Here is a 107,520-nt window from a genome sequence, read left to right on the forward strand (position 1 = left end):
GCACGGTGGCGATCGCCGCCGTCAGCGTCGTCTTGCCATGGTCCACGTGACCGATCGTGCCCACGTTGACGTGCGGCTTCGTGCGGGTGAATTTTCCTTTTGCCATTTTCTATCCTTGAAAGAGCATGGCCCGTGTGAGGTTTAACGTCTGCACCCTGTTGCTGGTTCTTCCGCCACGGGCAGCGGAAGGCACAGGATCGCAGACGGCGGGGCCCAAGCCCCTGATGTCTTACTTCGAGCGCGAGGCCACGATGGCTTCGGCCACGTTGCGCGGTGCTTCGGAGTAGTGCTTGAATTCCATCGTGTACGTGGCGCGGCCTTGCGTGGCCGAGCGCAGCGTGGTCGAGTAGCCGAACATTTCCGACAGCGGGACTTCAGCCTTGATGAGCTTGCCGCCGCCGATCATGTCGTCCATGCCCTGCACCATGCCGCGACGCGACGAGAGGTCGCCCATCACGTTGCCGGCGTAGTCTTCGGGCGTTTCGACTTCCACGGCCATCATCGGCTCGAGGATCACCGGCGAAGCCTTGCGGGCGCCTTCCTTGAAACCGAAGATCGCGGCCATCTTGAACGCCATTTCGTTCGAGTCCACGTCGTGGTACGAACCGAAGTGCAAGGTGACCTTGACGTCGACGACCGGGTAGCCGGCCAAGACGCCTTGCGTCAGCGCTTCGATCACGCCCTTTTCCACCGCCGGGATGTACTCGCGCGGCACCACGCCGCCCTTGATCGCGTCGACGAACTCGAAGCCCTTGCCGGCTTCGTTCGGCTCGAGCTTGAGCACCACGTGGCCGTACTGGCCCTTGCCGCCCGACTGGCGCACGAACTTGCCTTCGGCATCTTCGACCGTCTTGCGGATGGTTTCGCGGTAGGCCACCTGCGGCTTGCCGACGTTGGCTTCGACGCCGAACTCGCGCTTCATGCGGTCGACGATGATTTCGAGGTGAAGCTCGCCCATGCCGGAGATGATGGTCTGGCCGGATTCTTCGTCGGAACGCACGCGGAACGACGGATCTTCGGAGGCCAGGCGCTGCAGCGCGATGCCCATCTTTTCCTGGTCGGCCTTGGTCTTCGGCTCGACGGCCTGCGAGATCACGGGCTCCGGGAACTCCATGCGCTCGAGCGTGATGATGGCGTCCGGGTCGCACAGCGTTTCGCCGGTCGTGACGTCCTTCAGGCCCACGCAGGCGGCGATGTCGCCGGCGCGGATTTCGTCGATTTCGAGGCGTTCGTTGGCGTGCATCTGCACGATACGGCCGATGCGTTCCTTCTTGCCCTTGACCGGGTTGTAGACGGTGTCGCCCTTGCTCAGCACGCCCGAGTAGACGCGCACGAAGGTCAGCTGGCCGACATACGGGTCGGTCATCAGCTTGAAGGCCAGCGCCGAGAACTTTTCCTCGTCGGCGGGCTTGCGGCTGGTTTCCTTCTCGTCGTCGTCGGTGCCTTCGACCGGCGGGATGTCCATCGGCGAGGGCATCAGTTCGATCACGGCGTCGAGCATGCGCTGCACGCCCTTGTTCTTGAACGCGCTGCCGCACATCATCGGCTGGATCTCGCCGGCGATGGTGCGGGTGCGCAGGCCGAGCGTGATCTCGGCTTCGGAGAGGTCGCCCTCTTCGAGGTACTTGTTCATGAGCTCTTCCGACGCTTCGGCGGCGCTCTCGACCATCTTCTCGCGCCATTCCTTGGCGGACTCGAGCAGCTCGGCCGGAATCTCGCGGTAGTCGAACTTCATGCCTTGCGAGGCTTCATCCCAGTAGATGGCCTTCATCTTGCGAAGGTCGACCACGCCCTGGAACTTGTCTTCGGCACCGATCGGAATCACGATCGGCACGGGGTTGGCCTTCAGGCGGTCGACCATCATCTGGCGCACGCGGAAGAAGTTGGCGCCGATGCGGTCCATCTTGTTGACGAACGCGAGGCGGGGCACCTGGTACTTGTTGGCCTGGCGCCAGACGGTTTCGGACTGGGGCTGCACGCCGCCGACCGAGTCGTACACCATCACGGCACCGTCGAGCACGCGCATCGAGCGCTCGACTTCGATCGTGAAGTCCACGTGGCCCGGGGTGTCGATGATGTTGATGCGGTGCTCGGGCATCGAGTGGTCCATGCCCTTCCAGAAGCAGGTCACGGCCGCCGAGGTGATCGTGATGCCGCGCTCTTGTTCCTGCTCCATCCAGTCGGTGGTGGCGGCGCCGTCATGCACCTCGCCCAGCTTGTGGGTCACGCCGGTGTAGAACAGGATGCGTTCGGTGGTGGTCGTTTTGCCGGCGTCGATGTGCGCCGAGATACCGATGTTGCGGTAGCGCTCGATGGGGGTCTTGCGTGCCATGAAATTTACTCCGTTAACGGATGAAAGCCCGCCCACCGCTCTCGGTGGGTCGGGCTTCCAGCCTGTCTGATTTGGGGGGAACGACTCTTAGAAGCGGAAGTGGCTGAAGGCCTTGTTGGCCTCGGCCATGCGGTGCACTTCGTCGCGCTTCTTCATGGCGCCGCCACGACCTTCCGTGGCTTCCATGAGTTCGTTGGCCAGACGCAGGGCCATCGACTTTTCGCCGCGCTTGCGGGCGGCTTCCTTGATCCAGCGCATCGACAGCGCCAGACGACGGACCGGGCGGACTTCGACCGGCACCTGGTAGTTCGCACCGCCGACGCGGCGCGACTTCACTTCGACCATCGGCTTCACGTTGTTGATGGCGATGGTGAAGGCTTCCAGCGGGTCCTTGCCCGGGTTCTTCTTCTCGATCTGGTCGAGCGCACCGTAGATGATGCGCTCGGCGATCGCCTTCTTGCCGCCTTCCATGATCACGTTCATGAACTTCGACAGCTCGACATTGCCGTACTTGGGATCCGGCAGGATTTCACGTTTGGGGACTTCGCGACGACGTGGCATGTTACTAACCTCTTTGCTTCAGTTGGCGCCTTTTCAGACACCGCGAGAGCCAACAAGAACTCTCACTTACTCGACCCAATATCGGGTCACTTCGTTCGATGCGCCGGCCAGGGCACCCGAACACCGCTGAATGGAATACAGAAAGCCTTAGGCCTTCTTCGGGCGCTTCGCGCCGTACTTGGAACGCGACTGCTTGCGGTCTTTCACGCCTTGCAAGTCGAGCGAACCGCGCACGATGTGGTAGCGAACACCGGGCAAGTCCTTGACACGACCGCCGCGAACCAGCACGACGCTGTGTTCCTGCAGGTTGTGGCCTTCGCCGCCGATGTAGGAAATGACTTCGAAGCCGTTGGTCAGGCGCACCTTGGCGACCTTACGCAGCGCCGAGTTCGGCTTTTTCGGGGTCGTGGTGTAGACCCGGGTGCAGACACCGCGACGTTGCGGCGAGTTCTGCATGGCAGGGCTCTTCGAATTGATCTTTTCGACCGTCCGACCCTGACGCACCAGTTGATTGATGGTTGGCATGAATGAAATAAGTCCCAAAACTGCCCCCGAAGGCCCTAGGCGTGAACCGGCCCGGACGGGGGAACGACCAGAAGTTGGCCGAAAACGTGAATCCCTTCGGAATTTCCGAAAAGCCCGCGAGTATAGCACTGGCCCGGGCGCTTGCCCACCCCGGGCCGCGTCGCGGCCGTGGCTACTTGATCCAGAGGCGCACGGCGTCCCAGGCCCGGCCCAGGACACCGGCTTGCTGCACGGCGTCGAGCGCCACCAGCGGCACCTCGGCCACCGGCTCGTCGCCCAGCGTGACCTTCAGCATGCCGATCGGCTGGAACTTGGTGAAAGGCGCGACCAGCGGGTCGGGCCGGACCACCTGGGTCTTGATCTTGGCGGCCGCGCCGGCCGGGACGGCGACCACGATGGCGTCGGGGCGGCCCAGCTTGACGGTGTTTTCGTTGCCTTTCCAGACCGGGGGCGTCGCCACCGCCTGGTTGGCGTCGAACAGGCGGACCGCGTCGAAAGCCGTGTACCCCCAGTTCAGCAGCTTCTGCGACTCGTTGGCGCGCGCGTTCTCGCTGGCCGTGCCCAGCACGATCGACAGCAGGCGGCGGCCGCCCGTCAGGTTCGGGAAATCGCGCTTGGCGGTGACGACCATGCCGTAGCCGGCGGCCTGGGTGTGGCCGGTCTTGAGGCCGTCGACGGTCGGGTCGCGGAACAGCAGCAGATTGCGGTTGGTCTCGTTGGTCGAGGGCGTGCCCGGGAAGCGGTACTTCTTGATCGCGTAGTAGTGCAGGTACTCGGGGAAGTCGCGCATCAGGCGGGTCGCCAGGATGCCCAGGTCGCGCGCGGTGGTGGCGTGGCCGGGCTCGGCCAGGCCTTCGGGGTTCTTGTAGCTCGTGTTCTTCATGCCGAGGGCCTTGGCCTGCTCGTTCATGAGTTCGACGAAGTGCTCCACCGTGCCGCCCACGCCTTCGGCCAGCGCCACCGTGGCGTCGTTGCCCGACTGCACGATCAGGCCCTTGATCAGGTCCTCGACCGGAACCTGCATCTTCGGGTCGATGAACATCCGCGCGCCGGGCATCTTCCAGGCCCGCACGCTGACCGGCAGGGTCTGCGTCAGGGTGATCTTCCTGGCCCGCAGCGCATCGAAGACCAGATAGGCCGACATCAGCTTGGTCAGCGACGCCGGCTCGACGGCGGCGTCGATGTCTTTCTGGGCCAGCGTCTGGTTGGCCGTGACATCGATCAGCAGGAAGCTGCGGGCCGCCACCTCGGGCGGCGTCGGCACCTGGGCCCCGGCGGCAAGAGACAAAAATGCGGCAGCGGCCACTGCGAACGCGCGCAGCGCTTCGACGAAACGATTCATGGGGGTGCGGCTAGCCCGCGCGCAGGTGGCGGACGACCAGATTCTTGAGCAGCGGCAATTGTCCGTGAAAGAAATGGCCGCCCCCGGGAACGACTGTGACAGGAAGTGACTGCGGCCGCGCCCAGTCCATGACGGCGGCCAGCGGCACCGTGTCGTCCTGCTCGCCGTGCACCACCAGCGCGCGCTCGTGGGCCGCGGGCGGCAAGCTCGCCACCGCGAAGCGGGAGGCCGCCGTTCCGACCAGCACCACCTGGCGGATCTCGCGCGCCGCCCAGAGCCGGTCGATGGTGCAGCTGGCGACGAAGGCGCCGAAGGAAAAGCCGGCGATCGCCAGCGGCCCCTCGGGCGCCAGCTGCGCGACCACCTCGCGCATGTCCTCGCATTCGCCGCGCCCTTCGTCGTGCACGCCCTCGCTGGCGCCGACGCCGCGGAAATTGAAGCGCACCGCGGTCCAGCCGCAGCCGACGAAGGCGCGCGCCAGGGTCTGGACGACCTTGTTGTCCATGGTGCCGCCGAACAGCGGATGGGGATGGGCGATCACCGCCACCCCCAGCGCCGGCGTACCGTCGGCGGCACGGTCGCGCAGCACCTCGATGGCGCCGGCGGCGCCCTGGATGCGGAGCTTCTCGGTCTGCGAATTCATGCCCGACCGCCCCTCAGCGCCCGACGTCGGGCGCGAGCAGCAGCCGCTCGACCACTTGGCCGTTCTTCAGGTGCGACTCGACGATCTCGTCGATGTCGTCGGCATCGAAGAAGGTGTACCAGACCGCCTCCGGATAGACCACCGCGACCGGGCCGCCCGCGCAGCGGTCCAGGCAGCCGGCCTTGTTGACCCGGACCTTGCCCGGCCCGGCCAGGCCGGCCTCCTTGACGCGCGACTTGCAGCGGTCGAAACCGGCCTGCGCCTCGTGCTTGGAGCAGGAGTCCTCGCCGCCCTTGCGTTCGTTCAGGCAGAAGAAGATGTGGCGGCCGTAGTAACCCGCCGGCGGGGGAGTGCTGGAACTCGACATCGCTCGATTCTATGGAGCCGGCGCCCCCGGTGCGCGGCGCGAGAGAACAGCCAGCACGTAAGCGAGGGTTGCAAACGGCCAGAGCCATCCCACCCACTGCGCCAGCCCGTGGAAGCGGATGAAGCGCCCCTGCTCCCAGGTCGCCAGCGTCTGGGCGAAATAGGCGCTCTCGGGCGCCTGGTTCAGCAGGCTCAGGTGCACCACCAGCGCGATCAGCAGCAGGGCCGCGCAAAGCCGGCGCGGCGCGCCGAGCAGCAGCACGCCGACGATCAGGGCTGCCGCGATCCCGACCTGGACCGGCAGGCTCAGCCAGGCCCAGGCGTGCGGGGGCCCGTAGCTCAGGGACGCCGACAGCGCCGAGGCCGCCACCCCGGCCAGCAGGATCGAGGGCAGCAGGATCGCCCGCCGGGCGACCGAGCGCGTGATCAGGAAGCCGAGCAGGCAGGGCACCAGCGCGCCCAGCATCACGCACAGCAGCTCGACCCCCGGCACCAGCGGCTCGAGCTCGAACTGGCGCACCGGCATCCACTCGATGAAGGGCGTGTCGACCAGCCAGTCGGCGATGGCGGCCTCGAGCCGCTCGAACACCTGGCCCAGGCCGAAGCTGACCGCGGCCGGAAACAGCAGCGCGACCGGCCACAGTGCCAGCAGCACCAGGCCGCCGCGCGAATCCTCGACGAACCAGTTGGAGCGGGTCCGATGCCAGTGCGCCACGGCGCCGAAGCGCTCGAGCGCCGCCGCCGTCACCGCACCGGCCAGAGCGCCGGCGATGTTGAGCCCGAGGTCGACATTGGACGGAATGCGCGCCGGCAGGTAGCTCTGCAGCGTTTCCATGGCGAACGAGATCGCCGCCCCGACCGCGGTGGCCCGCAGCACCGCACCCACGGCGCCGGTGCCCGGCCGGTTGCGGATCACCGCGATCGCGGCCAGGAAGCCCAGCGGCATGTAGCCGACGACGTTGATGCCGAAGTCGAAGGCGGTCCAGTACTTGGGCCAGGGCGCCGCCAGGTAGGCCCAGGGCCCGATGCCCTGGTCGCGCCAGTCGGAGAAGGGGTAGAGGCTAGCGTAGACGATCAGCGCCGCATAGGCGAGCGCCAGGGGCAAGGCAACGGACTTGTGCGGGGTGGCCACCGAACTCAGAACGGCTTGACGACCACCAGGATCACGATCCCCAGCAGCAGCAGCACCGGCAGCTCGTTGAACCAGCGGTAGAAGCGGTGGCTGCGGCGGTCGGTGCCGGCGACGAAGCGGCGCAGCAACACGCCGCAGCCGTGGTGGTAGCCCAGCACCACCACCACCAGGGCCAGCTTGGCATGCATCCAGCCGTTGCCCGGTCCGCGCCCGATGCCGTAGCCGAGCCACAGCCAGAGGCCGAACCCGAGCGCCGGCAACGCCAGCAAGGTGGTGAAGCGGAACAACTTGCGCGCCATCAGCAGCAGCCGGCTGCGCTCGGCGACCGATTCGGGCGCCACCAGCGCCAAGTTGACGAAGATCCGCGGCAGGTAGAACAGGCCGGCGAACCAGCTGGCGATGAAGACGATGTGCAGCGATTTGACCCAGAGCATGGCGGCAGTTTAGTGGTCGCGTTTCGCCGCGTGGCCGCGGCCCTCCGCAGGCGGACGCGCAAAAAAAAGCCCGACGTCAAAACGTCGGGCTTGGGAAGCCCTTTTGCTGTCACACATCAAGGCACCCGCTCAGGGAGGAAAAGCGGGGGGCAGCAAGCCGCCCAAGACAGAATTTAACAAAGGCAAAACAACCTATCAAGCAAGGATTGCCATTTTTTTGAACTTATGGCTGAAAGCCTTAGTACAAACAGGCTCGTTATTGACTGGTTATAAACAGAAACAGACAGCGGCCCCCGCCAACGCGCCCTCTTCCGGCCGCGGCGCGCGCTTGGGGCACAATTTTCGCCATGACCCTTCTTGCCCCCTTCCCCGCGGGTCGCCCCCGCCGCCTGCGCCGGGACGCGTTCACGCGCAATCTGGTGCGTGAGCATTCGCTCTCTTCCCATGACCTGATCTACCCGGTCTTCGTCCAGGAGGGGGACAAGCGGCGCGACGCGGTCGCCTCGATGCCGGGCGTCGAGCGCCTGAGCCTCGACCTGCTGCTGCCGGTCGCCGAGCAGTGCGTGGCGCTCGGCATCCCGGTGATGGCCCTGTTCCCGGTGATCGATGCCCGCCTCAAGACGCCGGCCGGCGACGAAGCCTTCAATCCCGATGGCCTGATTCCGCGCGTCGTGGCCGCGCTCAAGTCGCGCTTTCCGGAACTGGGGGTGATGACCGACGTGGCGCTGGACCCCTACACCAGCCACGGCCAGGACGGCCTGCTCGACGACAACGGCTACATCCTCAACGACCCGACCGTCGAGGTGCTGGTCCGGCAGGCGCTCGCGCAATCGCGCGCCGGCGTCGACATCGTGGCGCCGAGCGACATGATGGACGGCCGGATCGGGGCGATCCGCACCGCGCTCGAGGCGCGCGGCGACGTCCACACGCGCATCATGGCCTACAGCGCCAAGTTCGCGAGCGCCTTCTACGGCCCGTTCCGCGATGCCGTCGGCTCGGCCGCCAACCTCGGCAAGAGCAACAAGAAGGTCTACCAGATGGACCCGGGCAACAGCGACGAGGCGCTGCGCGAGGTCGCGATCGACATCGCCGAGGGCGCCGACATGGTGATGGTGAAGCCCGGCATGCCCTACCTGGACATCGTGCGCCGGGTGAAGGACGAATTCCGCGTGCCGACCTTCGCCTACCAGGTCAGCGGCGAATACGCGATGCTGAAGGCCGCGGCGCAGAACGGCTGGCTGGACCATGACGCGGTGATGCTCGAAAGCCTGCTGGCCTTCAAGCGCGCCGGCGCCGACGGGGTCCTGACCTATTTCGCGCTCGACGCTGCCAGATTGCTCAAACAGCATTCTTGAGGTCTTGCGGGACAGACCAGGAAAACTGCGCAGCAGTTTTTTGCTCTGTCCTCAACTGACGAGGAAATCGGCAATCTCCATGCGCATCTTCAAGATCGACGGCACCCAGGTCACCGAGCACGACGCCCTGGCCCCGATGGCCGCGCCCGGCGCCTGCGAGCGGGGCTACCTGTGGCTGTCGCTGACGCGGGCGGAGTTCCGGGCCTCGCTGCCGCAGGTGCAGGAGGTGCTGCAGTCGCTGTGCGGCACCCTGCTGCTCGACCTGCACGTGAGCGACCTGCTGAACGACCAACTGCCCTCGCGCTACGACTACACCTCGCAGTACGACCTGCTGGTGTTCCGCCGGCTGGCGGCTTCCAACGGCAAGGAGCCGGTGCCCAAGGCCGACCTGCGGGGCGGACCGCCGGTGCTGCGCCGGGTCGACACCCGGCCGGTGGGCTTCGCGGTGTTCGACCGGGTGCTGCTGTCGGTGCATCCCGAGGACGGCACCGTGCGCGACACCTTCGCCGCCAAGCTGCTGGCGGCGGCCGCGCCGGACGGCCGCGGCGCGGTCCCGGCGCTGGACGTACGCGCCGTCTCGGCGCGCATCCCCACCGGGCCGGCCGACCTGATGCTGCGGGTGATCAACCAGATCGTCGACGCCTACCTCGACCTGCGGCGCGAACTGACCCGCCAGCTCGACCACTGGCAGGCCGAACTGATCGACCCGCACAGCCGCTTCACCAACTGGAGCGCGCTGATGGATTCACGCCAGTCGCTCTACCACCTCGACGAGATCTGCGAAGACCAGCGCGCGGCGATCCAGGACTGGACCGACGCGCTCGAGACCCTGCCGGCGCCCACCGGCGCCGGCGAGCAACGCGAGCGCGAGTTGATCATGGTGCGCAGCCGCGACGTGCTCGAGCACATCGAGCGGGTGGTGCACCACGTGCGGCGCCTCGAGCAGAACGCCGAGACCGCGGTCCAGATGCATTTCAGCGTCCAGGGCCACCGGGCCAACGACATCATGCGGGTGCTGACCGTGCTGACCGCCGTCTTCCTGCCGCTCAACCTGATCGCCGGCATCTTCGGCATGAACTTCGAGTTCATCCCCCTGGTGCACAAGGCCGACGGCTTCTGGATCGCGATGGGGTCGATGGGCGTGATCGCGATCGCGCTGGTCCTGATCTTCTGGCGCAAGCGCTACCTGGCCCGCACCCGATAGAAAACGACCGCTAAAAAAGAAGAAAGCCCGGCGAAGCCCGGGCTTTGTTCGTGAAACACCGCGGAACCGGCTCCGCCGGGCCGCTGGTGTTGCCCCCGGCGAGGGGGTGGGCGGCCACACGCAGTGAGCCAACCTGGGGGAGAACTTACTTCCCGGCTTGAACGCGCGGCTCGGCCGACTTGTTCATGGTCGAGATCACGCGGCTGTTGACGCGCGAACCGCCGACCACGTTCTGGTCGGGCGCATTGGCGGTGGCAACGGCCTGGGCGCGCACGGCTTCAGGGTTGGCGACCGAGGTGAAGGCCTCGGCGCCGCGCGAGCCGCGCACCACGTTCTGGTTCGGAGCGGCTGCAGTGCGAGCGGCTTCGGCGCTGACTTCGTCGCGGCTCTTGGCCGAGGCACCGGTGTGCACGCCTTGGTAGGCTTCGGCATGGGCGCCGGCGGCAGCGAGGAGGGACAGGGCGGCAGCGGCGAGGAGGCGGGAGGTCTTCATTTCGTTTCCTTGGAGTTCGTCGGAGTTGGATTCAAACCAGGCTCGCTGTCGCTGGCCTGTGCGAGCAAGTGTCGAGCGGAATCCCTAGGGGAAAACACCAAGAAAAGAGACACGGAGTTTCCCTATTCGAAACAATGACGGTTCCCACAGCCCTTATGGAAAAGGCCGGCCTGCGCTTTCGCGCGGCCGGCCCGGGGGCAACACCGCGGATCAGAGACCGGCTTGCTGCGTCACCGAACGGGTGATGCTGTATTGCGACGGCACCACGCTGTTCACGAAGGCCTTGCGGTCCAGGTTCTGGTTCGGCTCGTGCGCGGTGGCGACGGCTTGCGAGCGGATCGCGGCGCGGTCGGCCGATGCGGTGAGCGCCGGGGCGACGCGCGAAGACACGCCGTCGGCGTACGGGTTTTCGCTGCGCGCAGCGACCATGGCCTGGGCATTCACCTCGGCGCGGCTGTTGGACGACACCGGGGCTTGCACGCCTTGGTAGGTTTCGGCCTGGGCAGCGGCGGCGGCCAGGATCGACAGGGCGGCGGCGGCGATGATCTTCGAGTTCTTCATTTCGATGTCTTTTGTGGGGTGAGGGGAGCCTGGGCTCAATGGGATAGAGTTTGCCTCGTCTTTATAGGTAGAAACCCTATGATTTTGAATCAAGGTGTTCATCAAATCGAAACAATGGAGTGCCATGGACGGTCTGGAACTGCTCAAAACCTTTCGTGAGGTCGCCCTGCGCGGCAGCTTCTCGCGCGCCGCCACGTCGCTCGGGATGTCGAAGGCCAACGCCAGCAAGTACGTGGCACAGCTGGAAACCCGCTTCGGCGTCCGGCTGCTGAATCGCTCGACGCGCTCGGTCAGCCTGACCGATGCCGGCCACCTGCTGCTCGAGCGCAGCAAGCCCCTGCTCGAGATGATCGAGCGCACCGAATCCGAATTGCAGGGCCACGCCGGCCACCCACGCGGCCGGCTGCGGGTGACGGCGCCGCACGGGCTGGGCAGCAGCAGCTTCTCGGGGCTGATCGGCGAGTTCATGGTCACCTACCCCGACGTCCACGTGAGCCTGCACCTGAGCAACCGGGTGATCGACCTGGTCGAGGAAGGCGTCGACGTCGCCCTGCGGCTGGGCCGCATCCGCGACGAGAACGTGATCGTCCGCCGGCTGCGCCAGATGGACCTGGCGCTGTGCGCGACGCCAGGCTACTGGGCCCGCCGCGGCATGCCGAAGAAGCCCGACGACATGCGCCGGCACGATGTCCTGACCTACTCGCTGGCGGCTGGCGGGCCGCAGCTGCCGTTCGAGGTCGACGGCCAGCCCTACAGCGTGCCGGTGACCAGCCGGATGGACGCCAACGACGCCGCGCCGCTGATCGGCGTCGCGCTGGCCGGGCTCGGCGCGATCTGCGTGCCGGTCATGATGGCGCAGTCGCACATCGAGCGCGGCGCCCTGGTGCCGGTGCTGAAGGATTTCATGCCGCGCGATCTCTGGCTGTACGCGGCCTATTCGCAGCGCCGCCACAACAGCGCCGCACTGCGGGCGCTGCTGGATTTCCTCGAGGCGCGGGTGCGGGACCCGGAGCCGGTCACCTGACGCCGAACAGCGCCGCCGCATTGCCCCAGGCGATGCGCTGCGCGACTTCGGGCGGCAGGTCGCCGAGCCAGGTGCGGTAGCCGCGCATGAGCTCGTCGTAGGCGCTCCAGCGCTGGTTGACCCAGGTGTCGGAACCGACCAGGAAGCGCTCCGGGTACTTCAGGATCAGCGCCCGCCACTCGGGGCACAGCGTGCCGCCGTCGCAGGTGAGGCCCGGCCGGTACGACAGCTCGCCCATCAGCAGCGGATAGCGCTCGAGCAGCGCCTGGACGCGCGCGACCGGCGGCCCGCCGATGCCGGTGTGGGCCCAGATCAGCCGCAGCGACCGGCCCCGGGACGGCGCGTTGGCCATCAGCAGGTCGATCGCCACGTCGTCCACATGCGCCAGCACCGCCAGCTGCCGCTGCTCGGCCAGCGCGATCAGCTTGCGGGCCACCGGCCCGTTCGCGTTGGCGCTGTCATAGAGATGGAACTCGCCCAGCCCCTTGTAGGGTCCGCTCGCCGTGCCACGGGCCAGTTCGGCCTGCACCATCTCGTAGATGCTGTCGTCGCGGAACCAGTTGTCGTAGTCGTCGCGGTTGCGGTAGAGCCGCACGAAGGGCACCACCGTCACGCCGGCAGCGCGGGTCTCGCGGGCGGCCGCGAGCGTCTGGGTGCCGGCATTGGGGCGCGAGTTGGCGACGATCGCCCGGACCCCGTTGCGCTGCATCCGGGCCAGCGCCTCGGCCGGCGGATAGGGGCCGGCGTGGCCGTCCCAGGCTTCCTGGTTGTAGTGCAGGTGGGTGTCGAACAGCGGGCCGGCGTAGTCGGCCGCCCCGGCCCAGGGTGCCAGCAGCGCCGCCGCCAGGGCGAACGGCGCGCAGCGAAGACGTCTGCCGGCCACGGCCCGCGCGCCGCTCAGCCGAGGTGCTTGGCGAAGAAGGCCAGCGTGCGCTCGCGGGCGAGCTTGGCAGCCGCCGCATCGTAGGAACCACGTTGGTCGCAGTTGAAGCCATGGCCGCATTCGTAGACATGGACCTCGACCTCCGGATGGGCCTTCTTGAAGGCGTCGACGGTGTCGAGCGGAATCCAATGGTCGTTGTTGCCGAAATGGGCCAGCACCGGCACCTTGGGCTGGCGCGCCGTTTCCTCCGGGCTGGTCATGCCGCCGCCGTAGTAGGGTGCCGCCGCCGACAGGCCCGACACCTCGGCCGCCGCGCGCCAGGTCAGCAGCCCGCCCCAGCAGTAGCCGACGATGCCGACCTTGCCGGCCTTCGATGCGTAGTCGACCGCGGCCTGGAGGTCCTGCAGCACGCCCGGCGCCGGCAGCGCCTCGACCGCGGTCTTGAGGCCGAAGCCGTTCTTCATGTCGTCCTCGGTGTAGCCCAGCTCGACGTCCTGCTTCACGCGGTGGAAGGTGGCGGGCGCGACCGCCAGGTAGCCCTCGGCGGCGTAGCCGTCGGCCACCGAGCGGATGTGCGAATTGACGCCGAAGATCTCCTGGACGACCACCACCGCGCCCTTGGGCTTGCCCGCCGGCTCGGCGACGTAGGCGGGAAAGGTGAAGCCGTCTTTGGCGGTGAGATCGATGAATTGACCCATGGTCATGCTCCTTGCGTGGCAGGTTGTTGTTTCAATGCGCGTTCGACGAAATCGAGCCGGTCCTGGCCCCAGAAGATCTCGCCGTCGATGACGTAGCTGGGGGCGCCGAAGACCTTGCAGTCGATGGCCTGCTGGGTGTAGTCCTCGTAGCGCTCCTGCACCGCCTGGCTCTGCGCCTGGTCGACCCGGCGGGCGTCGAGCCCGCATTCTGCCGCCAGTGCCTCCAGCACTTTCGGGTCTGCGATGTTGCGCTCCTGGACCCAGACCGCGGCGAACACCGCGCCGCACAGCGCCATGGCCTGTTCGGTGCCGTCGTGCAGGTCGGTGGCGATGATCAGGCGGGCGGCGTCGTCACTGGCCACCGGGAAGAACTTGGGCTTGGGGTTGAGCTCGATGTCGAGGTGCTTCGAGAAGCGCGCCAGGTCGACCAGCCGGTAGGCCTGCCGCTGCGGCGCCCGCTTGCCGAGCGGCAGGCCGCCCGAGACCGGGAACACGGAGCCGAAATCGATCGGCCGGACGCGCACGGCGGCGCCGGCGGCCTTGGCGATGGCAGCGAAGCGCGCATGTCCGAGGTAGGTCCAGGGGCTGTGCGGCGTGAAGTAGTAGTCGATGGTGCGGCTCAAGAGCGTCTCCTCGATGATGTAATCCGACGCAGACGGTTTTAACTGACGCACGGCTTCCGTGCAGGAGGTGGGTTTTGGACCAGGTACTCCTGATCACCGGCGCCAGCCGGGGCATCGGCGCGGCGACCGCGCTGCAGGCCGCGCGCCGCGGCTGGGCGGTGGCGGTCAACTATGCCAGCAACTCGCTGGCCGCGGACGAGGTGGTGCGCAGCATCCGCGCCGCCGGCGGCAGCGCGATCACGGTCCAGGCCGATGTCGGCGACGAGGCCCAGGTGATGGCGATGTTCGAGAAGGTCGACGCCAAGCTGGGCCGCCTGACGGCGCTGGTCAACAACGCCGGCGTGGTCGACATGCAGGCCCGGGTCGACCAGATGACGGTGGCGCGGCTCGAGCGCATGCTGCGCATCAACGTGATCGGCAGCTTCGTCTGCGCCCGCGAGGCGGTGCGGCGCATGAGCACCCGGCACGGCGGCAGCGGCGGCGCGATCGTCAACCTCTCGAGCGCGGCCGCCCGGCTCGGCTCGCCCGGGCAGTACGTGGACTACGCCGCCAGCAAGGGGGCGATCGAGAGCTTCACGGTCGGGCTGGCCAAGGAGGTGGCCGACGAGGGCATTCGCGTCAACGCGGTGCGCCCGGGCCTGATCGACACCGAGATCCATGCCTCCGGCGGCCTGCCCGACCGCGCCTTCCAGCTCGCCGCCACCGTGCCGATGAAGCGCACCGGCAGCGCCGACGAGGTGGCCAGCGGCATCGTCTGGCTGCTGTCGGCCGAGGCCAGCTATGTGACCGGAACCTTTCTCGACGTCACGGGCGGCCGCTGATGGCCACGCCTGCGATGGACATGATCAAGCCGCTGATCACGCTGCTGGCCATCGTGAACCCGCTGGCGATCGTGCCTTTCTTCATCCACTACACGCAGGGCTGCACCGACCTGCAGCGCAAGCGCACCGCCTGGGTGTCGGCCTTCAGCGCCTTCGTCGTGATCGCGGTCAGCGCGCTGCTGGGGCTGCAGCTGCTGTCGTTCTTCGGCATCTCAATCGCCAGCTTCCAGGTCGGCGGCGGCATGCTGCTCCTGATCAGCTCGCTGTCGATGCTGAACGCCGAGCCGGCGGAGTCGAAGACCAGCAAGGACGAGATCCGCGCCACCGAGGTCAAGGCCTCGCTCGGCGCCTCGATCGCGGTCGTGCCGCTGACCATCCCGCTGCTGACCGGTCCGGCCACGATGTCGACGGTGGTGATCTTCGCCGACCGCACCCAGCATGTCTGGGAGCTGGCGATCCTGGTCGGCTACGGCGTGGTGATCGGCCTGGCGACCGGCGTCACCTTCTCGCTGGCCGAGCCGATCGCGCGGGTGCTCGGCAAGACCGGCATCAACGTGATGACGCGGCTGATGGGGCTGATCCTCGCGGCGCTGGCGGTCGAGGTGATGGCCGATGGACTGGGCACCCTGTTTCCCGTGCTGCACCGCGCCGCCTGACTAGCTCCCCAGCGCGACCAGCCGCGGCGCGGCCTTCCCGCCCTCGATCCGCAGCTCGGCGATCGAGATCGGCAGCTTGAAGCGGCGCGGGCCGGCGCTGCCAGGATTGAGGTACAGCACCGGTCCGCGCTGCGCCGCCAGCGGGCGGTGCGAATGGCCGCTGACCACGACGTCGATGCGGTCGGCCACCGGATCGATGGGGAGCAGCGCCAGGTCGTGGATCGCGAACAGCCGCAGCCCCCCCACTTCCAGCAGCGCCGTTTCCGGCACGCCATCGGCCCAGGCGGCGCCGTCGTTGTTGCCGCGGACCGCGGTCAGCGGCGCGATCGCCGCCAGGGCGTCGAGGATGTGCGGATCGCCGATGTCGCCGCCGTGCACGATCCGGTCGCATCCCTGCAGGAAGGCCAGCGCCTCGGGCCGCAGCAGCCCGTGGGTGTCGGAGATCACGCCGATTCGCATGCGGCCGCCGACGGCGCGGGTGTCAGCGCGCCTGGTCGACCCAGGCCACCAGCTCGGCCACCACCGCATCGCTGGCCGCGGCCAGCGCCTTGACGCCGCCGGGACCGTCGGCGGTCGGGGCCGGCTTGCGGGCGGTGAAGCTGCGCTGGGCCAGCACCCGGTCGCCGCTCGGCTGGTTGCGGGTCAGGGTGGCGCTGACGCGGACCAGGCCGACGCTGCGCTCGGGCGATTCGAAGTACTGGCTGAACTCCTCCAGCGTCACCCGCAGGGCGTCGGGCAGGCGGCCCTCGGAGCGGGCGATGGTGGCGCTCTCCTCGGGGCCGAGCACCGTGTGGCCGGCCGAGAGCCCCTCGCGCAGGCGCTGGCGCAGCAACTGCGCCGGCGGCTGGCTCCAGCGCGACTGGCCGTAGGGCCGCAGTTCGTTCGAGTCGGCATAGCCCAGGCGGTACAGGAGCTGGGTGCCGTCGAGCCGCGAATTGGCGTCGATCTCGGCCAGCGCGATCATCGGCAGCGCGCGCGGCGCCGGCCCGGCGGCGCTCGCCGCAGGCGCGGCCGGTGCCGCCGGGCCGGGCCCGAAATCGTAGAGCGCGGAGCGCGCGGGCTTGTCGGGCAGCGCGCCGCAGCCGGCCAGGCAGAGCGCCGCCAAGAGGCCGGCCAGGGGGTTCTTCAGGGTCATGGACGTCATGGAAGGGACCTTCACGGACGGGCGGACGCCGCCGGCGCCGAAAAGCCGGGCTCGCCCGGACCGGCCACCACGCCGCCGTTGCCGAACAGCAGCGATTGCGGGTTGTCGCTGATGCCGTCGGCGGCGCGGCCGAGGCGGCGCACCGCGCGCGAGGTGTCGTCGGCGACCCGGTTCACGCGCGGCAGGGTGGCGTTGTTGAACGAATCGACGGCCTGCGCCAGGGCCTTGGTGCCGTCGCCGAGGCGCTCGATCGGGCCGTCCTTGGCATTCAGGCGGGTCGCTGTCGCGTTGAAATTGTTGGCGACCCGCGAGATGTCGCCGGCCGCGCCCTTGACCGCGACCATGGTGTCGCGGGTGCGGTCGACCAGCGGCGGCAGCGCCTTGAGCGCCGGGTTCAGCCCGGTCTTGACCGTGTTGTCGAGCGACTTGGTGAGCTGGTTGGCGCTGGTCGCGGCGGCCGCGATGTTCTCGAGCGCGTCGGCGATGCGCTGCTGGTTGTCTTCGCCGAGCAGCAGGTTGACCTTCTTGGTGACCTCTTCGACGCGGCCGATGATGACCTCGCCACGGTCCTGCAGTTGGGCCAGCAGCGAGGGCTTGAGCGGGATGCGCGGCGGATTGGCGTTGTCGGGCTGCAGCGAGACCTGCGATTCGCCCTTGTCGTCGAGCGCGATGAAGGCCAGCCCGGTGACGCCCTGGTAGCTCAGGGTCGCGAAGGTCGAGGTGGTGAGCGGCACCCGCTCGTCGACCGAGATGCGCACCCGCACGTTGCCCTTGACCTTCGGATCGAAGTCGATCGAGCTGACCCGGCCGACGGCGATGCCGCGGTAGCGCACCATGGCCTGCGGCTGCAGGCCGCTGACCGCGTCGCGGGTGGACAGCTCGTACACGTTGCGCACCGTGTCGTCGCGCGTGAGCCAGACCACCAGCGCGACGAGCACGGCGACCAGGCCGAGCACGAAGGCCCCGGCGGCGATGGCATGGGACTTGTTTTCCATGGCGGCTACCTTTCAGACAACGGGGCCGGCCGGCTGGCCGCCCCTTCGTGCAGTGCTTCCATGGCGCGCTGGCCGCGGCCACCGAGGAAGTACTCGTGGATGAACGGATGCGGATAGGCGATCACGTCGCGCGTGGTCCCGGAGACGATCACCTTCTGGTCGGCCAGCACGGCGATCCGGCTGCTGAGGTCGAACAGGGTGTCGAGGTCGTGCGTGATCATCACCACCGTGAGGCCGAGTTCGCGGTGCAGCCCGCGCAGCAGGTCGCAGAAGCCGTCGGCGCTCTCGGGGTCCAGCCCGGCGGTGGGCTCGTCGAGCAGCAGCAGGGGCGGGTCCATGATCAGCGCGCGCGCCAGCGCCACCCGCTTGATCATGCCGCCCGACAGGTCGGACGGGCTCTTGGTGGCCTGCTGCGGACTCAGGCCGACCATCTGCAGCTTCACCAGCGCGGCATCGCGGATGAGGTCGTCGGGCAGCAGCTTGAGTTCGCGCAGCGGAAAGGCGATGTTGTCGAGCACGCTGAAGGCCGAGAACAGCGCTCCGTGCTGGAACAGCATGCCGACATTGGCGGCGCCCATCGCGCTCAGCCGCGTGGGCGGGTGGCCGAGCACGGTGACCTCGCCCTTCGTCGGATGCTCGAGCCCGAGGATCTGGCGCAGCAGCACGGTCTTGCCGGTGCCCGAGCCGCCGACCAGCGACAGCACCTCGCCGCGCACGATCGTCAGGTCGAGGTCGCGATGCACCACCTGGTCGCCGTCGGGCGACCTGAAGACGGTCCACAGCTTGCGGATCTCGACCACGCGCTCGGCATCAGGAGGAATGACAAAGGTCATCAGCGCAACCCCACGCCCTTGAACAGCACGGCGAACAGCGCGTCGACCAGGATCACCACCGTGATCGAGGTCACCACCGACGAGGTGGTGCCGCGGCCCAGGCTCTCGGTGTTGGGCTTCACCTTCATGCCGAAATAGCAGCCGATCAGCGCGATCAGGATGCCGAACACCGCCGACTTGGACAGGGCGAGGTACAGGTTCGACATCGGCACCGCGCGCGGCAGCGCCGACAGGAAGTAGGCCGGCGAGATATCCAGCGCCAGGTCGGCCGCGATCATGCCGCCGAACAGCGCCGCCATCGAGGTCCACATGCTGATCAAGGGCATCGTGATGGCCAGCGCCAGCACCCGCGGCATCACCAGCCGGAAACCGTGCGGGATGCCCATCACGCGCATCGCGTCGAGTTCCTCGGTGACCCGCATGACGCCGATCTGCGCCGTGATGGCCGAGCCCGAGCGGCCGGCGATCAGCACCGCCGCCAGCACCGGGCCGAGTTCGCGGATCAGCGACAGCCCGAGGATGTTGACGATGAAGGTCTCGGCACCGTACTGGCGCAGCTGCTGCGAAGTCAGGTAGGCCAGCACCACGCCGATCAGCAGGCCGACCAGCGCGGTGATCGGCAGCGCCGTGGTGCCGAACTGGTAGATCTGGCCCGAGAAGTCGCGCCACGGGCCGCGCAGCGGCGCACGCAGCAGCTTGCCGACGTCGAGCACCAGCTGGCCGATGAGGCCGAGGAAATCACGCGCCACGAACATCATGCGCGACCCGTTGTGGGCGAAGTGCCTGAAGCGTTCGGCCAGCGTCACCCCGGGGTCGACCGGCGCGCTGCAGGTGTAGAGCGCGACCTGGTCCAGCACCGCCTTGTGCTGCGAATCCATTTCGAGCCGCGCCGGCCAGGCCTGGCCCCAGTGGTTCCACAACAGCTGGGCGCCGATGTGGTCGAGCTGCTCGATCGGCCGCAGGTCCCAGGCTTGGCCCTGCTGCGCCGGCACGCCTTTCAGGCTGTCCGACAGCGTGGTCCAGGCCGGCATCGACGACATCGCCAGCACGGTCCACCGGCCGCTGGCGACCGCCCAGCGCCCGCCCGCCTGTTCGCGTTCGTCGACGCGCGGTTGCGCGCCCTGCGCTTCTTGCGCTTCGGCGGGCATCGGCGAATCGGTCGGCATGGGGGGCGGCAGACGTAGAGCGAACTTGAAGAACGCAGCATCGTAACCGGGTGCGTCCACGCCCCGACTCCGGATTTCCGCCCCTGCGCGTAGGCGTTTCGCGCAACCCCCGGCGCTTTGCCACAATCGAAGGCTGGGCCCGATGGCCGCCGAATTCCCCTTTTCCTTCCCCCACTCGCCGGCGGCGCCGGCAGGAGAACGCCATGCAGATGAGCAAGACCCCGATCCACCACTTCGTCGGCGGCCGCATCGCGGCCCCCCGGTCCGCGCGCACCCAGGATGTCTTCAACCCGGCGACCGGGGCCGCCACCGGCAGCGTCGCGCTGGCCAACCGGGCCGACGTCGATGCCGCGGTGGCCGCCGCCCAGGCCGCCTTCCCGGCCTGGGCCGACACGCCGCCGATCCGCCGCGCCCGCGTGATGTTCAAGTTCCTCGAGCTGCTCAACCGCCACAAGGACGAGCTGGCCCACCTGATCACCGCCGAGCACGGCAAGGTCTTCACCGACGCCCAGGGCGAGGTCACCCGCGGCATCGACATCGTCGAGTTCGCCTGCGGCATCCCGCAGCTGCTCAAGGGCGACTTCACCGACCAGGTGTCCACCGGCATCGACAACTGGACCCTGCGCCAGCCGCTCGGCGTGGTGGCCGGCATCACGCCCTTCAATTTCCCGGTGATGGTGCCGATGTGGATGTTCCCGGTGGCGATCGCCGCCGGCAACACCTTCGTGCTCAAGCCCAGCCCGACCGACCCGAGCCCCTCGCTGCGCATGGCCGAGCTGCTCAAGGAGGCCGGCCTGCCCGACGGCGTCTTCAATGTCGTGCAGGGCGACAAGGAGGCGGTCGACGCGCTGCTGGAGCATCCCGACGTCAAGGCCATCAGCTTCGTGGGCTCGACGCCGATCGCCAACTACATCTACGAGACGGGCGCGCGCCACGGCAAGCGGGTGCAGGCCCTGGGCGGCGCCAAGAACCACATGGTCGTGATGCCCGACGCCGACATCGAGCAGACGGTCGACGCCCTGATCGGCTCCGGCTACGGCTCGGCCGGCGAGCGCTGCATGGCGATCTCGGTGGCGGTGCTGGTGGGCGACGTGGCCGACCGCGTGATGCCGTTGCTGACCGAGCGGGCGAAGACGCTCAAGGTGCTCAACGGCACCAACCTGGCCGCCGAGATGGGCCCGATCGTCACCCGTGCGGCGCACGAGCGCATCACGGGCTACATCGCCCAGGGCGAGCAGGAAGGCGCCCAGCTGGTGGTGGACGGCCGCGGCTTCGACGCCAGCGCCGCCGGCGAAGGCTGCGGCGAGGGCTTCTGGATGGGCGGCACGCTGTTCGACCACGTCACGCCCGAGATGCGGATCTACAAGGAAGAGATCTTCGGCCCGGTGCTGTCCTGCGTGCGGGTGCACGACCTCAAGGAAGCGGTGGACCTGATCAACGCCCACGAGTTCGGCAACGGCGTGTCCTGCTTCACGCGCGACGGCAACGTGGCGCGCGAGTTCAGCCGGCGCATCCAGGTCGGCATGGTGGGCATCAACGTGCCGATCCCGGTGCCGATGGCCTGGCACGGCTTCGGCGGCTGGAAGAAGAGCCTGTTCGGCGACATGCACGCCTACGGCGAGGAAGGCGTGCGCTTCTACACCAAGCAGAAGTCGATCATGCAGCGCTGGCCGGAGAGCACGCCCAAGGGGGCCGAGTTCGTGATGCCGACCGCGAAGTAGGCCGCGCCCCCCGCCGGCGGTGGCCGGCTCTCCCATAACGACAAGAGACAAGCAAGACCCGAATGAGCGACACCACTTTCGACTACATCGTGATCGGCGGCGGCACCGCCGGCGCACTGATGTGCAACCGCCTGACCCGCAGCAAGCAGCAGCGCACCCTGCTGATCGAGGCCGGGCGCAAGGACGACTACCACTGGATCCACATCCCGGTGGGCTACCTCTACTGCATCGGCAATCCGCGCACCGACTGGCTCTACAGCACCGAGCCCGATGCCGGGCTGAACGGCCGCACGCTGCGCTACCCGCGCGGCAAGACGCTGGGCGGCTGCTCGAGCATCAACGGCATGATCTACATGCGCGGCCAGTCGCGCGACTACGAGCAGTGGGCCGCGCTCACCGGCGACGACACCTGGCGCTGGAACAACGTGCTGCCCGCCTTCCGGCAGCACGAGGACTACTACCTCGGCGCCGACGAGATGCACGGCGCCGGCGGCGAGTGGCGGGTCGAGAAGCAGCGCCTGCGCTGGGACATCCTCGACGCCTTCGCGCAGGCGGCGCAGGAAGCCGGCATTCCGCACAGCAGCGACTTCAACCGCGGCAGCAACGAGGGCGTGGGCTACTTCCAGGTCAACCAGAAGGACGGCTGGCGCTGGAACACGGCCAAGGCCTTCCTGCGGCCGACCTGCTACGGCCGGCCCAACTTCGAGATGTGGGTCAACGCCCACGTGACGAAGCTGATCGTCGAGACCCAGGCCGACGGCAGCCGGCGCTGCACCGGCGTGCAGGTCTGGGACGGCCACGAGATGGTCACGGCGCACGCCACGCGCGAGGTGCTGCTGTGCGCCGGCAGCATCGGCTCGCCGCAGCTGCTGCAGCTCTCGGGCATCGGCCCGGCCGCGCTGCTGCGCCAGCACGGCATCGAAGTGGTCGCCGACCTGCCGGGCGTCGGCGCCAACCTGCAGGACCACCTGCAGATCCGCGCGGTCTACAAGATCAAGGACGCGCCGACCCTCAATGTGCTGGCCTCCTCGCTCTACGGCAAGGCGAAGATCGGCATGGAGTACCTGTTCAAGCGCAGCGGCCCGATGAGCATGGCGCCCTCGCAGCTCGGCGCCTTCACGCGCAGCTCGCCCGAGCTGGAATGGCCGAACCTCGAGTACCACGTGCAGCCGCTGTCGCTCGACGCCTTCGGCGAGCCGCTGCACAGCTTCCCGGCCTTCACCGCCAGCGTCTGCAACCTGAACCCGACCAGCCGCGGCACGGTGCGCATCAAGAGCGGCAAGTTCAGCGATGCACCGGCGATCGCGCCCAACTACCTGAGCACCGACGAAGACCGCAAGGTGGCGGCCGATTCGCTGCGCGTCACGCGCCGCATCGCGGCCCAGCCGGCGCTGGCGAAATACGCCCCCGAGGAATGGAAGCCGGGGGTGCAATACCAGAGCGACGAAGAGCTGGCGCGGCTGGCTGGCGACATCGCGACCACCATCTTCCATCCGGTGGGCACCACGAAGATGGGCGCCGACGGCGACCCGATGGCGGTGCTCGATTCACGGCTGCGGGTGCGCGGCATCCAGGGGCTGCGGGTGGTCGACGCCGGCGCCATGCCGACGATCACCAGCGGCAACACCAACAGCCCGACGTTGATGATGGCCGAGAAGGCGGCCGGCTGGCTGCGCGAAGACGCGGTGTGACTTGGCGGTGTATCAATTGGTTTCTGTTGGCGGGTAATCCCCGATGCACTGCCACGGTGCGCCGAATTAAAGTATCGGTACTCGCAAACGGGCCAGCCCGCAGCGCGGGGGACCGAGGAGACAATCTTTCGGAGAACCAGAAAAAGATCACACAAGGCATCCGCACGAGATGCCGTTTTTTTGACAAGGCGCCGCTGGTCGGCGCCTTTTCTTTGGGCGATCGGCAAGCGGTGGCGCCGCGGTAGCGCTATCAAATGGATAGCAAGCCGGAATGAGACAATCCGGCCCGCATGGAAACTCTGGTGCTGTCCCTCGCCTCGCTGTTCGCGGGTTTCATCGATTCCATCGTCGGCGGCGGCGGCCTGATCCTGGTGCCGGCGCTGTTCAGCGTGCTGCCGGGCACCGCCCCGGCCACCCTGCTGGGCACCAACAAGAGCGCCTCGGTCTGGGGCACGGCCGCGGCCGCGGCGCAGTTCCACCGCCGGGTCGGCCTGCGCTGGCGCAACCTGCTGCCGGCCGGGGTGCTGGCCTTCGCGGGCTCGCTGGCCGGGGCCTGGGCCGTGACGGTGGTGCCGGGCGAGTTCCTGCGCAAGCTGCTGCCGGTGATCCTGGTCGCGCTGCTGGTCTACACGCTGGCCCGCAAGGACATGGGCGTGCACCATGCGCCGCGCTTCAGCGGCCGCGCCGAACTGCTCGCCACCGCCACCATCGGCGCCCTGCTCGGCATCTACGACGGCTTCTTCGGGCCCGGCACCGGCAGCTTCTTCGTCTTCCTGTTCGTGCGCTGGCTGGGCTACGACTTCCTCAACGCGGCCGGCTCGGCCAAGCTGCTCAACGTCATGACCAATCTGGGCGCGCTGCTGCTGCTCGGGCTCAAGGGCCATGTGCTGTGGCAGCTGGGGCTGACGATGGCGGTGGCCAACGTGGCCGGCAGCGTGATCGGGGCCCGGGTCGCCATCAAGCATGGCGCCACCTTCGTGCGCAAGGTCTTCATCGGCGTCGTCGCGGCCTTGATCCTGAAGACAGCCTACGACGCCTTCCTGCGCTGAAGTTCAGGGTGCGGCCGCCGCCTGAGTGGCGCTGCCGGCGGGCGGCCAGGCGACTTCGCTGGCCACCCGCGGCTTGCCGATCGGGGCGGTCGCCTTGCCGATCTGGATCGCGGCCATGTCGGCCTCGCTCGGGTACTGGTTCATGAGCCAGTAGTCGAACACCCGGCGCGCGATCGGGGCCGCTGCGCCGGCGCCCCAGCCAGCGTTCTCGACGATCAGGGCGACCGCGATCTTCGGGTCGTTGACCGGCGCGAAGGCCATGAACAGGGCGTGGTCGCGCTGGTGCTCCTCGAGTGCCTTGGCGTTGTACTTGGTGTTTTGTGCCTGCGTCACGGCCTGCGCGGTCCCGGTCTTGCCGGCCGCCTGGTAGGCGGCGCCGGCGAACACGCCGCGCGCGGTGCCGCCGGTCACGACCGCGGTCAGGCCCTCGCGGATCACCGCGACGTCGGCCGCCCGGTAGCCGAGGTTGATGGCCGGCGGCTGCTCGACCGGCTTGACCTCGCCCGTGACGGTGTCGCGAATGCCGAGCACCAGGTGCGGCTTGTGCTTGATGCCGCCGTCGGCCACGATCGCCGTGGCCTGCGCCAACTGCAGCATCGTGAAGGCGTTGTAGCCCTGGCCGATGCCGAGCGAAATGGTCTCGCCGGCATACCACTTGCGCTGCTCGGGCCGGCGGTAGGCATTGCGTTTCCACTCGGTGCTCGGCAGCACGCCCCGCACCTCGCCGCCGATGTCGATGCCGGTGATCTGGCCGAAGCCCAGCGGCTTCATCGCGTCGTGGATCAGGTCCACGCCCATCTCGTTGGCCAGCGAGTAGTAGTAGATGTTGCTCGACAGCTGGATCGAGCGGCGCATGTCGACGTTGCCGATGTTGCCCTCGGGGCTGCCGAAGCGGTGGCCGCCGAAATTGAAGTAGCCCGGGTCGTTGACCAGCACGCTGGGGCCGCGCTTGCCGGTCTGCAGCGCCGCCAATGCCATGAAGGGCTTGTAGGTCGAGCCCGGCGGGTAGGTGCCGCGCAGCGCCCGGTTGAGCAGCGGCTTGTCGAGCGATTCGCTGAGCTCCTTCCAGCTCTCGACATCGATGCCCTCGACGAACAGGTTGGGATCGAAGGTCGGCTTGCTCACGAAGGCCAGGATCTCGCCGGTCTTGGGATCGAAGGCGACCAGCGCGCCGCGGCGCTCGCCGTACATGTCCTCGATCAGCTTCTGCAGCTTGATGTCGAGCGACAGCATGACCGTGTTGCCGGGCGTCGCCGGATGGGCCGCCAGCCGGCGCACCGCGCGGCCGCCGGCCGAGGTTTCCATCTGCTCGACGCCGGTCTGGCCGTGCAGCGTCTTCTCGTAGCTCTGCTCGATGCCGAGCTTGCCGATGTACTCGGTGCCCTTGTAGTTGGCGAGGTCCTCGTCCTCCCAGTCTTCCATGGCCGTCTTCTCGGCCTGGTTGATGCGGCCGATGTAGCCCAGCACGTGGCTGGCGAGCTCGCCGTGGGGGTAGTTGCGGAACAGCCGGGCCTTGATCTCGACGCCCGGGAAACGGTAGCGCTGGGCCGCGAAGCGGGCCACTTCCTCGTCGCTCAGGCGGGTGCGGATCGGCACCGAGTCGAAGCTGCGCGAGTCTTCGCGCAGCCGCTTGAAGCGCCGGCGGTCGCGCGGCGAGATCTCGAGCACTTCGGTCAGGGCGTCGATCGTGTCCTCGAGGTTGCCGGCCTTGGACGGCGTGATCTCGAGCGTGTAGGCCGAGTAGTTGGACGCCAGCGTGATGCCGTTGCGGTCCAGGATCAGGCCGCGGTTCGGCACCACCGGCACGATCGCGGTGCGGTTGCTCTCGGCCTGCTCGGCGAGGTCTTCGTGCCGCACCACCTGGAGGTAGCCCAGCCGGGCGCACAGCAGCCCGAAGCAGACCAGCACGACCGCGCCGATCACGAACACCCGCCGCCTGAAGCGGGAGAGGTCGGCGGCAACGTTGCGGATCTCGGTCATTGGGATTTGGAGCTTAGGCCGCAGGACGGCCGCAGGCAATGGGCTGCGGACCGCCGGGCAGGCTGTCAGAGTGGTCTGTTGGCGTCGGGTTCCGGCGTTCGGCGCTGCGGCGCCAAAAGAACCAGGCTGACCAGCGGCCACAGGGCCGCTTCCAGCGCCGGCGCCACCAGCAGCGACCAACCGGGAAAGGCGCCGCCGCCGATCATCCGGATCGCCAGTTCGATCAGGTGCGACAGCGCGAACAGCGGCAGCACCTGCAGGGCCTGCGAGACCAGCGGGAACCACAGCAGGCGCCGGTGGATCATGGTCGCCAGGAAGCCGAGGGTGGTGTAGGACAGCGCATGCTGGCCGAGCATGGCGGCCTGGTGCACGTCCATCAGCAGGCCGAACACGAAGGCCGCGCCGATGCCGATGCGCGCCGGCTGGTGCACGCTCCAGAAGACGATCACCAGCGCCAGCAGGTCGGGCGTCCAGGCGGCGCGGCCGATCGGCACCATGTTGACCAGCAGCGCGACGACCAGGCTGGTCCACATGAACAGCGGGCTGACGGGCAGCAGGAGCTGCTGTTGGCCGGGGCGCATGATCATCGCGGACCTGCTTCCTTCTTGTCGGTCTTCCTGGCGGCCTTGGCGTCCGCCTTGGCATCCGCCTTGGCGTCGGCCTTGTCGGCCTTCTTCTTGGCGGCGACCGCCGAGGGCGTGTTGGCCGGCGTGGGCTTCGGCACCGACTGGGCCCCCGTGGGCGCCAGCACCAGCACGTAGCGGGCGGCCGTGACCTTGGCCAGCGGCTCGCAATGGATGCGTGCGAAGGCCGAGTCGGCGCGGCGCTCGATGCGATCGATCTTCGCCACCGGCAGGCCCGGCGGGTAGACGCCGTCGACGCCGCTGGTGGTCAGCACGTCGCCTTCCTGGACATCCGAATTGGCCTGCATGAAGCGCAGTTCGAGCCCGCCGCCATGGGCGCTGGCGTCACCGAAGGCCACGCTGCGGGCGCCGGTGCGCACGTTCTGCACCGGGATCGCGAGGTCGCGGTCGATCACCAGCGTGATCTCGCTGGAGAACGGCTGCACCTGCGTCACCTGGCCCAGCACGCCGTGCTCGTCGATCACCGGCGAGCCGGCCGCGATGCCGTTCATGAGGCCCTGGTCGATCACCAGCTTGCGGGTGTAGGGGTCGGCGGCGTCATACAGCACCTCGGCCGCCCGGCCCGGGGTCTGCGTCACCTGGCGCAGTTCGAGCAGCGAGCGCAGCCGGGCGTTCTCCTGGGCCAGGGTGTCGGCCTGGCTGGCGCGCTCGGACTGCAGCGCGAGCGCCTTGCGGGCGTCGGCCTCGTGGCCCTGGGCGGTCTGCAGGTCTTCGAGGTAGCGGCCGCCGCCGACCACCAGCTGCACCGGCTTGAGCGCCAGCCACTGCACCGGATACAGCACCGTGCCGATCGCCAGCCGGATCGGCTGCACGAGGTGGAAGCGGGCGTCGGCCACCATCAGGAACAGCGCCAGCGCGCTGAAGAAGATCAGCTTGCTCAGCGCCGACGGCCCCTGGTTGAAGAGGGGCGGTGCGGTGCGGTCCAGAGTGCCGAGCGGCATGACGCGTTATGCCACGAGAGCTGCGCTGTTTGTAGGGGTGGAAAGGGGTTGTGGCGGATCCGGCTCCGCCGGACCTTCACTCGCTGGTGAAGATGCTTCCTAGGCGGTCCATGCGCTCGAGGGCGATGCCGCAGCCGCGCACCACGCAGGTCAACGGGTCTTCGGCCACCAGCACCGGCAGGCCGGTTTCCTCGGCCAGCAGGCGGTCGAGGTCGCGCAGCAGGGCGCCGCCGCCGGTCAGCATCATGCCGCGCTCGGCGATGTCGGCGCCCAGTTCGGGCGGCGTCTGCTCGAGCGCGTTCTTGACCGCGGAGACGATGTTGTTGAGCGGATCGGTCAGGGCTTCCAGCACTTCGTTGCTGCTGATCGTGAAGCTGCGCGGCACGCCTTCGCTGAGGTTGCGGCCCTTGACTTCCATCTCCTTGACTTCGGAGCCCGGGAAGGCCGAACCGATGTTCTTCTTGATGACTTCGGCCGTCGGCTCGCCGATCAGCATGCCGTAGTTGCGGCGGATGTAGTTGATGATGGCCTCGTCGAAGCGGTCGCCGCCGACGCGCACGCTGCCCTTGTAGACCATGCCGCCGAGCGAGATCACGCCCACTTCGGTGGTGCCGCCGCCGATGTCGACCACCATCGAGCCGCTGGCCTCCGACACCGGCAGGCCGGCGCCGATGGCGGCCGCCATGGGTTCTTCGATGAGATAGACCGAGGTGGCGCCGGCGGCTTCGGCCGCGTCCTTGATGGCGCGGCGCTCGACCTGGGTCGAGCCGCAGGGCACGCAGATGATGATCCGCGGGCTCGGCGTGAGCAGCGAGCGCGGGTGCACCATCTTGATGAACTGCTTGATCATCTGCTCGGTGATGACGAAATCGGCGATCACGCCGTCCTTCATCGGGCGGATGGCCTCGATGTTGCCGGGCACCTTGCCGAGCATCGCCTTGGCCTCGCGGCCCACGGCCTGGATCACCTTCTTGCCGTGCGGGCCGCCTTCATGGCGGATGGCGACGACCGAGGGTTCGTCGAGCACGATGCCCTTGTTGCGGGCGAAGATGAGGGTGTTGGCGGTGCCGAGGTCGATCGCCAGGTCGGTAGAAAAATACCGACGAAAAGCTCCAAACATTGTGGAATCCTCTGGGGCACGGCATGCGCACCGGCATGCCGTCGCCTTATTTTTGGTCGTGTGACGGGTGGTTTGAAACGTTTTTGCGGCAAATGCCGGCGCGTTCGCGGGGGTTGCGGCAAAGGCGGGATAATAACCGAATCCCCTGACAGCTCCGCGTTTCAGAGCCCTTTTACGGGGTGCGAAAGCACCTCGATCCGGCCCGGAAACGCCAATTTTCGATGTCCCTCACCTCCACAGATATCGCCCGCATCGCCTCGCTGGCGCGGCTCCAACTGGCCCCCGACGAAAGCGAGCGGATGCGTGGCCAGATCAACGGCTTCTTCGACCTGGTCGAGCGCATGCGCGCGGTCGACACCACCGGCGTCGAACCCCTGGCCCATCCCGTGGCCGCGATCGAGGACATCACGCTTCGGCTGGCCGAGGACGTGGTGACCGAGCCCAACAACCGCGAAGCCAACCAGCGCAGCGCGCCGGCGGTCGAAAACGGCCTGTTCCTGGTCCCGAAGGTGATCGAATGAGCGCCGAACTGCACCAGATGGGCGTGGCGGGGCTCGCCCGCGCCCTGCGCGAGCGCAAGGTCTCGGCGGTCGAGGCCGCCCACCACCACCTGTCGCGCATCCGCGCCCACCAGGATCTCGGCGCCTTCATCGCGATCGACGAGCAGCTCACGCTGTCCCAGGCCCGCGCCGCCGACGACCGCATCGCCGCCGGCTCGCCCGCGCCCCTCGAAGGCGTCCCGATCGCCCACAAGGACATCTTCGTCACCGCCGACCTGCCGACCACCGCCGGCTCGCGCATCCTGGCCGGCTACCGCTCGCCCTTCGACGCCACCGTGGTGCGCAAGCTGGCCGAGGCCGGCGCCGTGACGCTGGGCAAGCTCAGCTGCGACGAGTTCGCGATGGGCTCGGCCAACGAGAACGTCGCCGTGCCGGCGCTCGGCTTCGACCACCCGGTGCCGGTGCGCAACCCCTGGGACACCGGCCGCATCCCCGGCGGCTCGTCGGGCGGCAGCGCCGTGGCCGTGGCCGCCGGCCTGGCTCCGGGCGCCACCGGCACCGACACCGGCGGCTCGATCCGCCAGCCGGCCTCGTTCTGCGGCGTCACCGGCATCAAGCCGACCTATGGCCGGGCCTCGCGCTACGGCATGGTCGCGTTCGCGTCCAGCCTCGACCAGGCCGGCCCGATGGCCCGCTCGGCCGAGGACTGCGCCCTGCTGCTGTCGGCCATGTGCGGGCCCGACCCCGAGCGTGACGCGACCTCGCTGGCCCGCCCGGCGGAAAACTTTTCGCGCCAGCTCGCGGGTTCGCTCGACGGCCTGCGCATCGGCGTGCCGAAGGAGTTCTTCGGCGCCGGCGTGGCGCCGGGCGTGCGCGCCGCGGTCGATGCCGCGCTGGCCGAATACGAGAAGCTCGGCGCCCGCCGGGTCGAGATCACGCTGCCGCGCACCGAACTGTCGATCCCGGTCTACTACATCATCGCGGCGGCCGAGGCCTCGAGCAACCTGAGCCGCTTCGACGGCGTCAAGTTCGGCCACCGCGCCAAGGACTATCGCGACCTGGCCGACATGTACGCCCAGACCCGCGAGGAGGGCTTCGGCGACGAGGTCAAGCGCCGCATCATGATCGGCACCTACGTGCTCTCGCACGGCTACTACGACGCCTACTACCTTCAGGCGCAGAAGGTGCGCCGCATGATCGCCGACGACTTCCAGCAGGCCTTCGCGCAATGCGACCTGATCGCCGGCCCGGCCGCGCCCAGCGTGGCCTGGAAGCTCGGCGAGCACGGCGGCGACCCGGTGGCCGACTACCTGGCCGACATCTTCACCCTGCCCGCCTCGCTGGCCGGCCTGCCCGGCATGAGCGTGCCGGCCGGCTTCGACGGCGGCCTGCCGGTCGGCCTGCAGCTGATCGGCAACTACTTCGCCGAGGCGAAGCTGCTCAACGCGGCGCACGCGTTCCAGCAGGCGACCGACTGGCACCTGCGCACCCCGGCGGGCTTTTGATGGCGAAGAACTGACATGAGCGAAATCAACACTTTCGAAGCCGCGCAAAGCGGCCGCCCGACAGGCCCGCTGGTACGCGGCTACGAAGTCATCATCGGCTTCGAGACCCACGCCCAGCTCTCGACCGCCTCGAAGATCTTCAGCCGGGCCTCGACCGCCTTCGGCGCCGAGCCCAACACCCAGGCCTGCGCGGTCGACCTGGCGCTGCCGGGCACGCTGCCGGTGATGAACAAGGGCGCCGTCGAGCGCGCCATCAAGCTCGGCCTCGCGCTGGGCTCGACGATCGCGCCGCGCAGCGTGTTCGCGCGCAAGAACTACTTCTACCCCGACCTGCCGAAGGGCTACCAGATCAGCCAGTTCGAGATCCCCGTGGTGCAGGGCGGCTCGGTGAGCTTCTTCGTCGGCGACGAGCCCAAGACCGTGCGCCTGGTGCGCGCGCATCTCGAGGAAGACGCCGGCAAGTCGCTGCACGAGGACTTCGTCGGCCAGTCGGGCATCGACCTGAACCGCGCCGGCACGCCGCTGCTGGAGATCGTGACCGAGCCCGACATGCGCTCCACCGCCGAGGCCGTGGCCTATGCGCGCGAGCTGCACAAGATCGTCACCTGGATCGGCATCTGCGACGGCAACATGCAGGAAGGCAGCTTCCGCTGCGACGCCAACGTGTCGGTGCGCCGGCCCGGCGACAAGCTCGGCACCCGGCGCGAGATCAAGAACCTGAACAGCTTCAAGTTCATGCAGCAGGCGATCGACTACGAGATCCGCTGGCAGATCGAGGAGATCGAGGACGGCCGCGCGATCCAGCAGGCGACCGTGCTGTTCGATCCCGACAGCGGCGAGACCCGCGCGATGCGCACCAAGGAAGACGCCGCCGACTACCGCTATTTCCCCGACCCCGACCTGCCGCCGCTGGCGATCGCCGCCGACTGGATCGAGCGCGTGCGCGCCGACATGCCCGAGCTGCCGCGCGCGATGGCCGAGCGCTACGTGCGCGAGCACGGCCTGTCGGACTACGATGCCGCCCAGCTCACCCAGAGCCCGGCCCTGGCCGCCTACTTCCAGGGCGCGGTGGCCGCCGGTGCCAATGCCAAGCTGGCGAGCAACTGGATCACCGGCGAGATCGCGCGGCGCCTGAACCAGCAGGACATGGCGATCACCGAGGCACCGGTGACGGCGCCCCAGCTGGCCCGGCTGGTCGCGCGCATCGGCGACGGCACGATCTCCAACAGTGCGGCGCGGCAGGTGTTCGACGCCCTCTGGACCGGCGAAGGCCAGGACGTCGATGCGGTCATCGAGGCCAAGGGCCTGAAGCAGATGAGCGACTCGGGCGCGCTGGAAAAGATCATCGACCAGGTGCTCGCGACCAACGAGAAGAACATCGCCGAATACCGCGCCGGCAAGGACAAGGCCTTCAACGCGCTGGTCGGCCAGGTCATGAAGGCCAGCCAGGGCAAGGCCAACCCGGCCCAGGTCAATGCGCTGCTGAAGGCGAAGCTGGGCTAGGGGCGGCTCACTTCGACTTCTGGGCCGCCGACGTGTTCGCGGTCCAGAGCGGCGCGAGCTTGGCCTGCTCCTCGTCGAAGCGCGCGTTGACGCGCTTCTTCTCGTCTTCCTGCTCGCCGATGAAGCGGTTCTGGACCGCCACGCTGCGGGCGATGTCCTCGGTCCGTCGCCGCAGCGCATCGGGCGCCTTGGCCGGGTCTTTCTTGTAGAACTCGAGCTCGTCGTCGACCCGCTTGCGGTCCTCGCCGAGTTCGGCCAGCCGTTTGCGGGCGGCCTGGATCACGACGTCGATCTGCACCAGCGCCTCGGCGCGCTCCCGGTCGTGGGCCGCGGGGTTCGGGTAGCGCACCAGCAGGGCGCGCTCGCGCCGCCGCTCCTCCACCAGCCGGGCCGCCTGCAGCTGCGCCGCCCGTTCACGGTCCTCGCGCTCGGCCTGCTCGCGCGCGGTGTAGGAGGGCTCGACCATGCGGCGCGTGGTGCCGCTCGGGTTGAGTTCGCGCTGCTCGCGGTCGAGGCAGTCGGGGATCGGCCGGTCGGCGGTGATCGTCCGGCCCTTGGCGTCGGTGCAGCTGTAGATGCCCGCCGCATTGGGCGCCCCGCGCGCGCCGGACCCTTGTTGCGCGTGCGCCATGCCGGCTGCGGCCAGCGAAAGGGCCAGGAATGCCTTCAGTGCTTGGGTGCTCGCCAACATCGGTCCTTCAGACGGGTTGAATCAGCCCGCGCCGTAGCGCGCCCGGTACGCCAGCACGTTCTGGCGGTGGGCGCCCAGCTCGTCGTCCGCGCGGCCTGACAGATACTGTAACAAGTCGTCCAGCGTCGCGATGGAAATAACTGCAAGGCCGAGCTGATTGCGTACATATTGCACGGCGCTGTGGTCTACGTCGGCGCCGTTCTCGGTCGCCTTCTCCTGGCGGTCGAGCGCGATCGCCACCGCGTGCGGGGTGGCTCCGGCGGTGCGGATGGCCGCAATCGACTCGCGCACCGCGGTGCCGGCCGACATCACGTCGTCGACGATCAGCACCCGGCCCCGGAGCGGGGCGCCGACCAGGGTGCCGCCCTCGCCATGGTCCTTGGCTTCCTTGCGGTTGTAGGCGAAGGGCACATTGCGGCCGCGGCGCGCCAGTTCGGCCGCCACCGTGGCACCCAGCGGAATGCCCTTGTAGGCCGGCCCGAAGATCATGTCGAACTCGAGCCCGCTGGCGATCAGCCGGTCTGCATAGAATTCTGCCAGCCGCGCGAGCTTGGCGCCATCGTCGAACAGGCCGGCATTGAAAAAATAGGGACTGATGCGGCCAGCCTTGGTCTTGAACTGGCCGAAGCGCAGCACTCCCGACTCCAGCGCGAACTGCACGAACGCCTGAGCCAGTGCGCCGCCCTCTTCAATCTTCTCAGCCATAGGAATTCCTCGTGTTCAAACTGACCAGCCTCAACCTCAACGGCCTGCGATCGGCTGCCACCAAGGGCGTCGCCGATTGGGTCGGCGGACTGGGGCCGGATTGTATTTGCATGCAGGAAATCCGGGTCCAGGCCAGCGACATCGAAGGCCGCTTCGAAGAAATGGCCGGGCTCAAGGGGCATTTCCATTTCGCCGAGAAGAAGGGCTATGCGGGCACCGCGATCTACACCCGGCATGCGCCCAGCGACGTGGTGGTGGGCTGGGGCGACGCCGAGTTCGACGCCGAGGGCCGCTACCTCGAGCTGCGCTTCGACACCCCGAAGCGCAAACTGTCGATCATCAGCTGCTATTTCCCGAGCGGGTCCTCGGGCGAAGAGCGGCAGCAGGCGAAATTCCGCTTCCTCAAGGGCTTCTTCCCGCACCTGAACGCGCTCAAGCGGGAGCGCGAGTTCATTCTCTGCGGCGACATCAACATCGCCCACAAGGAGATCGACCTCAAGAACTGGCGCGGCAACCAGAAGAACAGCGGCTTCCTGCCCGAGGAGCGGGCCTGGATGACGACGCTGCTCGACGCCGGCGCCGATGGCGCGGGCCTGGTCGACGTCTACCGGATGCTCAAGCCCGAGACCACGGGCGAGGCCTACACCTGGTGGAGCAACCGCGGCCAGGCCTACGCCAACAACGTCGGGTGGCGGCTCGACTACCACCTGGCGACGCCGAAGCTGGCGGCGCTGGCGCGCGAGGAGCAGATCTTCAAGACCATCAAGTTCAGCGACCACGCGCCGATCACGGTGGACTACGACTTCACGCTGTAGGGCACACGGCCCGCATGGCGCGCCATGTGGACCTGGTGCAGCGTGATCTTGCGCACCTCCGCCTGGCTGGTCTCGATGTGGGCGCGCAGCAGCATCGCGGCCTGGTCGCCGCGGTTGGCGCGGATCGCCTTCAGGATCTTGGCGTGCTCGTCGTAGGTGGCGTCGATGCGCGGCTGCTTGGTGAAATCGAGCCGGCGGATGATCCGGATGCGGTCGGTCACGTCGCGGTGGACGCGGGCCATCTCGCCGTTGCCGGCGGCCGCGACCAGCGAGCAATGGAAGGCCTCGTCCCACTGCGCCACCTGCACGGTGTCGGCGCTGCGCTGCGCCGCCGGCACCAGCCAGATCCCGGCCAGCGTGTCGAGCAGGCTGCGGTCGACCCGGTGGTCGCTCTCGCACAGGCGGTGCACGGCGGTGGTCTCGAGCACCATGCGCAGGTCGTAGAGCTGCTCGAACTGGTCGAAGTCGAAGGGCAGCACGCGCCAGCCGCTGCGGAACAGCACCTCGACGAAGCCCTCCTGCTGCAGCCGAAAGAGCGCCTGCCGGACCGGCGTGCGCGAGACGCCGAGGCGCTCGCTGATCTCGTTCTCGGTGAAGCGGTCGCCGGGGACCAGGCTGAATTCGGCGACATCGCGCTTGAGCTGCGCGTAGACCTCGTCGGCCCGGGTGCGGAACACGGGATCTGCGGCTGGTGGCTTGGAAGCAATTCGATCGGTCGACACGAAGGCCATGTTAGTGGGTGCCGAGCGCAGACAGCAAGGCGGCACTCGGCGCGGTCCAGCCGACGATGCCGCCCTGGGCGCGCAGCATCTCGACCGTGGCCGCCTTGAAGGCGGGAAAGTAGCTCTCGGTGCAGTCTTCGAGCAGCAGGCAGTCGTAGCCGCGGTCGTTGGCCTCGCGCATGCTGGTCTGCACGCAGACCTCGGTGGTGACGCCGCCGAACAGCAGGTGGGTGATGCCGCGCCGCTTCAGCGTCTCGTGCAGGCCGGTGGCATGGAAGGCGCCCTTGCCGGGCTTGTCGACCACGATCTCGCCTTCGACCGGCGCCAGCGCGTCGATGATCTGGTTGCCGGGCTCGCCCATCACCAGGATCCGGCCCATCGGGCCGGCGTCGCCGATGCGCAATGTGGGATTGCCGCGATTTCGTTTGGCAGGGGGGCAGTCGGAGAGGTCGGGTTGGTGGGCCTCCCGCGTGTGGACGACCAGGCCGCCGGCCGTTCGCCAGGCTTCGAGCGTCTTCTTCGTCGCGGGGACGATGGCTTCGAGCAGCGACACGTCGTTGCCCAGGGTTTCGCCGAAGCCGCCGGGTTCGATGAAGTCCCTCTGCATGTCGATCAGGACCAGGGCGGTCTTGGCGATGTCGAATTCGTAGGGGAAGGGCTGTGCTTCTAGCTGCATCTGGGGCTTTCGCATCGTTCAAGTTCGGACGCGGGGTGGGCGGCGGCGGGAGGCCTCATGCAGCCATCGGCGCATGGTGATCGCCCCCACCCATGTGCGCCCCCAGCACGTGTCTTTCGGCCGTGGCGGCGTCCGTCTCGTAGACCACCCGCCCCTCGCTCATCACCACGATCCGGTCCGCCATCTCCAGCAACTCGTCGAGGTCCTCGCTGATCAGCAGCACCGCGCCCCCGCGTGCGCGCACCTGCACGATGCGGCTGTGGATTTCGGCCACCGCCGCGAAGTCCAGCCCGAACACCGGGTTGGCCGCGATCAGCACGTTGATCTCGCCCGCCAGCTCGCGCGCCAGCACCGCGCGCTGCACGTTGCCGCCCGACAGGCTGCGGATCGGCGCGCCCTCGCCCTGGGTCTTGACGCCGTACTCGGCGATCCATTCGCGCGCCCGGCTGCGCCACAGCGGGAAGTTCAGCACGTCGGCGCCGAACGCCGGCCAGGCCAGCGGCGGCTGGTCGAAGTCGCGCAGGGCCATGTTCTCGGCCACGCTGAGGTCGCCGACGCAGGCGTTGCGCAGCGGCTCCTCGGGCAGGCTGCGCACCTTGAGGCGGCGGTTCTCCTCGCGCCTGGCTTCGTAGGGCTCGCCCATCACGGTGACGCGGCCGGCGAGCCGCGGCCGCTGGCCGACCAGCGCTTCCACCAGTTCACGCTGGCCGTTGCCCGACACGCCGGCCACGCCGAGGATCTCGCCCGAGCGCACCGACAGGCTCAGGTCGTGCACGGCCAGCGTGCCGCGGTCGCCCAGGGCGCGCAGGCCGGCCACATGCAGTGCGATCGGGGCATTGGGTGCGACCGGCCGGGTGGCATGCAGCGCGCGGCCGGTCGGCGCCTCGACGTCGCCTTCGGCGGGCGGCGGCGCTTCGCCCTCGCCCATCATCGCCGCCGCGAGGCGCGCCGGGTTGGTGTCGGCCACCTGGCAGTGGTGCACCGCCTTGCCGCGCCGCAGCACCGTGACGCTGTCGGCATAGGCCATCACCTCGCGGAACTTGTGGGTGATGATGAGCACGGTGCACAGGCCGCTCCTGGCGAACTCGCGCACATGGCCCAGCACCTCGTCGGCCTCCTGCGGCGTCAGCACCGAGGTCGGCTCGTCGAGGATCAGGAGGCGCGGCTTCAGGTAGAGCTGCTTCAGCAGTTCGAGCTTCTGCTTCTCGCCGGCGGCGAGCTCCGACGGGCGCGCGTCGAGGTCGAGGCTGAAGGGCGTGGTCGCGAGAAAATCCTGGAGCTCGGCGCGCTTGCGCTTCCAGTCGATCAGCGCCGGCGTCTTGCCGCCGGCCAGCAGCAGGTTCTCGGCCACCGTCATGCCGGGCGCCAGCGTGAAGTGCTGGTAGACCATGCCGATGCCCAGCGCGCGCGCCACCACCGGGTTGGCGATGTCCTGCTCGCGGCCGTCGATCAGGATGGCGCCCTCCTCGGCGCGCTGGAAGCCGGCCACGCATTTCACCAACGTGCTCTTGCCGGCGCCGTTCTCGCCCAGCAGCGCGTGCACCGTGCCCGGCGCCACGTGCAGGGTCACGCGGTCCATCGCGGTGAAGCTGCCGAAGCGCTTGGTCAGCTCGTAGGTGTCGAGCGCCAGCGCGCCGGTGGCAAGGGGAGGCGGTGCGACGGGGGCGATCATGGCGGGGCTCTCCGTTCTACGACAGGGGCAGCGCGTCGAGCAGCGCCGCCGAACTCGCATGGGCGCCGAAGACGCCGCCCTGCATCGTGATCATCTTGAGCGCCGCCAGGTGGTTGCCGTGGTCGGTGGCCGCGGTGCAGTCCGACAGCAACAGGCATTCGAAGCCGCGGTCGTTGGCGTCGCGCATGGTCGTGTGGACGCAGACATCGGTCGTGATGCCGGCCAGGATCAGGTTCTCGATGCCGCGCGTGCGCAGCACCAGTTCGAGGTCGGTCGCATAGAAGGAGCCCTTGCCGGGCTTGTCGATCACCACCTCGCCGGCCAGCGGGGCCAGCGCCGGGATGATCTCCCAGCCCGGCTCGCCGCGCACCAGGATCCGCCCGCACGGACCGTCGTCGCCGATGCCCACGCCATGGGCGCCGATCTGCCGCGAGCGCCAGCGCTTGTTGGCCGGCAGGTCGGCGAGGTCGGGGCGGTGCCCTTCGCGCGTGTGGATGATGTGGAAGCCCAGCGGCCGCAGCCGCGCCAGGGTGCGCGCGATCGGCGCGATCGGCGCCTGCACCAGCGCGAGGTCGTAGCCCATGACGTCGACATAGCCGCCCTTGCCGCAGAAGTCGGTCTGCATGTCGATCACGATCAGCGCCGTGTTGTCGGGCCGCAGCGCGCCGTTGTAGGGCCAGCGGTACGGGTCGGCGCAAACGTAGGTGCTGCTCATGATGAACCCGGAACGAGTGGCGCCCTGGGCACCAGCGGGTGCTCCTCGGGGCCCTTGTAGCTGCGCAGCGGCGCCGCGAAGCCGAAGCCGCTGCCGTCCGTGACCTGGACCTGCTCGCCCCAGGGCAGCCGGTAGCGGCCGGCCGCCATGTCCTGCATGTAGGTGTAGGGGCAGTCCTGCGCGCCGCCCTTCACCGCCACGTAGCCGCGGTGGTAGAGCTGGTAGATGTTGTTCTCGACGCCCCAGCCGGTGCGGGCCTCGCGCACCAGGTCGGGCCGCAGTTCGGCCGTGATGATCTCGTCGGGCCGCCCGCCCCCCTCGACCAGCACGGTGCCGTCGAAGTTGCAGAACATGCCCTCGCCCATCGAGTCGAAGGTGCCGTCGCTGCCGCACATGCAGACGCTCGCGGTGTACGCCAGGTTGCAGAAGGCGTTGGCCTGGTTCGTGATGCGCCAGGCGTGGCGGATCGGCGCCGTGTAGCCCGCCGTGCGAATGATGATCTCGGCCCCCTTGTACGCCGCCTCGCGCGCCATCTCGGGCAGCATGCCGTCGTGGCAGATGATCAGCGCCAGCTTGCTGCCGTTGGGACCGTCGCACACCGGGATGCCGAGGTTGCCCGGCTCCCAGGGCTCGACCGGCACCCACGGATGCATCTTGCGGTAGTAGAGCCGGATGGCGCCGTGGTCGTCGATGACCAGGCCGCTGTTGTACGGGTTGCCCTCGGGGTTGGCTTCCATGATCGAGAAGCAGCCCCAGATCCGGTTGTCGATGCAGGCCTGCCGGAAAGCCGCGACCTCGGGGCCGTCGAGCGAACACATGATCTCGGGCGAGGTGTCCATCGACAGGCCGTGCAGCGCGTACTCGGGGAACACGACCAGATCCATCGTGCCCTGGTTGCGGCGCGCCTTGGCGACCAGCTCGCAGATGCGCCGGGTCTGCGCCGCCAGGTCGGCCGGCGTCTCGACGACCGGCAGCTGCAGCTGCACCAGGCCGACGACCACGCCCTGCGCCGATTTGTTGAGACCACCGAGTCCGCTCATCGATCTGTTTCCTTGTCTGTTCAGCGCGTGGACGAGAGTTCGCCCGGGCTGCCCACCGCCACGCTGCCCGGCTTGCAGGTCAGCACCAGGATCACCAGCGTGAGCACGTAAGGCACGGTGTTGAACAGGTGGTAGCCCCAGCCGACGCCGATCGACTGCAGGGCCGGCCCGATCGCGCCGGCGCCGCCGAACAGCAGCGCCGCGCCGATGCAGCGCAGCGGGCTCCAGCGCGCGAAGATCACCAGCGCCACCGCGATCAGGCCCTGCCCGCTCGAGATGCCCTCGTTCCAGCTGCCCGGATAGAAGAGCGTCAGCGAAGCGCCGCCGAGCCCGGCGATGAAGCCGCCGGCGGTGGTGGCAGCGATGCGCAGACCGGCCACCGAGTAGCCGAGCGCCCGCGTCGCATTGGCCGAATCGCCCGCCATGCGCACCAGCAGCCCGGCACGGGTGCGCGCGAAGCCCCACCACAGGAACACCGCCAGCACGATGCCGACCGGCACCAGCGCGTTGACCTGCAGCGCCGAGCGGATCACCGGGTTGTCGCTCCAGTCGCCGAGCGGGATCGCCGGCAGCTGCGGCGCCTGCGGCTGGATCAGCGGCTTGCCCAGGTAGAAGGCCAGGCCGGTGCCGAACAGCATCAGCGCGATGCCGGTGGCGACGTCGTTGACGCGGTCGAGCGAGCACAGCAGGCCGTGCAGCAGCGCGAGCAGCGCGCCGGCGGCGCCGCCGATCAGCACGCCGAGCCAGGCCGAGCCGGTGAGCCAGGAACCACCGAAGGCGGCCATCGCCGAGAGCACCAGCACGCCTTCGAGGCCGAGGTTGATGCGGCCGGACTTCTCGGTCAGGCACTCGCCCAGGCTGACGAAGAGGAAGGGCGCGCCGACGCGCAGGGCGCCGCCGACGATGCCCGCCACCAACGCGATCCACTGGTCTGCGGTCATGGAGCAACCTCCGCGCTGCGCGCTGCGGTATTCGACTTGGGAGCGGCCCGGCGTCTCATGCAGCCTCCTTCGTCAGCCGCGGCTGGACCGCCCGCGGCATGCGGTTCTTCAGCAGCGTCTTCCAGTCGACCATCCGCAGCCCTTCGCTCGCCAGGATCAGCACGAACGCCAGGCCCTGCAGCACCAGCACCGAGGCATCGGGCAGGCCGAGGCGGCGCTGCAGCAGGCTGCCCGCGGCGCCGAAGCCGCCGAACAGGATCGCCACCGGGATCACCGCCACCGGGTTGTGGCGCGCGATGAAGGACACCAGGATGCCGGCGTAGCCGTAGCCCGCGATCAGCGAGGCGTTGGCGTTGGTGTGCACCGCGACCACCTCCACCGCGCCGGCCACGCCCGCGCAGGCGCCCCCGATCCCGCAGGCGGCCAGGATCAAGCCGCTCGCCGGCAGGCCGACCAGCTGCGCGGTGCGCGGATTGCCGCCGACCACGCGCACCGAGAAGCCCGATGCGGTGGCGCGCAGCCAGAGTCCGGAGACCAGGCCGGCGACGATGCCGATCACCAGCCCCCAGTGCACGTCGGAGCCGCCGATGCCGCCGATGCCGAGGCCCTCGGCGATCGAACGGGTGGCGGGCTTGTTGAGGCTGGCCGGGTCGCGCAGCACGCCTTCGACCAGGTGCTTGAAGAGCCCGATCGCGATGTAGGCCAGCAGCAGGCTGCTGATGGTCTCGTTGATGCCGCGGTACTGGCGCAGCCAGCCCGCCAGCGCGATCCAGGCCGCGCCGGCCAGGGCGCCGGCGACGCACAGCGCCAGCGTGCCGACGAGGTTCGCCGGCAGCGGCAGCGCATAGGGCAAGGCCGCGGCGGCCAGCCCGCCGAGCACCAGCGCACCCTCGCCGCCGATGATCACCAGCCCGGCGCGCGCCGGAATCGCGACGCACAGCGCGGTCAGCATCAGAGGCGCGGCGCGCTGCAGCGTGTTCTGCCAGGAGAACCAGTCGCCGAAGGCCCCCTTGAAGAGGATGACCCAGACCTCCAGCGGACTCACGCCGGCGAACCAGACGAAGACGCCGAAGAGCAGCAGTGCGGCCGCGATGGCGAACACCGGCAGCGCGATCTCTTTCAATGCGTTTCGCATCGTCGGCTCGCGGGGTGGTGAAGGCGGCGCCCGGTCAGGCCACCGAGCCGACGACGCCTTCGACCAGGTAGTTCATCTTCTCGAGTTCGAGGTCGGTCTGCTTGAGCGCCTTGCCGGCCGGGATCACGACCGTGCCCTTGTTGTCCTTGAGCCCGCCCGTGAAGATGTCGAAGCTGCCCGCCAGCATCTTGCCCTTGATGTCGTCGGCGTTCTTCTTCGCGGCATCGGTGACCATCGCCCCGTAGGGCGACATCTTCACGTAGCCTTCCTTGAGCCCGCCGCGCAGGAAGTTGGGATGCGGCTTGTCGGCCTGGGCCGCGTCGACGATGGCCTTGTAGGCCGTGATCCAGTTCCATTCGGCGCCGGTCAGGTAGGCATTGGGCGCCAGCTTGGCCTGGCTGGCGTGGTAGCCGCAGACCATCTTGCCGCGCTTGGCAGCCGTCTCGACCACCACCTTGGGGCCGTCCACGTGCATCGTGAAGACGTCGCAGCCCTGGTCGGCCAGGCTGTTGGTGGCCTCGGCCTCCTTGACCGCCATCGACCAGTCGCCGGTGAAGATCACGCTGCAGGTGATGCCCGGCTTGACCGAGCGCGCGCCGAGCGTGAAGGCGTTGATGTTGCGCAGCACCTGCGGGATCGGCTTGGCGGCGACGAAGGCGATCTTGTTGCTCTTCGTCATGTGGCCGGCGATCACGCCATTGAGGAACTGGCACTCGTCGATGTAGCCGAAGAAGCTGCCGACGTTCTTCGGGTGCTTGCCCTCGGTCCACATGCCGCCGCAATGCGAGAAGCGCACGTCGGGATTCTTCGGCGCCACCGCGAGGATGTGCGGATCGAAGTAGCCGAAGGAGGTCGGGAACAGCAGCTTGGCGCCGTCCTGGGAAATCATCCCGGTCATGGTCTTCTGCACCGCCGCGGTCTCGGGCACGTTCTCTTCCTCGACCACCTTGAGGCCCGGCATCTTCTTGAGCTCGGCCGCCGCCAGCGCATGCGACTGGTTGTAGCCGTAGTCGTCGCGCGGGCCGACATAGATCACGCCGACGGTGAGCGGCTTCTGGGCGCTGGCGAGCGTGCTCCAACCGCCCAGCGTGGTGGCGGAGGCCAGGGCGGCCAGGGACTTGAGGGAATCGCGACGGTTGAACTGGCTCATGGTGCTTGCTCCAGGTGATTGAGTGAGAAATCAGAGGGCCGGGATGTCCTGTCTTGGATACAAGATGGTGTGCATAAACCGTACCAGCGCTTTGGCGGCCGAATCGGCCTGCGGCGCGCCAGCCTTGTGCGGCGCGCTCGCCCGTGTGGCTCCGGCGCCCCGTCTTTGTGCCCGCGGGGCGCTTCGCATGTCAGGCCAGCGCCGCGACGGGGGAATGCACGAGGCCGGCGGATTCGAGCGCCGCCGCCACCCGCAGCACCAGGTCCTCGCGCCACGGCGCGGCGATCACCTGGACCCCGATCGGCAGGTCCGGGTGGGCGCCCCAGACCGGCACCGCGCACACCGGCAGGCCGATGCACGAGATCGGCTGGGTCAGCAGGCCCATGTTGGGCCGCACCGGCAGTCGGTGGCCGTTGATCTCGAAGAACTCGGCACCGATCGGCGTCGCCGCCGAGGGCGTCGCGGCGGCCAGCAAGACGTCGAAGTGCTCGAACACCCGCGCCACCTGCTCGGCATAGAGGCGCCGCACCCGCTGCGCGCGCGCCACCCAGGCCGCCGGCAGCAGCGCGCCGGCCAGGAAGCGGTCGCGCGACAGGGGCTCGAAGTCCTGCGCGCGGCGGCGCAGGTCGGGCAGGTGCAGGGCCGCGCCTTCGGAATTGGTGATCAGGAAGGCCGCGGCCCGGCCGGCCTCGACCATCGGCAGCTCGACCGTGCGGCTGGCCCCCAGCGCCTGGGCCACGGCATCGACCGCGGTCAGCGCTTCGGGCTGGGCATGCTGGCGGAAGTAGCCGCCGAGCACGCCGATGCGCAGGCCCTGCGTGCCCAGTGCCAGCGCCGCGCCGACCGGCTCGGCCGCCCGCTGGGCGCAGCCCGGGTCGTGCGGGCCGCCCTCCTCGGGGCCCTGCATCGCGTCGTAGGCCAGCGCCAGGTCGCGCGCCGAACGCGCGAACGGCCCCAGGTGGTCGAGGCTGGAGACGAACGGGAAGCTGCCGGTGCGCGGCAGCCGCCCGAAGGTGGGCTTGAGCCCGAACACGCCGCACAGCGAGGCGGGCACGCGGATCGAGCCGTTGGTGTCGGAGCCCAGCGTGAGCGGCACCTGGCCGGCCGCGACCGCGGCGCCCGAACCGCCCGACGAGCCGCCCGCGATGCGGCTCAGGTCGTGCGGGTTGTGGCAGGGGCCGGCGTGGCTGTTCTCGGTCGTGAAGCCGTAGGCGTACTCGTCCATGTTGAGCGCGCCGACCAGCACTGCGCCAGCGCTCTCGAGCCGCCGCACCAGGGCCGCGTCGTCGCGCGGCGGCGTGTGCTCGCGTTCGATCTTCGAGCCCGCGAGGGTCGCCAGGCCGGCGATGTCGAACAGGTTCTTGACCGCGAAAGGCACGCCCAGCAGCGGCAGTTCGCGCGTCCGCGCGCCATGGGCCGAGGCCAGCGAGGCATCGACCTGCGCCGCGCGCCGCAGCGCACGCTCGCGCAGCACCGCGGTGAAGGCGTTGACGCGGCGGTCCGTGGCCTCGATGCGGTCCAGGCTGGCCTGCACCAGCGCCACGGCGCCGACCGCGTTGCCACGCACCGCGGCGGCCATCGCGGATGCGTCCTGGCGCAGCAGTTCGGACGCGCTCATTGCGCTGTCTCCCGCGGCGACACCGGCGCAAAGCTCAACGCGGGCTCGTCGCGCTCGCTGAGCGGCACGGCCTCGACCAGCGCCGCGAACTCCGCCGCCAGCGCGAAGTAGCGCAGCACGCCGGGTCGATGGTCCGGCCTGAGCTTCAGGCCGAGCGCGGCCGCCGAGGCATCGACATAGGCTTCGATCTCCGAGGGCGTCATGCTGGCATCTCCTAGCGGCGCACTTCGCGCTGGAAAATTTCCAGGCTGAGTTTCTTCATGGCCACGAAGCTCGCCGAGCTCAATGTCTCCAGCGTGCGCGGCCGCTCGTCGCGGTAGTCGAGGATCTCGGCCACCCGGGTCGGCCGCTTGGTCAGCAGCAGCACCTGGTCGGCGAGGTAGACCGCTTCCTCGAGGTCGTGCGACACCAGCAGCATCGTGGTGCCGGTCTTCATGAACACCTCCTGCAGCTTCTCTCGGATGAAGAGGGTCATCTCGAAGTCGAGCGCCGAGAAGGGCTCGTCGAGGAACAGCACCTCGGGGTTCGGCGCCAGCGCGCGCATGATCGACGCCGTCTGCTGCTGGCCGCCCGACAGCTCGTAGGGGTAGCGCTTGAGGTCGAACTTGACGTCGAAGGAGGCCACCAGCTCTTCCATGCGCCGGTCCACCTCGGCCTTGGAACGGCCTTCGAGCTTGAGCGGATAGGCGATGTTGTCGATGGTGCGCATCCACGGGAACATCGCCTCGCGGTAGTTCTGGAACACGTAGCCGATCTTGGTGTCCTTGAGCGACTTGCCGTCGAACAGGATCTCGCCCGCGTCGATCGGGATCAGCCCCGCGATCATGTTGATCAGGGTCGACTTGCCGCAGCCGTTGGGGCCGAACACCGAGACGATCTTCTGCTTCGGGATGTCGAGGTCGAAGTTCTCGTACAGCGGCCAGCCGGCGAAGTACTTGGTCAGCCCGCGGATCGTGATGTGGGTGCCGGCAGGGCCCGGGACAAAGGCCGGCTTCGGCACGTCGGCATAGACCGGGCCGTTGATGACGTTGTCGACGGTGGCTCTCATCTTCCGCTCCAGTGCACGATGCGGCGCTCGGCCACGAGGAAAAGGATGTTCAGCGCATAGCCCAGCGCGCCCGCCGCGAGGATCGAGGCGTACATGTCCTTGACGTTCATCACCTGCTGCGAGTTGATGATGCGATGCCCGAGGCCGCTGTCGGAGCCGATGAACATCTCGGCCACGATCACGATCACCAGCGCCATCGAGACCGCCGAACGCAAGCCGACGAAGGTCGGCTGCAGGCTCTCCCAGACCAGCACGTCGCGGAAGATCTGCCAGCGCGAGGCGCCCATCACCTTGGCCGCCATGACCCGCTGCTTGCGCGCGTTCATCACGCCGTAGGCGCTGTTGAAGACCACGATGAGCAGCGCGCCGAAGGCCGCGATCGCGACCTTGTTGACGTCCGAGACGCCGAAGATCATCAGGAACAGCGGGATCAGCGCCGACGAGGGCGTCGAGCGGAAGAAGTCGATCAGGAACTCGACGCTGCGGTAGGCCCGCTCGTTGCTGCCGAGCAGCACGCCCAGCGGCACGCCGACGACGGCGGCGACCAGGAAGGCCTGCAGCGTGCGCCAGACCGTGACCGCGAAGTCGCCCAGCAGCGCGCCGCCCGCCAGGCCCGACAGCAGCGTCAGCAGCGTGTCGCCCGGCATCGGCAGCAGGATGGCCTTGATGAGGCCGAAGCGCACCACCAGGTCCCAGACGATGAACAGCGCCACCGGGCCGATGAAGGGCAGCGCCTTGACCCAGTGCGATTCGCGCGGCGGCGCGGACGCGGATGCGCTGGCGGCAGGAGGCGACCAGGGCGCCGCGGGCGTGGGGGTGCTCATGGCCTCAGCCCTTGTAGAGCATCGAGTCGACCATCAGGCGCGACGAGAAGATGCCCTTGTCGGCGAACAGGTCGAAGAACTTCTGGAAGTACGCGATGTCGCCTTGGGTGAACTCGTTGTACATCGTGTACGCCGCCAGCGGCACCTCGCCGGTCAGCGGGCCCTCGATCGCGGTGTAGCCCTTGAGGTACTGGCGCGCCTCGGCCGGCTTGCTGCGCACGAAGGCCACGCCCTGGCCGTAGGCGGTGATGAACTTCTTCGCCGCCTCGGGGTTCTTCTTGATGAGCGCCGAGGTCAGCGAAGCCGAGCCGCCGAACCACGGCGCCATCGGATCGCCCAGCACGTATTTGGCGATCACGCCGGCCTCGAGCACCCGCGTGCTGCCGTTCAGGCGGCCGATGGTGCCGGTCGGCTCCAGCGTGTAGCAGCCGTCGACCTGGCCGGCGGCGAGCGCGGCCACGTGCTGGCCGATCGGCAGCTCGACCACCGTGGCGCCGGTCGCGCCGCCGCGTTCGAGCACCGCCTTGGCCAGCGTCACGTTCTGGATGCCGGGGCCCGAGGCGACCCGCTTGCCCTTCAGGTCGGCCATCACCTTGGCGCTGCTGGCGGTGGGCACCAGCACCTGGTCGAGCACGTTCTTCACGTTGCTGGGGTTGGAGCAGAAGATCTTGAAGCTGCCCGGCGCCGCGATCTCGCCGATCGCGATGTTGGCCGAGCCGGTGCCGTTGGCGCTGCCGTCGCAGCGGTCGGCCAGCATCGCTTCCATGATCTGCTGGGCGCCGGCATAGCGCTGCACCTCGACGTCGAGGCCGGCGGCCTTGAAGTAGCCCAGCTCGACGGCCGAATAGAAGGGCAGGCCGGCCGCGATCGGCCAGTAGCCGATGCGGATCTTCGGTGCCCCCTGGGCGCGCACGATGGCCGGGGCCGCGAGCACGGCCAAGCCGGCGGCGCCGGCCTGCAGCAGCTGGCGCCGCGAGGCCGGGGTGGCGAGGGTCGGGGGTTTCTTGCTGAGGGCCATGGCGTACTCCGGATGAAGAAAGTGAGGAAGGAATTCAGGTCGCCGCGGCGTCGCGCGCCGCGATGTAGGCGCGCCAGCCGCCGAGCGCGGTGATGTCGTCGGCGCCGGCCACCGCCAGCGCCTCGCAGACGAAGCCCTGGACGCTGCGGCCGTCGGCCAGCCGCAGGCTGCCGATGCCGAGCGGCGCCGGGATCAGGGCGACGAAGCTGCCGTAGTGCGAGAGCGGCATCTCCCAGATCTCGATCGCGATCGCCGCACCCTCGCCGGCCGCCACGCGCAGCAGCCCCGGCTTGGGTGGCACGGTGCCGGGCAGCGCGTACAGGCGATAGTCCGGCGCCGTATGGGTGGCCGCGACCAGCCGGGCGCCGCGCTCGGTGAGCTGGCCGTTGAGCGGCATGCCCGACAGGTGGGCGCCGACCACCGCGACCTGCACGGTCGGCGGCACCGCGACCAGCGGCAGTGGCTCGGTCGCGGGCAGCGGCTCGCGCGTCGCGCCGAGCGGCAGCCCGGTGGCGTGGTGGAAGCGCTGGCCCAGTTCGGCCAGCTGGAAGTCGCTGCCGGCGCGGCCGATCAGCGTGATGCCGAAGGGCAGGCCGTCGGCGCGCAGGCTGGCCGGCACCGAGATCGCCGCGTAGTCGAGCAGGTTGACGAAGTTGGTGTACTCGCCCAGGTTGCGGTTGAGCACCACCGGGTCGGCCTGCATCGCCTCGATCGTGTAGTGGGCCGGCGCCGTCGGCACCGCCAGCACGTCGATGTCGTTCCACATCGCCTCGGCCTGCTGCCCGAGCGCCTGCAGCCGGGTGCGCGCGGCGACGAAATCGGCGGCGCTGTAGCGGCGGCCCTGGGCCAGGATGCTGCGCACCGGCTCCACCACCTCGGTCTCGTGGGCGTCGAAGAACTCGCGCACCGCGGCGTAGCGCTCGGCCACCAGCGCACTGTCGTAGAGCAGCGCCGCGGCCTCGGCCAGGGGCGCGTAGTCGATCTCGATCGGTTCGCCGCCGAGCGCGCACAGCTGGCCGATGGCCTGTTCGAAGGCCGCCCGCGACAGCGCGTCACCGAAGAAGTTCAAGGTCGAGGGCACGCCGAAGCGAAAGCCCGCGGGCAGCGGCGCGGTGGCGAGCGCCAGGCTGCGGGCGTAGGGGTCCGCCGGGTCGAAGCCCATCGCCGCCTGCAGCACCCGGGCCGCCACCGCCACGGTGCGGGCGAAGATCGAGACGCAGTCGACGCTCTGCGCCGCCGGCACCACGCCGCGCGCGCTGAGCAGCCCGCGCGAGGGCTTGATGCCGACGATGTTGTTGAGCCCGGCCGGCACCCGGCCCGAGCCCGCGGTGTCGGTGCCGAGCGCGAAGTCGGCCTGCGCGGTTGCCACCACATAGGCCGACCCCGAACTCGACCCGCCCGAGACATAGCGTGAATCGAAGCTGTTGGGCACCGGCCCGTAGGGCGAACGGGTGCCGTTCAGGCCGCAGGCGAACTGGTCGAGGTTGGTCTTGCCGAGCAGCGACGCACCGGCGTCGAGCAGGCGCTGCACCACGTGGGCGTGGGCGGTCGGCGTGCGGGCGAAAGCAAGGCAGGCCGCCGTGGTCGGCACGCCGGCGACGTCGATGTTGTCCTTGGCGGCAAAGCGCAGGCCGGCCAGCGGGCCCCCGCCGGCGCCGGCCAGCGGCGTCGTGAGCCGCGTGATCCACGCCGCGCTCGCCCGTCCTTCCACCCGCGGCCCGGCATCGCCGAGGCGCACCGCCTGTTCATGCACCATCATCAAGCATCCTGTCTTGTGTACAAGATGCCTTGCAAAGGATGTGCCAGGCGTGCTCGGCGCCGGACATTGGTACGCTTCGGTTGTCAGATCAAGTTGAAATGTCCACGCCGCAATCTGCCGACCACCCGAACTCCGCAACGATCGCGCCTGCGGACGCAGGTGACGTCGAGGTCATCAGGAACCTCACCCGATCCGCGTATGGCAGGTGGGTGCCCTTGATCGGACGAGAGCCGCTTCCGATGAAGGTTGACTATGCAGTGGCCCTCCAATCCCACCGCTTCGATCTATTGATCGATAGAGAGCAGGTGGTCGGCCTGATAGAAACCGTGCGGCAGGATCAACACCTGCTGATAGTGAACGTTGCGATCGAACCCGCATGCCAGGGCCGAGGCTTCGGGCGCAGGCTGATAGCGCATGCCGAATCGCTCGCATCGGCGTCAGGCTTGGAGAGCGTTCGTCTCTACACGAACATCCATTTCGCCGAGAACATCCGTCTCTATGCATCGCTCGGGTACGAGGTGGAGCGCGAGGAGGCGCTAAACGGTGGAGTTGCGGTCCACATGACGAAGAAACTCGATCAACGACGGTAGCCGGGTCGCAGCAGACCTTCCCGTCCGTCGCACCGTCTTGGTGATTCAGAGATTTCCGATGTCATCGGGTCTCGCGCGTCCGTACGATGACAAGCCACCTCCTGCCTGCTGATGAATCAATCCGTCGGAACCGCCGTTCTCATCCTGGGTCTTTTGATGACCATTGGAGCGCAATTGGCCGTTTGTATACGGGCCTTCACCTTGAGTCCGCTCAAGGGAATCCTTTGCTTGATCGTGCCCCTCTACGTTTACGTTTTCGCGAAGAGGCATGCAGTCGGCGCCTGGTTCATGGGCACTTGGTTCACCGGCATTGCGCTGTGGATTGCTGGCGCGGTGATCGCGTCCTAGACTACGCCCGGCCACGAGCGGACGTTCGCCTCCTCATTCCCGGAGACTTGGCAATGGATGAAGACCTTGATTCGCTGTCTCGCGAGGAACTCGTCGCTGAAGTGCGGAAGCTGCGCGCGGCGATCCGGCTGCACAGAGACTCCAGCAGCCACGACCTTTGCTGGCACCACCCGGCGCTCTGGGCGTTGTTGCCAGACACGGTGGACCCCACGATTGTCATCCCCGCCTGGCCGCAATTCATGCGCGGATGCATCAGGTATCGACAGTCGCTCGACGAACAAGCGCCTGATGCGCCTCGCACAGATCAGGAGTTCGAATGATGAACTCGACCATGAGCAGACTGCGACATTGACCTTCTGGATTTGTCCTGACGCACGCCCTGAGGTGCCTGCCGTCGCCTATTCATACCGACGACGAGCCACATTCGAGTCGGCGTTTTGCATCAGAGGCTCCGTCTATACGATGGTGACGGCGCGCTGTCTCGCATCCTGTGGCTGGATGGGCTGGTCACTGGCCTGAATCGCGGTGGTTCCGTGGACACCCTGAGACGCGATATCTACATCCACGGGACCGCCGACGAGCATCAGCTCGGCGTGCCCACCTCCCACGGTTGCATTCGCATGGCGAACTCGGACGTCATTAACCTCTTCGGTCGCGTCAGCGTGGGAAGCTTGGTGACGGTCGAGGACTAGGCTGCATGTATCGACGGCGCATCCGATCAAGCCGCCCTTCGGCCGCCGGCCCGTCGGATCGCGGCGTCTCGTTCAGGCGCTGATATGCAGGTGTGCGAACGACTTCACCAAGTCGTCCAACGCCTTCAACTGCGTCAGGAATGACTCTAGCTGGTCCAACGGCAGAGCGCTGGGGCCGTCGCATTTGGCCTGTGAGGGGTCAGGATGAGCTTCAAGAAAGAGGCCGGCCAAGCCGACGGCCAGGCCGGCACGCGCCAGTTCAAGCACTTGCTCGCGTCGCCCGCCAGAGGCGATGGCGTTCGCCTCGCGTTGCTGGAGAGCATGGGTAACGTCGAAGATGACCGGCAAATTCCCGGTCACCTTCTTCATGACACCGAAGCCAAGCATGTCCACCACTAGGTTGTCGTAACCGAAGCAAGTTCCTCGGTCGCACAGAATGACGGGGGAACTCCCCGCCTCCCTGATTTTTTCGACGATGTTGAGCACTTGGGGTGGGCTCAGGAACTGCGGCTTCTTGACGTTGATGACCTTGCCCGTCCTGGCAAGAGCGACGACCAAATCAGTCTGGCGGGCAAGAAACGCAGGTAGCTGTAGCACGTCCACCACTTCGGCCACGGGATTCGCCTGCCATGGCTCGTGCACGTCGGTGAGGACGGGGACGCCGAACTCTGCCTTGACGGCCTCGAAGATTTTCAGACCCTCTTCCAAACCAGGGCCTCGGAAGGAGTGAATGGACGAGCGATTCGCCTTGTCGAAACTCGCCTTGAAAACGTATGGGATGCCAAGCTTTCGCGTGACTCGGAAGTATTCTTCTGCCGCACGCAGGGCCATGTCCTTCGTCTCGAGGACGTTCACGCCGCCAAACAGGACGAAGCCATTGCTGTTGCTGACGTTGATTGCGGAGGTGATGGCGACGGTCGTCAAAAGAGTTCTCCTGGAGAGTCATCCGCATTCTCGCGCTCCGGGCGGCCGACGCGGACGCCACCCCCAGCGCATGCGGGAATAATGCAAGGCATCAACCTCCGCACCCGCATGTCCGCACCCCAGGCTGCCGAAGCCCCCCCTTCCCTGCCCTGGCGCGATGCGCTCAAGGTCTATCTCGAACCCGCCTCGCTGCGCATGCTGGCGCTGGGCTTCTCGGCCGGCCTGCCGCTGCTGCTGGTGCTGGGCACGCTCAGCTTCCGGCTGCGCGAAGCCGGCGTCGACCGCTCGACCATCGGCTTCCTGAGCTGGGTCGGGCTCGCCTACGGCTTCAAGTGGGTCTGGGCGCCGCTGGTCGACCGCTTGCCGATACCGCCGCTGACCACCCTGCTCGGGCGCCGCCGCGGCTGGCTGCTGCTGGCGCAGATGGCGGTGATCGCCGGCTTGGCCGGCATGGCCTTCAACGACCCGCGCGACGGCCTGCCGCCGCTGGTGTGGTGCGCGCTGCTGACCGCCTTCGGTTCGGCCACCCAGGACATCGCGCTGGACGCCTTCCGCATCGAATCGGCCGCCACCCGCAAGCAGGCCGCGCTGGCCGCCTGCTACCAGACCGGTTACCGGCTGGCGATGATCTGGGCCGGCGCCGGCGTGCTGTGGGTCGCCGCCTGGGCCGAATTGCCGGGCCTGGCGGGCTACCAGAACGGCGCCTGGAAGACCGCCTACCTCGTCATGGCCGGCTCGATGGCGATCGGGATCGTCACGGTGCTGCTGTCGCCCGAACCGGTGCGCGTGGCGCTGCCGAAGCCGAAGAACGCCGGCGAATGGCTGCGGAGCGTGCTGATCGAGCCTTTTGCCGACTTCATCCGCCGCTACCGCTGGCAGGCGGCGCTGATCCTGTCGCTGATCGCGGTCTACCGGATCAGCGACGTCGTGATGGGCATCATGGCCAACCCCTTCTACGTCGACATGGGCTTCACCAAGGACGAGGTCGCGACGGTCAGCAAGATCTACGGCGTGGTGATGACGCTGGCCGGCGCCTTCGTCGGCGGGGTGCTCTCGATGCGGCTGGGCGTGATGCGGGTGCTGATGCTGGGGGCGGTGCTCAGCGCCGCCAGCAACCTCCTGTTCGCCGGGCTGGCCTCGCGCGGCCACGACCTGACGGCGCTGGTGCTGGTGGTGTCAGCCGACAACCTGGCCGGCGGCATCGCCTCGGCGGCCTTCATCGCCTACCTGTCGAGCCTGACCAACATCAGCTATTCGGCCACCCAGTACGCGCTCTTCAGCTCGCTGATGCTGCTGCTGCCGAAGTTCATCGCCGGCTATTCGGGCGTCTTCGTCGACGCCTACGGCTACCAGGCCTTCTTCGTCGGCACCGCCGCCCTCGGCCTGCCGGTGCTGGTCCTGGTGGCGCTGGCGTCGAGAGCGGCGGCGAATGGCAAGACAGCCGGACAGACATCCGCACAGAGATCCGAATTGGCGCCATAATGGCGCCAATTCGGAGGTAGAGTGCATGGCCAACCTGTCAGTGAAGGACGTCCCGGACGACCTGGCCGAGCGCCTGCGCCAGCGCGCGGCCCGCAACCATCGCTCGCTGCAGGGCGAACTGATGGCGATCATCGAGCAGGCTGTGCGAGACGCGGATGACGCGCCCTGGCCCGCAATCGCGCCGGCACAGGAGGTGGGCGTGGGCTGGGGCGGCCGGCCCATCGTGCGGCGCGGCGGCAAGCCGATCGAGCAGATCGCCGCCGAGCACCGCGCCCGCTTCCCGTCGCCGATCGGCGCCGGCCCGCTCGGGGTCGACATCGTGCGCGCCGACCGGGACGCCCGTTGAGCGCGCCTGCGCTGCACGTGGCCGAGCCGCCGGCCGCCTATCGGCTGCGCCCGCCGATGGTGGTGGACTGCAGCGCGATCGTTGCCATCTTGTTCGACGAGCCGGCGCGCGACGCCGCGCTGGCTCGCCTGGCCGGCCATGCGCTGCACGCACCCAACCTGCTCGACCACGAGATCGTCAGCGTCGCGCTCAAGAAGCGCCGGCAGGACTGGCCGGCCGAATCGCTGGCGCTGGCGCTGGCCGACTATGCCGGCTACGCCATCGACCTGCACCCGGTCGATCTCGGCGCCCAATACGAGCTGGCGGCGCGCTACAGCCTCTCGGCCTATGACGCCGCCTACCTCTGGCTCGCGGCCGAGTTGAAGGCACCGCTGGCCACCTTCGACGCCAAGCTCGCCGCCGCCGCACAGGCGCACCTGAGCGCCCTGCCCTGAACCGCCAGGCGGCACAGGGTCGAGGCCTTGGCCGACTGCGGCGGGCGCCGGGCTGCTGGTAGGCTGTGGTGTTTTACCCACCGCCCCCGCCCAACGTGACACCTTCACGCATCCCTCCCTTGCAGATCAGCGCCTTCACCGCGACCTCGGCCGTCGGTGTGGGCAAGACCGCCCTCACCGACGCGCTCGCGCAATCGCGCAGCGGCCTGCGGGCCAACGACTTCGGCGCCGCGCCGCTGCCGACCTGGATCGGCCGGGTCGACGGGCTCGAAGAGCTCCGCCTGCCCGAAGCACTCGCCGACTGGGATTGCCGCAACAACCGGCTGGCCTGGCTGGGCCTGCAGGCCGACGGCTTCATGGAAGCGGTCGCGGCCGCCCGCAAGCGCTACGGCCCGACCCGCATCGCGCTGATCCTCGGCACCTCGACCTCCAGCATCGGCGAGACCGAGCTGGCCTATACGCAGTTGGTCGACGGCGCCTTCCCCGCCGGCCAGCAGCGTCCCAAGGTGCACACGCCGCATTCGCTCTCGCTCTTCGTGCAGCAGGCGCTGGGCCTCGAAGGTCCGGCCGAGACGATCTCCACCGCCTGTTCGTCCAGCGCCAAGGTGTTCGCCTCGGCCGAGCGCCTGATCCGCCTGGGCCTGGTCGACGCGGCCGTGGTCGGCGGCGTCGACACGCTGTGCGGCAGCGTGCTGTTCGGCTTCAACTCGCTCGAACTGGTGTCGCCCGAGCCCTGCCGGCCCTTCGACGCCACGCGCAACGGCATCAGCCTGGGCGAGGCCGCTGGCTTCGCGCTGGTCGAACGCGGCCGCGGCGCGCTCGAGCTGCTGGGCTACGGCGAGGCCAGCGACGCCCACCACATGTCGACCCCGCATCCCGAAGGCCTGGGCGCCGAAAAGGCGCTCGACGACGCCCTGGCACGCGCCGGCCTGGCCGCCGACGCCATCGACTACATCAACATGCACGGCACCGCCAGCACCAAGAACGACGAAGTCGAAGGGGCCCTGGTGGCGCGGCGCTTTCCCGACACCACGCACGCCAGCTCGACCAAGGGCTTCACCGGCCACACGCTGGGCGCGGCCGGCATCGTCGAGGCCGTGATCAGCCTGCTGGCGATCGAGACCGGCCTCAAGCCGGGCAACGTCAACACCACCACGCTCGACGCCGAGTGCGGCCCGCAGATCAAGCTGCAGCCCGCCCGCGGCGAGGTGCACTATGCACTGAGCAATTCCTTCGGCTTCGGCGGCAACAACTGCTCGCTGGTCTTCGGCAAGGGAGCCGCGGCATGACGACGAACAAGACCCCCACCCTCTACATCGAGGGTCCCGCCTTCTGGTCCGCGACGCTGCCGGGCTGGGAGATCGCCAGCGCGGTGTTCCGCGGCGACGGCGCGCCGGCCGACCCGCCGGCCAAGCGGCCATCGCCGCAACTGCTGGCACCGGCCGAGCGCCGCCGCGCGCCCGACACGGTGGCGCTGGCGCTCGAAGTGGCGGGCGCCGCGGTCGCGGCCTCCGGCCGCAACGCGGCCGACCTGCCGTGCGTCTTCGCCTCGGCGCACGGCGACCTCGGCATCAACGACTACATGTGCGGCACGCTGGCGGCCGACCCGCTGCTGCTGTCGCCGATCAAGTTCCACAACTCGGTGCACAACGCCGCGGTCGGCTACTGGACCATCGGCACCGGCTGCATGGCGGCCAGCAATTCGCTCGCCGCCTACGAGAGCAGCTTCGCCTCCGGCCTGCTCGAGGCGGCGGCGCAGTGCGCGGCCGACCAGCGCGCCGTGCTGCTGGCCGGCTACGACATGCCGGCGGTGGGCGCGCTGGCCTCGGTGACCACCAGCCGCGAGATGCTGGCCGTGGCCCTGGTGATTTCGCCGACGCGCAGCGCGCGCACCGTGGCGTCCTTCGAATGGTCGCTGGCGGCCGGCGCGCTGCCGGCGACGCCGGTGCGCAGCGACGCGGCGCGCGCGCTGCAGGTCAACGCGATGGCCGATGCGCTGCCGCTGTTCGAGGCCCTGGCGCGCGGCGAATCCGAATCGCTCGCGCTGCCGCTGTCGGCCACGCTGTCGCTGCAGGTCCAGCTGCAACCCGAACTCCAGCTCGAAGCGCAGAGCTGACGGCCATGGACCCGAGCCGCCCCGCGCACGACGTCGCCATCATGGGCGGCGGGCTCGCGGGGCTGACGCTGGCGCTGCAGCTGCGCCAGCGCTTTCCCGGCATCGACGTGGTGGTGCTCGAGCGGCGCGCCCATCCGGTGCCGCACGCGACCCACAAGGTGGGCGAGTCGTCGGTCGAGATCGGGGCCCACTACTTCGACACGGTGCTGGGCCTCAAGCCGCACCTGCACGGCGCCCAGCTGCGCAAGTTCGGCTTTCGCTTCTTCTTCAGCGAGAGGCGGCGCGACATCGACCAGGTGACCGAGATCGGCGCCAGCCGCTACCTCTCGGTGCCGAGCTACCAGATCGACCGCGGCATCTTCGAGAATTTCCTGGCCGAGGAGGCCGCGCGCCAGGGCGTGCGCTTCATCGACGGCGCGACCGTGCGCCGCATCGAGCTGGCCGACGACACCCGGGCGCCGCACCGCCTCGAATGGTGGGACGGCGAGCGCACGCATGCGATCCAATCGCGCTGGCTGGTCGACGCCTGCGGCCGTGCCGGCATGCTCAAGCGCAAGCTCGGCCTGCAGCAGCCCAACGCGCACGAATGCAACGCGGTGTGGTTCCGCATCGGCGAGCGCATCGCGATCGACGACTGGTCCGACGAGCCCGGCTGGCGCGCGCGCTGCGAGCCCGGCGCGCGCTGGCTGTCGACCAACCACCTGGTCGGCGCCGGCTACTGGGTGTGGCTGATCCCGCTGGCCTCGGGCTCGCATTCGGTCGGCATCGTGGCCGACCCGCGGCTGCATCCGCTCGAACGCATGGACAGCTTCGAGCGGGCGATGCAGTGGCTCGAGACCTGGCAGCCCCGGCTGCACGATGCGCTCGCCGACAAGCGACACCTGCTGCAGGACTTCGCCTTCCTGCGCAACTTCTCGTACGGCTGCAAGCAGGTGTTCTCGGGCCAGCGCTGGGCGCTCACCGGCGAGGCCGGGCTGTTCCTCGACCCCTTCTATTCGCCGGGCAGCGACTTCATCGCCGTCGGCAACACCTACATCTGCGACCTGGTCGCGCACGACCGCGCCGGCCATCCGCTGGAGGCGCGGGCCCGGCTCTACGACCAGATCTACCACTCGTTCTACGAGAGCACGCTGGCGCTCTACACCGACCAGTACCCGCTGTTCGGCGACCCGGAAGTGCTGCCGGTCAAGGTCATCTGGGACTACACCTACTACTGGGGCGTGCTGGCGCAGATCTTCTTCCAGCAGCGCCTCACCGACCTGGCCGTGCTGGGGCGGCTGCGCGACGAGCTGCATCACTGCCAGCGGCTCAACCTCGCGACGCAGGCCTTCTTTCGCGACTGGTCGGCCGTCAGCCACCGGCGCAACCCGGCCGTGATGCTCGACCAGGCGGCGCTGCCATGGTTCGCGGAACTCAACCGCAGCCTCAACGACCGGCTCGACGACGACGCCTTCGTGCGCCGCATGCGCCAGTCGGTCGACCGGCTGACGATCCTGGCGAGCGAGCTGCTCGGGCGCGCGACCCGAGACCATCCGGGCCTGGACGGCGCGGCGCTGGCCAGCCTGCTGGCCCAGGCGCCCGCGCCGGCCGAGGGCGCGCCGTCCGAGCCGCTTCTCTTTGCGCCCTGATGAAAGCGACACCGCCGTCACCAAGGTTTACCCAACTTTACGCAGCGTTCAAGCCCGCGCGACCGCGTGGGGCCAAGCTACTCTTCTGAGCCCAACCGCCGTGGCACCCGGCACGGAGACACACCGATGAGCACGCCCCAACTCCTGATGATCGAAGACGATGCCCGCCTGGCGCAGATGGTGGGCGAATACCTGACCCAGTCGGGCTTCGGCTTCGCGCATGCGCTCGACGGCGCCAGCGGGCTCGAGCTGCTGCAGCAGCGCTCGCCCGACCTCGTGATCCTCGACCTGATGCTGCCGGACACCGATGGCCTCGAGGTCTGCCGCCGCATCCGTGCGCTGCCCGGCGGCCAGGCCAAGGTGGCGGTGCTGATGCTGACCGCCAAGGGCGACCCCATGGACCGCATCATCGGCCTGGAGATCGGCGCCGACGACTACCTGCCCAAGCCCTTCGAGCCGCGTGAGCTGCTGGCGCGCATCCGCGCCGTGCTGCGCCGCCGCGGCGAGACCCCGAGCGCGGCCGAAGGCCCGGCCGTGCTGCGCTTCGGCTCGCTGGACATCGACCGCAACGCACGCAGCGTCACGGTGGCCGGAGAGCCGGCCGACCTCACCTCCTACCAGTTCGACCTGCTGGTGGCGATGGCCGAGCGCGCCGGCCGCGTGCTCACGCGCGACCAGATCATGGAGGCCGTGCGCGGCCGCGAGCTCGAGGCCTTCGACCGCTCGATCGACGTCCACATGGGCCGCATCCGCGCCGCGATCGAGGTCGATGCCAAGAACCCGAAGCGCATCCTCACGGTGCGCGGCGTCGGCTACGTCTTCGCCAAGCAGCAGGACTAGAAGTCTGGCGGCGCACTGACATGCTGCTCAACCTCTACCGCCGCCACCTCTACGTCCGCATCTGGCTGGCGGTGGTGGCCGGCGTCTTCATCCTCACCTTGACGGCCAACTGGATCGTGCGCGAGGCCGCCGAGAGCGAGCGCGAGCGGCTGGCGCCGCTGCCGCGCGAAGTCGCGGTGCTCGATGCGAACGACAAGCAGATCGGCTCGGGCACGGCCACGCGCGTGCCGGGCGCCGGGCTCACCTTCGACGTCACGCTCGACGACGGCCGCGCCCTCACCATGCAGGTGGCACCGCGCGGCCGCCCGCCGGGCCCGCCGCCGGGCCTCCTGGCCTGGCGCACGCCCTTCGGCCTGGGCTGGATGGTGGCGATCGTGGGCTTCATCGTGGCGCTGGGCGTCTACCCGATCGTGCGCCGGCTCACCAAGCGGCTCGAGCTGCTGCAGCGGGGCGTCCAGCGCTGGGGCGAGGGCGACCTGTCGGTGCGCGTGCCCGAGGAGGGGCAGGACGAGGTGGCCGACCTCTCCAACGGCTTCAATGCCGCCGCGGCCCGCATCGAGCAGCTGGTGCGCTCGCACAAGTCGCTGCTGGCCAATGCCTCGCACGAGCTGCGCTCGCCGCTGACCCGCATCCGCATGAGCCTCGAGCTGATGGGCGAGCGGCCCAACCCGGGCGCACGCGCCGAGATCTCGCGCAACATCGCCGAGCTGGACCAGCTGATCGACGAGATCCTGCTGGCCAGCCGGCTCGATGCCAGGGAGGCCGACATGGGCACCGTCGAGACGGTCGACCTGACCGGCCTCGCGGCCGAGGAGTGCGCCCGCGTCGATGCCGACCTCGAAGTGAGGGAAGGCACCGACAGCAACGCGCTCACGGTGCTCGGCGTGCCTCGGCTGCTGCGCCGCGCGATCCGCAACCTGCTCGAGAACGCCGGGCGCTACGGCGCCGGCGAGACCAGCGTCGAGATCGGCAGCCGCGCCGGCCAGACCGAAATCCGCGTCAACGACCGCGGGCCCGGCGTGCCGGTGGCGCAGCGCGAGCGCATCTTCGAGCCCTTCTACCGGTTGCCGGGCGCCAGCGAGCGCAACGGCGGCGTCGGGCTCGGCCTGGCGCTGGTGAAGTCGATCACCGAGCGCCACGGCGGCAGCGTGCGCTGCGAGGACCGGCCCGGCGGCGGCGCGAGCTTCGTCATCTCGTTGCCGCACTGACTCGCCCCCGGCCGGGGTTCAACGCCGCCGGCCCGAGTTGCGCCGGCCTCTAAAATCCGCCCCCTATGCAGAGATCGCACATCGTTCGCGCCGCAGCCATGTTCTGGGGGCTGACGGTGTTCATGCCGGTCGGCGTGACCTATGTGTCCTTCCTGCTGCTGATGGTCGCGCTGCTGGTCGCGGGCGGCTGGCGCGAGCGGGCCATCCGCCTGCGCGGCAACCCGATGTGGTGGCCGGTGATGGCCTACGTGGCCTGGACGCTGGCCGTGCTGGCGCTGGAGCCGCACTACCCCGAGACCGCCTCCAACCTGTTCCACGGGCTGCGCATCGCGGCCACCATCCTGATGGCCCTGGCCCTGACCCGCGACGAGGCGATCTGGGCCCTGCGCGGCTTCTGGACCATCGGGCTGGTCAACATCGTGATGATCGCGCTGTACTACTCGGTAGGCTTCCCGATGCTGGAGCCCTGGCGCGGCGTGCTGGTCCTGATCGGCAACAAGTCGATCAGCAACGCGCTGCTGTTCACGATCATGGCCGCCACGGCCGCGGTGTACGGACTCCAGTCGCTCGCGGGGCATCGCCGCTGGCGGGCCGTCGCGGCGTTCGCGCTGGTGCCCGCCGTGATGGCGATCATCACCTTCAGCCTGCCCTCGCGGACCTCGCTGCTGGCGCTGCTGCTGGTGATCCCGGCCGCCTGCGTGCACCAGTGGCGCCGCCAGCTCAAGGTGCTGGCGCTGGTGCTGATGGCCGGCGGCGTGATCGCGGCCGGCGTGCTGTGGAACTCACCCGTGGTGCAGCAGAAATTCGCGGTCGGCATCCAGGAGATCGAGGCCGCCCAGGCCGGCGAGATCTCCGAGGCCAGCTGGGTGGTGCGCTACTACATGTACCGCGACACCGCCCGGATGATGATCGACCGGCCCTTCGCCGGCTGGGGCATCGGCGGCTGGACCGAGCAGTGGCACCTGCGCGGGCCCAAGCTGCTCGACTACAAGAACATGCCCCACAACGACTTCCTGTGGATGGGTGCCCAGAGCGGCTTTCCCGGTGCGCTGAGCCTGCTCGTGATCATGTTGGCCGCGGTCTGGATCGCCTGGCGCCGCGACGACCTGGCCGGGCGCCAGGCCTTCGTCGCCACGCTGGTGTTGCTGATCGCCACCAGCGTCAACTCGGCGCTGCGCGATGCGCAGATCGGGCTGGCGCTGCTGTGGGTCGCGATGGTCTACCTGCGGCTGGCGCAGGCGCCGGGGGATTCCTGGCGCGGGCTGCTGCCTTCGCTGCGGCGCTCGTAGCCCACGAACGGACCGAAGAAGACCATCTCGCTGTCGAGGCCGGCGGCGAGTTCTTCCTGCTTGGGCAATGCATCGATGAACTCGGGCCACGACTGCGCCACATGGCGCGACCACTCGCGCGGGTCGAGCCGGCTGACCGGGCCCTGGGTGGCCAGGAACTCGAAGCCTTTGGAGGTCAGCTTGGTGACCGCGAGCCGGGTGGCCGACTCGGGGTCCGGCGCCGTCGCGTAGGCCGACACGTAGGCACCCGCGAGGGTCGACGGCAGGGTGCCGTTCGAGCCCCGGCCGAGCTTGACGTTGACAAGGTACAAGCCGCGCACAGCCACCCCGCCACGCTCAGTGGTGGTGGCCCGCCGCCTCGCCGGCCTTGAGGCGGTAGACCGTGCCGCAGTACGGGCACTTGGCCTCGCCGGTGCGCGCGACGTCGAGGTAGACCTTGGGGTGCGCGCTCCACAGCTGCATGTCGGCCTTGGGGTTCGGGCAGAACACGCCGCCCTGGTCGTTCAGGTCGCGGGCGAGGAGTTCGATGGTGCTCTTGGGGGTGGACATCGCTTTTTTCAGACCTTGGTGAGCCAGTGGGCGTATTTGGGATTCTTGCCGTTCACGATGTCGAAGAAGGCGCTCTGGATCTTCTCGGTGACGGGCCCGCGCGAGCCGATGCCGATCTCGACGCGGTCGAGTTCGCGGATCGGCGTGACCTCGGCCGCGGTGCCGGTGAAGAAGGCTTCATCGGCGATGTAGACCTCGTCGCGCGTGATGCGCTTTTGCACCACCTCGAGCCCCAGGTCCTTGCAGATGTGCAGGATGGTGTTGCGCGTGATGCCGTTGAGCGCGCCGGCCGACAGGTCAGGCGTGTAGACCACGCCACCCTTGACCACGAAGATGTTCTCGCCCGCGCCTTCGGAGACGAAGCCGCTGGCATCGAGCAGCAGCGCTTCGTCGTAGCCGTCGTCGAGCGCTTCCATGTTGGCCAGGATCGAGTTGCTGTAGTTGCTGACCGCCTTGGCCTGCGTCATCGTGATGTTGACGTGATGGCGCGTGTAGCTGGAGGTCTTGACGCGGATGCCGCGCTTCATGCCCTCTTCGCCGAGGTAGGCGCCCCAGGCCCAGGCCGCGACCATGGCGTGGATCTTGTTGCCCTTGGGGCTGACGCCGAGCTTCTCGGAGCCGATCCAGACCAGCGGGCGCAGGTAGCAGCTGTCGAGCTTGTTTTCGCGCACCACCTGCTTCTGGGCCTCGTTGACCTGTTCCTGGCTGAACGGGATCTTCATGCGCAGGATCTTGGCGCTGTTGAACAGCCGCTCGGTGTGCTCGGCCAGCCGGAAAATGGCGGTGCCGTCGACCGTGTGGTAGGCGCGCACGCCCTCGAAGACGCCGCAGCCGTAGTGCAGCGTGTGGCTCAGCACGTGGATCTTGGCGTCGCGCCATTCCACGAGTTCGCCATCCATCCAGATCTTGCCGTCACGGTCGTCCAGTGCGGGGGGCAGTGCGCTCATGTCTTTGTCCTTCAACCGGGGGGGTATGTCGCAAAAGCTTTCGATTTTACGGCGGCGGGCCGGGGGCGTCGGACCGACAATGGTCGGTTTTGCCAACCAGCCAGATAAAAGGGTTTCCGTGTCCGTCTTCAAGAACGTCATCGTCTACCGCATCGAAGCCACGTGGTCGCAGTCGCTCGACCAGGTCGAGCAGGGGCTGGCCACGCAGCGCTTCGTGCCCTGCAGCCCGTCGCAGGAAAAGGCCGCCGGCTGGGTCGAGCCCCGCGGCCAGGAACACGGCCCGCTGGCCGAATCGGTCGCCGGCCAGTGGCTGCTCGAATACATGGTCGAGACCAAGACGCTGCCGGCCTCGGTCGTGCGCCGCAAGGTCGACGAGCGCGCCGCGCAGATCGAGGCCACCACCGGCCGCAAGCCCGGCAAGAAGGAAAAGAAGGAACTCAAGGAAGAGGTCACCCACGAGTTGCTGCCGCTGGCTTTCACGCGCCATGCGCGGGTCGCGGTGTGGATCGACCCCGCGGCCCGCCGCCTGGTGGTGAATTCGAGCAATGCCGCGCGCGCCGACGAAGTGGTCACCAGCCTCGTCAAGTCGCTCGACGGCTTCGCGGTGGCGCTGGTCAACTCGCAGGTCGAGCCCGCGGCGGCGATGTCCGAATGGCTGTCCAGCCAGGAGCCGCCCGCGGGCTTCACGATCGACCGCGAATGCGAGCTCAAGGCCACCGACGAATCGAAGGCCGTGGTGCGCTACGCCAAGCACCCGCTGGACATCGACGAGGTGCGCGAGCACATCGCCGCCGGCAAGCGCCCGACCCGGCTCGCGATGACCTGGGACGACCGGGTCTCGTTCGAGCTCACCGAAGGCCTGCAGATCCGCAAGATCGTGTTCCTCGAAGGCACGCTGGACGATGCGCCGGCCGCCTCGGGCAAGGGCAAGGAAGACGACTTCGATGCCAACGCGGCGATCGCGACCGGCGAACTGGGCCAGCTGGTGCCTGAACTGCTGGACGCCTTGGGCGGCGAGATGAAGCTGGGGACCGCGGCCGCGGCACCGGCCGCCGCCCCGGCCAAGGCCGGCGCCGAAGAAGCGCTGGTCGACGAGTCGGCCCCGTTCTGAGGCCGGCCCTTACATCGGCGGGCGCAGCGCGTCCGCCGCGCCGGGCTTGACCGCATCCGCGCTCGGTGCGTCGGCCGCGGCGTCGTCCTCGGCCACTTCCGGCCGGGTCAGCTTCCACTCGACCAGCTTGCCGCCCGCGAAGGTGCAATCGACCCAGGAGCCGCCGGCATCGGTCCAGCGGAACAGCTCGGGCTGGGTGTCCTTCGGCGACCGCAGTTCGCCCAGCGCGCGCGTCATCGCGATCACGTGCAGCAGGGTCACCTTGGGCTTGAGCTTGGCGTTGAGCATCACGGCGCTGGCGACGGTGCCGATCGGCCGGTCGGCCGCGCGCTTGAGGACCTGCATCGTGCGGTTGAAATGCATCAGCAGGAACATGACGATCGCGCCGCCGACCAGCGCCACGCCGCCCCAGCTGTAGCTGCGCCAGGCCAGGCCGAGCAGCACCAGGCCGCCGACGGGAACGAGGATTCTTCCGAAATTCATGGGCTGGATTGTCGCTCGGCCGCCCGGCGGCTTGACCGCCGCGCCGGCGCCACCGAGACTTCCGCCATCCAAGCAACCCCCACGACGATGCGACTGGCTCGCGCGCTCCTGCTCCCGATGGCGTTCTGCGCGTTGTCCAGCGGCTGCGCGCTGCTGCAGGCCGACCGCCACATGAAGCGGCTCGGCGAGGCGGTGTACTTCACCGGCATCGTCGAGACCGAGCAGGAGGCCCGCGGCCCCATCGTGGTCGTGCTGTACACCCTCGACAACCCGCCCGAGCCGGTGTTTCTCGACGTCGTGCCGCGCACGCGCGGCGTCTACCACCTGGCCGCACCGCCGGGCCGCTACGGCATCCTGGCGTTCGAGGACCTCAACCGCGACCTGGCCTACCAGGCCGGCGAGCCCGCCAGCCTCTACGAGGGCACCGCCCTTCCGCTGACAGCGGTCGACGAGCCGCCCACCGCCACGACCGGCCTGGGCCGCATCAAGATTGCGTCCAGGCCGCCCGACGTTGCCCTGCCGGCCATCTTCGGCGACGCCTACGCCGCGCTGGCCCGGCGCCGCAACGAGGAGTTCGGCGCCCCCGCCCTCATCGACGAGGGACGCTTCGCGCCGGCGCGGGTGCGCGAGGGCATGTTCCAGCCCCTGCGCTTCCTCGAGGAAGGCCGCGCGGGCCTCTTCATGCTCGAGCCCTTCGACCCCAAGCGCGTGCCGGTGATCTTCGTGCACGGCATCGGCGGCTCGCCGCGCGACTGGGAATACGTCATCGCGCAACTCGACCGCACGCGCTTCCAGCCCTGGGTCTTCTTCTACCCCTCGGGCGTCTCCATCGGGCTGTCGACCCTGCTGCTGAACAACGCGTTCGACGAGCTGCACTACCGCCACGGCTTCCCGACCAGCATCGTGGTCGCCCACAGCATGGGCGGCGTGGTGGCCCGCGGCACCCTGAACGTCATCCAGCGCGAGGGCCGCACGCCGCCGGTGCACCACGTGGTGACGATCTCCACGCCGTGGCAGGGCCACGCGGCGGCGCGCTGGGCCGACATCGGGCCGACGCGGGTGCCCGGATCGTGGCTCGACATGGCGCCCGACTCCGCCTACCTGCGCGAGCTGGCGGTGGTGGCGCGGCCGGCCGACATCCGCTACACGCTCTTCTTCGGCTACGGCGGCCGTTCGCGCTTCGTCTCCGGCAACAACGACGGCGTGGTGTCGCTGCAGAGCATGCTGGGCGGCGGCATGCAGTCGCGGGCCGATGTGGTCCACGGCTTCGACGAGGACCACAGCGCGATCCTGCAGTCCAAAGAGCTGGTCGACATGCTCCAGCAGCGCATGCGGGAAGAGCTCGACCGCCTGCCGCGCCGCTGAGGCTCAGCGCCGGCGCAGGATCACATGCGTCGCGCGCTCGCCGGCGATGCTCTCGGCGACCTCATAGCCCAAGGCCGGCAGGTCGAGCCCCTGGAACAGCGCCTCGCCGGCGCCGAGCAGCACCGGCCGCACGGCCAGGTGGAGTTCGTCGATCAGCCCGGCGCCCAGGTACTGCCGCACGGTCGACACGCCGCCGCCGAGGCGCACGTCGAGGCCGCCCGCGGCCGCCCGGGCCTGCTCGAGCGCCGCGTGGATGCCTTCGGTGACGAAGCGGAACTCGGTGCCGCCGGCCATCTTCAGCGGCGCGCGCGGATGGTGCGTGAGGACGAACACCGGCGTGTGGTACGGCGGCTCGTCGCCCCACCAACCCTTCCAGCTGTCGTCCGGCCACGGGCCGCGCACCGGGCCGAACATGTTGCGCCCGAGGATCCAGGCGCCGATGCCTTCGAAACCCTGCTCGGCCATGCGGTTGTCGACGCCGGTCTCGCCGCCCGCCTGCCCGCCCTGCATGGTCTGCCACAGGCGCGTGGGAAAGAACCACTCCATCAGTTCGGGGCCGCGCAGCCCGAGCGGATGCTCGAGATCCTGGTCCGGCCCGGCGCCGTAGCCGTCGAGGGAGACCGCAAAACTGCGGACGCAAAGCTTGGCCATGGGGTGTTTCCTCGGGTTCAGGCGCGCGAGACTTCGATGCTGTAGAGGCCCCAGGGGCACAGGGCGAAGCGCTCCTTGAGCGGCTTGTCCTTGAAGGCGGCCAGCGTGTCGGCCTCGTAGATGGCCCATTGCGGGCCCAGTCCGCCCAGCGCGAGCGGCTTTCCGTCCATCTCGGTGGCCACGATCATGCGGTAGGCGCGCGCGTCGGCCAGGCGCAGCGGCACCACATAGCCGTCGACCGCCCGCAGGCCGAGCATCACGTCGCCGCTGACGCCCGCCACCTCCAGCACGCTGGCCAGCAGCGGACCGGCGAGCGCATGCCGCCTGGCGTCGTATTCGAGCGTGGCCTGGATGCCGACCGCCGGCAGCCGGCCCAGGGCCTCGGCGTCCAGCACATAGGCCTGGTCGAACTTGACGCCGTGCTTGACCATGAGCTGGTCGAGCGCCGGATCGACCGGCCCCCGGTTGGTCTTGCCGACCATCCCGCTGACGGTCAGCAGGCCCGGACCGCGCCGCGCCGGCTCCGCCGCCGACACGCCGGCCACGGGCCATAGCCCGGCGAGCGCCGCACTGCCCAGGAAATTTCGTTTGTCCATCGGACGATTGTGAAGCGATGCGCCCGCCGCCGTCCACCGCGATCGCGGTAGCCTGTCGCCATGGATTCCCTGATTTCCGCTTCGGCGCGGGCGCTCGCCGCCGGCGATGCGCTGGGCGCCCTCAAGCGGATCGCGCTGCGCGACGACCCGCCGGCGCTGGCCCTGCGCGGCATCGCCATGGCCCAGCTCGGCGAGCATCCGCGCTCGCGCGAACTGCTCCGGCTGGCGGCCCGCGGCTTCGGCGCCCACGAAGCGCTGGCGCGGGCCCGCTGCGTGGTCGCCGAGGCCGAGGTGGCGCTGGCGATGCGCGACCTCGGCGGCCCGCCGCGTGCGCTGGCGGCGGCGGCCGCCACGCTCGAAGCGCATGCCGACCCGGCCAACGCGATGCAGGCGCGGCTGATCGCAGTGCGCCGGCTGCTGCTGCTCGGCCGCCTCGACGAAGCGACGGCGGCGCTGGCGCCGCTGGATGCCCAGGGCCTGCCGGCGTCGCTGGCGGCGGTGGCCGAGCTGGCCGCGGCCGAGCTGGCGCTGCGCTCGCTGCGCACCGACGCGGCGCAGGCGGCGCTGGCGCGCGCCCACGCGGCGGCCGGCCGCGCGCGCGTGCCGGCCCTGCTGGCCGAGGTGGCCGAGGCGCGGGCGGCACTCGAACGCCCGGCCGCCCGGCGCCTCTCCCGCGACGGCGAAGAGGCGCTGCGCCTCGACGAGGTGGCGGCCCTGCTGGCCTCGGGCGCACTGGTGATCGATGCCTGCCGCCACGGGCTGCGCACCCGTGACACGTGGCTGCCGCTGGCGCGCCGGCCGGTGCTGTTCGCACTGGCGCGCGCACTGGCCGAAGCCTGGCCCGGCGCTGCCGATCGGGAGGCCCTGATCGCGCGCGCCTTCCGCACCCGCCACCCCGACGAGACGCACCGGGCGCGGCTGCGGGTCGAGATCGGGCGCCTGCGGGCGCTGGTCGCAGCGCTGGCGCGGATCGAGGCCACCGCGCGCGGCTTCGTCCTGAGGCCGTGCGACCAGCGGCAGGCCGTGGTGCTGGCGCCACCCATCGACGGCGACCAGGCCTCGCTGGTGGCGCTGCTGTCCGACGGTGCGGCCTGGTCGACCTCGGCCCTGGCGCTGGCGCTCGGGGCCAGCCAGCGCACCGTCCAGCGTGCCTTGGCCGAGCTCGAGGCCGAAGGCCGGGTGCGCGCCATCGGGCAGGCCCGGGCGCGGCGCTGGCTGGCGCCGCCGCTGGCGGGTTTCACGACGATCTTGTTACTCCCCACGGCGCTGCCGATTGAATAGAGTCGCGCCAAGGCCCCGGTCCGAGGCCCCCCAACAGGAGCCAGAGCGATGACCCGTCAGACAGCCAACGACACCCCCCAGGCCACGGCGCAAGCGGCCGAGATCGTGCGCGAGTACGGCCCGTTCCCCGGCGCCGACAAGGTGAACGGCGTCACCCACGATGGCCGCCATGTGTGGGCCGCCACCGGCGCCCGGCTGGTCGCCTTCGACCCCGCCAGCGGCGCACCCACGCGCACGCTGGACCATGCCTGCGATGCCGGCACCGCCTTCGACGGCAGCTACCTCTACCAGATCGCCGAGTCGCGGATCGACAAGATCGACCCGGCCACCGGCGCGGTGGTGGCGTCGATCCCGGCCCCCGGCCACGGCTGCGACTCGGGCCTCACCTGGGCCGAGGGCAGCCTGTGGGTGGGGCAGTACCGCGATCGCAAGATCCACCAGATCGACCCGGCGACCGGCGCGGTCAAGCGCACCATCGAGTCGAACCGCTTCGTCACCGGCGTGACCTGGGTCGACGGCGACCTCTGGCACGCCACCTGGGAAGGCGACGAGAGCGAGCTGCGCCGCATCCATCCGCAGAGCGGTGCGGTGCTCGAGCGGCTGGAGATGCCGCCCGGCGTCGGCATCAGCGGACTCGAATCCGACGGCGCGGATCTCTTCTATTGCGGCGGCGGCCACAGCGGCAAGGTGCGTGCCGTGCGCCGCCCGCGGTCCACGCGCGAGGCCGGGACGGCCGCGTGCTGCGCCTCACGCCCTTGAACGCGCGAGCGGGTGATGGAAAGCCTCTGGCCCTGGCTGGCGATCGCCGGCATCGGCGCGCTGCACGGCCTGAACCCGGCGAACGGCTGGATGCTCGCGGCCGCCTGGGGCCTGCGTTCGCATGACCGGGCGCAGGCGCTGCGGGCGCTGCTGCCGATCGCGGCCGGCCACGCCGCATCGGTCGCGCTGGTGGCGGCGGCGGTGGCCTTCGGCCTGTCGCTGGACCGCCCGCTGCTGCAGGCCCTGGCGGGCGGTACGCTGGTGCTGATCGCGGGACTGCACCTCCGGCGCCGCCGGCTCGCCCGGGCCTGGGCACCGGCCGGGCATGCCGGGCTGGCGCTCTGGTCCTTCATGATGTCCACCACCCATGGGGCCGGCCTGATGCTGGTGCCGGCGCTGGTGCCTTTGTGCATCGGCGCCGCGCCGGGCGGCGCGACCGGCGCGACGGGGCCGCTCGCGCTGGCCCTGGTGGCCGTCGTCGTCCACGGCGCGGCGATGCTGGCCGTCACCGGCCTGCTGGCCAGGGGGGCCTGCCGCGGCTACGACAGCGCGGCCGGCTGGCTTCGGCGCCGGCTCAACCGGGCTGCTTGGTGGTGCGCAGATAGGGCTTCAGGGTCTTGAAGCCGGGGAAGGCCTTCTCGGCCTCTTCGTTGGTGACCGCCGTGGTGATGATCACGTCCTCGCCGTTCTTCCAGTTGACCGGCGTCGCCACCTTGTACTTGACGGTGAGCTGCATCGAGTCGAGCACACGCAGGATCTCGTCGAAGTTGCGGCCGGTGGTCATCGGGTAGGTCAGCATCAGCTTGATCTTCTTGTCCGGCCCGATGACGAACACCGAGCGCACCGTGGCGTTGGTGGCGGCCGTGCGGCCGTCGGAGGTGCCCGGCTCCTCGGCCGGCAGCATGTTGTAGAGCTTGGCCACCGCCAGGTCGGTGTCGCCGATCATCGGGTACTTGACCACGGCGCCCTGCGTCTCCTCGATGTCGGCGACCCACTTGCCATGGCTGTCGACCGGATCGACCGACAGCCCGATGAGCTTGCAATTGCGCTTCGTGAACTCCGGCTCGATCTTGGCCATGTAGCCCAGCTCGGTGGTGCACACGGGCGTGAAATCCTTGGGATGCGAGAACAGGATCGCCCAGCTGTCGCCGATCCAGTCGTGGAAGTCGATGCTGCCCTGCGTGGTGAGGGCCGTGAAGTTGGGGGCGGTGTCGTTGATGCGAAGGGACATGGCTGGCTCCAGTGGTTCGGATGCGAATGGGGGACCGATTCGAAGCATAGCGCGACGGCGCACGACAGGAAACCGGCCGCCGAAGTCCGCGCTGCGCAGCGCGCCTTTCCCCAGCCGGACGGGCGGCCGCGATCGTTCGGGCCTCGGCCGGCTCACCAGTTGTTGCGCAGTTCGCGCAGCTTGGCGAACACCGTCTTCGGGTCCGGCTGCTCGGGCAGGTCGGGGAAGGCCTCGCGCAGCGCTGCGATGACGCTGGGGCTGGTCAGGCGCAGGAAGGTGTTGATCTGCTTTTCCTCCTGCAGCGTCGTGACCCGGGCCGTCGCCGGGTCCTGCGCCGCCACCTGGGGCAGCAGTGCCTGGGCGGCCGCGTTGTCGGGCTCGCGCGCGAGCGTGAAGCGCAGGTTGTTCTCGATGTAGTCGTGGCCCGGGTAGACGCGCGTGTCGGCGGGCAGCTTCGCGAGCTGGTCGGCGAAGCTGGCGTACAGGTGCTCGACGTTGCCGCCGTTGTGGCAGTTGCCCGCGCCGGCATTGAACAGCGTGTCGCCCGAGAACAGGGCCGGGCTGTCGGTGTGGGAGCGCAGGCAGATGTGGCACATGGTGTGGCCGGGCGTGTCGAGGCATTCGAGCTCGACGGTGCGGCCGACCTTGATCACGTCGCCGGCCTTGACGCCGCGGTCCACGCCGGCGATGCGCGAGCCCGACTGGTGGTGCGCGATCACCTTGGCTCCGGTCGCCGCCACCACGGCCGCGTTGCCGCCGGTGTGGTCGTGGTGCTCGTGCGTGTTGAGGATCTGCGTGATCTGCCAGCCCTTGTCCTTGGCGGCGGCCAGGCATTTCTGGTGGTCCAGCGGATCGATGGCCAGGGCCTCGCCGCTCTCCGGGCAGACGATGAGGTAGTTGTAGTTGCGGTAGGCGTTGCCGGTCCAGATGCGCTCGACGATCATGGGTGCTCCAGGCTGTCAAAGAGAGGGGTGGCGGGAGCATACGTCGGCCGCCCGGACGCTGCGGGCGAAGGGGCAAGCCCCTCGCCCGCCCTCGCTCAGAAGCGGTCCGCCAGCCCCATCGCCGGATCGCTGACCGAATGCCGGCCCGTTTCCAGGCGGCCGGCCAGGCGCCGGTGGAAGGCGGGGTCGGCATCGCAGGTCACGACGAAGTCGTACCACTGGCCGCTGGCGTCCAGGCTCCAGCGCATGCGGGTGTCGCCGCCGCCCTGGACCCGGATGCTCCACGAGCCGTCCTTGTTGCCGTTGTAGCGGCCGCGCTCGTCGCGCTCGTCGTTGCCATGGCCGTGGTCCTCATGGCGGTCCTTGCCGCCGCCTTCGTAGGCCTCGGGGCGGGCATAGAGCTTGTTGGACTGCACGGTGAAGCGGCAATCGCGACGCCCGTCGTTGCGCAGCTGGAGGTAGAGGTCGCCCTGGCGCCGCTCGTAGCCGACGCGGATCTCGGGCAGCGCCACGCCGCCGGCGCGCAGCCGGTTCAGGTCGCCCTTGAAGTGGCGGTGGAAGCCGTTCGGCCCCAGCACCCAGAGGTCGTACAGGCCGGCGTCGTCGGTCATCGACGCCCAGTCGCCGGCCAGCTGCTTGCCGGGCTCGACCACGTAGCGGCGCGGCAGCCGGTCCGACAGGTGCAGCTTGTCGTACACGTGGAACACCGCGGCGGCCCGGCCGCTGTTGGCGAACAGCAGCTGCACGCGGCCGTTGAGCGCGTCGGTGCGCGCGCTGGCGTGCAGCTCGTAGGGCAGCGCGCGCGAGGGCCGCACGCCGGTGGCCTGCACCGGCAGCGCGGCGTCGGCGGCCGGGACGATCTTCGGCAGCGCCTGCTGGGCCACGGTCAGCGCGTCGGCATCGCCCTTGCTCGTGTGGCCGGCCAGGGTCGGCAGCGGCTCGTTGTTGGGGCGCTCGAAGTTGAAGGCGCTGGTGAGGTCGCTGCAGACGGCGCGGCGGTACTTGCTGATCTGCGGCTCGACCACGCCGAAGCACTTCTCGAGGAACATCAGCGTCGAGGTGTGGTCGCAGACCTGCGAGTTGACCCAGCCGCCGCGGCTCCAGGGCGAGACCACCCACATCGGCACCCGCGGGCCGGGGCCGTAGGGCCGGCCGTCGACCGCGGGCTGGCTGGTGGTGGCGGGCGCGAAGTCGTGGTACTCGACCGCCACGTCGGCGGCGGCCAGCGTGCAGCCGCCGGCCAGCGTGCCGTCGGCATTGCGCGAAGGCACGGCCGGCGACGGCAGGTGGTCGAAGAAGCCGTCGTTCTCGTCGAAGTTGACCAGCAGTACGGTTTTGCTCCAGACCTCGGGGTTGGATGTCAGCGCATCCAGCACCTCCTGCACGTACCAGCCGCCCTTGGCCGGGCTCGACGGCCCGGGATGCTCGCTGTAGGCCGAAGGCGAGATGATCCACGACACCGCCGGCAGGGTGCCGTTCCTGATGTCCTCGCGGAAGGTCTCCAGGAAGCCTTGCGGCATGGTGTTGCCGAAGCCCTTGGCCAGCGGGCTGAGCGCATCGTCGACCGCAGCGTCGTAGAGCGGGCCGGCCGCATCGACCGGCTGCGTGATGTCGGTGGCCGCCACGTAGACCGGGCGCCGCGCCGGCGGCATCTGCTCGATGGCGGCGCGCCAGTGGCGGAAGCCCATCATCTCGTTGCAGCCGTAGTTGTCGATCAGGCTCTGGTAGACCTTCCACTTCACGCCGGCCTTCTCGAGCCGGTCGGCGTAGGTGGTCCAGGTCCAGCCCTGGGTCGACGGGCCGATGTCGTTGCCGCCGTTGAACTGGTTGTTCAGCGCCGCCACCTCGACCTTGCTGCCGTCGACCGGGCTGATGCCGTTCGGGCCGTTGGTGCCGCTCCAGTAGAACAGGCGGTTCGCGATGGTGCCCGTGTGCATGCCGCAGTGGTAGTGGTCGCACAAGGTGAAGGCTTCGGCCAGCGCCCGCTGGAACGGGACTTCGGCGCCGTCGTAGTAGCCCAGCGACAGCAGGTTCTTGGCATCCGGCCACTTGTACATCCGGCCGTGGTCCCACGCCGCCTGCGAATCGGCCCAGGTGTGGGGCGTGCTGCCGGCGCGCTGGGCGTTGCCCTTGCTCGCGTCGAGGCGGTAGGGGACGTAGGTGCTCGGCGGCGTGGTCTTGGTATAGCTCTGGTAGAAGACGTTCTTGCCATTGGGCGCCGGGACCGCCATGCGGTCGCCGTAGCCGCGCACCCCCTTGAAGGTGCCGAAATAGCTGTCGAAGGAACGGTTCTCCTGCATCAGCAAGACCACGTGCTTGACGTCCTTGATGGTGCCGGTGTCGTGGTGGGCCGGGATCGCCAGCGCACGGCGGATGCTGGGCGGAAAGGCGGCCAGCGTGGCGGCGGCAATGCCGGTGGTGGTGGCGCTCTGGAGGAAATTGCGGCGTGAGGTCATGTCGGTGCGAGTGTCGGGGATCGGGCGGCGGGGGTCAGGGGGCGTAGCTCACGCTGGGCTGGCTGCCCGCGTCGGCGGCCGCCGGAGCGGCGTCGGTGGTGGTCTTGCCGGTGGTGGTGCCGGCCGCGGCGGCGGCGGTGCCGGTGCTGCTGCCGCCACCGCAGGCGGTCAGGGCGCAGGCCAGGGTCGACAGCGCAGCCAGGGCGCGAAAGGTGGGCCATGGGGACATAGGGGGAACACTCCGTGTCTTGGAATCGTGGGGCATTCGAAGGCTAGGCAAGCGCCGTGACGTTGCGATGAAGCGACGATGACATTGCGCTGCGCGGGCTAAGATCGGCGCCTCTTTCAACCACCGACCGGAGGCCACCATGGAAAGCCACATCGCCCCATCCATCGCGCTCACCCGGTCCGTCGCGTCCCACCTGGCTGGCTGAAGCTGGCGGCCCTGCGCCGCGGCCCCCGCCTCACCGCCGCGAACCGCCTGAGTTCCAGCGGCCGCCGCCGACACGAGCCGGCAGCGGCCCTGTCGTCTTTGACATCGAGGCATACCCCCCATGTTTGGAAACGAAAGAGATTCGATCGCGGTCCGCTTCTTTGATCCCGAGGCCGCTTCACCCGAGGACTGGGCGAGGCTGCACGCATTCCGCCGCGCCCGCCAGGCCGAAGACCATCCCGGCGAGCCGGTGCTGCCCGACGCCGACTTCGAGCGCGAACTGCACCTGCAGCGCCCGCTGGGCGAGTCGCGCCGCTTCATCGCCACCCGGCAGGGCGAATTCGTCGGCAACCTGATCCTGATGTTTCGCCGTGACGGCTCGCCCGGCTGCGAGGACTTCGCCGCCCACGTGGACGCGGCCGGCGGCGTGCTGCGTGCGCACCGCCGCCAGGGCATCGGCCGGGCGCTGGCCGGGACGCTGCTCGCGTTCATGCAGGCACAAGGCCGGACGACGGCCACCTTCAAGGTGCACCTGCCGGACGGCAACGCGTTCATGGCGGCCCTCGGCGCCGTCAGCAGGTACCACAGCGCCGAGAACCGCCTGCGCCTCGATGCGCTCGACTGGCCCGCGCTCGCGCGCTGGCGCGAGGCGGTGCCGCTGGCCGCCGACGGGCTGCGCTGGGAGGTGCACGCAGGGCGGGTGCCGATGGCGCGGCTGGCCCCGCTGATGGCGCCCTTCTCGGCGCTGATCGACGAGCAACCGCTCGACGCGCTGGAGGTGCCGCGCATGCGCTACGAGCTGCCGGGCTACGTGAGCTGGTACGAGGACATGGACCGCCGGGGCGGCGAGCACTTCCTGGTGCTGCTGTGCCACGGCGACGAGGTGGCCGCGATGTGCGATGCCAGCTGGGACGCGCGCTTTCCGGAGCGGGTCTACCAGCAGCTCACGGCCGTGGCCCGGCCCTGGCGCGGCCGGGGCCTGGCCAAGGCGGTGAAGGCCGCCATGCTGGAGCTCGTCCACGCGCGGCACCCGGGCGTCGGGACCATGATCACCCACAACGCGCACGCCAACGCGCCCATGCTGTCGATCAACGAGCGCCTGGGCTTCGCGCGGCATCGCGACGACCGCACCTACCAACTCGACCGCACGATGCTGGCGTCGGCCCTGGCGCGCTAGGGGCGGGGCGCGCGCCCGCGCAGTCGCAGCAGGATCGCCGCGTTGTCGAGTTCGCCCTCGCCCTGCGCCACGGCCTCCTCCAGCAGCTGCGCGTGAACGCGCGAGAACGGCAGCTCCAGCGCCGCGGCGCCGGCGCTGTCCAGCATCAGCCGCACGTCCTTCAGGTGCTGGCGGATGCGCGAGCGCGGCGCGAAGTCGCCGTCGACCATCAGCGGGCCCTTGATCCTGGCGGCCTCGGAATTCGCCGGGCTGGCCAGCACCAGGTCGAGGAACTGCCGGGGGTCGAGGCCCAGGCTCTGCGCGAACGCCAGGCCCTCGGCGAAGACGGCGCGGTTGAGCCCCAGCACCAGGTTGGTGGCCAGCTTGGCCTTGGCGCCCATGCCGGGCGGCCCGACGTGGATCCAGCGGTGGGCGAGCGCCGACAGCACGGGCGCGGCCCGCGCCACGGCGGCGTCATCGGCGCCGACGAGGGCCGTCGCCTCGCCCGCGCCGATCTGCTCGCTCGACCCCGAGAGCGGCGCCTCGACCAGGTCGATGCCGCGCGCCTGCAGCCGGCGGCCCAGTGCCACCAGCAGGTCCGGCGAGCCGGTGGAACAGTCGATCACCAGGGCGACCCGGCTGCCCGGGCCCAGCAGCCCGTGCTCGCCTTCGAGCACCTGGAGCGCGCCGTGGGTGTCGAACACCGCCAGCACGACCGTGTCGACCGATCGACCCAGCGCCGGCAGCGAGCCGGCGCCCTCCCCGCCCGCGGCCTCGAAGGCCTGCGCCGCCTCCGGCCGCAGGTCGTGGCCCAGCGTGCGCCAGCCGGCGGCCCGCAGGCGCTGACCGAGCGCCTGGCCGACCAGGCCGAGGCCGACGATGCCGATGGTGGCGGGCTGCATCTAGGCCTCCAGCGAAGCGCCGCCGCAGACCTGGATGTCCTGCCCGGTGATCGCCGCGGCGAGCGGCGAGAGCAGAAAGGCCACCAGCGCGGCGACCTCCTCGGGCCGGATCAGCCGCCCCATGGGCGTCAGCCGGGGCTGCGCCGACTGGCGCCGAGGGTCCTGCGTCATGGCCGTCTCGGTGGCCGCCGGCGAGACCACGTTGACCGTGATGCCCGCGGCCGCCACCTCCGCCGCCCAGCTGCGCGCCAGCGAGACCAGGGCCGCCTTGGTGGCCGCGTACTGGCTGCGGCCGGCAATGCCGCGCGCGACCCGGCTGCCCACCAGCACCACCCGCCCGCCGCCGGCGCTCGCCATCTGGGGCACCAGCCGGTCGGCCAGGCGAGCGGCCGCATCCACGTGCAGCCGCCACATCTGCTCGCCCGCGGCGCCGTTGAGTTGGCCCAGCCGGCCAACCCGCAGCACGCCCGCAGCGTGCACCAGCGCCTGCACCGGCCTCTGCGCCCGCAGCGCGGCCTCGGTCGCAGCGGCGTCGCACAGGTCCAGCTCGACGCCATGGAAGCGGCAGTCCTCGATCTGCGCCGGCGCGCGGTCGAGGCCGGTCACCGACCAGCCGTCGGCCAGCAGGGCACGGCTGATGGCCAGCCCGATGCCCGAGCTGCTGCCGCTCACCAGCGCCCGCCGTTCCTCATTCGACACGGATCTGCCCCTCGGTGATGATCTTCTGCGACTTGGCCATGTCGGCCGCCTGGAAGCGGGCGAAGTCCTCCACCGAGCCGGGCGTGAAGACCAGCCCCTGCTGCGTGAAGCGCTCCCGCAGCTCCGAGGCCAGCGCCTTGTTCACTTCGGCGTTGAGCCGCTTGACGATCTCGGGCGGCGTCTTGGCCGGCGCCCAGAAGCCGTACCAGCTGTAGAACTCGAAGCCCGGCAGGCTCTCGGCCACGGTCGGCACCTCGGGCAGGCTGGCGGCGCGCTTGTCGGAGGTCACGGCGATCACCCGCAACATGCCCGAGCGGTGGTATTGCAGCGAGCCGAGGATCGGGTCGATGAAGCCGCCGATCTGGCCGCCGATCAGGTCCTGGAAGGCCGGCGCCGTGCCCTTGTACGGCACCACCAGGTAGTCGATGCCGGCCGAGCGCTTCAGCAGCTCGGTGGCCAGGTGCCCGGCCGATCCGATCGAGCCGACGGCGAAGGTCATCTTGCCGGGGTTGGCCTTGGCGTAGGCCTGCAGGGAGGCGATGTCGGTCACCGGCAGGCTCTTGCTGATCGCCACCGACAGCGGCGCCTTGGCGACCAGCGCCACCGGCGCGAAGTCCTGCGTGACCGCATACGGCACCGACTTCATGGTCATGGGCGCGGTCACGAAGGTGGAGGCATTGAACAGCAGCGTGTGGCCGTCCGCCGCCGCCTTGGCGACCTGGTCGGCGCCGATCACGCCGTTGCCGCCGGCCCGGTTCTCGATCACGAAGGGCTGGCCGAGCTGGTCCTGCAGCTTCTGGGCCACGGCGCGTCCGAGGGTGTCGAGGGTGCCTCCGGGCGGGAACGGAATGATCACCCGCACCGGGTGCGAGGGATAGGTCTGGGCCGACGCCGACCAGGCGCAAAGGCCCAGCACGACGGCGCCGAGCAGGCGGGTGGCGATCTTCATCCGGTTGTCTCCTGTTGTGGCCGGCGCGTCCCGCGGAAGGCGCGCCGTGGCCCTAATCTAGGAACGAGAGGCAATCAGGTCAAATAATGTTTTCTGACATTGCCATCAATCCAACTGATACCGTAGCGCATGGACCAGCGACAGATCCAGTACTTCGTCTGCCTCTACGAGGAGGGCTCGGTGACGCGGGCCGCCCAGCGGCTGCACATCGTGCAGCCGGCGCTGAGCATGCAGATCGCCAAGCTCGAGGACGAACTGGGCCGCCAGCTGTTCGTGCGCGGCAGCAAGGGCATGACGCCGACGGCGCACGCCACCCACATGTACGCGCTGTTCCTGCCCGTGCTGGCCGATTTCGAGCGCGCGCGGGCCCAGCTGCTCGCGACCAGCAGCGAACTGGCAGGGCACGCGCGCATCGGCCTGCCGGCCAGCATCGCGCAAGACCTCCTGGCGCCGGCGCTGCTCGCGTTCTCTTCCATGCACCCGCAGGTGAGCGTCTCGGTGACGGAGGCCTACACCGAGGCGCTGGTGCAGGGCGTCGCCGCCGGCCAGCTCGACGCCGCGATCCTCAACAAGCCGCGGCGGCTGATGCTGAAGGCGCAGCCGGTGCTGCGCGAGGGCCTGGTGCTGGTCACCGCGACCTCGCACCGGCCCCTGCCGGCCCAGGTGAGCTTCCGCCAGGCCGTGAAGATGCCGCTGGTGCTGCCGACGCGCCAGCACGGCCTGCGGGCGATCGTCGAGAGCGCCTGCGAGGCCGCCGGCCTGCAGGTGCACTGCGCCTGGGAGGTCGACTCGCTGGGCGCGATCATGCAGCTGGTGCAGCAGCGGCCCGAACTCGCCTCGCTGCTGCCGCGCACCGCCGTGCGCAGCCGGCTGGCGGAGGGCAGCCTGCGGGCGCACCGGGTGGTCGGCCCGGCGCTGGCGCGCGAGCTGGTCTGCGTCTCGCATCCGACGCGGCCGGTCGCGCCGCCGGCGGCGGCCTTCCTGGAGGTGCTGATCCGGCAGATCCGGGAGAGCGGCGGGCGCTGAGGCCTACTTGGCGAGCCGGGCGGCCGTGTCCGCCGTGCCGACCCAGCGGCTGATCTTGCTGCCGTCCTTCCAGCTGAAGACCTGGACCCATTCGGACTCGTGCACCTTGCCGTCCGGCAGCGCCCGGCCCTTGGTGCGGCCCAGCACAGTCACGTGGCCGGGGCCTTCGAGGAACTCGCGCGGCTCGAACTCCAGGATCTCGTCGGCCTGCGCCAGCTTGCCGAAGAACTCGGCCACCTGCTGCTTGCCCCTGCAGGTGCCGCCGTAGGGCGTGCCGGTTTCCGGGCTGGCCAGGAATCGCCATTCGACGTCGTCGGCAAGGAGCTCGAGCAACGCCGGAATGTCACGGCGGCCGAATGCGGCGTAGCCCTGCTTCGCGATCTCGGTGGGAGTACCCATGGCGACTCTCCTTGCAAATTTGAGGGCGAGTATTTTAGTACTACATGACTTCACTCCGTCATTCGACGACGACCACCTCCGCGAGCAAGGGCGCCGCACCGGCCAGGGCCAGCTCGATCGCCGTGACCACGAACGGCTCGACGCGCGGAGTCCGGAAGTCGAGCAGCAGCCGGGTCGCATGAATGGTGGCTTCGTTGGCATGCAGGAAGGCGACGATCTGGTCCCTGAGGGCGATCGGGTCCTCGGCAGCGCGCACCAGTGCGCGCGGAACCGCGCTCACCGGGGCCCGCGGGTGCAGCGAGCCGGGTTCGCCCAGCCGGTTGACGTCGTCGGCGAAGTCGCTCAGGGTCGTGCTGTCGATGCCGTATTCCCGCGCGTAGAGGCTCAGGGGCGCCAGGCCGCCCTCGGCATAGGTGAGCACGTGGAACTCCTTGCGGCGCGGCCAGATGGCGCCCTGCGTCGTCCGCGCGATGGCCAGGGCCGGGCCGGCCGCCGCCTGCGGCTGCCGCGGCGGCGCGCGAAGACGGATCGACGTCGGCGACAGCACCTCCACCGAGATCGACGCCGACACCGTGGCCGCCGCCTGGAACCAGCTGCGGAGGCCGGCCCCGCCCATGATCCGGGGCGCTGCGTTGCTGTTGGCACGGCGGTTGATGGTGCCGAGGATCGGCTGCGGGTCGTCGCCCAGGAACATCTCGAGGGTCTCGCCGTCCTGCCCCAGCAGGCGCTGGGCCGCGACGCCGACATTGAAGAAGCCCTGCGCGAAGTAGGTGGGCTGCAGGATGAAGGTGAAACCGCCGACGGCCCCGGCCGTGGGTTCGGCCGCTTCGTCCTCGCCGCGGGCGCGCTCCTCGGGCGTCGCCGGGGGATGGACGCCGTCGTCCACCTGGCCGCCGTTCCAGGGCGGATCGATCACGCGGACGAGGTCGTCCTCCAGGGCGGCGGCCAGGTTCAGGTGAAACTGGCCGTAGTGCAGCAGGCCGTTGTCGGGCAGGGCCAGGATCTCGACCGCCGAGCCACGCTCGAGCAGGGCCAGGATGTTCTGGTGGTTGCGGGCGTTGGTGCTTTGGGTCGGCGCCGGCCGTCGATAACCGGCCATGCGCCGGGCCAGCGGCTGCACCGTCTTGCCGACATACATGACCTGGCCGTCGCAGACGAAGGCGTAGAGGATGTTGCGCTGGGTCGAATGCCGCGCCAGCGAAAAGTCCAGCGCACTGCCGTCCAGCAGCCAGTGCCCTGCGGGGTCGAAGCCGATTTCGAGCAGTCTGTTCATGCGCGTGAGGTTTGCATCCGACGACGGGCGGGCCGGCGCAAGCGTACGCCAAAGCGGCGCCGGGTTGGCGCAGAATGCTCCGCCCGTGCAGCAAAAAAACCGGGCTCGCGGCTTCATCAGCTCGAGACAAGGAGGCAGACATGGCATTCAATGGTTCGGCGATCGCGGCACTGCTGGACGCAGCCGTCACCAAGGGCGCCTTGCACGGCGTGGCGGCGGTGGTGGTCGACCGCAACGGCCCGCTGTTCCATCACGCCGCCGGCGAAGCGAGCGAACGCAGCCTGTTCCGCAATGCGTCGATGACCAAGGCGGCGGCCACGACGGCCGCGCTGCAGCTCATGGAACAGGGGCGGCTGAGTCTCGATGCCACCGTCGAATCGATCCTGCCGGAGTTCGGCCGGCTGTCGGTGCTGGACGGCTTCGACGGCGACCAGCCGCGCCTGCGGCCACCCGCCAGCCAGGCCACGGTGCGCCAGCTCATGACGCACACGGCCGGCCTGGGCTACTTCTTCACCAACGAGAAGCTGCTGCGCTACCACGCGCTGACGGGCGAGCCGAACCCGCTGTCGGGCCTGAAGCGCAGCCTCTCGGTGCCGCTGGTGAACGACCCCGGCACCGCGTGGGAGTACGGCGTCAACCCCGACTGGCTGGGCCTGATCGTCGAGAAGATCTCGGGCCAGAGCCTGGGCAGCTACCTGCGCGAGTTCGTCTGGGGGCCGCTCGGCATGAACGACTCGACCTTCGCACCCAGCGCCGAGCAGCGCGGCCGCCTGCTGCGCGTGATGCAGCGCCAGCCCGACGGCCGGCTCGCGCCCTCGGCGCTCGACCTGCCGGCCAGCTCGGAGTGGGAAGCCGCCGGCCACGGCTCCTACGGCACGGTGCAGGACTATGGCCGCTTCGTGCAGGCCTGGCTCAAGGATGGCGCCGGCATCCTGAAACCCGCCACGGTCGCGCTGGCGCTGCAGAACCACATCGGCCAGATCCAGCTGCCGGCGCTGATGAAGTCGACCGTGCCGGAGCTGTCGAACGACGTGCCCGGACTGCCGGTCCCGCAGGGCTGGGGCCTGGGCTTCCACCTCACGCTGGCCGACCTGCCGGGCATGCGCAGCAACGGCACCGGCGACTGGGCCGGCGTCTTCAACTCGTTCTACTGGATCGACCGTTTCAAGGGCATCGGCGGGGTGCTGATGACGCAGGTGCTGCCCTTCTTCGACATGCCGGTGGTCGAGACGCTGATCGGCTTCGAGTTGGCGGTGTACCAGCAGGTGGGCGCGGCCCTGCCCGCGGCCTGACCTGCGCGGCCTACTTCTGCGCGCCGACCGGAGCCGCGCCCTGCACCTGGCCTTCGACCGCGGCGGCGGCGCTGCCCGATCCGCCCACGGCGGATGCGCTCATCCCGGCAGCTGCGCCGGACTTGCCTCGCGCGGCCGCCTCGGCCGCTTCGGTCCGCACGCGGGGATCCGGCCCGGCGGTCTGCTTCGGAACCGGCTTGACGTTGACATCGACGCCGGCGTCGGCAGCGATGCCCACGCCCAGGTTCGGCGTCACGACCGGTTGCGCATGCGCGACCCCGCCTGCTGACAGGGCGCCCGCCAGCAAGGTGCCGAGAAGAATCGGGTGGTGTGGTTGCAACTTCATCGCTGACTGTCCCTTTCGAATGGTTGGGTTTCTGGCTGGACGAACCGTAGGGACCCGGGGGATGGCGCCTTGTGCGCCACATCCACCGCCGCGCGTGGGAACCGGCCGTCGGCGGCCCGCGTTTCCGGACCTATCATGTCGACGCATGAAGACCCAGTACTACACCGCCTGCAGCCTGGACGGCTTCATCGCGACGGACGACCATTCGCTGGAATGGCTGTTCCCGCTCGGTGACATCAACGACACCAGCTACCCCGCCTTCATCCAGGGGGTCGGTGCCCTCGCGATGGGATCGTCGACCTACGAATGGATGCTGCGCCACGTCGTCGCGGCGGGCGCCGCATGGCCCTACAGCCAAACCGCCTGGGTGTTCAGCAGCCGCACGCTGCCCGGCGTGCCCTCTGCGGCCATCCACTTCGTGCAAGGCGATGTGCGGCCGGTGCACGATGCCATGACGCGGGCGGCCGGGGGCCAGAACATCTGGCTGGTCGGCGGCGGCGACCTGGTCGGCCAGTTCCATGACGCCGGGCTGCTCGACGAGGTCATCGTCCAGGTCGGCTCCGTGACGCTGGGCTCGGGCAAGCCCCTGCTTCCGCGCCGCATCGTGTCGCCGTCCCTGCAGCTCAAGGCGGCGAAGTTCGTCGGGCCGGGTTTTGCGGAGCTCACCTATTCGGTGCCATCTGCCGCTGCGCCATCCAACCCCACACGCTGAGTTCTCACATGGTCACCTGCTACCTGCGCTACGTCATCGATCCGTTCAAGCTCAAGGAATTCGAGCACTACGGAAAGCTGTGGATTCCCCTGGTCGAGAAGTTCGGCGGCAAGCACCATGGCTATTTCCTGCCATCGGAAGGCGCGAACAACATCGCACTCGCGATGTTCACGTTCCCGAGCCTCGCGGCCTACGAGGAATATCGGGCCTTGTCCACGGCCGACCCGGCGTGCCAGGCGGCGTTCAAGTATGCGGAAGACACACGCTGCATCCACAGCTACGAACGCAGCTTCTTCAGGCCCGTCTTCGACTGAGTCTGCCGCGCCAGCGCCGCGCCCCGCGCGCCCGTGCAACCTGATGTGAACGCTTGTAAGCGATTGCCTCACGCGATCGCTTCGCTGCTTCCTACGGGCAGCGGTGCGATCGCGCACTGAAATGCTTCATCTCCGGCGGGAGCCATGGCGCGGAGGTCGCGACGGGCTCGCCGGGGGCTCAAGGAGCAAGCCATGCCCGATGCCACCGGTCCGCGTGCCCCGGCCAAGGAACCCGCCTCCACACCGACGTCCGGCGAGGCTTCGCGCCGGGGCTTCATTCGCAACGCGATCCTCTACGCCATGTTCGCCGGCAGCGGCGTCAGCATGTATGGCTGCGGTGGCGGCGGCGGCGGCGGCGGCGGCTTTGTCCCAGGCGGTGCCGGTGCGGGAGGCACGCCGCCCGAGACGACGCCGACCTTTGCCCATGGCGTCGGCAGCGGGGACCCGCTGTCCGATCGCGTCATCCTCTGGACCCGCGTCACGGTCGCCAGCCCCGGAGCGCTCAACCTCAGCTGGGAAGTCGCGAGCGATGCCAGCTTCGGCGCCATCGTCGCCCGCGGCACGGTCGGCACCGGGCCCGAGCAGGACTACACCGTCAACGTGGACGCGACCGGACTGCAGGCCGCGAGCGTCTACTTCTACCGCTTCATGCTCGGTGCCGAGCTCTCCCCGGTGGGGCGCACCCGGACCTTGCCGGTGGGCGGCGTGGCCCGGCTGCGGCTCGGCGTCGTCTCGTGCTCGAACTTTCCGTCGGGCTATTTCAATGTCTGTGCCGATCTCGCCAAGCGCACCGACATCGATGTCGTGCTGCACCTGGGCGACTACATCTACGAGTACGGCCCGCTCGGCTATGCATCGCAGCTGGCGATCGCGATCGACCGCGAGTCGGCGCCGTCGCACGAGATCCTGTCGCTCGAAGACTATCGGCAGCGCCATCGCCAGAACCGCTCCGACCCGGACCTGATCGCGCTGCATGCGAAGCTGCCCGTGATCGCCGTCTGGGACGACCACGACGTGGCGGACAACGCATGGTCCGGCGGGGCGAAAACCCACGACCCGGCCAGCGAGGGGAGCTTCGCGGCCCGGCGCGCCGCGGCGACGCAGGCATTCCGCGAATGGCTTCCCGTGCGCATGCCGGACCCGGCCGATCTGCAGAAGATCTATCGCTCGTTCGACTTCGGCACGCTCGCGTCGCTGCACATGCTCGACACGCGGCTCTTCGGCCGCGACGAACAGGTGAGCCTGGACACCTATCTTGCGGGCGGTGCCTCCGCGCCGACGCGCCAGCTGCTCGGCGCCGACCAGGCCGCCTGGCTGTCGACGCGCATGGCCGCCTCCGCCGCGACCTGGCAGTTGCTGGGCTCGCAGGTCCTGATGGCCCGCATGGAGATCCCGCTGAGCGTGGCGAGCGCCTTCAACGCGCAGACCCTGGGCGACTTCCTGCTGGCGCAATCGACCCCCGAGCCGCTGCGCAGCGACGAGCAACGCGCGCTGCTGGCGCAGCGGCGCGTGCCCTACAACCTGGATGCATGGGACGGCTACCCGGCCGCGCGCGAGAGCGTGCTGGCCGCCGCGCGTTCGGCGGGCAAGAACCTGGTCTCGCTCGCCGGCGACACGCACAACGCGTGGGCGAGCAACCTGACCGACGCCAGCGGCCAGCGCGTGGGCGTGGAGTTCGCGACCGCCTCCATCTCGTCGCCGGGCTTCGAGCGCGTGCTGCCCATCATCAGCAGCACGGTGCTGTCCGATGCCTTTCCGAAGATGGTGAACGACCTGCGCTATGCGGAGACGAGCAAGCGCGGCTATCTCGTCGTCACGCTGACGCCGGCCGACGCCCGCGCCGATTTCGTGGAAATCAGCACCGTGCTGAGCCATGACTACAGCGCCCGGGTCGCGATGAGCCTCCATGCCCTGCCCGGCGCCGGCGGCCTCGACGTGCTGCCGGCTTAGCACGAAGAAAGGGGATTCCTGATGGAACGCATTGTCTGGCTTGGCTCGTGGCTGGTCTTCGGCATGTTGGCCGCCCAGGAGATCGGCCTGCGCGACACGGCGTCCGACAGCGAGCCGGCCCTGGCGGTGTTCTACGGGGTGGTGGCCGTGCTGGCGCTCTGGATGATGGTCCGAAGCGCGGTGCGCGCGAGGCGCCCGGGTCGCCTTCTTCTGCCATTGGCACTGAGCCTGGCCGGCCCGGCCGCCTTCGCCTGGCTGCTGCGCCACAGAAAGCCCGCGCCGGAATGGATCGACGCGCTCTTCGGTGCGTCCGGCTTTCTCGCCGTCTCCGCCTGCGTCATCCTGGTCTGCATCGTCGTCGCCTGGCGCCGGCGCGAGGCGGATCGCGATCGGCGCCACAGGGACATGCGGGCGTCGGCGCGACGGCGCATGCTGGAGCGGCCGTCGACGGGGCCGCTGCAGGAGCTCGCCGCCGAGCTCGAATATCCGCCCGCCGTGGATGACGCGGATCTGCTGCCTGCGCGGGTGGTCAAACGCTGAGGTGGATGGCCCGCAGACGCGGCGGCAGCGGGTAACCTCCATCGCGATGAGCCCGCAAGAATCCCGCCCCGCCTCGGTCTGGAACCGCTTCTGGTCACCGAAGAGCTTTCTCGCGCCGTTTCCGCCTGGTGCCTCCGACGAAGAGGCCGAAGCCATCGCACAACGCAACGATCTCTGGCTCAAGACCTACATGGACCTGTACATCCTCCGCTGGGGCGCCCTGTGGGCGGCCTCGGTGGTGGTGGCGCTGCTGCTGCTGGAAGCGGGGGGCCTGTTGTTCGCGCTCGCCCTGGCGGTGAACCTCGCGGCGCTGGTGGGGCTGGCCGCGATGATTGCGACCTATCGGCGAGCGGCGGGGGCTGTGCTGGGGCGGAGTCGGAAACTCAAGTAGAGCGCAGGCTCATGGCAGGCCGCCCTTGAGCAAGCGCCAGCAGGTCTCCGAATCAAGTCAGCGCAGCGACGCATCGGGCCCGGAGGGCCTGCCGGTCGATCGCGGGTAGGCCGCCAGCCTACTTCGCCAGGAAACTGGTACACCACTGCTGCTCGCAGGGAACACCGTCGTGATTCCCGTCCATTCGAGTGCCGGGACAGTTCTTCAGGAAGAACTTGGCCTCGCTGCAAGATGTCATCTGCGAGCAAAGCTTGCGGCCGCCGTCTCGCGGCGCGATGAAGCCGTAGCCACGCTCGTCGTTCCAGGTTCTGAGTTTTCCGGTGAATGCCATGTTCGACGAGGCGTCGTTGTTGAAGGTGCCAGCGCCGCGAAACTATACCGACGGCTTTCGACTCGCTGCTCGACCGCGTGCTCATTTGCATGAACTTGAGGCCGCCAAGATCACGCGGATGGTCAATCCGAAACCAGGTCAGTGATTGCACCTCCCCAAAACTGTGGAGGCGCGATGGTCCAGTCGTCAGGGAGACTGAAGTCCGCGCCAGCACCTCGACGCCTTGGCGCAAACACGAGGGACCCTGCCGTCCGAGGGCAGTTGCTGGAGGAGATCATGCGCAAAGCAGCATCCGGGCTCGTCAATGTCCGCGCCATCAGCGGCACGCACGTCGTCTTTCTCGCCTTCGACATGCGCGAGCAAGATGCACGGCGACTCATGGGTTTCGCCATCCAACGGACAGACTTGATCGAAGACGAGACCATCTGGCTGCGCGGCAACAAGACGTTTGCCAGCATTCGTCCTCCTACTGGGTTCGAAGACGCGAGCAGCCGGCAGCATCCCTTCCAGGTCTTCCAATGGGCAGACTACACCGCAAAGCCCGGCTACAGGTACAAGTACCGCGTCATCCCCACGTTCGGTCGCCCCGGGAGCCTGGAAGAGCAGCAAGCGACAGATGTGACGATCGAAACGGAGCCATTGAGTGCAGGCAAGCATGACCTCCACTTCAACCGTGGCGCCATCGCTTCACAGGCTTTCGTGCAGCGCTTTCCCGGGCAAACACTGGACGAGGCCGGCGCACCCGCATACACCTGGCTTGCGCGTGACCTGGTGCCAGCGCTGATCGAATTCATCGCTTTGGCGAAAGACGAAAGCTACAGCCTGCACGCGGCCCTCTACGAGCTCAGCCTCCCGGACGGTCAGCCCTGGACCGATGTGTTGTCAGCGATCAAAGGGGCCAGCGCCTCCGGCGCAGAGGTCAAGCTCATCTACCACGCCGGCAGCGACGTGACCGGAACAAAGAACGGCAAGGTCCTCAAGAAGGTCAAGTTCAAGAGCGGCATCGCCATCGCACGCAAGAAGGCCAAGCTGATGCACAACAAGTTCATCGTGCTGAGCCGCAACGGCAAACCGGTTGCCGTCTGGACCGGCTCCACGAACATCAGCCGCAATGCCCTGTACGGGCAATTGAACTTTGGCCACGTCGTCCGGGACAAGGCCGTGGCCGCTCGCTATCTTGCATACTGGCAGAAGCTGCACGAAGACCCTGACCCCGAAGAGCTCAAGGACTGGACCGAAGCTGAAAATGCGCTCCCTCCGATCGACGATGGCGACGAGATTCTGCCCATCTTCTCGCCTCACCGCGGCGAGGGCGTATTCAAGTGGTGGATCGAGCTCGCATCGGCTGGCCGTCCCCTGTTCATGACGTTTCCGTTTGGAATCGTCAAGGATTTCCGGCCGGCCTTCGATGTGAGTGACGGGGTGCTTCGGTTTGCGCTGCTCGACAAGTACGTCAATGGCGGCAACAAAGCGTCCCGAGCTGCGGCGATCGAAGACATCGAACGAATTCGCCGTCATCCGAACATCGGCATGGCGCTCGGGAATCACATCCATGTCGATTGGATCGACGGCTGGCGGAAGGAGAGCGATCCCATCGGAGTGAATGTCAACTGGATTCACACCAAGTTCATGCTGATCGATCCGTTGGGAGACAAGCCGGTCACCCTCGCCGGCTCCGCAAATTTCAGCGCTGCCAGCGTGAACGAGAACGACGAGAACATGTTGTTGATCCGGGGAGACACGCGGGTCGCCGACATCTTCTTCGGTGAGTTCATGCGGGTCTTCGCGCACCATCGCTTTCGTGAATCCGTGAAGCGGCACCTCGCAGAGGTAGGAAGCGCGGCACGCAACACCTGGAAGCCGCAAGACCTGTTCGAATCGCCCCGAGAATGGGTTCCCACGCATTTCAAGAAGGGTTCCGAGAAGGACATCAAGCGCCGCTACTTCATTGGGGGGTAGCTCGTTTCGCGATCAATGAATCGAACGAGGCTCGCGCCTTTCACTCCCCAAAAACGCCGCGCCCGGCCCTACCCGGCGCTGACAACAACCCGCCCAGGCACGGCTGTGGGCCATTTCCATAGAGGAGGAAGTCGATGTCCGCAAACCAGACCGCGAACTGGAATGCCTTCGACCTCTGGCGCCAGTGGTTGCAACAGCCGCCCGGTGCCTTCGTCCAGCCCATCCTGCCCGGCTGGTCGCTGAACATCAACAGCAACAACTCCACCGCGCCCGAGACCGAAGTCGACATCGTTGCCAAGCACAGCTACGGTCGCCAGATCGGCCGCATCTCGGATGCGCTTCGCGCACTGATCCTCGATGCGCATCCCAAGCCGCCCGAGACCGGGCCTCTAGGGGAATTCATGACGATGTGGGACGAGATCGAGAAAGTGAAGGTCGATGGGGCGGCGGAGCGGCTCGGGCGGATTGCGTCCGACCTGGCGTTGCTGAAGGACAAGGATCGCGATGGGTACCTGAAACTGCGGGATGCTTTGGGGCGCGCGTTGAAGCAGACGGATTGAGCGGCTTTGGCGCTGCGGGCGGGTAGCTCGTTTTCGGCTCGCTGCTCGACCGCGAGGTGGGCGTACCTGGCCGACTACTGCCTCACCGCATTCGCCACAATCAGCCGCGAAGTCGCCCGCGTCGCCCCCACATAGAACAGTCGCATCTCCTCCAGCGGATCCCCCTCCTCCGCCGCGCTGCCACGCCCACCCGCCATGGCCTGCCGCGCCCCCATCACCGCCACCACCGGAAACTCCAGCCCCTTGCTCGCATGCAGGGTCATCACCTTGATGGTGTCGGCCAACGGGTCGAAGTCGCGCGCGCCCTTGCGCACCTTGTGCGGCAGGCGGCGGCGGTTCAGTGCCTTCGCGCATTCGTCCATCAGGGCCCAGCTGCGGCACAGCACCGCCATGTCGCCCCAGGCATGGCCTTCGTTGTGGGCGCTGGCCATCAGCTCGGCGATACGCTCGGCCTGCTCGCGCGGGGTCGGCAGGTCGATGACGATCGGCTCGGAGCCGTCGCGGCCGCAGCTCACGGGGTGCAGCAGCGGGATGCCGTCGTCGTCCTTCTCCTGCGGGCGCAGCAGATCGGTCGCCATCACGCTGGCGGCCTGCAGGATCTGGCGGGTGTTGCGGTAGTTGATCTTCAGGATGGTGGTTCGGCCCTGCGCCTGCACGCCCACGCTCTTGAAGCTGAAGGGCTTACCGCCGCGCCGCTTGTCGTAGATGCTCTGCGCATCGTCGTACAGCAGCAGCAGGCTGTTGGTGTGGGGGTCGACCATCTGCGTGACCAGCTTGAGCCATTCGGGCGCGAAGTCGTGGCCCTCGTCGACCAGCACCGCCAGGTACTGGCCCGAAGGGATCATGCGGCGATCGACGCCGTCGATGACGTTCTGCACCATCTGCTCCATGAACGGGCCCACGGGCAAGCCGTTGGGCGGCAGCGGCTGGCCGAAGGCCACCAGCTGGTCGCGGCACCACTTGTGGAAGTGCCGCACATGCACACGGCCGGCCAACTGCCTGGCCTGCATCACGGCCTGCAGCTTGACCGCCAGCGGCTCGTTGTAGCAAAGCACGAGCACCGGCTTGGCCGCGTCGGCGCCGGCAGCGGCCTTGGCCAGGTACTCCGCGCGGTAGCCCAGGATCATGGTCTTGCCGGAGCCGGCCACGCCGTGGATCACGCGGTGGCCGTCGCCGAGGCTGCGCGCCAGCTGCTCCTGCTGCAGGTCCATCACGCGCAGGAAGTCGGGGATGGTGGCGGCTTCGTCCGCATCGTCGAACGGCGATGCCGCGAAGAGCGTACCCTGCTCGGCCACGCGCACTTCGGGGAACAGGTTCCAGCGCACGCGGTCGATCTGGGGCAGCGAGAGCGTGCCGCTCATGAGCCGCGGAAACATCTCCCACAACCGGCGCTGGAAGGGCTCGGGCTCGCATTCCTCCAGCATTTCGTCGGAGCAGATCACGCGGTTCGGCTCGATCGCATTGCCGAGGCCGGCCGCATCGAACTGCTTGCGCGTGATGCGCGTGAAGACCACGCCGTAGCTCCACGGGAAGGTGAGCATGCCTTGCCACTTGCCCTCGTGAACGATCAGCTGCGCGTCGCGCTTGAGGGCATCGACCACCTGCAGCGTCTGGTGGCGGGCCTGCTCGATGGGGTTGGGCACGCTCTTGGGGACGCCGTCGGGCGCGATCACCCAGTCGCCCCGGCTGGCCTTCCGGATGGTGTCGAGGCGCCAGTCCTTGGTCTCCAGGATCAAGAGGCCTCGGCGCGGGTGCAGCACGACGAAGTCGGGATGGCACTGCCTGGGGCCGATGGGCACGTCGTACCAGAGCAGGTAGTCGTCGTCGAGCTTCTGCTGCAGGCGCTCGGCGAGGCGGCGCTCGCCGGAGGTCATGCGGGCGACGCAAGTGCTGAGTACGGGGAGGAGGACGGCCATGGGTTTTGAAGGCGATGAGCTGGGCATCATGGCGTTGTCGAGTCCTGGCCGGACGCGACGTCGCGATCAATCAAGCAGGAACTGTGCAATATGTCCGAGCCTGAGCGTGGGGCCAAAGCTGATCTCTGGTCCAACCGTTGCGCCAAGCGAAGCGATCTTTCCTGCCTCAGTCGGGCGCCTGGGCGACGTTGGGGTTGTGGACGGTGGCACCACCATCGAGCGGCGAGCACTGGGCTTGCACAGTGCTCTTGCTGCATTTCGGCTCGCGCACCTGCGCCCACAAGGGGGCGCAGGCCAGAACCAACACGATCACGGCCAGGCGTTTCATGGCTCAGTATTGGCGCGGACGCGTGCCGTACACGCCGGTGTACGGGTTCACATTGCCCTGGGTGCCGTAGTTGTCGTTGACCGTACCGTTCGGGCTCGACTGGTAGTGCGGCTGCACGTAGGTGCCGTTGCTCGTGGTGTAGCCGCGGTGGTAGACCTGCGCAGAGGCAGCGAACGATGCAGCGATGAGGGCCGCGGCGATGATGATTTTCTTCATTTCAGATTCCTGTTGGTGGTCCGAGCCCGGACTTCGGGACGGGGGGAGAGCTTCCCGCGATGCACGCTGCGACGGGCATCAGGTGAGGCTCGATTGGGCGACTGGCGAACGCACCTTGAAAGCTGGGTCGGAATCGCTGAAACGGAGTCTCCGTTGCCGAATGGAGAGGTCGCCCCTCCCTTTCGGAGGGGGAGGTGCATCGCCGGCGATTGAACCTGCGATCGTGTGACAAAGTTCCGGTCCGCACTCCTTCCGCTCTCACCTCGCGACGCCCGGAACCCAACGGCCCCTGCAGCACTTGAAGCCTCCGAACTGACGAACTGCACTCAGCGTTCGGGCCTGCCAAGACGCGTCTGGTCTGGTGAAAGGAGGCATCCCAGGCGCAGGTGCTCCACGGCGCCCGAGACCGAGACCGAGGCCGACATCGTTGCCAAGCACAGCTACGGTTGCCAGATCGGCCGCGTCTCGGATGCTCTTCGCGTACTGATCCTCGATGCGCACCCAAGCCGCCTGAGACCGGGCCGCTGGGGGAATTCATGACGATGCGGGACGAGATCGAGAACGTGAAGCTCGACGGCGCGGCGGAACGACTCGGGCGGATCGCGTCCGACCTGGCGTTGCTGAAAGACAAGGACCACGTCGCATACCTGCAGCTGCACGATGCCTTGCGGCGGGCGTTGAAGCAAACGGATTGAAGGCCTCCTGCGCAGGGCCGCCGGCTGCTCTTTCTGAAGGCTCATCACGCACGGAAGCCGGGGATGGTGGTGGCTTCATCCGCATCGTCGAAGACGAGGCGTTCCTGCAAATCTTGAGGGCCTCAAATTCAGGCCAGCCCTACTCCCCTGAATGAGGGCACGCGCTCAATTTTTCCAAGATGCGGGCGGCGATGCGAGACAGATCTGGTTCTGTCGAAAGAGTGTTCCGGAAATGCAGACCTCAATGCCTGGTTGCGTCTGCCATGCGATACCGTGCAGCGGGTCAGGCGCACGTCGCTTGCCTGACATTCAGGGAACGAAAATACATGTCGCAAGATATTTTTCTGAAAGTGAACGGCATTGCCGGTGAATCACAAGATGCCACCCATAAGGATGAAATTGAAGTCCTGGATTGGGAGTGGGAGATCACACAGCAATCCACCATGCACGCTGGCAGCGGTGGCGGCGCAGGCAAGGCCACCGTCAGCGACCTCACCTTTGACCACTACGTGGATCGAGCGAGCCCCAACCTGCTCAAGTATTGCCTGACGGGCAAGCACATCGAAACGGCCATCCTTGTCGTGAGAAAGGCCGGGGGCTCACCGCTGGAGTACCTCACGATCACGTTGGGCAATGTGATCGTCACCAAGGTTGCGCCCGCGCTCACCGCCACCATGTCGCGCCCGCGAGAAGCAGTCAGCCTCGCCTTTGCCCGCGTGAAGCAGGAATACGTCATGCAGAACCAGCAGGGCGGTTCCGGGGGCACGGTATCAGCCGGCTACGACATTCAACAGAATCACGAACTGTGAAAGGAGACAAGAATGCTTTACATCACTAGAGCGGGCCACGTCGACGCAGAGAAAATCAAGGTGAAAATCTTCCCAAGCATCGAGCGCAGAAAGATGGACAAAGTCAACGGAATAATAGTCCATCAAACCGACGGATCAACTGCCGACTCTGCCTTTAATAGCTACAAGGGTGCCGGCGCAAATGGCGCACATTTTTTAATTGATAAAGATGGATCGATCTACCAAACGGCCTCACTCTACAAGACCACGAATCACGCAGGAATGGCCCGATCGCGCTGCCTCAATACTCAGAAATGCACGCCTGCCGAACTCAAGACAATGAGCGGACTGGAGAAAGCATGGAAGCCGCAGGCCATTTCGGACAGGGAGTACAAAAAGCAATGGCCAGATCGCTATCCTTTAAATATGGATTCAATTGGAATAGAAATTGTCGGGATTTCTCAAAAGACTCCCGAACAAAAGGAAAAGGTTTACGAGCCCGTCAACGATCAACAGAACGCTTCATTGAAGTGGCTGGTGCGCGAGCTTTCGGAGACATTGAATGTCTCCATGAGCGAAATATATCGCCATCCCGAGCTAGCAAGAAAGAACGCCACGGAAGCAAGTACCGCCAAATGGTAAAAAAACATAGGGCACCGACCATTAAAGCAGCGTTTGCTCTTTTTGCCCTGATGGTCATGGGGCATAGCCACGCAAGGACCGTGAAGAGCATCGAAATTGACGCAGTCGGATTGAACCTCGATTCCGTACAGAACGAAAATGCGGCAAGGGCCTGCAAGAAATTTAGGCCCACGAAGAATCAAGCAATAAGATTCTTCAACAGGGCCTATCCGGTTGAATCCTACGTTCTAACGACCGATCGCTTCAGCTCCTGCTACGCGGAAGGTTCACTGAAATTCAGCGATGGCTCGTTTGGAAAATGGATTTTATATTCCAGCGGCACTGCGCTTTTCACCTTCAACAGGGGCGACGTTGTGAATCTCTATTACAAGCACAACAATTGGCACGATCCATATGCTTGCACCTATGGACTGAGCGATAAAGGTGAGTGTTGACCAAAATCGGAAAGGCATCACGCGCAGAAGTTGGGGATGGTGGCGGTTTCATCCGCAACGTCAAAAGAGGAGACGGGGCGATGAGCGTGCCCTGGTCGGCACGCGCACTTCGAGCAACAGGTTCCAGCGCACACGGCCGCATGAAGGGCCCAAGCCCTCCCCACACGTCAGTGCATCACCTTGCGCGCCGCGTGAATCGCCTTCTCCACCGTCTGGATGCGCCGCCCCATTTCTGCATTGACCAGTTCCACCAAGGCCGTCAACTCACGAGGCTCGACAAGCAGCCCCTCGGCGTTCCGCGTGTTGAGCGACGCCAGGAAACTCTGTACGCAGTCGTAGGCGCAATGCGCCCAGCGCAAGTTGTAGAACGCGCCCTCGACGCGCAACGCCGCCGCGATGACGGCCTCTTTCTTGGCGTGCTTCTTTGTTTCGGCGCTTCTTGCCGGGTCGTCGCCCGCGGCCGTGCGCTTGGTGGTTTTTGACCTGGCGGATTTGGTCGCCGTGGTGCGAACGGTCTTGGCCATTTTTTGGGCCTCCCTGGAGATTGCAGCTTGCTGAAACTGCCGCACCCGCTTCCGAACGAAGGCGGCAGCTCGAACAGGTTGGAAGACCGGGCAATCTCTGGCAAGAAACCGGCAGGACTTTCGTCCTCCCGTTCGAGCCGCCAAAAATGAAGGCACGAACGAAGAAGCCGCATGCCGTAGAGGCAAATGCGGCTTCAGCCGAGAGATTGAATTTCGGGCTTCCAAACCCGATCACGCCGTTGCCGACGCGACTCGCACAGTATGCCAGCGCCTCTCGTATCTGGCGCACGACCGGGTACCGCCGCGATCCGAACCATCCCCCGGAATCGTCTGCGTCCACCTTTCGCTCCATCAATTCGCCGGCATCGCCCTCACCAGCAGCCGCCAAAGTTGCTCGTCAAAGTCCCGATCCGACGCGACCAGCCCCGTGCGCACGACGACCAGCTTGCGGCTCGGCACGACGAACAGCCTGCGATCCAGCGCGCCTATCGCCGCGACCATGTCCGCCGGAGCGGCCGCGACCAAGGGACCGGGCCGGCGACGCGGATCGGCGCCGGCGCCCACAGTTTCAACGCCGCCATTGAGCCACCACAGGCGCCCATAAGAAGGATTCGTCTTCGTCGGCACGAACAGCGCGTCGAGTCGCGCCTTCGAGATCACACGCACGCCCGCGTCCGTCACTCCTCCATTCAACACGACCTGCCCCATGCGGGCGATATCCCCCGGCGTCGTGACCAGGCCGGTTGGGTTGCCGACGTCGGCCATCAGCGCCGGGCGCTTGCGCCAGGCCGTGTCATGCATGGCGGCGGGGCGCGCAAGCCAGGCTTGCGTGATCTCATCGAGCGGTAGCTTCGCAGCCGCTTCGAGCACCGGCTTCATCACCGCATAGCCTGGCGTGTTGTAGAAGAACTTCGTGTCCGGCGCCGCGTCGAAGCTCAGGTCTTCCTTCAACCCCGAATTCATCTCCATCAGGTTGCGCACGGCAATCGCGGCCTCCTGCTGCGGCGTCGCCTTCGACCACCCGGCGCCGATGTACGACGACACGGGCCGCGACACATCCAGCAGGCCCTTGTCGACCGCGATGCCGGCGAGGATCGCGACGAAGCTCTTCTGCTGCGAGGCGACGTCCTCCAGCGTTGCGCCGTCCGCCGCCGTGCCGTGCACGAAGGCGGCGCGGAATCCCCTCGCATCCGCGGCCGGCGGCCAGAGTTTCTCGGCGATGAGCTTGTCGTCCTGGAAGATGACCAGGCCGGTCGACTTCTGGCGGGCGACATAGTCGATCAGCGCGTCCAGCGCCGCGGCGTTCCAGCCCGCGCCGACGGGGTCGACGCGGGCCGGCTCGGCGCGTGTCGACCCGGCCGGCAGGGCGATGGCGCAGAGCGTGGCCAGCGCCACCGCGCAGAGGCTTGCCATCGATCTGCGCACGGGCCCGCTCGTCTTCAAGCCAGCTTGAAAGGCAGCGCCCGCACCGCCTTGCCCGTGATCGCCGCCACTGCATTCGCAAACGCCGGCGCCAGCGGCGGCAACCCCGGCTCGCCCATCCCCGTAGGCGCATCCGCACTCGGCACCGTGAACACCGCAATCTGCGGCATGTCCGTCATCCGCGGCACCACGAAGTCGCCGAAGTTGCTCTGCTGCACCACGCCGTCCTTCAAGGTGATCGCGGCACCCGGCAGGCACATCGACAGCGCCATCACCGCACCGCCCTGCACCTGCGCCTCCACGCTTTTCGGATTGACCACCAGGTTGCAGTGCACGCCCGCCGTCACGTTGTGCAGCGTGGGCGTGCCGTCCTTCACCGAAGCCTCGACCACATAGGCGACCACCGAGTCGAAAGACTCGTGCACCGCCACGCCCCAGGCGCGGCCGGCTTCGAGCTTCTTCTTGCCGTAGCCGGACTTGTCGACCGCCAGCTGCAGCGCCGCCTTGTGGCGCGGGTGCTTGTCGCCGATGAGCTTCATGCGGTAGGCGACCGGGTCCTGCTTGGTGGTGCGCGCGATCTCGTCGAGCAGCGTCTCCATGACGAAGGCGGTGTGGGTCGAACCCACGCTGCGCCACCACAGCACCGGCACGTTGAGTTTGGGGTGGTGCACCGTGAGCCGCATCGGCAGCGCGTAGGGCTCTTTCATGCCCTCGACCGCGGTGGCGTCGATGCCGTCCTTGACCATCATCGGCTCGAACATGCTGCCCATCAGCAGCGACTGCCCGACGATGACGTGGTCCCAGCCCGTGACATTGCCCTGCGCGTCGAAGCCGATCTTGGCGGTGTGCAGGTGCATCGGGCGGTAGTAGCCGCCCTTGATGTCGTCCTCGCGGCTCCACAAGGTGCGGATCGGCGCCTTGATGCCCGCCGCCTGCGCAGCCTTGACCACGCCGCAGGCCTCGACCACGAAGTCGCTGGTCAAGAGGCCGCGCCGGCCGAAGCCGCCGCCCGCCATCTGCACGTTGACCTTGACGTTCTCGGGCGGCACGCCCAGCACCTTGGCGGCTGCCAGGCCGTCGATGCCGGGCATCTGCGTGCCGGTCCAGACGACCGCCTTGCCGCCGACCAGGTGGACGGTGCAGTTGAGCGGCTCCATCGGCGCATGCGCGAGGTAGGGGAAGACGAACTCGGCATCGATCTTGTGCGGCGCGCTGGCGATCTTCGAGACGTCGGCGTCGTACTTGCGCGCGCCGGGCTTGGTGGCGAGTTCGCGGTACTGCACCAGCTGCTTGTCGCTGTCGACCTTCTCGACGGCGCTCGCGTCCCATTCGATCTTGAGCGCATCGCGGCCCTGCTTGGCGGGCCAGTAGCCATCGGCGACCACGGCCACGCCTTCGGCGCCGCGGTCGAGCGGCACGCGCAGCACGGCCTTGACGCCCTTGATCGCCTTCGCGGCGCTGTCGTCCACCGACTTCACCTTGGCGCCGAACACCGGCGGATGGGCCACCACGGCGGTCAGCATGCCGGGCAGCTTGATGTCGATGCCGTAGTTCTGGTGGCCGCTGGACTTGGCCTTGGCATCGAGCCGGCCGGTGGGCTTGCCGATGAGGCGAAAGTCCTTCGGGTCCTTGAGCTTGACCGTCTCGGGCACGGGCTGCTTCATCGCCGATTCGGCCAGCTCGCCGTAGCCGAGCTTCTTGCCGAGGGGGCTGATGACGAAGCCGTCGCGCGTCTGCAGCGAGGCCGGGGCGAGCTTCCACTGGGCCGCCGCCGCGCCGACCAGCATGGCGCGCATGCGGGCACCGAGTTCGCGGTACTGCGTGTACGAGTTCTTGATCGAGCCCGAGCCGCCCGTGATGTGCATGCCGAAGGCGGGGTCGACGTAGGCCGGGTCGTTGCTGCCGTGCACGCTCTTGACCTTCGACCAGTCGGCGTCGAGTTCTTCGGCCAGGATCATCGGCAGGCCGGTCTGCACGCCCTGCCCGAAGTCGAGCCGGTTGATGGTGATGGTGGTGGTGCCGTCGCGGTCGATGTGCACGAAGGCGGCCGGCTGCTGCAGCGGCTTCAGGCCGGCGGGCTTGGCGGGTGCTGCGGCGGCTGCGTTCTTGCTGTCGTCCTGCGCCAGCACGGCCGCCGGGAAGACGCCGAGCGCGAAGCCGCCCGCCGCCGTGAGCTTGAGGAAGCTGCGGCGCGGGAGGCCCTGGGGTTCGGCGTGGTCGTCGTCGCGCGTCGTCACGCGTGCGCGCAGGTTGGCGGGGAGTTCGAAGGTGGCTGGGTCGAAGTTCATGGTGACTCCTTTGTTCTTCAAGCCAGGGCCTTGGCGGCGTCGGCGACCGCGGCGCGGATGCGCGCGTAGGTGCCGCAGCGGCAGATGTTGCCGGCCATCGCCGAATCGATGTCGGCATCGCTGGGCAGCTTGCCGGGCGCGACCGTCTTGAGGAAGGCGGTGGCCGACATGATCTGCCCGCTTTGACAGTAGCCGCACTGCGCCACGTCATGCTTGACCCAGGCGGCGCTCACGGCCTTGCCGACCTTGTCGCTGCCGTCGGTGACGGCTTCGATGGTGGTGATCTTCTGGCCCGCCGCGGCCGAGATCGGCGTCACGCACGAACGGATCGGCTGGCCGTTGAGATGCACCGTGCAGGCGCCGCACAGCGCCGCGCCGCAGCCGAACTTGGTGCCGGTCATGCCCAGCGTGTCGCGCAAGGCCCAGAGGATGGGGGTGGAGGGGTCGGCGTCGACCTGGCGGTCCTTGCCGTTGATGCTGAGGGTGGTCATGGTGGGGTTCTCTTCTTTTGGGTGAACAAAAATTCAGCTAAACAATAGACCTGTGGCTTGGGGAGGTCAAGAGGGTTCAGGCCTTGATGCCGTCCCAGCAGAGGCCGAAGGCCATCGCCAGGTTGGCGTCGGTGCGTTTCAGTGCGCCCGAGCGCAACAGGTTGGCGGTCTCGCGCACCGAGCCGCCGAAGCTGTTGATGAGCAGCACGGTGGGCACGTCTTTCAATATCTGCTGCGACTTGGCGCTCTCGATCAGGTCGATCCAGCCCTTGATGAGCCGGGCCGAGAGATTGCGGCTCTCTTCGCTGAACCAGGGGGAGTTGTAGTACTGCTCGATGAACACGACTTGCGCATAGTGCGTGAGGCGGTGGTCGAGCCAGTTCATCCACATGTGCTGGAAGCGGCTGCGAAACGGCGCCTGGGTGTCGTCGCCCTGCATCAGGCTGGCGGTGGTCGAAGTCTTGGCCTGCTCGTACAGCGCGACCATCAGCTCTTCCTTGGACTTGAAGTAGACGTAGAGCGTGCCCGTGGCCAGGCCCGCCTCGCGCGCGATGGCCGCCATGGTGAGGCCGCTCAGGCCGGTCTGCTCGACCAGCGTGAACGTGGCCTCGGCGATGGCGCGGAGCTTTTCTTCGTCCTTGGGTTTCACGGGGCGATCTTAGGGCTTTCCGACGGTTTGGTGAACAATTATTCGCTCAAAGGGTAACAACGGCCCAGCGCATTGCATCGCCTGCCAAGGCCACAATCCATGCAGAACCGGTCGAAAGGAACAGCATGGCGATGTCGAACGAAGCAGTGGTCGTCAGCCAGGCGGTCGATGTCCCGGCCGACGTCGTCTACGCCTTTGCCCGCCAGATGGACAAGCTGCCGCTCTGGGCGTCCGGCCTGGCCAAGGGCATCGCGCAGCGCGGCGGCGAATGGTTCGCCGACTCGCCGATGGGCGAGGTCAAGGTCGCGATGGCGCCCCCCAATGACTTCGGCGTGCTCGACCACGACGTCACGCTGCCCAACGGCGTCAGCGTCCACAACGCGTTCCGGGTCACGCCCTGCGGCGACGGCAGCCTGCTGAGTTTCGTCGTCCTTCGGCCGGCGGATGCCAGCGCGCAGAGCTTCGAGGCGGACGTCGCCCACGTGCGGCGCGACCTGGCGGCGTTGAAGCAATTGGTCGAGCGGCAGCCCCCATGACCACCCCGATCCGAGCGCAACTGGGCGGTGGAGACGCGCGAGTCCGGGGGCTTCATCGCGCAACCCACCGGCCTGGCGCGGCCGCGAGTCAGGCGCCTCAACCCGGGATGTTCGGCTCGACCAACTGGGCCAGCGCCACCAGCGACTCCTGCCAGCCCAGATAGCACATCTCGACGGGAATCATCTCGGGGATGCCTTCCTGCACGATGGCCACGTCGGTGCCGCAGGACACGGCGGTGAGGGTCACGGTGGTCTTCATGGTGCCCGGCAGGTTGGGGTCGTCGAAGCTCGCGTCGTAGGCGATGCGCTGGCCTGGCACGAGTTCGAGGTACTTGCCGCCGAACGAGTGGCTGTGGCCGCTGCCGAAGGTGGTGAACGACATGCGCCAGGCGCCGCCGACCACGGGCTCCATGCTGTGGACTTCGCCGGTGAAGCCGAAGGGCGGGAGCCAGCGCTCGAAGGCCTTGGGTTCGACGAAGGCGCGGTAGACCCGGTCGGGTGGGGTGCGCAGCACGCGGTGCAGACGGACGGTTTGGGTAGCCATGGTTGCGTTCTCCTGGATGTGCAGAGGATGACCCTCGATGGGTACGTCGAATGAGCCTGCGGCGATTCGACACCAGATACCGAGAAAAAACAGCCCCGGTGCCCGCCGAACACACCCATCGTTCGGTTTTCCCGAAAGCCAAGATCGCCATCCAACGGCTACCCCAAACGATCCCTCAACCCCACACTTCATCCATCGCTTCCATTCACCCCGCAATCAAAGGATCCACCATGAACCGTCTCGAAGGAAAAGTCGCCCTCATCACCGGCGCCAGCGCCGGCATCGGCCATGCGACCGCCAAGCTGTTCGCCGCGGAAGGCGCCCGACTGGTGGTCGGCGCACGCCGCGCGGCCGAACTCGACCAGCTGGTGGCCGAGATCCGCGCCGCCGGCGGCCAAGCCGTCGCGCTGGCCGGCGACGTGCGCTCGGAAGACTACGCCCGCGCCCTGGTCGCGCTGGCCGTGTCGACCTACGGCCGCCTCGACGTCGCCTTCAACAACGCCGGCACCCTGGGCGAAGGCGGCCCCAGCACCGGCATCACCGAAGCCGGCTGGACCGACACCCTGGCCATCAACCTGACCGGCGCCTTCCTCGGTGCCAAGCACCAGGTCGCGCAGATGCTGGAGAACGGAGGCGGGTCGGTGATCTTCACCTCGACCTTCGTCGGCCACAGCTTCGCCTTCCCCGGCGTGGCCGCCTATGCGGCGAGCAAGTCGGGCCTGGTCGGATTGACCCAGGCACTGGCCGCCGAGTACGGCCCGCAAGGCGTGCGCGTCAATGCGATCCTGCCGGGCGCGGTCGACACCGACATGTACCGCACGATGAACGACACCAAGGAGTCGCAGTCCTTCGTCACCCACCTGCACGCGCTCAAGCGCGTGGCGCGGCCCGAGGAGCTGGCGCGTTCGGTGCTGTACCTGGCCTCGGACGACGCTTCCTTCGTCACCGGCACCGCATCGCTGGTCGACGGCGGCGCCTCCATCACCCGCACCTGAGGCGAAGGCGGTCCTTGGCGCCCGGCAGGCAGGAACGACTAAAGTGCTTGCCGTGCGTGACAACAAGGACCCTGGGCATGGTGAAGCTGGATGGCATGGCCACCTTCGTGGCGGTCGCGGAGTCTGGCTCCATCAGCGAAGCCTCGCGGCGACTGAACTTCTCGAAGTCGGTCGTCAGCGAGCGCCTGGCCGACCTTGAGAAAGAGCTCGGCGTCCGGCTGCTGCACCGCTCGACGCGCAAGCTCACGCTCACCGAAGACGGCGCCACCTTCCTGGCGCGGGCCTCGGCCATCATGCGGGAGATCGAGGAGGCCACTGCCGAGCTGGCGCAGCGGCGCGGCACGCTAGTCGGCCCGCTGCGGATTTCCGCGCCGGTCACCTTCGGGCGCATGCACCTGGGTCCGGCGCTCTATCCCTTCATCGCGGCCCACCCGGGCGTCGAGCTGACGCTCGAACTCGACGACCGGCGCGTCGATGCCGCATCGGATGGCTACGACGGCGTGGTCCGCAACGGGCCCCTGACCGATTCACGCCTGGTGGCGTGGACGCTGGCGCGCAGCCGCCGCGCACTGGTCGCCTCGCCGGACTACCTGGCGCAGCACGGCCAGCCCTCGAGCGCCGAGGACCTGCAGCGCCACCGCGGCGTCTTCTATACCAACCGCGGCGCGGCCGACTGGCAGTTCCGCCGCGATGGCGAGCTGGTGTCGGTGCGCGCCTCGCGCGCCCTGCGCGTGAACAACGGCGACATGATGCGCGACGCCTGCGAGGCCGGCCTGGGCATTGCGCTGCTGCCCACCTTCATCGTCGGCGCGTCGCTGCGTGCCGGAAGGCTGCGGGCGCTCGACATCGGCCTGCCTTCGGAGGAGGAATTCCTGTACGTGGCGCATCCCGAAGGTCGCTCGCCCTCGACCAAGCTGCGGGCGATGACGGATGCGCTCAAGGCGGCGTTCGGCGATCCGCCCTATTGGGATTCGGTCGGCTGACGGCCGCCCGGGCGGCGCCTACTGCAGCTGCCGCACGATATCCAGCGCCTCTTCGATCCGCTCCACGGCGTGGATCGTCAGCCCCTCGATCTCCTTGGTGCCCTTGCGCGGCGCATTGGCCCTGGGCACCACCGCCACGCTGAAGCCCAGCTTGGCCGCCTCGCGCAGCCGCTCCTGCCCGCGCGGCGCCGGCCGCACTTCGCCCGCCAGGCCCACTTCGCCGAAGGCGATGAAGCCCTTGGGCAGCGGCTTGCCGCGCAGGCTGGACGTGATCGCGAGCATCACGGCCAGGTCGGCCGCGGGCTCGCTGATGCGCACGCCGCCCACCGCGTTGACGAACACGTCCTGGTCCATGCAGGCCACGCCCGCATGCCGGTGCAGCACCGCCAGCAGCATCGCCAGCCGGTCGCGGTCCAGGCCCACCGACAGGCGCCGCGGGCTGGGCCCGCCGTCGTCGACCAGCGCCTGGATCTCGACCAGCATCGGCCGCGTGCCTTCCAGCGTGACCAGCACCACGCTGCCGGGCACCGGCTCGGCGTGCTGGCTCAGGAAGATCGCGCTCGGGTTGGCCACGCCCTTCAAGCCGCGCTCGGTCATCGCGAAGACGCCGATCTCGTTGACCGCGCCGAAGCGGTTCTTGATGGCGCGCACCAGCCGGAAGCTCGAATGCGTGTCGCCCTCGAAGTACAGCACCGTGTCGACCATGTGCTCCAGCACGCGCGGGCCGGCCAGCGCGCCCTCCTTGGTGACGTGGCCCACCAGCACGATGGCGGTGCCGCTGGCCTTGGCGAAGCGCGTGAGGTGCGCGGCGCATTCGCGCACCTGCGCCACCGAGCCCGGGGCCGAGGTGAGCTGGTCGGAGTAGACGGTCTGGATCGAGTCGATCACCGCGATCGCCGGGCGGTGCGCGTCCAGCGTGGCGATGATCTTCTCCAGCTGGATCTCGGCCAGCACCTGCACCTGCGAATGGTCGAGGCCGAGCCGGCGCGAGCGCAGCGCCACCTGCGCGCCGCTCTCCTCGCCCGTGACGTAGAGCGCGTTGCGGCCGGCGTGCTGCAGCGCGTCGACCGCCTGCAGCAGCAAGGTCGACTTGCCGATGCCAGGGTCGCCGCCGATCAGGGTCACGCCGCCGTCGACGATGCCGCCACCCAGCACGCGGTCGAGTTCGTCGATGCCGGTGGGCGTGCGGGCGATGTCGGTGGCTTCGATTTCGGACAGGGTCGCGAGTTCGGCCGAGCCGGCCAGCGAGTTGAACTGGGTGCCGAAGCGGTTGTTGGCCGGCGCGCCCGGGGCCGGGCCGACCTGTTCGATCAATGTGTTCCAGGCGCCGCAGCTCGGGCATTTACCGAGCCACTTGGGGCTGGTGCCGCCGCATTCGCTGCAGACGAAGAGGGTTTTTTCCTTGGCCATGGGGGGTGAGTGTAGGGATGCGCGGCGGGCGCTCCGGGCCGACAATGCGGGCGCACTTGCAAGGAGCCCGACATGACCCCGACCCTGACGCTCGTGATCTACATGGCCCTCCTGACCTGGCTCGCCCTGCTCGTGGCCAGCCTCATCCGGGTCAAGGGCTGGACGCCTTCGGGCACCCTGCTCGCGTTGGGCAACCGCGAGAACCTTCCGCCCGCCACGCCGCTCGCAGGGCGTGCCGAGCGCGCAGCCCGCAACACGCTGGAGAACTTCGTGCTGTTCGCCGCCATCGCGCTGGTGGCGCATGCGGCGGGCGCGACCAGTCCGAAGGTGGCGATGGGCGCGCAGATCTTCTTCTGGGCGCGGGTGCTGTACCTGCCGGTCTACTGCGCCGGCATCGCCTATCTGCGCACGGCGATTTGGGTGCTCAGCATCGTGGGGCTGGCGATGATGGTCCTGGGCCTGCTGTAGCCGGCAGCCGCTCAGCCCGGCTTGCGCCGCCCGCCGCGGTCGCCGTGGCGCGGAATCCAGTAGCCCAGCGTCGCCGCCGCGGCCAGGGCCATCAGCCCGACCACCGCGATCCCCGACGCCAGCGACAGGCTGGCGGCCAGGAAGGACAGCAGCGCCGGGCCGCTGGACGAGCCGATGTCGGACATCAGCCGCCACACGCCCAGGAAGTGCGCGCGCCCGTGGCGCGGCGAATGGTCGGCGCCGACGGTCATGATGATCCCCGAGCCGATGCCGTTGCCGAAGCCGATGGCCAGCGCCGCGCACAGCAGCGTCAGGGCGCCGGTGCTCAGGGGCATCAGCAGCATCGCCAGCCCCATGATCAGCATCGACGGCACCGCGACCCAGACCCGGCCCTTCAGGTCCATCACCTTGCCGGCCGGATAGAACACCAGCATGTCGATGCCGCCGGCCAGCCCGTAGATCAGCGAGGCCACCGAGGGCGCCAGCGCCAGGTGGTCGGCCCACAGCGGGATCACGGCCTGGCGCGATGCGCGCACGGCGCTGATCAGCACCACGCCGATGCCCAGGGTCAGGAAGACATGCTTGCGGTCGCGCAGGGTCGAGGCGATGGTCGGCGCGGCCGCCGCCGCATGGCCCGCCGGCAGCGGCGGCGCCTCGAGGTCGGGAATGCGTGCGCCCACGATCGCCGCCCCCATGGCACCGACGATGCCGACGACGTAGGCGGCCTGCAGGCCGAAGCCATGCACCGCCGCCGCCGCCAGGAACGGGCCGATGAACATGCCGATGCGCATCACGCCGCCCAAGGTCGACAGCGCCCGCGCCCGGTAGGCGATGGGCACGGCCTCGGTCATGTAGCTCTGGCGCGCCAGGTTGTAGATCGCCTGCGACATGCCGACCATGAAACAGCCGGCCCCGAACAGGGCCAGGTGCGAGGTCCAGACGCACAGCGCCATGCCGAGCGCGCTCCAGACGCCGGCCGCGACGATGGCCCAGCGCTCGCCCCAGCGCATCGTGATGAACGAGGCCGGGATGTTGTTGAGCAGCGAGCCGATGCCGATCAGCGCCACCATCAGCGCCGCCATCGGGACGGAGGCCCCGAGGTCGCGCGCCGTGAGCGGCACGATCGGCAGGATGGCGCCCTCGCCGATGCCGAACAGCAGCGACGGGCCGAAGGCCGGGACGGCGATGCGACGCAGGGAGAACGGGGACGACGGGGACGAGGCAGGCGAAGCGGCGGACGGGGATGGCATGCGCGGAGGGGTTCGGGTGGGAGGCCCCGGCCCGCGCCGGCGGACAAAGGCGCGCCATTGTCTCGCCGATGGCGGATGTCTGCAGGGATGGGGGCACTGCCGGCCGGCCAGGTTGACGTCGCGGTCGACGGCACCCTAGCATCGGCCAGCAACGCCTGTGGCGGTGCGAAAAGGGGGATTGCCTATGAACACCGCCTCGTCGACCTTCGTCGCCAGCGACGCCGATGCGTACGAAAAGCTCATGGGCCGCTGGAGCCGCCAGCTGGCGCTGCCCTTCCTGGATTTCGTGGGCAGCGCCGATGGCGAGCGGGTGCTCGACGTCGGCTGCGGCACCGGCCACCTGGCCTTCGCGGTCACGCGCCGGACCGGCGCCGGCGAGGTGCGGGGCATCGACCTGGCCGAGCCCTACATCGCCCATGCGCGGCGCCACAACCAGGACCCGCGGATCGTCTTCGAGGTCGGCGACGCCTGCGCCCTGCCCTACCCGGACCGGCACTTCGACCGCGTGCTGTCGCTGCTGGTGCTGCACTTCGTGCCGGACACGGCCAAGGCGATTGCCGAGATGCGGCGGGTCGCCAAGCCCGGGGCGGTGGTCGGCGCGGCCGTGTGGGACGCGCGCGGCGGCTTCGTCTCGAACCGCATGTTTTTCGACACCGCGGCCGCGCTGGACCCGGCAGGCAGGGAGCGCCGCGCCAGCAGCTACACGCGGCCGATGACGCGGCCGGGTGAACTGGGCAAGGCATGGCGCGACGCCGGGCTGAAGTCCGTCTCCGAGACCTCGCTTTCAATCCGCATGGAGTTCGCGTCCTTCGCGGACTACTGGACGCCCTTCGAAGGCCGGGACGGCCCGGTCGCCGAGTACCTGGCCACGCTGGACCCGGAGCAGCGCGCCCGGCTGCGCGAGGCGGTCGAGTCGGCCTACCTCGACGGCGAGGCCGACGGGCCGCGCTCGTACGCGGCGCTCGCCTGGGCCGTCAAGGGCCAGGCGCCGGCCTGAGGCCCCGTCAGCCCGCGTTCTTCAGCGACTGCTTGGCCTTGTCGGCCGAGGCCTTCGAGCGGTTCTTGTGATAGCCGGACTTGACGTTGTTGACCGCCTTGCCGACCGGGCCGCTCTTCTCGGCCTCGCTGTCCGCGCGCTTCTCGTCGATCTTGTGCTTGGCCGCGTCGGTGGCCTCCGAGGCGGCCTTGCCGACCTGGGCGCCGGCGCTCAGGACGGTGAGGGAGGCGGCGAGTGCGAACAGCATCTTCTTCATGGAATCTTTCGGGGTTGGGTGGTGAAGACCGATGGTTCCATGCGGCCGGGGTCGGGGCGCGTCAGCCGTTGCCGCGAATGGCTTCGCCTCGGGGGCTACGGGGCGTGTCAGGATTTGGCGCTTCGACCCAAGGGTTTCCCCGCATCCTCCATCGCTTGACCCAACTATTTAATATATTAAATAATCCGCTCCAACATGGACATGCGCAGCACCGCCTTCTCCCACCGCAACCTGCCGCGCCTGCTGCTGCAGGCGCGCGAGGCGGTCATGGGCCATACGCGGCCGAGCCTGCGCGAGCATGCGCTGTCCGACCAGCAATGGCGCGTGCTGCGGGTGCTGGGCGAACATGGCGCAGTCGAGACCGGCCGGGTGGCGCGCGAGGCCTTCATCCTCGGGCCGAGCCTGACCGGCGTGCTCGCCCGCATGGAGCGCGACGGCCTCATCGCCCGCAGCCGCGACCCCGAGGACCAGCGCCGCACCGTGGTCGAGGCCACGGCCCGCGGACGCCAGTTGGTGGCGCAGCTCTCGACCAGCATCGAGGCCCACTACGCGTGGATGGAAGAGGCGATGGGCAAGCAGAAGCTGGCCCAGCTCTACCAACTGCTCGACGAACTGATTGCATTGGAGCAACCATGAGCTTTACTCCGACCGGCACCGTCTACGGCGTGCTGCTGAACTTCCGCGCCGAGGTCGAGGCCCTCGCGCCGCAGATGAACCAGCCGCCCTACAAGGCGCCGCCGAAGGCGCCCGTGCTCTACGTCAAGACCGCCAACACCTGGAGCCCGCACGGCAGCGCGATCGCCGTGCCGGCGCAGGTCGATGCGGTCGAGATCGGCGCCACCGTCGCGATGGTGATCGGCGTCGACAACGACGTCGAAGGCTTCGTGCTCATGAACGACCTGTCGATCCCGCATGCGAGCTTCTTCCGCCCGCCGGTCAAGTTCAAGTGCGTCGACGGCTTCCTGGGCATCGGCGCGGCGATGCGCGATGCGCAGGAGGTGGCCGACCCGGCGCAGTTCCGGCTCGAGGTGCGCATCAACGGCGAACTGAAGCAGTCGATCGACTTCTCGCAGACGGTGCGCAGCGCCGCGCAGCTGCTGGCCGATGTCGGCGAGTTCATGACGCTCGCGCATGGCGAGGTGCTGATGCTCGGCTGCGACGCCGGCCGCCCGCTGGCACGCCCCGGCGACCGCATCGAGATCAGCGCGCCCG

General features: G+C 68.7%; 120 protein-coding genes (1 of these 120 only partly in view). 51 read left to right on the top strand and 69 right to left on the bottom strand.

Annotation, left to right across the window (positions count from 1 at the left end):
* The 9 genes from QTI33_RS21820 to QTI33_RS21860 all read right to left on the bottom strand — a co-directional run.
* The coding region (locus tag QTI33_RS21820; RefSeq protein ID WP_007829589.1) for a GTP-binding protein at window positions 1-106 on the bottom strand (106 nt) is incomplete at its 3' end.
* Window positions 107-229: 123 nt separating this feature from the next.
* Entirely contained in the window at window positions 230-2,332 is a 2,103-nt protein-coding gene (gene fusA / locus QTI33_RS21825) for an elongation factor G (protein ID WP_286508373.1), read from the bottom strand.
* 87 nt (window positions 2,333-2,419) lie between these two features.
* Window positions 2,420-2,893: a 30S ribosomal protein S7 gene (gene rpsG / locus QTI33_RS21830; RefSeq protein WP_286508375.1), complete on the bottom strand. Its 474-nt coding sequence runs from the start codon at window positions 2,891-2,893 to the stop codon at window positions 2,420-2,422.
* 147 nt (window positions 2,894-3,040) lie between these two features.
* Window positions 3,041-3,418 carry a 30S ribosomal protein S12 gene (gene rpsL, locus QTI33_RS21835; RefSeq protein ID WP_013543948.1) on the bottom strand — a complete coding sequence of 126 codons (378 nt, stop codon included), beginning with the start codon at window positions 3,416-3,418 and terminating at the stop codon, window positions 3,041-3,043.
* Between the two features lie 172 nt (window positions 3,419-3,590).
* On the bottom strand, window positions 3,591-4,760 hold the full coding sequence (locus QTI33_RS21840; RefSeq protein ID WP_286508377.1) for a D-alanyl-D-alanine carboxypeptidase family protein: 1,170 nt from the start codon (window positions 4,758-4,760) through the stop codon (window positions 3,591-3,593).
* Window positions 4,761-4,770: 10 nt separating this feature from the next.
* The gene (locus QTI33_RS21845) at window positions 4,771-5,403 is read right to left on the bottom strand and encodes an alpha/beta hydrolase (protein ID WP_286508378.1); all 633 of its coding nucleotides are present in this window, start codon (window positions 5,401-5,403) and stop codon (window positions 4,771-4,773) included.
* A gap of 13 nt (window positions 5,404-5,416) precedes the next feature.
* Window positions 5,417-5,770, bottom strand: coding sequence for a (2Fe-2S) ferredoxin domain-containing protein (locus tag QTI33_RS21850; RefSeq protein ID WP_286508379.1), 354 nt, complete (start codon window positions 5,768-5,770; stop codon window positions 5,417-5,419).
* 9 nt (window positions 5,771-5,779) lie between these two features.
* Window positions 5,780-6,901: a VanZ family protein gene (locus tag QTI33_RS21855; protein WP_286508380.1), complete on the bottom strand. Its 1,122-nt coding sequence runs from the start codon at window positions 6,899-6,901 to the stop codon at window positions 5,780-5,782.
* A gap of 5 nt (window positions 6,902-6,906) precedes the next feature.
* The gene (locus tag QTI33_RS21860; protein WP_286508382.1) at window positions 6,907-7,335 is read right to left on the bottom strand and encodes a CopD family protein; all 429 of its coding nucleotides are present in this window, start codon (window positions 7,333-7,335) and stop codon (window positions 6,907-6,909) included.
* 347 nt (window positions 7,336-7,682) lie between these two features.
* On the opposite strand from QTI33_RS21860, the gene hemB reads away from it, so the two are divergent.
* Both hemB and QTI33_RS21870 read left to right on the top strand, forming a co-directional pair.
* Window positions 7,683-8,690: a porphobilinogen synthase gene (hemB, locus tag QTI33_RS21865; RefSeq protein WP_286508383.1), complete on the top strand. Its 1,008-nt coding sequence runs from the start codon at window positions 7,683-7,685 to the stop codon at window positions 8,688-8,690.
* A 79-nt stretch (window positions 8,691-8,769) separates the two neighbouring features.
* Complete coding sequence (locus tag QTI33_RS21870) at window positions 8,770-9,894, top strand: magnesium transporter CorA family protein (RefSeq protein ID WP_286508384.1); 1,125 nt, start codon at window positions 8,770-8,772, stop codon at window positions 9,892-9,894.
* Window positions 9,895-10,039: 145 nt separating this feature from the next.
* Here the strand turns inward: QTI33_RS21870 and QTI33_RS21875 are convergent, their stop codons facing one another.
* Window positions 10,040-10,387 (bottom strand): DUF4148 domain-containing protein, encoded by a 348-nt coding sequence (locus QTI33_RS21875; RefSeq protein WP_286508385.1) that lies wholly within the window; start codon window positions 10,385-10,387, stop codon window positions 10,040-10,042.
* Between the two features lie 210 nt (window positions 10,388-10,597).
* On the bottom strand, window positions 10,598-10,948 hold the full coding sequence (locus QTI33_RS21880) for an alpha/beta hydrolase (RefSeq protein ID WP_286508386.1): 351 nt from the start codon (window positions 10,946-10,948) through the stop codon (window positions 10,598-10,600).
* 124 nt (window positions 10,949-11,072) lie between these two features.
* Between QTI33_RS21880 and QTI33_RS21885 the strand changes: the two genes are divergently transcribed.
* Entirely contained in the window at window positions 11,073-11,972 is a 900-nt protein-coding gene (locus QTI33_RS21885) for a LysR family transcriptional regulator (RefSeq protein WP_286508387.1), read from the top strand.
* Here QTI33_RS21885 and QTI33_RS21890 read toward each other — a convergent pair.
* Genes QTI33_RS21890 through QTI33_RS21900 form a run of 3 tightly spaced genes read right to left on the bottom strand, consistent with a single transcriptional unit; the run spans window position 11,965 to window position 14,176 of the window.
* Window positions 11,965-12,855, bottom strand: coding sequence for an amidohydrolase family protein (locus tag QTI33_RS21890; RefSeq protein WP_444814872.1), 891 nt, complete (start codon window positions 12,853-12,855; stop codon window positions 11,965-11,967). The genes QTI33_RS21885 and QTI33_RS21890 overlap by 8 nt on opposite strands.
* A gap of 14 nt (window positions 12,856-12,869) precedes the next feature.
* Entirely contained in the window at window positions 12,870-13,553 is a 684-nt protein-coding gene (locus tag QTI33_RS21895) for a dienelactone hydrolase family protein (protein ID WP_286508388.1), read from the bottom strand.
* Window positions 13,554-13,555: 2 nt separating this feature from the next.
* Window positions 13,556-14,176 carry a 2-hydroxychromene-2-carboxylate isomerase gene (locus QTI33_RS21900; RefSeq protein ID WP_286508389.1) on the bottom strand — a complete coding sequence of 207 codons (621 nt, stop codon included), beginning with the start codon at window positions 14,174-14,176 and terminating at the stop codon, window positions 13,556-13,558.
* A gap of 74 nt (window positions 14,177-14,250) precedes the next feature.
* On the opposite strand from QTI33_RS21900, the gene QTI33_RS21905 reads away from it, so the two are divergent.
* On the top strand, window positions 14,251-14,997 hold the full coding sequence (locus QTI33_RS21905; RefSeq protein WP_286508390.1) for an SDR family oxidoreductase: 747 nt from the start codon (window positions 14,251-14,253) through the stop codon (window positions 14,995-14,997).
* Window positions 14,997-15,653 carry a MarC family protein gene (locus QTI33_RS21910; RefSeq protein ID WP_444814873.1) on the top strand — a complete coding sequence of 219 codons (657 nt, stop codon included), beginning with the start codon at window positions 14,997-14,999 and terminating at the stop codon, window positions 15,651-15,653. Before QTI33_RS21905 ends, QTI33_RS21910 begins: the two co-directional genes overlap by 1 nt.
* Here QTI33_RS21910 and QTI33_RS21915 read toward each other — a convergent pair whose 3' ends face one another.
* The 5 genes from QTI33_RS21915 to QTI33_RS21935 are packed head-to-tail and all read right to left on the bottom strand — an operon-like array spanning window position 15,654 to window position 19,791.
* Complete coding sequence (locus QTI33_RS21915) at window positions 15,654-16,112, bottom strand: metallophosphoesterase family protein (protein ID WP_286508391.1); 459 nt, start codon at window positions 16,110-16,112, stop codon at window positions 15,654-15,656. It lies immediately after the preceding gene.
* Between the two features lie 22 nt (window positions 16,113-16,134).
* Window positions 16,135-16,797, bottom strand: coding sequence for an ABC-type transport auxiliary lipoprotein family protein (locus QTI33_RS21920; RefSeq protein WP_286508392.1), 663 nt, complete (start codon window positions 16,795-16,797; stop codon window positions 16,135-16,137).
* 11 nt (window positions 16,798-16,808) lie between these two features.
* Complete coding sequence (locus QTI33_RS21925) at window positions 16,809-17,792, bottom strand: MlaD family protein (protein WP_286508393.1); 984 nt, start codon at window positions 17,790-17,792, stop codon at window positions 16,809-16,811.
* 5 nt (window positions 17,793-17,797) lie between these two features.
* Window positions 17,798-18,625 carry an ABC transporter ATP-binding protein gene (locus tag QTI33_RS21930; protein ID WP_286508394.1) on the bottom strand — a complete coding sequence of 276 codons (828 nt, stop codon included), beginning with the start codon at window positions 18,623-18,625 and terminating at the stop codon, window positions 17,798-17,800.
* Window positions 18,625-19,791, bottom strand: a complete 1,167-nt coding sequence (locus QTI33_RS21935; RefSeq protein WP_286508395.1) for an MlaE family ABC transporter permease — start codon at window positions 19,789-19,791, stop codon at window positions 18,625-18,627. The genes QTI33_RS21930 and QTI33_RS21935 overlap by 1 nt, the downstream gene beginning before the upstream one ends.
* Before the next feature lie 209 nt (window positions 19,792-20,000).
* Between QTI33_RS21935 and QTI33_RS21940 the strand changes: the two genes are divergently transcribed.
* The 3 genes from QTI33_RS21940 to QTI33_RS21950 all read left to right on the top strand — a co-directional run bounded on the left by QTI33_RS21940 (window position 20,001) and on the right by QTI33_RS21950 (window position 24,252).
* Window positions 20,001-21,512 (top strand): CoA-acylating methylmalonate-semialdehyde dehydrogenase, encoded by a 1,512-nt coding sequence (locus tag QTI33_RS21940; protein ID WP_286508708.1) that lies wholly within the window; start codon window positions 20,001-20,003, stop codon window positions 21,510-21,512.
* Between the two features lie 62 nt (window positions 21,513-21,574).
* Window positions 21,575-23,203 carry a GMC family oxidoreductase gene (locus QTI33_RS21945; RefSeq protein ID WP_286508396.1) on the top strand — a complete coding sequence of 543 codons (1,629 nt, stop codon included), beginning with the start codon at window positions 21,575-21,577 and terminating at the stop codon, window positions 23,201-23,203.
* Between the two features lie 290 nt (window positions 23,204-23,493).
* Window positions 23,494-24,252, top strand: coding sequence for a sulfite exporter TauE/SafE family protein (locus QTI33_RS21950; protein ID WP_286508397.1), 759 nt, complete (start codon window positions 23,494-23,496; stop codon window positions 24,250-24,252).
* 3 nt (window positions 24,253-24,255) lie between these two features.
* On the opposite strand, the gene mrdA is transcribed toward QTI33_RS21950, so the two are convergent.
* From mrdA to QTI33_RS21970, 4 genes are all read right to left on the bottom strand, one after another.
* Entirely contained in the window at window positions 24,256-26,232 is a 1,977-nt protein-coding gene (gene mrdA, locus QTI33_RS21955) for a penicillin-binding protein 2 (protein WP_286508398.1), read from the bottom strand.
* Between the two features lie 65 nt (window positions 26,233-26,297).
* Window positions 26,298-26,819, bottom strand: coding sequence for a rod shape-determining protein MreD (mreD, locus tag QTI33_RS21960; RefSeq protein ID WP_286508399.1), 522 nt, complete (start codon window positions 26,817-26,819; stop codon window positions 26,298-26,300).
* The gene (mreC, locus tag QTI33_RS21965; RefSeq protein ID WP_286508400.1) at window positions 26,816-27,817 is read right to left on the bottom strand and encodes a rod shape-determining protein MreC; all 1,002 of its coding nucleotides are present in this window, start codon (window positions 27,815-27,817) and stop codon (window positions 26,816-26,818) included. Before mreC ends, mreD begins: the two co-directional genes overlap by 4 nt.
* 76 nt (window positions 27,818-27,893) lie before the next feature.
* Complete coding sequence (locus tag QTI33_RS21970; RefSeq protein ID WP_077002382.1) at window positions 27,894-28,937, bottom strand: rod shape-determining protein; 1,044 nt, start codon at window positions 28,935-28,937, stop codon at window positions 27,894-27,896.
* Window positions 28,938-29,158: 221 nt separating this feature from the next.
* Between QTI33_RS21970 and gatC the strand changes: the two genes are divergently transcribed.
* Genes gatC through gatB form a run of 3 tightly spaced genes read left to right on the top strand, consistent with a single transcriptional unit; the run spans window position 29,159 to window position 32,445 of the window.
* Window positions 29,159-29,458: an Asp-tRNA(Asn)/Glu-tRNA(Gln) amidotransferase subunit GatC gene (gene gatC, locus QTI33_RS21975; RefSeq protein WP_286508401.1), complete on the top strand. Its 300-nt coding sequence runs from the start codon at window positions 29,159-29,161 to the stop codon at window positions 29,456-29,458.
* Window positions 29,455-30,942 carry an Asp-tRNA(Asn)/Glu-tRNA(Gln) amidotransferase subunit GatA gene (gene gatA, locus QTI33_RS21980; RefSeq protein WP_286508402.1) on the top strand — a complete coding sequence of 496 codons (1,488 nt, stop codon included), beginning with the start codon at window positions 29,455-29,457 and terminating at the stop codon, window positions 30,940-30,942. Before gatC ends, gatA begins: the two co-directional genes overlap by 4 nt.
* Before the next feature lie 15 nt (window positions 30,943-30,957).
* Window positions 30,958-32,445, top strand: coding sequence for an Asp-tRNA(Asn)/Glu-tRNA(Gln) amidotransferase subunit GatB (gene gatB, locus QTI33_RS21985; protein ID WP_286508403.1), 1,488 nt, complete (start codon window positions 30,958-30,960; stop codon window positions 32,443-32,445).
* Between the two features lie 7 nt (window positions 32,446-32,452).
* On the opposite strand, the gene QTI33_RS21990 is transcribed toward gatB, so the two are convergent.
* The gene (locus QTI33_RS21990; protein ID WP_444814874.1) at window positions 32,453-33,136 is read right to left on the bottom strand and encodes a DUF4124 domain-containing protein; all 684 of its coding nucleotides are present in this window, start codon (window positions 33,134-33,136) and stop codon (window positions 32,453-32,455) included.
* Window positions 33,137-33,157: 21 nt separating this feature from the next.
* Window positions 33,158-33,841, bottom strand: coding sequence for an orotate phosphoribosyltransferase (gene pyrE, locus QTI33_RS21995; protein WP_286508404.1), 684 nt, complete (start codon window positions 33,839-33,841; stop codon window positions 33,158-33,160).
* An 11-nt stretch (window positions 33,842-33,852) separates the two neighbouring features.
* Between pyrE and QTI33_RS22000 the strand changes: the two genes are divergently transcribed.
* Window positions 33,853-34,656 carry an exodeoxyribonuclease III gene (locus QTI33_RS22000; protein ID WP_286508405.1) on the top strand — a complete coding sequence of 268 codons (804 nt, stop codon included), beginning with the start codon at window positions 33,853-33,855 and terminating at the stop codon, window positions 34,654-34,656.
* Here QTI33_RS22000 and QTI33_RS22005 read toward each other — a convergent pair.
* The 14 genes from QTI33_RS22005 to atzF form a co-directional block, all read right to left on the bottom strand.
* Window positions 34,638-35,387 (bottom strand): GntR family transcriptional regulator, encoded by a 750-nt coding sequence (locus tag QTI33_RS22005; RefSeq protein ID WP_286508406.1) that lies wholly within the window; start codon window positions 35,385-35,387, stop codon window positions 34,638-34,640. The genes QTI33_RS22000 and QTI33_RS22005 overlap by 19 nt on opposite strands.
* A gap of 1 nt (window position 35,388) precedes the next feature.
* Complete coding sequence (locus tag QTI33_RS22010; RefSeq protein ID WP_286508407.1) at window positions 35,389-36,054, bottom strand: cysteine hydrolase family protein; 666 nt, start codon at window positions 36,052-36,054, stop codon at window positions 35,389-35,391.
* Between the two features lie 55 nt (window positions 36,055-36,109).
* Complete coding sequence (locus tag QTI33_RS22015; RefSeq protein WP_286508408.1) at window positions 36,110-37,726, bottom strand: ABC transporter ATP-binding protein; 1,617 nt, start codon at window positions 37,724-37,726, stop codon at window positions 36,110-36,112.
* Window positions 37,727-37,742: 16 nt separating this feature from the next.
* Entirely contained in the window at window positions 37,743-38,441 is a 699-nt protein-coding gene (biuH, locus tag QTI33_RS22020; RefSeq protein ID WP_286508409.1) for a biuret amidohydrolase, read from the bottom strand.
* Window positions 38,438-39,481: a formamidase gene (locus tag QTI33_RS22025; protein ID WP_286508410.1), complete on the bottom strand. Its 1,044-nt coding sequence runs from the start codon at window positions 39,479-39,481 to the stop codon at window positions 38,438-38,440. The genes biuH and QTI33_RS22025 overlap by 4 nt, the downstream gene beginning before the upstream one ends.
* A gap of 20 nt (window positions 39,482-39,501) precedes the next feature.
* Window positions 39,502-40,422 carry an ABC transporter permease gene (locus QTI33_RS22030; RefSeq protein ID WP_286508411.1) on the bottom strand — a complete coding sequence of 307 codons (921 nt, stop codon included), beginning with the start codon at window positions 40,420-40,422 and terminating at the stop codon, window positions 39,502-39,504.
* Between the two features lie 55 nt (window positions 40,423-40,477).
* Window positions 40,478-41,557 carry an ABC transporter permease gene (locus tag QTI33_RS22035; protein ID WP_286508412.1) on the bottom strand — a complete coding sequence of 360 codons (1,080 nt, stop codon included), beginning with the start codon at window positions 41,555-41,557 and terminating at the stop codon, window positions 40,478-40,480.
* 34 nt (window positions 41,558-41,591) lie between these two features.
* Window positions 41,592-42,707, bottom strand: a complete 1,116-nt coding sequence (locus QTI33_RS22040; RefSeq protein WP_286508413.1) for a BMP family ABC transporter substrate-binding protein — start codon at window positions 42,705-42,707, stop codon at window positions 41,592-41,594.
* A gap of 190 nt (window positions 42,708-42,897) precedes the next feature.
* Window positions 42,898-44,325, bottom strand: coding sequence for an AtzE family amidohydrolase (locus QTI33_RS22045; protein ID WP_286508414.1), 1,428 nt, complete (start codon window positions 44,323-44,325; stop codon window positions 42,898-42,900).
* Window positions 44,322-44,528, bottom strand: coding sequence for a DUF4089 domain-containing protein (locus QTI33_RS22050; RefSeq protein WP_286508415.1), 207 nt, complete (start codon window positions 44,526-44,528; stop codon window positions 44,322-44,324). The genes QTI33_RS22045 and QTI33_RS22050 overlap by 4 nt, the downstream gene beginning before the upstream one ends.
* A gap of 11 nt (window positions 44,529-44,539) precedes the next feature.
* Window positions 44,540-45,373 (bottom strand): ABC transporter ATP-binding protein, encoded by an 834-nt coding sequence (locus QTI33_RS22055; protein WP_286508416.1) that lies wholly within the window; start codon window positions 45,371-45,373, stop codon window positions 44,540-44,542.
* A complete protein-coding gene (locus tag QTI33_RS22060; RefSeq protein WP_286508417.1) occupies window positions 45,370-46,197 on the bottom strand; it encodes an ABC transporter permease in 828 nt (275 codons plus the stop codon). The genes QTI33_RS22055 and QTI33_RS22060 overlap by 4 nt, the downstream gene beginning before the upstream one ends.
* 4 nt (window positions 46,198-46,201) lie before the next feature.
* Complete coding sequence (locus QTI33_RS22065; RefSeq protein WP_286508418.1) at window positions 46,202-47,215, bottom strand: ABC transporter substrate-binding protein; 1,014 nt, start codon at window positions 47,213-47,215, stop codon at window positions 46,202-46,204.
* 34 nt (window positions 47,216-47,249) lie between these two features.
* Window positions 47,250-48,974, bottom strand: coding sequence for an allophanate hydrolase (atzF, locus tag QTI33_RS22070; protein ID WP_444814875.1), 1,725 nt, complete (start codon window positions 48,972-48,974; stop codon window positions 47,250-47,252).
* A 98-nt stretch (window positions 48,975-49,072) separates the two neighbouring features.
* Here atzF and QTI33_RS22075 point away from each other — a divergent pair, with 98 nt between their 5' ends.
* The 4 genes from QTI33_RS22075 to QTI33_RS22090 all read left to right on the top strand — a co-directional run bounded on the left by QTI33_RS22075 (window position 49,073) and on the right by QTI33_RS22090 (window position 50,604).
* Window positions 49,073-49,564 carry a GNAT family N-acetyltransferase gene (locus tag QTI33_RS22075; protein WP_286508420.1) on the top strand — a complete coding sequence of 164 codons (492 nt, stop codon included), beginning with the start codon at window positions 49,073-49,075 and terminating at the stop codon, window positions 49,562-49,564.
* Between the two features lie 111 nt (window positions 49,565-49,675).
* Window positions 49,676-49,912: a hypothetical protein gene (locus tag QTI33_RS22080; RefSeq protein WP_286508421.1), complete on the top strand. Its 237-nt coding sequence runs from the start codon at window positions 49,676-49,678 to the stop codon at window positions 49,910-49,912.
* A gap of 53 nt (window positions 49,913-49,965) precedes the next feature.
* Window positions 49,966-50,232 (top strand): hypothetical protein, encoded by a 267-nt coding sequence (locus tag QTI33_RS22085; RefSeq protein WP_286508423.1) that lies wholly within the window; start codon window positions 49,966-49,968, stop codon window positions 50,230-50,232.
* Window positions 50,233-50,349: 117 nt separating this feature from the next.
* Window positions 50,350-50,604 carry a L,D-transpeptidase gene (locus tag QTI33_RS22090; RefSeq protein WP_286508425.1) on the top strand — a complete coding sequence of 85 codons (255 nt, stop codon included), beginning with the start codon at window positions 50,350-50,352 and terminating at the stop codon, window positions 50,602-50,604.
* Window positions 50,605-50,676: 72 nt separating this feature from the next.
* On the opposite strand, the gene kdsA is transcribed toward QTI33_RS22090, so the two are convergent.
* Window positions 50,677-51,528, bottom strand: coding sequence for a 3-deoxy-8-phosphooctulonate synthase (kdsA, locus tag QTI33_RS22095; RefSeq protein ID WP_286508426.1), 852 nt, complete (start codon window positions 51,526-51,528; stop codon window positions 50,677-50,679).
* A 108-nt stretch (window positions 51,529-51,636) separates the two neighbouring features.
* Between kdsA and QTI33_RS22100 the strand changes: the two genes are divergently transcribed.
* From QTI33_RS22100 to QTI33_RS22140, 9 genes are all read left to right on the top strand, one after another.
* Window positions 51,637-53,010, top strand: coding sequence for an AmpG family muropeptide MFS transporter (locus QTI33_RS22100; RefSeq protein ID WP_286508427.1), 1,374 nt, complete (start codon window positions 51,637-51,639; stop codon window positions 53,008-53,010).
* Between the two features lie 25 nt (window positions 53,011-53,035).
* Window positions 53,036-53,356, top strand: a complete 321-nt coding sequence (locus QTI33_RS22105) for a FitA-like ribbon-helix-helix domain-containing protein (RefSeq protein ID WP_286508429.1) — start codon at window positions 53,036-53,038, stop codon at window positions 53,354-53,356.
* Window positions 53,353-53,790, top strand: a complete 438-nt coding sequence (locus QTI33_RS22110; RefSeq protein ID WP_286508431.1) for a type II toxin-antitoxin system VapC family toxin — start codon at window positions 53,353-53,355, stop codon at window positions 53,788-53,790. Before QTI33_RS22105 ends, QTI33_RS22110 begins: the two co-directional genes overlap by 4 nt.
* 110 nt (window positions 53,791-53,900) lie before the next feature.
* Window positions 53,901-55,079, top strand: a complete 1,179-nt coding sequence (locus QTI33_RS22115) for a beta-ketoacyl-[acyl-carrier-protein] synthase family protein (protein ID WP_286508710.1) — start codon at window positions 53,901-53,903, stop codon at window positions 55,077-55,079.
* Window positions 55,076-55,906, top strand: coding sequence for a beta-ketoacyl synthase chain length factor (locus tag QTI33_RS22120; RefSeq protein WP_286508433.1), 831 nt, complete (start codon window positions 55,076-55,078; stop codon window positions 55,904-55,906). The genes QTI33_RS22115 and QTI33_RS22120 overlap by 4 nt, the downstream gene beginning before the upstream one ends.
* A 5-nt stretch (window positions 55,907-55,911) precedes the next feature.
* Complete coding sequence (locus tag QTI33_RS22125; RefSeq protein ID WP_286508434.1) at window positions 55,912-57,534, top strand: NAD(P)/FAD-dependent oxidoreductase; 1,623 nt, start codon at window positions 55,912-55,914, stop codon at window positions 57,532-57,534.
* A gap of 126 nt (window positions 57,535-57,660) precedes the next feature.
* Window positions 57,661-58,374 (top strand): response regulator, encoded by a 714-nt coding sequence (locus QTI33_RS22130; protein WP_286508435.1) that lies wholly within the window; start codon window positions 57,661-57,663, stop codon window positions 58,372-58,374.
* A gap of 20 nt (window positions 58,375-58,394) precedes the next feature.
* The gene (locus QTI33_RS22135) at window positions 58,395-59,582 is read left to right on the top strand and encodes a HAMP domain-containing sensor histidine kinase (RefSeq protein WP_286508437.1); all 1,188 of its coding nucleotides are present in this window, start codon (window positions 58,395-58,397) and stop codon (window positions 59,580-59,582) included.
* A 65-nt stretch (window positions 59,583-59,647) separates the two neighbouring features.
* Window positions 59,648-60,871, top strand: a complete 1,224-nt coding sequence (locus QTI33_RS22140) for an O-antigen ligase family protein (protein ID WP_286508438.1) — start codon at window positions 59,648-59,650, stop codon at window positions 60,869-60,871.
* Here QTI33_RS22140 and QTI33_RS22145 read toward each other — a convergent pair.
* From QTI33_RS22145 to QTI33_RS22155, 3 genes are read right to left on the bottom strand one after another with little or no spacing between them, the layout of a single operon-like run.
* On the bottom strand, window positions 60,802-61,182 hold the full coding sequence (locus QTI33_RS22145) for a hypothetical protein (protein WP_286508440.1): 381 nt from the start codon (window positions 61,180-61,182) through the stop codon (window positions 60,802-60,804). The genes QTI33_RS22140 and QTI33_RS22145 overlap by 70 nt on opposite strands.
* 25 nt (window positions 61,183-61,207) lie before the next feature.
* A complete protein-coding gene (locus QTI33_RS22150) occupies window positions 61,208-61,420 on the bottom strand; it encodes a zinc-finger domain-containing protein (RefSeq protein WP_286374370.1) in 213 nt (70 codons plus the stop codon).
* Between the two features lie 8 nt (window positions 61,421-61,428).
* Window positions 61,429-62,367 carry a branched-chain amino acid transaminase gene (locus QTI33_RS22155; RefSeq protein ID WP_286508441.1) on the bottom strand — a complete coding sequence of 313 codons (939 nt, stop codon included), beginning with the start codon at window positions 62,365-62,367 and terminating at the stop codon, window positions 61,429-61,431.
* A gap of 118 nt (window positions 62,368-62,485) precedes the next feature.
* Here QTI33_RS22155 and QTI33_RS22160 point away from each other — a divergent pair, with 118 nt between their 5' ends.
* The gene (locus QTI33_RS22160) at window positions 62,486-63,478 is read left to right on the top strand and encodes a recombination-associated protein RdgC (protein ID WP_286508442.1); all 993 of its coding nucleotides are present in this window, start codon (window positions 62,486-62,488) and stop codon (window positions 63,476-63,478) included.
* Between the two features lie 9 nt (window positions 63,479-63,487).
* Here QTI33_RS22160 and QTI33_RS22165 read toward each other — a convergent pair whose 3' ends face one another.
* Window positions 63,488-63,970: a glycerate kinase gene (locus tag QTI33_RS22165; RefSeq protein ID WP_286508711.1), complete on the bottom strand. Its 483-nt coding sequence runs from the start codon at window positions 63,968-63,970 to the stop codon at window positions 63,488-63,490.
* 78 nt (window positions 63,971-64,048) lie between these two features.
* Between QTI33_RS22165 and QTI33_RS22170 the strand changes: the two genes are divergently transcribed.
* The gene (locus QTI33_RS22170; RefSeq protein WP_286508443.1) at window positions 64,049-65,326 is read left to right on the top strand and encodes an esterase/lipase family protein; all 1,278 of its coding nucleotides are present in this window, start codon (window positions 64,049-64,051) and stop codon (window positions 65,324-65,326) included.
* A gap of 3 nt (window positions 65,327-65,329) precedes the next feature.
* Here QTI33_RS22170 and QTI33_RS22175 read toward each other — a convergent pair whose 3' ends face one another.
* Window positions 65,330-65,977: a dihydrofolate reductase family protein gene (locus tag QTI33_RS22175; RefSeq protein WP_286508444.1), complete on the bottom strand. Its 648-nt coding sequence runs from the start codon at window positions 65,975-65,977 to the stop codon at window positions 65,330-65,332.
* Between the two features lie 17 nt (window positions 65,978-65,994).
* Window positions 65,995-66,573 (bottom strand): putative pterin-binding protein, encoded by a 579-nt coding sequence (locus tag QTI33_RS22180; protein WP_286508445.1) that lies wholly within the window; start codon window positions 66,571-66,573, stop codon window positions 65,995-65,997.
* Window positions 66,574-66,633: 60 nt separating this feature from the next.
* Between QTI33_RS22180 and QTI33_RS22185 the strand changes: the two genes are divergently transcribed.
* From QTI33_RS22185 to QTI33_RS22195, 3 genes are read left to right on the top strand one after another with little or no spacing between them, the layout of a single operon-like run.
* Window positions 66,634-67,854 (top strand): helix-turn-helix domain-containing protein, encoded by a 1,221-nt coding sequence (locus QTI33_RS22185; RefSeq protein WP_286508448.1) that lies wholly within the window; start codon window positions 66,634-66,636, stop codon window positions 67,852-67,854.
* A gap of 48 nt (window positions 67,855-67,902) precedes the next feature.
* Window positions 67,903-68,613, top strand: coding sequence for a Vgb family protein (locus QTI33_RS22190; protein WP_286508449.1), 711 nt, complete (start codon window positions 67,903-67,905; stop codon window positions 68,611-68,613).
* A gap of 15 nt (window positions 68,614-68,628) precedes the next feature.
* Entirely contained in the window at window positions 68,629-69,234 is a 606-nt protein-coding gene (locus QTI33_RS22195) for a hypothetical protein (RefSeq protein ID WP_286508451.1), read from the top strand.
* On the opposite strand, the gene QTI33_RS22200 is transcribed toward QTI33_RS22195, so the two are convergent.
* From QTI33_RS22200 to QTI33_RS22215, 4 genes are all read right to left on the bottom strand, one after another.
* Entirely contained in the window at window positions 69,188-69,844 is a 657-nt protein-coding gene (locus QTI33_RS22200) for a peroxiredoxin (RefSeq protein ID WP_286508452.1), read from the bottom strand. The two genes, QTI33_RS22195 and QTI33_RS22200, sit on opposite strands and share 47 nt — an antisense overlap.
* Window positions 69,845-69,996: 152 nt before the next feature.
* A complete protein-coding gene (locus QTI33_RS22205; protein ID WP_286508453.1) occupies window positions 69,997-70,788 on the bottom strand; it encodes a hydroxyacylglutathione hydrolase in 792 nt (263 codons plus the stop codon).
* Window positions 70,789-70,883: 95 nt separating this feature from the next.
* Complete coding sequence (locus QTI33_RS22210) at window positions 70,884-73,244, bottom strand: phosphocholine-specific phospholipase C (RefSeq protein ID WP_286508455.1); 2,361 nt, start codon at window positions 73,242-73,244, stop codon at window positions 70,884-70,886.
* Between the two features lie 34 nt (window positions 73,245-73,278).
* Window positions 73,279-73,473, bottom strand: a complete 195-nt coding sequence (locus QTI33_RS22215) for a hypothetical protein (RefSeq protein ID WP_286508456.1) — start codon at window positions 73,471-73,473, stop codon at window positions 73,279-73,281.
* A 325-nt stretch (window positions 73,474-73,798) separates the two neighbouring features.
* Here QTI33_RS22215 and QTI33_RS22220 point away from each other — a divergent pair, with 325 nt between their 5' ends.
* Complete coding sequence (locus QTI33_RS22220; RefSeq protein ID WP_286508457.1) at window positions 73,799-74,854, top strand: GNAT family N-acetyltransferase; 1,056 nt, start codon at window positions 73,799-73,801, stop codon at window positions 74,852-74,854.
* Here QTI33_RS22220 and QTI33_RS22225 read toward each other — a convergent pair.
* The 3 genes from QTI33_RS22225 to QTI33_RS22235 are packed head-to-tail and all read right to left on the bottom strand — an operon-like array spanning window position 74,851 to window position 77,383.
* Window positions 74,851-75,735 (bottom strand): NAD(P)-dependent oxidoreductase, encoded by an 885-nt coding sequence (locus QTI33_RS22225; protein ID WP_286508458.1) that lies wholly within the window; start codon window positions 75,733-75,735, stop codon window positions 74,851-74,853. The two genes, QTI33_RS22220 and QTI33_RS22225, sit on opposite strands and share 4 nt — an antisense overlap.
* Entirely contained in the window at window positions 75,736-76,434 is a 699-nt protein-coding gene (locus QTI33_RS22230; protein ID WP_286508459.1) for an SDR family NAD(P)-dependent oxidoreductase, read from the bottom strand.
* On the bottom strand, window positions 76,424-77,383 hold the full coding sequence (locus QTI33_RS22235; RefSeq protein ID WP_286508460.1) for a Bug family tripartite tricarboxylate transporter substrate binding protein: 960 nt from the start codon (window positions 77,381-77,383) through the stop codon (window positions 76,424-76,426). The genes QTI33_RS22230 and QTI33_RS22235 overlap by 11 nt, the downstream gene beginning before the upstream one ends.
* Window positions 77,384-77,512: 129 nt before the next feature.
* Between QTI33_RS22235 and QTI33_RS22240 the strand changes: the two genes are divergently transcribed.
* A complete protein-coding gene (locus tag QTI33_RS22240; protein WP_286508461.1) occupies window positions 77,513-78,409 on the top strand; it encodes a LysR family transcriptional regulator in 897 nt (298 codons plus the stop codon).
* Window positions 78,410-78,412: 3 nt separating this feature from the next.
* On the opposite strand, the gene QTI33_RS22245 is transcribed toward QTI33_RS22240, so the two are convergent.
* Both QTI33_RS22245 and QTI33_RS22250 read right to left on the bottom strand, forming a co-directional pair.
* Window positions 78,413-78,808 (bottom strand): nuclear transport factor 2 family protein, encoded by a 396-nt coding sequence (locus QTI33_RS22245; protein WP_286508463.1) that lies wholly within the window; start codon window positions 78,806-78,808, stop codon window positions 78,413-78,415.
* 58 nt (window positions 78,809-78,866) lie between these two features.
* Window positions 78,867-80,081: a GIY-YIG nuclease family protein gene (locus QTI33_RS22250; RefSeq protein ID WP_286508464.1), complete on the bottom strand. Its 1,215-nt coding sequence runs from the start codon at window positions 80,079-80,081 to the stop codon at window positions 78,867-78,869.
* A gap of 140 nt (window positions 80,082-80,221) precedes the next feature.
* Between QTI33_RS22250 and QTI33_RS22255 the strand changes: the two genes are divergently transcribed.
* On the top strand, window positions 80,222-81,373 hold the full coding sequence (locus QTI33_RS22255) for a serine hydrolase domain-containing protein (protein ID WP_286508465.1): 1,152 nt from the start codon (window positions 80,222-80,224) through the stop codon (window positions 81,371-81,373).
* A gap of 10 nt (window positions 81,374-81,383) precedes the next feature.
* Here QTI33_RS22255 and QTI33_RS22260 read toward each other — a convergent pair whose 3' ends face one another.
* Window positions 81,384-81,719 (bottom strand): hypothetical protein, encoded by a 336-nt coding sequence (locus QTI33_RS22260; RefSeq protein WP_286508467.1) that lies wholly within the window; start codon window positions 81,717-81,719, stop codon window positions 81,384-81,386.
* A gap of 145 nt (window positions 81,720-81,864) precedes the next feature.
* Here QTI33_RS22260 and QTI33_RS22265 point away from each other — a divergent pair, with 145 nt between their 5' ends.
* From QTI33_RS22265 to QTI33_RS22285, 5 genes are all read left to right on the top strand, one after another.
* On the top strand, window positions 81,865-82,431 hold the full coding sequence (locus tag QTI33_RS22265; protein ID WP_286508468.1) for a dihydrofolate reductase family protein: 567 nt from the start codon (window positions 81,865-81,867) through the stop codon (window positions 82,429-82,431).
* A gap of 8 nt (window positions 82,432-82,439) precedes the next feature.
* Window positions 82,440-82,745 (top strand): NIPSNAP family protein, encoded by a 306-nt coding sequence (locus QTI33_RS22270; protein WP_286508469.1) that lies wholly within the window; start codon window positions 82,440-82,442, stop codon window positions 82,743-82,745.
* Between the two features lie 192 nt (window positions 82,746-82,937).
* Window positions 82,938-84,695: an alkaline phosphatase D family protein gene (locus QTI33_RS22275; protein WP_286508470.1), complete on the top strand. Its 1,758-nt coding sequence runs from the start codon at window positions 82,938-82,940 to the stop codon at window positions 84,693-84,695.
* A 21-nt stretch (window positions 84,696-84,716) separates the two neighbouring features.
* Entirely contained in the window at window positions 84,717-85,235 is a 519-nt protein-coding gene (locus tag QTI33_RS22280; RefSeq protein WP_286508471.1) for a hypothetical protein, read from the top strand.
* 46 nt (window positions 85,236-85,281) lie between these two features.
* Window positions 85,282-85,626, top strand: coding sequence for a hypothetical protein (locus QTI33_RS22285; protein WP_286508473.1), 345 nt, complete (start codon window positions 85,282-85,284; stop codon window positions 85,624-85,626).
* Between the two features lie 118 nt (window positions 85,627-85,744).
* On the opposite strand, the gene QTI33_RS22290 is transcribed toward QTI33_RS22285, so the two are convergent.
* Window positions 85,745-85,957 (bottom strand): excalibur calcium-binding domain-containing protein, encoded by a 213-nt coding sequence (locus QTI33_RS22290; RefSeq protein WP_286508475.1) that lies wholly within the window; start codon window positions 85,955-85,957, stop codon window positions 85,745-85,747.
* Window positions 85,958-86,233: 276 nt separating this feature from the next.
* On the opposite strand from QTI33_RS22290, the gene QTI33_RS22295 reads away from it, so the two are divergent.
* Both QTI33_RS22295 and QTI33_RS22300 read left to right on the top strand, forming a co-directional pair.
* Window positions 86,234-87,916 carry a phospholipase D-like domain-containing protein gene (locus tag QTI33_RS22295; RefSeq protein ID WP_286508476.1) on the top strand — a complete coding sequence of 561 codons (1,683 nt, stop codon included), beginning with the start codon at window positions 86,234-86,236 and terminating at the stop codon, window positions 87,914-87,916.
* 134 nt (window positions 87,917-88,050) lie between these two features.
* Window positions 88,051-88,476: a hypothetical protein gene (locus QTI33_RS22300; protein ID WP_286508478.1), complete on the top strand. Its 426-nt coding sequence runs from the start codon at window positions 88,051-88,053 to the stop codon at window positions 88,474-88,476.
* Window positions 88,477-88,550: 74 nt separating this feature from the next.
* On the opposite strand, the gene QTI33_RS22305 is transcribed toward QTI33_RS22300, so the two are convergent.
* The 3 genes from QTI33_RS22305 to QTI33_RS22315 all read right to left on the bottom strand — a co-directional run bounded on the left by QTI33_RS22305 (window position 88,551) and on the right by QTI33_RS22315 (window position 90,936).
* A complete protein-coding gene (locus QTI33_RS22305; protein ID WP_286508480.1) occupies window positions 88,551-90,392 on the bottom strand; it encodes a 3'-5' exonuclease in 1,842 nt (613 codons plus the stop codon).
* A gap of 166 nt (window positions 90,393-90,558) precedes the next feature.
* Window positions 90,559-90,720, bottom strand: a complete 162-nt coding sequence (locus QTI33_RS22310; protein ID WP_286508482.1) for a hypothetical protein — start codon at window positions 90,718-90,720, stop codon at window positions 90,559-90,561.
* Between the two features lie 3 nt (window positions 90,721-90,723).
* Entirely contained in the window at window positions 90,724-90,936 is a 213-nt protein-coding gene (locus QTI33_RS22315; RefSeq protein WP_286508484.1) for a hypothetical protein, read from the bottom strand.
* A gap of 542 nt (window positions 90,937-91,478) precedes the next feature.
* Between QTI33_RS22315 and QTI33_RS22320 the strand changes: the two genes are divergently transcribed.
* The 4 genes from QTI33_RS22320 to QTI33_RS22335 all read left to right on the top strand — a co-directional run bounded on the left by QTI33_RS22320 (window position 91,479) and on the right by QTI33_RS22335 (window position 93,495).
* Window positions 91,479-91,631, top strand: coding sequence for a hypothetical protein (locus QTI33_RS22320; RefSeq protein WP_286508486.1), 153 nt, complete (start codon window positions 91,479-91,481; stop codon window positions 91,629-91,631).
* Between the two features lie 326 nt (window positions 91,632-91,957).
* The gene (locus tag QTI33_RS22325; protein ID WP_286508488.1) at window positions 91,958-92,440 is read left to right on the top strand and encodes an Hcp family type VI secretion system effector; all 483 of its coding nucleotides are present in this window, start codon (window positions 91,958-91,960) and stop codon (window positions 92,438-92,440) included.
* A gap of 12 nt (window positions 92,441-92,452) precedes the next feature.
* Window positions 92,453-93,061: a peptidoglycan recognition protein family protein gene (locus tag QTI33_RS22330; RefSeq protein WP_286508490.1), complete on the top strand. Its 609-nt coding sequence runs from the start codon at window positions 92,453-92,455 to the stop codon at window positions 93,059-93,061.
* On the top strand, window positions 93,055-93,495 hold the full coding sequence (locus QTI33_RS22335) for a hypothetical protein (protein ID WP_286508492.1): 441 nt from the start codon (window positions 93,055-93,057) through the stop codon (window positions 93,493-93,495). Before QTI33_RS22330 ends, QTI33_RS22335 begins: the two co-directional genes overlap by 7 nt.
* 167 nt (window positions 93,496-93,662) lie before the next feature.
* On the opposite strand, the gene QTI33_RS22340 is transcribed toward QTI33_RS22335, so the two are convergent.
* From QTI33_RS22340 to QTI33_RS22360, 5 genes are all read right to left on the bottom strand, one after another.
* Window positions 93,663-94,019 (bottom strand): hypothetical protein, encoded by a 357-nt coding sequence (locus QTI33_RS22340; RefSeq protein ID WP_286508495.1) that lies wholly within the window; start codon window positions 94,017-94,019, stop codon window positions 93,663-93,665.
* Window positions 94,020-94,370: 351 nt separating this feature from the next.
* Window positions 94,371-95,432 (bottom strand): serine hydrolase domain-containing protein, encoded by a 1,062-nt coding sequence (locus QTI33_RS22345; RefSeq protein ID WP_286508497.1) that lies wholly within the window; start codon window positions 95,430-95,432, stop codon window positions 94,371-94,373.
* A 26-nt stretch (window positions 95,433-95,458) separates the two neighbouring features.
* A complete protein-coding gene (locus QTI33_RS22350) occupies window positions 95,459-97,729 on the bottom strand; it encodes a xanthine dehydrogenase family protein molybdopterin-binding subunit (protein ID WP_286508499.1) in 2,271 nt (756 codons plus the stop codon).
* 17 nt (window positions 97,730-97,746) lie between these two features.
* A complete protein-coding gene (locus tag QTI33_RS22355; RefSeq protein WP_286508501.1) occupies window positions 97,747-98,220 on the bottom strand; it encodes a (2Fe-2S)-binding protein in 474 nt (157 codons plus the stop codon).
* A gap of 76 nt (window positions 98,221-98,296) precedes the next feature.
* Window positions 98,297-98,869: a TetR/AcrR family transcriptional regulator gene (locus tag QTI33_RS22360; protein ID WP_286508502.1), complete on the bottom strand. Its 573-nt coding sequence runs from the start codon at window positions 98,867-98,869 to the stop codon at window positions 98,297-98,299.
* 131 nt (window positions 98,870-99,000) lie between these two features.
* On the opposite strand from QTI33_RS22360, the gene QTI33_RS22365 reads away from it, so the two are divergent.
* Window positions 99,001-99,405, top strand: coding sequence for an SRPBCC family protein (locus tag QTI33_RS22365; protein WP_286508503.1), 405 nt, complete (start codon window positions 99,001-99,003; stop codon window positions 99,403-99,405).
* Between the two features lie 97 nt (window positions 99,406-99,502).
* Here the strand turns inward: QTI33_RS22365 and QTI33_RS22370 are convergent, their stop codons facing one another.
* A complete protein-coding gene (locus QTI33_RS22370; protein WP_286508504.1) occupies window positions 99,503-99,949 on the bottom strand; it encodes an SRPBCC family protein in 447 nt (148 codons plus the stop codon).
* A gap of 230 nt (window positions 99,950-100,179) precedes the next feature.
* Here QTI33_RS22370 and QTI33_RS22375 point away from each other — a divergent pair, with 230 nt between their 5' ends.
* Window positions 100,180-100,944, top strand: a complete 765-nt coding sequence (locus QTI33_RS22375) for an SDR family oxidoreductase (RefSeq protein ID WP_286508505.1) — start codon at window positions 100,180-100,182, stop codon at window positions 100,942-100,944.
* 77 nt (window positions 100,945-101,021) lie between these two features.
* Complete coding sequence (locus QTI33_RS22380) at window positions 101,022-101,927, top strand: LysR family transcriptional regulator (RefSeq protein ID WP_286508506.1); 906 nt, start codon at window positions 101,022-101,024, stop codon at window positions 101,925-101,927.
* 18 nt (window positions 101,928-101,945) lie between these two features.
* On the opposite strand, the gene radA is transcribed toward QTI33_RS22380, so the two are convergent.
* Window positions 101,946-103,337, bottom strand: a complete 1,392-nt coding sequence (radA, locus tag QTI33_RS22385; protein WP_286508508.1) for a DNA repair protein RadA — start codon at window positions 103,335-103,337, stop codon at window positions 101,946-101,948.
* Between the two features lie 72 nt (window positions 103,338-103,409).
* Here radA and QTI33_RS22390 point away from each other — a divergent pair, with 72 nt between their 5' ends.
* On the top strand, window positions 103,410-103,805 hold the full coding sequence (locus QTI33_RS22390) for an MAPEG family protein (RefSeq protein WP_286508510.1): 396 nt from the start codon (window positions 103,410-103,412) through the stop codon (window positions 103,803-103,805).
* An 11-nt stretch (window positions 103,806-103,816) separates the two neighbouring features.
* Here QTI33_RS22390 and QTI33_RS22395 read toward each other — a convergent pair whose 3' ends face one another.
* Window positions 103,817-105,055, bottom strand: coding sequence for an MFS transporter (locus QTI33_RS22395; protein ID WP_286508512.1), 1,239 nt, complete (start codon window positions 105,053-105,055; stop codon window positions 103,817-103,819).
* 184 nt (window positions 105,056-105,239) lie between these two features.
* Here QTI33_RS22395 and QTI33_RS22400 point away from each other — a divergent pair, with 184 nt between their 5' ends.
* On the top strand, window positions 105,240-106,052 hold the full coding sequence (locus QTI33_RS22400; protein ID WP_286508513.1) for a class I SAM-dependent methyltransferase: 813 nt from the start codon (window positions 105,240-105,242) through the stop codon (window positions 106,050-106,052).
* Window positions 106,053-106,059: 7 nt separating this feature from the next.
* On the opposite strand, the gene QTI33_RS22405 is transcribed toward QTI33_RS22400, so the two are convergent.
* Window positions 106,060-106,308: a hypothetical protein gene (locus tag QTI33_RS22405; protein WP_286508515.1), complete on the bottom strand. Its 249-nt coding sequence runs from the start codon at window positions 106,306-106,308 to the stop codon at window positions 106,060-106,062.
* A 201-nt stretch (window positions 106,309-106,509) separates the two neighbouring features.
* Between QTI33_RS22405 and hpaR the strand changes: the two genes are divergently transcribed.
* Window positions 106,510-106,944: a homoprotocatechuate degradation operon regulator HpaR gene (hpaR, locus tag QTI33_RS22410; RefSeq protein ID WP_286508516.1), complete on the top strand. Its 435-nt coding sequence runs from the start codon at window positions 106,510-106,512 to the stop codon at window positions 106,942-106,944.
* Window positions 106,941-107,520, top strand: the 5' portion of a protein-coding gene (locus QTI33_RS22415; protein WP_286508518.1) for a fumarylacetoacetate hydrolase family protein. It continues 44 nt past the right edge of the window; 580 of the gene's 624 nt are visible here — the first part of the coding sequence; the start codon lies at window positions 106,941-106,943; the stop codon falls past the right edge of the window. Before hpaR ends, QTI33_RS22415 begins: the two co-directional genes overlap by 4 nt.

Origin of the sequence: Variovorax davisae (assembly GCF_030316845.1) — a bacterium.
In the GTDB taxonomy this organism is placed as follows: Bacteria; Pseudomonadota; Gammaproteobacteria; order Burkholderiales; family Burkholderiaceae_C; genus Variovorax; species Variovorax davisae.

Bases quoted from the DNA above. Each gene is read 5' to 3' on its own strand.
- fusA (WP_286508373.1), bottom strand. From the start codon at position 2,332: ATGGCACGCAAGACCCCCATCGAGCGCTACCGCAACATCGGTATCTCG.
- rpsG (WP_286508375.1), bottom strand. From the start codon at position 2,893: ATGCCACGTCGTCGCGAAGTCCCCAAACGTGAAATCCTGCCGGATCCC.
- rpsL (WP_013543948.1), bottom strand. From the start codon at position 3,418: ATGCCAACCATCAATCAACTGGTGCGTCAGGGTCGGACGGTCGAAAAG.
- QTI33_RS21840 (WP_286508377.1), bottom strand. From the start codon at position 4,760: ATGAATCGTTTCGTCGAAGCGCTGCGCGCGTTCGCAGTGGCCGCTGCC.
- QTI33_RS21845 (WP_286508378.1), bottom strand. From the start codon at position 5,403: ATGAATTCGCAGACCGAGAAGCTCCGCATCCAGGGCGCCGCCGGCGCC.
- QTI33_RS21850 (WP_286508379.1), bottom strand. From the start codon at position 5,770: ATGTCGAGTTCCAGCACTCCCCCGCCGGCGGGTTACTACGGCCGCCAC.
- QTI33_RS21860 (WP_286508382.1), bottom strand. From the start codon at position 7,335: ATGCTCTGGGTCAAATCGCTGCACATCGTCTTCATCGCCAGCTGGTTC.
- hemB (WP_286508383.1), top strand. From the start codon at position 7,683: ATGACCCTTCTTGCCCCCTTCCCCGCGGGTCGCCCCCGCCGCCTGCGC.
- QTI33_RS21870 (WP_286508384.1), top strand. From the start codon at position 8,770: ATGCGCATCTTCAAGATCGACGGCACCCAGGTCACCGAGCACGACGCC.
- QTI33_RS21875 (WP_286508385.1), bottom strand. From the start codon at position 10,387: ATGAAGACCTCCCGCCTCCTCGCCGCTGCCGCCCTGTCCCTCCTCGCT.
- QTI33_RS21880 (WP_286508386.1), bottom strand. From the start codon at position 10,948: ATGAAGAACTCGAAGATCATCGCCGCCGCCGCCCTGTCGATCCTGGCC.
- QTI33_RS21885 (WP_286508387.1), top strand. From the start codon at position 11,073: ATGGACGGTCTGGAACTGCTCAAAACCTTTCGTGAGGTCGCCCTGCGC.
- QTI33_RS21895 (WP_286508388.1), bottom strand. From the start codon at position 13,553: ATGGGTCAATTCATCGATCTCACCGCCAAAGACGGCTTCACCTTTCCC.
- QTI33_RS21910 (WP_444814873.1), top strand. From the start codon at position 14,997: ATGGCCACGCCTGCGATGGACATGATCAAGCCGCTGATCACGCTGCTG.
- QTI33_RS21915 (WP_286508391.1), bottom strand. From the start codon at position 16,112: ATGCGAATCGGCGTGATCTCCGACACCCACGGGCTGCTGCGGCCCGAG.
- QTI33_RS21920 (WP_286508392.1), bottom strand. From the start codon at position 16,797: ATGACGTCCATGACCCTGAAGAACCCCCTGGCCGGCCTCTTGGCGGCG.
- QTI33_RS21925 (WP_286508393.1), bottom strand. From the start codon at position 17,792: ATGGAAAACAAGTCCCATGCCATCGCCGCCGGGGCCTTCGTGCTCGGC.
- QTI33_RS21930 (WP_286508394.1), bottom strand. From the start codon at position 18,625: ATGACCTTTGTCATTCCTCCTGATGCCGAGCGCGTGGTCGAGATCCGC.
- QTI33_RS21935 (WP_286508395.1), bottom strand. From the start codon at position 19,791: ATGCCGACCGATTCGCCGATGCCCGCCGAAGCGCAAGAAGCGCAGGGC.
- QTI33_RS21940 (WP_286508708.1), top strand. From the start codon at position 20,001: ATGAGCAAGACCCCGATCCACCACTTCGTCGGCGGCCGCATCGCGGCC.
- QTI33_RS21945 (WP_286508396.1), top strand. From the start codon at position 21,575: ATGAGCGACACCACTTTCGACTACATCGTGATCGGCGGCGGCACCGCC.
- QTI33_RS21950 (WP_286508397.1), top strand. From the start codon at position 23,494: ATGGAAACTCTGGTGCTGTCCCTCGCCTCGCTGTTCGCGGGTTTCATC.
- mrdA (WP_286508398.1), bottom strand. From the start codon at position 26,232: ATGACCGAGATCCGCAACGTTGCCGCCGACCTCTCCCGCTTCAGGCGG.
- mreD (WP_286508399.1), bottom strand. From the start codon at position 26,819: ATGATCATGCGCCCCGGCCAACAGCAGCTCCTGCTGCCCGTCAGCCCG.
- mreC (WP_286508400.1), bottom strand. From the start codon at position 27,817: ATGCCGCTCGGCACTCTGGACCGCACCGCACCGCCCCTCTTCAACCAG.
- QTI33_RS21970 (WP_077002382.1), bottom strand. From the start codon at position 28,937: ATGTTTGGAGCTTTTCGTCGGTATTTTTCTACCGACCTGGCGATCGAC.
- gatC (WP_286508401.1), top strand. From the start codon at position 29,159: ATGTCCCTCACCTCCACAGATATCGCCCGCATCGCCTCGCTGGCGCGG.
- gatA (WP_286508402.1), top strand. From the start codon at position 29,455: ATGAGCGCCGAACTGCACCAGATGGGCGTGGCGGGGCTCGCCCGCGCC.
- gatB (WP_286508403.1), top strand. From the start codon at position 30,958: ATGAGCGAAATCAACACTTTCGAAGCCGCGCAAAGCGGCCGCCCGACA.
- QTI33_RS21990 (WP_444814874.1), bottom strand. From the start codon at position 33,136: ATGTTGGCGAGCACCCAAGCACTGAAGGCATTCCTGGCCCTTTCGCTG.
- pyrE (WP_286508404.1), bottom strand. From the start codon at position 33,841: ATGGCTGAGAAGATTGAAGAGGGCGGCGCACTGGCTCAGGCGTTCGTG.
- QTI33_RS22005 (WP_286508406.1), bottom strand. From the start codon at position 35,387: ATGGCCTTCGTGTCGACCGATCGAATTGCTTCCAAGCCACCAGCCGCA.
- QTI33_RS22010 (WP_286508407.1), bottom strand. From the start codon at position 36,054: ATGCAGCTAGAAGCACAGCCCTTCCCCTACGAATTCGACATCGCCAAG.
- QTI33_RS22015 (WP_286508408.1), bottom strand. From the start codon at position 37,726: ATGATCGCCCCCGTCGCACCGCCTCCCCTTGCCACCGGCGCGCTGGCG.
- biuH (WP_286508409.1), bottom strand. From the start codon at position 38,441: ATGAGCAGCACCTACGTTTGCGCCGACCCGTACCGCTGGCCCTACAAC.
- QTI33_RS22025 (WP_286508410.1), bottom strand. From the start codon at position 39,481: ATGAGCGGACTCGGTGGTCTCAACAAATCGGCGCAGGGCGTGGTCGTC.
- QTI33_RS22030 (WP_286508411.1), bottom strand. From the start codon at position 40,422: ATGACCGCAGACCAGTGGATCGCGTTGGTGGCGGGCATCGTCGGCGGC.
- QTI33_RS22035 (WP_286508412.1), bottom strand. From the start codon at position 41,557: ATGCGAAACGCATTGAAAGAGATCGCGCTGCCGGTGTTCGCCATCGCG.
- QTI33_RS22040 (WP_286508413.1), bottom strand. From the start codon at position 42,707: ATGAGCCAGTTCAACCGTCGCGATTCCCTCAAGTCCCTGGCCGCCCTG.
- QTI33_RS22045 (WP_286508414.1), bottom strand. From the start codon at position 44,325: ATGAGCGCGTCCGAACTGCTGCGCCAGGACGCATCCGCGATGGCCGCC.
- QTI33_RS22050 (WP_286508415.1), bottom strand. From the start codon at position 44,528: ATGACGCCCTCGGAGATCGAAGCCTATGTCGATGCCTCGGCGGCCGCG.
- QTI33_RS22055 (WP_286508416.1), bottom strand. From the start codon at position 45,373: ATGAGAGCCACCGTCGACAACGTCATCAACGGCCCGGTCTATGCCGAC.
- QTI33_RS22060 (WP_286508417.1), bottom strand. From the start codon at position 46,197: ATGAGCACCCCCACGCCCGCGGCGCCCTGGTCGCCTCCTGCCGCCAGC.
- QTI33_RS22065 (WP_286508418.1), bottom strand. From the start codon at position 47,215: ATGGCCCTCAGCAAGAAACCCCCGACCCTCGCCACCCCGGCCTCGCGG.
- atzF (WP_444814875.1), bottom strand. From the start codon at position 48,974: ATGATGGTGCATGAACAGGCGGTGCGCCTCGGCGATGCCGGGCCGCGG.
- QTI33_RS22075 (WP_286508420.1), top strand. From the start codon at position 49,073: ATGTCCACGCCGCAATCTGCCGACCACCCGAACTCCGCAACGATCGCG.
- QTI33_RS22080 (WP_286508421.1), top strand. From the start codon at position 49,676: ATGAATCAATCCGTCGGAACCGCCGTTCTCATCCTGGGTCTTTTGATG.
- QTI33_RS22085 (WP_286508423.1), top strand. From the start codon at position 49,966: ATGGATGAAGACCTTGATTCGCTGTCTCGCGAGGAACTCGTCGCTGAA.
- QTI33_RS22100 (WP_286508427.1), top strand. From the start codon at position 51,637: ATGTCCGCACCCCAGGCTGCCGAAGCCCCCCCTTCCCTGCCCTGGCGC.
- QTI33_RS22105 (WP_286508429.1), top strand. From the start codon at position 53,036: ATGGCCAACCTGTCAGTGAAGGACGTCCCGGACGACCTGGCCGAGCGC.
- QTI33_RS22120 (WP_286508433.1), top strand. From the start codon at position 55,076: ATGACGACGAACAAGACCCCCACCCTCTACATCGAGGGTCCCGCCTTC.
- QTI33_RS22125 (WP_286508434.1), top strand. From the start codon at position 55,912: ATGGACCCGAGCCGCCCCGCGCACGACGTCGCCATCATGGGCGGCGGG.
- QTI33_RS22130 (WP_286508435.1), top strand. From the start codon at position 57,661: ATGAGCACGCCCCAACTCCTGATGATCGAAGACGATGCCCGCCTGGCG.
- QTI33_RS22135 (WP_286508437.1), top strand. From the start codon at position 58,395: ATGCTGCTCAACCTCTACCGCCGCCACCTCTACGTCCGCATCTGGCTG.
- QTI33_RS22140 (WP_286508438.1), top strand. From the start codon at position 59,648: ATGCAGAGATCGCACATCGTTCGCGCCGCAGCCATGTTCTGGGGGCTG.
- QTI33_RS22150 (WP_286374370.1), bottom strand. From the start codon at position 61,420: ATGTCCACCCCCAAGAGCACCATCGAACTCCTCGCCCGCGACCTGAAC.
- QTI33_RS22155 (WP_286508441.1), bottom strand. From the start codon at position 62,367: ATGAGCGCACTGCCCCCCGCACTGGACGACCGTGACGGCAAGATCTGG.
- QTI33_RS22170 (WP_286508443.1), top strand. From the start codon at position 64,049: ATGCGACTGGCTCGCGCGCTCCTGCTCCCGATGGCGTTCTGCGCGTTG.
- QTI33_RS22175 (WP_286508444.1), bottom strand. From the start codon at position 65,977: ATGGCCAAGCTTTGCGTCCGCAGTTTTGCGGTCTCCCTCGACGGCTAC.
- QTI33_RS22180 (WP_286508445.1), bottom strand. From the start codon at position 66,573: ATGGACAAACGAAATTTCCTGGGCAGTGCGGCGCTCGCCGGGCTATGG.
- QTI33_RS22185 (WP_286508448.1), top strand. From the start codon at position 66,634: ATGGATTCCCTGATTTCCGCTTCGGCGCGGGCGCTCGCCGCCGGCGAT.
- QTI33_RS22190 (WP_286508449.1), top strand. From the start codon at position 67,903: ATGACCCGTCAGACAGCCAACGACACCCCCCAGGCCACGGCGCAAGCG.
- QTI33_RS22195 (WP_286508451.1), top strand. From the start codon at position 68,629: ATGGAAAGCCTCTGGCCCTGGCTGGCGATCGCCGGCATCGGCGCGCTG.
- QTI33_RS22200 (WP_286508452.1), bottom strand. From the start codon at position 69,844: ATGTCCCTTCGCATCAACGACACCGCCCCCAACTTCACGGCCCTCACC.
- QTI33_RS22205 (WP_286508453.1), bottom strand. From the start codon at position 70,788: ATGATCGTCGAGCGCATCTGGACCGGCAACGCCTACCGCAACTACAAC.
- QTI33_RS22210 (WP_286508455.1), bottom strand. From the start codon at position 73,244: ATGACCTCACGCCGCAATTTCCTCCAGAGCGCCACCACCACCGGCATT.
- QTI33_RS22215 (WP_286508456.1), bottom strand. From the start codon at position 73,473: ATGTCCCCATGGCCCACCTTTCGCGCCCTGGCTGCGCTGTCGACCCTG.
- QTI33_RS22220 (WP_286508457.1), top strand. From the start codon at position 73,799: ATGTTTGGAAACGAAAGAGATTCGATCGCGGTCCGCTTCTTTGATCCC.
- QTI33_RS22225 (WP_286508458.1), bottom strand. From the start codon at position 75,735: ATGCAGCCCGCCACCATCGGCATCGTCGGCCTCGGCCTGGTCGGCCAG.
- QTI33_RS22235 (WP_286508460.1), bottom strand. From the start codon at position 77,383: ATGAAGATCGCCACCCGCCTGCTCGGCGCCGTCGTGCTGGGCCTTTGC.
- QTI33_RS22240 (WP_286508461.1), top strand. From the start codon at position 77,513: ATGGACCAGCGACAGATCCAGTACTTCGTCTGCCTCTACGAGGAGGGC.
- QTI33_RS22245 (WP_286508463.1), bottom strand. From the start codon at position 78,808: ATGGGTACTCCCACCGAGATCGCGAAGCAGGGCTACGCCGCATTCGGC.
- QTI33_RS22250 (WP_286508464.1), bottom strand. From the start codon at position 80,081: ATGAACAGACTGCTCGAAATCGGCTTCGACCCCGCAGGGCACTGGCTG.
- QTI33_RS22255 (WP_286508465.1), top strand. From the start codon at position 80,222: ATGGCATTCAATGGTTCGGCGATCGCGGCACTGCTGGACGCAGCCGTC.
- QTI33_RS22260 (WP_286508467.1), bottom strand. From the start codon at position 81,719: ATGAAGTTGCAACCACACCACCCGATTCTTCTCGGCACCTTGCTGGCG.
- QTI33_RS22265 (WP_286508468.1), top strand. From the start codon at position 81,865: ATGAAGACCCAGTACTACACCGCCTGCAGCCTGGACGGCTTCATCGCG.
- QTI33_RS22270 (WP_286508469.1), top strand. From the start codon at position 82,440: ATGGTCACCTGCTACCTGCGCTACGTCATCGATCCGTTCAAGCTCAAG.
- QTI33_RS22275 (WP_286508470.1), top strand. From the start codon at position 82,938: ATGCCCGATGCCACCGGTCCGCGTGCCCCGGCCAAGGAACCCGCCTCC.
- QTI33_RS22280 (WP_286508471.1), top strand. From the start codon at position 84,717: ATGGAACGCATTGTCTGGCTTGGCTCGTGGCTGGTCTTCGGCATGTTG.
- QTI33_RS22285 (WP_286508473.1), top strand. From the start codon at position 85,282: ATGAGCCCGCAAGAATCCCGCCCCGCCTCGGTCTGGAACCGCTTCTGG.
- QTI33_RS22290 (WP_286508475.1), bottom strand. From the start codon at position 85,957: ATGGCATTCACCGGAAAACTCAGAACCTGGAACGACGAGCGTGGCTAC.
- QTI33_RS22295 (WP_286508476.1), top strand. From the start codon at position 86,234: ATGCGCAAAGCAGCATCCGGGCTCGTCAATGTCCGCGCCATCAGCGGC.
- QTI33_RS22300 (WP_286508478.1), top strand. From the start codon at position 88,051: ATGTCCGCAAACCAGACCGCGAACTGGAATGCCTTCGACCTCTGGCGC.
- QTI33_RS22305 (WP_286508480.1), bottom strand. From the start codon at position 90,392: ATGGCCGTCCTCCTCCCCGTACTCAGCACTTGCGTCGCCCGCATGACC.
- QTI33_RS22310 (WP_286508482.1), bottom strand. From the start codon at position 90,720: ATGAAACGCCTGGCCGTGATCGTGTTGGTTCTGGCCTGCGCCCCCTTG.
- QTI33_RS22315 (WP_286508484.1), bottom strand. From the start codon at position 90,936: ATGAAGAAAATCATCATCGCCGCGGCCCTCATCGCTGCATCGTTCGCT.
- QTI33_RS22320 (WP_286508486.1), top strand. From the start codon at position 91,479: ATGCGGGACGAGATCGAGAACGTGAAGCTCGACGGCGCGGCGGAACGA.
- QTI33_RS22325 (WP_286508488.1), top strand. From the start codon at position 91,958: ATGTCGCAAGATATTTTTCTGAAAGTGAACGGCATTGCCGGTGAATCA.
- QTI33_RS22330 (WP_286508490.1), top strand. From the start codon at position 92,453: ATGCTTTACATCACTAGAGCGGGCCACGTCGACGCAGAGAAAATCAAG.
- QTI33_RS22335 (WP_286508492.1), top strand. From the start codon at position 93,055: ATGGTAAAAAAACATAGGGCACCGACCATTAAAGCAGCGTTTGCTCTT.
- QTI33_RS22340 (WP_286508495.1), bottom strand. From the start codon at position 94,019: ATGGCCAAGACCGTTCGCACCACGGCGACCAAATCCGCCAGGTCAAAA.
- QTI33_RS22345 (WP_286508497.1), bottom strand. From the start codon at position 95,432: ATGGCAAGCCTCTGCGCGGTGGCGCTGGCCACGCTCTGCGCCATCGCC.
- QTI33_RS22350 (WP_286508499.1), bottom strand. From the start codon at position 97,729: ATGAACTTCGACCCAGCCACCTTCGAACTCCCCGCCAACCTGCGCGCA.
- QTI33_RS22355 (WP_286508501.1), bottom strand. From the start codon at position 98,220: ATGACCACCCTCAGCATCAACGGCAAGGACCGCCAGGTCGACGCCGAC.
- QTI33_RS22365 (WP_286508503.1), top strand. From the start codon at position 99,001: ATGTCGAACGAAGCAGTGGTCGTCAGCCAGGCGGTCGATGTCCCGGCC.
- QTI33_RS22370 (WP_286508504.1), bottom strand. From the start codon at position 99,949: ATGGCTACCCAAACCGTCCGTCTGCACCGCGTGCTGCGCACCCCACCC.
- QTI33_RS22375 (WP_286508505.1), top strand. From the start codon at position 100,180: ATGAACCGTCTCGAAGGAAAAGTCGCCCTCATCACCGGCGCCAGCGCC.
- QTI33_RS22380 (WP_286508506.1), top strand. From the start codon at position 101,022: ATGGTGAAGCTGGATGGCATGGCCACCTTCGTGGCGGTCGCGGAGTCT.
- radA (WP_286508508.1), bottom strand. From the start codon at position 103,337: ATGGCCAAGGAAAAAACCCTCTTCGTCTGCAGCGAATGCGGCGGCACC.
- QTI33_RS22390 (WP_286508510.1), top strand. From the start codon at position 103,410: ATGACCCCGACCCTGACGCTCGTGATCTACATGGCCCTCCTGACCTGG.
- QTI33_RS22395 (WP_286508512.1), bottom strand. From the start codon at position 105,055: ATGCCATCCCCGTCCGCCGCTTCGCCTGCCTCGTCCCCGTCGTCCCCG.
- QTI33_RS22400 (WP_286508513.1), top strand. From the start codon at position 105,240: ATGAACACCGCCTCGTCGACCTTCGTCGCCAGCGACGCCGATGCGTAC.
- QTI33_RS22405 (WP_286508515.1), bottom strand. From the start codon at position 106,308: ATGAAGAAGATGCTGTTCGCACTCGCCGCCTCCCTCACCGTCCTGAGC.
- hpaR (WP_286508516.1), top strand. From the start codon at position 106,510: ATGCGCAGCACCGCCTTCTCCCACCGCAACCTGCCGCGCCTGCTGCTG.